Origin of the sequence: Saxibacter everestensis (genome assembly GCF_025787225.1) — a bacterium.
In the GTDB taxonomy this organism is placed as follows: Bacteria; Actinomycetota; Actinomycetes; order Actinomycetales; family Brevibacteriaceae; genus Saxibacter; species Saxibacter everestensis.
The window spans coordinates 1943276-2057124 of the sequence record NZ_CP090958.1 but is presented as its reverse complement, the minus strand read 5'-3'; the positions used below and the strand labels follow the sequence as shown (position 1 = coordinate 2057124).

General features: G+C 64.0%; 108 protein-coding genes, 4 tRNA genes, 1 pseudogene and 2 riboswitches (2 of these 115 running past the window's edge). Of the genes and pseudogenes, 68 read left to right on the top strand and 45 right to left on the bottom strand.

What is annotated here, in order from left to right:
- Positions 1 to 1244, top strand: the 3' portion of a protein-coding gene (locus LWF01_RS09880; protein WP_349637238.1) for an HNH endonuclease signature motif containing protein. It extends 247 nt beyond the left edge of the window; 1244 of the gene's 1491 nt are visible here — the last part of the coding sequence; its start codon lies beyond the left edge, outside the window; it ends in the stop codon at positions 1242 to 1244.
- Between the two features lie 128 nt (positions 1245 to 1372).
- Here LWF01_RS09880 and LWF01_RS09875 read toward each other — a convergent pair whose 3' ends face one another.
- From LWF01_RS09875 to LWF01_RS09850, 6 genes are all read right to left on the bottom strand, one after another.
- The gene (locus LWF01_RS09875; RefSeq protein ID WP_349637237.1) at positions 1373 to 2512 is read right to left on the bottom strand and encodes a cysteine desulfurase family protein; all 1140 of its coding nucleotides are present in this window, start codon (positions 2510 to 2512) and stop codon (positions 1373 to 1375) included.
- On the bottom strand, positions 2509 to 3399 hold the full coding sequence (gene nadC, locus LWF01_RS09870) for a carboxylating nicotinate-nucleotide diphosphorylase (protein WP_349637236.1): 891 nt from the start codon (positions 3397 to 3399) through the stop codon (positions 2509 to 2511). Before nadC ends, LWF01_RS09875 begins: the two co-directional genes overlap by 4 nt.
- Entirely contained in the window at positions 3393 to 5150 is a 1758-nt protein-coding gene (locus tag LWF01_RS09865) for an L-aspartate oxidase (RefSeq protein WP_349637235.1), read from the bottom strand. Before LWF01_RS09865 ends, nadC begins: the two co-directional genes overlap by 7 nt.
- Positions 5147 to 6418: a quinolinate synthase NadA gene (gene nadA, locus LWF01_RS09860; protein ID WP_349637234.1), complete on the bottom strand. Its 1272-nt coding sequence runs from the start codon at positions 6416 to 6418 to the stop codon at positions 5147 to 5149. The genes LWF01_RS09865 and nadA overlap by 4 nt, the downstream gene beginning before the upstream one ends.
- Positions 6419 to 6619: 201 nt before the next feature.
- On the bottom strand, positions 6620 to 7510 hold the full coding sequence (locus LWF01_RS09855; protein ID WP_349637233.1) for an NUDIX hydrolase: 891 nt from the start codon (positions 7508 to 7510) through the stop codon (positions 6620 to 6622).
- Positions 7511 to 7788: 278 nt separating this feature from the next.
- Positions 7789 to 8679 carry an acyl-CoA thioesterase gene (locus LWF01_RS09850; RefSeq protein ID WP_349637232.1) on the bottom strand — a complete coding sequence of 297 codons (891 nt, stop codon included), beginning with the start codon at positions 8677 to 8679 and terminating at the stop codon, positions 7789 to 7791.
- A gap of 143 nt (positions 8680 to 8822) precedes the next feature.
- Between LWF01_RS09850 and LWF01_RS09845 the strand changes: the two genes are divergently transcribed.
- Entirely contained in the window at positions 8823 to 9386 is a 564-nt protein-coding gene (locus tag LWF01_RS09845) for an acyl-CoA thioesterase (RefSeq protein WP_349637231.1), read from the top strand.
- A gap of 2 nt (positions 9387 to 9388) precedes the next feature.
- Positions 9389 to 10078, top strand: a complete 690-nt coding sequence (locus LWF01_RS09840) for a DUF8185 domain-containing protein (RefSeq protein WP_349637230.1) — start codon at positions 9389 to 9391, stop codon at positions 10076 to 10078.
- A gap of 51 nt (positions 10079 to 10129) precedes the next feature.
- Here the strand turns inward: LWF01_RS09840 and LWF01_RS09835 are convergent, their stop codons facing one another.
- Genes LWF01_RS09835 through LWF01_RS09825 form a run of 3 tightly spaced genes read right to left on the bottom strand, consistent with a single transcriptional unit; the run spans position 10130 to position 13823 of the window.
- The gene (locus tag LWF01_RS09835; protein WP_349637229.1) at positions 10130 to 10573 is read right to left on the bottom strand and encodes a globin; all 444 of its coding nucleotides are present in this window, start codon (positions 10571 to 10573) and stop codon (positions 10130 to 10132) included.
- Positions 10557 to 11570, bottom strand: coding sequence for a mechanosensitive ion channel family protein (locus LWF01_RS09830; protein WP_349637228.1), 1014 nt, complete (start codon positions 11568 to 11570; stop codon positions 10557 to 10559). Before LWF01_RS09830 ends, LWF01_RS09835 begins: the two co-directional genes overlap by 17 nt.
- The gene (locus LWF01_RS09825; protein ID WP_349637227.1) at positions 11571 to 13823 is read right to left on the bottom strand and encodes a prolyl oligopeptidase family serine peptidase; all 2253 of its coding nucleotides are present in this window, start codon (positions 13821 to 13823) and stop codon (positions 11571 to 11573) included.
- Positions 13824 to 13971: 148 nt separating this feature from the next.
- Between LWF01_RS09825 and LWF01_RS09820 the strand changes: the two genes are divergently transcribed.
- Positions 13972 to 16113, top strand: a complete 2142-nt coding sequence (locus tag LWF01_RS09820; RefSeq protein ID WP_349637226.1) for a 4-alpha-glucanotransferase — start codon at positions 13972 to 13974, stop codon at positions 16111 to 16113.
- Positions 16114 to 16350: 237 nt separating this feature from the next.
- Here the strand turns inward: LWF01_RS09820 and pepN are convergent, their stop codons facing one another.
- Positions 16351 to 18969: an aminopeptidase N gene (pepN, locus tag LWF01_RS09815; protein WP_349640882.1), complete on the bottom strand. Its 2619-nt coding sequence runs from the start codon at positions 18967 to 18969 to the stop codon at positions 16351 to 16353.
- 150 nt (positions 18970 to 19119) lie between these two features.
- On the opposite strand from pepN, the gene LWF01_RS09810 reads away from it, so the two are divergent.
- Entirely contained in the window at positions 19120 to 19749 is a 630-nt protein-coding gene (locus LWF01_RS09810) for a mycothiol-dependent nitroreductase Rv2466c family protein (RefSeq protein ID WP_349637225.1), read from the top strand.
- A gap of 116 nt (positions 19750 to 19865) precedes the next feature.
- Here the strand turns inward: LWF01_RS09810 and yczR are convergent, their stop codons facing one another.
- On the bottom strand, positions 19866 to 21320 hold the full coding sequence (yczR, locus tag LWF01_RS09805; RefSeq protein ID WP_349637224.1) for a MocR-like transcription factor YczR: 1455 nt from the start codon (positions 21318 to 21320) through the stop codon (positions 19866 to 19868).
- Between the two features lie 121 nt (positions 21321 to 21441).
- On the opposite strand from yczR, the gene yczE reads away from it, so the two are divergent.
- The 3 genes from yczE to LWF01_RS09790 all read left to right on the top strand — a co-directional run bounded on the left by yczE (position 21442) and on the right by LWF01_RS09790 (position 24171).
- Positions 21442 to 22074: a membrane protein YczE gene (yczE, locus tag LWF01_RS09800; protein ID WP_349637223.1), complete on the top strand. Its 633-nt coding sequence runs from the start codon at positions 21442 to 21444 to the stop codon at positions 22072 to 22074.
- Positions 22075 to 22305: 231 nt separating this feature from the next.
- Positions 22306 to 23667, top strand: a complete 1362-nt coding sequence (locus LWF01_RS09795) for an APC family permease (RefSeq protein WP_349637222.1) — start codon at positions 22306 to 22308, stop codon at positions 23665 to 23667.
- Positions 23668 to 23742: 75 nt separating this feature from the next.
- Positions 23743 to 24171, top strand: a complete 429-nt coding sequence (locus LWF01_RS09790; RefSeq protein ID WP_349637221.1) for a VOC family protein — start codon at positions 23743 to 23745, stop codon at positions 24169 to 24171.
- 188 nt (positions 24172 to 24359) lie between these two features.
- Here the strand turns inward: LWF01_RS09790 and LWF01_RS09785 are convergent, their stop codons facing one another.
- The 3 genes from LWF01_RS09785 to thiO form a co-directional block, all read right to left on the bottom strand.
- A complete protein-coding gene (locus tag LWF01_RS09785) occupies positions 24360 to 25199 on the bottom strand; it encodes a thiazole synthase (protein ID WP_349637220.1) in 840 nt (279 codons plus the stop codon).
- Position 25200: 1 nt separating this feature from the next.
- Positions 25201 to 25443: a sulfur carrier protein ThiS gene (gene thiS / locus LWF01_RS09780; protein WP_349637219.1), complete on the bottom strand. Its 243-nt coding sequence runs from the start codon at positions 25441 to 25443 to the stop codon at positions 25201 to 25203.
- Positions 25421 to 26689, bottom strand: a complete 1269-nt coding sequence (thiO, locus tag LWF01_RS09775) for a glycine oxidase ThiO (RefSeq protein WP_349637218.1) — start codon at positions 26687 to 26689, stop codon at positions 25421 to 25423. Before thiO ends, thiS begins: the two co-directional genes overlap by 23 nt.
- Positions 26680 to 26783: riboswitch (TPP riboswitch) on the bottom strand. Its footprint overlaps the gene before it by 10 nt.
- Before the next feature lie 99 nt (positions 26784 to 26882).
- On the opposite strand from thiO, the gene thiE reads away from it, so the two are divergent.
- From thiE to LWF01_RS09755, 4 genes are all read left to right on the top strand, one after another.
- On the top strand, positions 26883 to 27605 hold the full coding sequence (gene thiE, locus LWF01_RS09770; RefSeq protein WP_349637217.1) for a thiamine phosphate synthase: 723 nt from the start codon (positions 26883 to 26885) through the stop codon (positions 27603 to 27605).
- A 1-nt stretch (position 27606) separates the two neighbouring features.
- A riboswitch (TPP riboswitch) is annotated at positions 27607 to 27708 on the top strand.
- Complete coding sequence (locus LWF01_RS09765) at positions 27702 to 28484, top strand: TenA family protein (protein WP_349637216.1); 783 nt, start codon at positions 27702 to 27704, stop codon at positions 28482 to 28484. It overlaps the preceding riboswitch by 7 nt.
- A 2-nt stretch (positions 28485 to 28486) precedes the next feature.
- Positions 28487 to 29455: a bifunctional hydroxymethylpyrimidine kinase/phosphomethylpyrimidine kinase gene (thiD, locus tag LWF01_RS09760; RefSeq protein WP_349637215.1), complete on the top strand. Its 969-nt coding sequence runs from the start codon at positions 28487 to 28489 to the stop codon at positions 29453 to 29455.
- A gap of 4 nt (positions 29456 to 29459) precedes the next feature.
- Positions 29460 to 29930, top strand: a complete 471-nt coding sequence (locus tag LWF01_RS09755) for a ribose-5-phosphate isomerase (protein ID WP_349637214.1) — start codon at positions 29460 to 29462, stop codon at positions 29928 to 29930.
- Between the two features lie 34 nt (positions 29931 to 29964).
- Here the strand turns inward: LWF01_RS09755 and LWF01_RS09750 are convergent, their stop codons facing one another.
- The 5 genes from LWF01_RS09750 to LWF01_RS09730 form a co-directional block, all read right to left on the bottom strand.
- On the bottom strand, positions 29965 to 30429 hold the full coding sequence (locus LWF01_RS09750; RefSeq protein ID WP_349637213.1) for a Fur family transcriptional regulator: 465 nt from the start codon (positions 30427 to 30429) through the stop codon (positions 29965 to 29967).
- A gap of 134 nt (positions 30430 to 30563) precedes the next feature.
- The gene (locus LWF01_RS09745) at positions 30564 to 31028 is read right to left on the bottom strand and encodes a Dps family protein (RefSeq protein ID WP_349637212.1); all 465 of its coding nucleotides are present in this window, start codon (positions 31026 to 31028) and stop codon (positions 30564 to 30566) included.
- 282 nt (positions 31029 to 31310) lie between these two features.
- A complete protein-coding gene (locus tag LWF01_RS09740; RefSeq protein WP_349637211.1) occupies positions 31311 to 31649 on the bottom strand; it encodes a MoaD/ThiS family protein in 339 nt (112 codons plus the stop codon).
- A gap of 72 nt (positions 31650 to 31721) precedes the next feature.
- Entirely contained in the window at positions 31722 to 33008 is a 1287-nt protein-coding gene (gene thrC, locus LWF01_RS09735; RefSeq protein ID WP_349640811.1) for a threonine synthase, read from the bottom strand.
- A gap of 396 nt (positions 33009 to 33404) precedes the next feature.
- Positions 33405 to 33478, bottom strand: a tRNA-Gly gene (locus LWF01_RS09730).
- Positions 33479 to 33588: 110 nt separating this feature from the next.
- Between LWF01_RS09730 and LWF01_RS09725 the strand changes: the two genes are divergently transcribed.
- From LWF01_RS09725 to clpX, 5 genes are all read left to right on the top strand, one after another.
- Positions 33589 to 33662 (top strand) — tRNA-Pro (locus LWF01_RS09725).
- Positions 33663 to 33786: 124 nt separating this feature from the next.
- Positions 33787 to 35154, top strand: coding sequence for a trigger factor (tig, locus tag LWF01_RS09720; protein ID WP_349640810.1), 1368 nt, complete (start codon positions 33787 to 33789; stop codon positions 35152 to 35154).
- 300 nt (positions 35155 to 35454) lie between these two features.
- Positions 35455 to 36030 (top strand): ATP-dependent Clp protease proteolytic subunit, encoded by a 576-nt coding sequence (locus LWF01_RS09715; protein WP_349640881.1) that lies wholly within the window; start codon positions 35455 to 35457, stop codon positions 36028 to 36030.
- A 56-nt stretch (positions 36031 to 36086) separates the two neighbouring features.
- On the top strand, positions 36087 to 36758 hold the full coding sequence (locus LWF01_RS09710) for an ATP-dependent Clp protease proteolytic subunit (RefSeq protein ID WP_349640809.1): 672 nt from the start codon (positions 36087 to 36089) through the stop codon (positions 36756 to 36758).
- Positions 36759 to 36918: 160 nt separating this feature from the next.
- Positions 36919 to 38193, top strand: a complete 1275-nt coding sequence (gene clpX, locus LWF01_RS09705) for an ATP-dependent Clp protease ATP-binding subunit ClpX (RefSeq protein WP_349640808.1) — start codon at positions 36919 to 36921, stop codon at positions 38191 to 38193.
- Between the two features lie 151 nt (positions 38194 to 38344).
- On the opposite strand, the gene LWF01_RS09700 is transcribed toward clpX, so the two are convergent.
- Genes LWF01_RS09700 through LWF01_RS09690 form a run of 3 tightly spaced genes read right to left on the bottom strand, consistent with a single transcriptional unit; the run spans position 38345 to position 42233 of the window.
- On the bottom strand, positions 38345 to 39010 hold the full coding sequence (locus LWF01_RS09700) for an AIM24 family protein (protein ID WP_349640807.1): 666 nt from the start codon (positions 39008 to 39010) through the stop codon (positions 38345 to 38347).
- Between the two features lie 57 nt (positions 39011 to 39067).
- A complete protein-coding gene (gene valS, locus LWF01_RS09695) occupies positions 39068 to 41728 on the bottom strand; it encodes a valine--tRNA ligase (RefSeq protein ID WP_349640806.1) in 2661 nt (886 codons plus the stop codon).
- A gap of 52 nt (positions 41729 to 41780) precedes the next feature.
- On the bottom strand, positions 41781 to 42233 hold the full coding sequence (locus tag LWF01_RS09690; protein ID WP_349640805.1) for a DUF2867 domain-containing protein: 453 nt from the start codon (positions 42231 to 42233) through the stop codon (positions 41781 to 41783).
- 66 nt (positions 42234 to 42299) lie between these two features.
- On the opposite strand from LWF01_RS09690, the gene LWF01_RS09685 reads away from it, so the two are divergent.
- The 7 genes from LWF01_RS09685 (at position 42300) to ndk (ending at position 51113) form a co-directional block, all read left to right on the top strand.
- Positions 42300 to 42932 carry a TetR/AcrR family transcriptional regulator gene (locus LWF01_RS09685; RefSeq protein WP_349640804.1) on the top strand — a complete coding sequence of 211 codons (633 nt, stop codon included), beginning with the start codon at positions 42300 to 42302 and terminating at the stop codon, positions 42930 to 42932.
- An 11-nt stretch (positions 42933 to 42943) separates the two neighbouring features.
- Positions 42944 to 44029: an acyltransferase gene (locus tag LWF01_RS09680; protein ID WP_349640880.1), complete on the top strand. Its 1086-nt coding sequence runs from the start codon at positions 42944 to 42946 to the stop codon at positions 44027 to 44029.
- 126 nt (positions 44030 to 44155) lie between these two features.
- On the top strand, positions 44156 to 44929 hold the full coding sequence (locus tag LWF01_RS09675; RefSeq protein ID WP_349640803.1) for an SDR family oxidoreductase: 774 nt from the start codon (positions 44156 to 44158) through the stop codon (positions 44927 to 44929).
- Positions 44930 to 45358: 429 nt separating this feature from the next.
- Positions 45359 to 48616 carry an isoleucine--tRNA ligase gene (gene ileS, locus LWF01_RS09670; protein WP_349640802.1) on the top strand — a complete coding sequence of 1086 codons (3258 nt, stop codon included), beginning with the start codon at positions 45359 to 45361 and terminating at the stop codon, positions 48614 to 48616.
- Positions 48613 to 50040 carry a bifunctional folylpolyglutamate synthase/dihydrofolate synthase gene (locus tag LWF01_RS09665; RefSeq protein WP_349640801.1) on the top strand — a complete coding sequence of 476 codons (1428 nt, stop codon included), beginning with the start codon at positions 48613 to 48615 and terminating at the stop codon, positions 50038 to 50040. The genes ileS and LWF01_RS09665 overlap by 4 nt, the downstream gene beginning before the upstream one ends.
- Complete coding sequence (locus tag LWF01_RS09660) at positions 50040 to 50438, top strand: DUF4233 domain-containing protein (protein ID WP_349640800.1); 399 nt, start codon at positions 50040 to 50042, stop codon at positions 50436 to 50438. Before LWF01_RS09665 ends, LWF01_RS09660 begins: the two co-directional genes overlap by 1 nt.
- A 246-nt stretch (positions 50439 to 50684) precedes the next feature.
- Positions 50685 to 51113, top strand: a complete 429-nt coding sequence (gene ndk, locus LWF01_RS09655) for a nucleoside-diphosphate kinase (RefSeq protein WP_349640799.1) — start codon at positions 50685 to 50687, stop codon at positions 51111 to 51113.
- Between the two features lie 99 nt (positions 51114 to 51212).
- Here ndk and LWF01_RS09650 read toward each other — a convergent pair whose 3' ends face one another.
- Positions 51213 to 51908: a vitamin K epoxide reductase family protein gene (locus LWF01_RS09650; RefSeq protein WP_349640798.1), complete on the bottom strand. Its 696-nt coding sequence runs from the start codon at positions 51906 to 51908 to the stop codon at positions 51213 to 51215.
- A gap of 385 nt (positions 51909 to 52293) precedes the next feature.
- Here LWF01_RS09650 and LWF01_RS09645 point away from each other — a divergent pair, with 385 nt between their 5' ends.
- Positions 52294 to 55917, top strand: coding sequence for an Rne/Rng family ribonuclease (locus LWF01_RS09645; protein WP_349640797.1), 3624 nt, complete (start codon positions 52294 to 52296; stop codon positions 55915 to 55917).
- 113 nt (positions 55918 to 56030) lie between these two features.
- Here LWF01_RS09645 and LWF01_RS09640 read toward each other — a convergent pair whose 3' ends face one another.
- Positions 56031 to 57119, bottom strand: a complete 1089-nt coding sequence (locus LWF01_RS09640) for an SPFH domain-containing protein (RefSeq protein WP_349640796.1) — start codon at positions 57117 to 57119, stop codon at positions 56031 to 56033.
- 108 nt (positions 57120 to 57227) lie between these two features.
- Between LWF01_RS09640 and LWF01_RS09635 the strand changes: the two genes are divergently transcribed.
- The 12 genes from LWF01_RS09635 to LWF01_RS09580 all read left to right on the top strand — a co-directional run bounded on the left by LWF01_RS09635 (position 57228) and on the right by LWF01_RS09580 (position 66690).
- Positions 57228 to 57803: a GNAT family N-acetyltransferase gene (locus tag LWF01_RS09635; protein ID WP_349640795.1), complete on the top strand. Its 576-nt coding sequence runs from the start codon at positions 57228 to 57230 to the stop codon at positions 57801 to 57803.
- Positions 57804 to 57837: 34 nt separating this feature from the next.
- Entirely contained in the window at positions 57838 to 58146 is a 309-nt protein-coding gene (locus LWF01_RS09630; RefSeq protein ID WP_349640794.1) for a chorismate mutase, read from the top strand.
- A gap of 230 nt (positions 58147 to 58376) precedes the next feature.
- Positions 58377 to 58685, top strand: coding sequence for a 50S ribosomal protein L21 (gene rplU / locus LWF01_RS09625; protein ID WP_349640793.1), 309 nt, complete (start codon positions 58377 to 58379; stop codon positions 58683 to 58685).
- A 45-nt stretch (positions 58686 to 58730) separates the two neighbouring features.
- Entirely contained in the window at positions 58731 to 58982 is a 252-nt protein-coding gene (gene rpmA, locus LWF01_RS09620) for a 50S ribosomal protein L27 (protein ID WP_349640792.1), read from the top strand.
- A 120-nt stretch (positions 58983 to 59102) separates the two neighbouring features.
- On the top strand, positions 59103 to 60659 hold the full coding sequence (gene obgE / locus LWF01_RS09615) for a GTPase ObgE (RefSeq protein ID WP_349640791.1): 1557 nt from the start codon (positions 59103 to 59105) through the stop codon (positions 60657 to 60659).
- The gene (proB, locus tag LWF01_RS09610) at positions 60656 to 61816 is read left to right on the top strand and encodes a glutamate 5-kinase (RefSeq protein WP_349640790.1); all 1161 of its coding nucleotides are present in this window, start codon (positions 60656 to 60658) and stop codon (positions 61814 to 61816) included. Before obgE ends, proB begins: the two co-directional genes overlap by 4 nt.
- 42 nt (positions 61817 to 61858) lie before the next feature.
- Complete coding sequence (locus LWF01_RS09605) at positions 61859 to 63166, top strand: glutamate-5-semialdehyde dehydrogenase (protein ID WP_349640789.1); 1308 nt, start codon at positions 61859 to 61861, stop codon at positions 63164 to 63166.
- Positions 63167 to 63291: 125 nt separating this feature from the next.
- The gene (locus LWF01_RS09600; protein ID WP_349640788.1) at positions 63292 to 63444 is read left to right on the top strand and encodes a hypothetical protein; all 153 of its coding nucleotides are present in this window, start codon (positions 63292 to 63294) and stop codon (positions 63442 to 63444) included.
- A 30-nt stretch (positions 63445 to 63474) separates the two neighbouring features.
- Complete coding sequence (gene nadD, locus LWF01_RS09595; protein ID WP_349640879.1) at positions 63475 to 64047, top strand: nicotinate-nucleotide adenylyltransferase; 573 nt, start codon at positions 63475 to 63477, stop codon at positions 64045 to 64047.
- Positions 64040 to 65626, top strand: a complete 1587-nt coding sequence (locus LWF01_RS09590; RefSeq protein ID WP_349640787.1) for a hypothetical protein — start codon at positions 64040 to 64042, stop codon at positions 65624 to 65626. Before nadD ends, LWF01_RS09590 begins: the two co-directional genes overlap by 8 nt.
- 42 nt (positions 65627 to 65668) lie before the next feature.
- Positions 65669 to 66079, top strand: coding sequence for a ribosome silencing factor (gene rsfS, locus LWF01_RS09585; RefSeq protein WP_349640786.1), 411 nt, complete (start codon positions 65669 to 65671; stop codon positions 66077 to 66079).
- On the top strand, positions 66079 to 66690 hold the full coding sequence (locus LWF01_RS09580) for a histidine phosphatase family protein (protein WP_349640785.1): 612 nt from the start codon (positions 66079 to 66081) through the stop codon (positions 66688 to 66690). Before rsfS ends, LWF01_RS09580 begins: the two co-directional genes overlap by 1 nt.
- A gap of 128 nt (positions 66691 to 66818) precedes the next feature.
- Here LWF01_RS09580 and LWF01_RS09575 read toward each other — a convergent pair whose 3' ends face one another.
- Together LWF01_RS09575 and LWF01_RS09570 are read right to left on the bottom strand one after the other, a co-directional pair.
- Positions 66819 to 67901 (bottom strand): glycosyltransferase family 4 protein, encoded by a 1083-nt coding sequence (locus LWF01_RS09575; protein ID WP_349640784.1) that lies wholly within the window; start codon positions 67899 to 67901, stop codon positions 66819 to 66821.
- A complete protein-coding gene (locus tag LWF01_RS09570; RefSeq protein ID WP_349640783.1) occupies positions 67898 to 68884 on the bottom strand; it encodes an alpha/beta fold hydrolase in 987 nt (328 codons plus the stop codon). The genes LWF01_RS09575 and LWF01_RS09570 overlap by 4 nt, the downstream gene beginning before the upstream one ends.
- 97 nt (positions 68885 to 68981) lie before the next feature.
- Between LWF01_RS09570 and LWF01_RS09565 the strand changes: the two genes are divergently transcribed.
- The 4 genes from LWF01_RS09565 (at position 68982) to LWF01_RS09550 (ending at position 70693) form a co-directional block, all read left to right on the top strand.
- Positions 68982 to 69054: transfer RNA gene (locus LWF01_RS09565), tRNA-Ala, on the top strand.
- 351 nt (positions 69055 to 69405) lie between these two features.
- The gene (locus LWF01_RS09560) at positions 69406 to 69927 is read left to right on the top strand and encodes a helix-turn-helix domain-containing protein (RefSeq protein WP_349640782.1); all 522 of its coding nucleotides are present in this window, start codon (positions 69406 to 69408) and stop codon (positions 69925 to 69927) included.
- Positions 69928 to 69942: 15 nt separating this feature from the next.
- Entirely contained in the window at positions 69943 to 70482 is a 540-nt protein-coding gene (locus tag LWF01_RS09555; protein WP_349640781.1) for a DUF6036 family nucleotidyltransferase, read from the top strand.
- 134 nt (positions 70483 to 70616) lie between these two features.
- Positions 70617 to 70693 (top strand) — tRNA-Ala (locus tag LWF01_RS09550).
- A 321-nt stretch (positions 70694 to 71014) separates the two neighbouring features.
- Here LWF01_RS09550 and LWF01_RS09545 read toward each other — a convergent pair.
- Positions 71015 to 71884 carry an AraC family transcriptional regulator gene (locus tag LWF01_RS09545; protein ID WP_349640780.1) on the bottom strand — a complete coding sequence of 290 codons (870 nt, stop codon included), beginning with the start codon at positions 71882 to 71884 and terminating at the stop codon, positions 71015 to 71017.
- A gap of 69 nt (positions 71885 to 71953) precedes the next feature.
- Here LWF01_RS09545 and LWF01_RS09540 point away from each other — a divergent pair, with 69 nt between their 5' ends.
- Together LWF01_RS09540 and LWF01_RS09535 are read left to right on the top strand one after the other, a co-directional pair.
- Positions 71954 to 72361, top strand: coding sequence for a DUF6157 family protein (locus LWF01_RS09540; protein WP_349640779.1), 408 nt, complete (start codon positions 71954 to 71956; stop codon positions 72359 to 72361).
- Between the two features lie 30 nt (positions 72362 to 72391).
- Complete coding sequence (locus LWF01_RS09535; RefSeq protein WP_349640778.1) at positions 72392 to 72790, top strand: DUF1761 domain-containing protein; 399 nt, start codon at positions 72392 to 72394, stop codon at positions 72788 to 72790.
- Positions 72791 to 72947: 157 nt separating this feature from the next.
- Here the strand turns inward: LWF01_RS09535 and LWF01_RS09530 are convergent, their stop codons facing one another.
- From LWF01_RS09530 to LWF01_RS09520, 3 genes are all read right to left on the bottom strand, one after another.
- Positions 72948 to 73814, bottom strand: a complete 867-nt coding sequence (locus LWF01_RS09530) for a GNAT family N-acetyltransferase (RefSeq protein WP_349640777.1) — start codon at positions 73812 to 73814, stop codon at positions 72948 to 72950.
- A gap of 67 nt (positions 73815 to 73881) precedes the next feature.
- On the bottom strand, positions 73882 to 74184 hold the full coding sequence (locus LWF01_RS09525; protein WP_349640776.1) for a YciI-like protein: 303 nt from the start codon (positions 74182 to 74184) through the stop codon (positions 73882 to 73884).
- Positions 74185 to 74523: 339 nt separating this feature from the next.
- A complete protein-coding gene (locus LWF01_RS09520) occupies positions 74524 to 75582 on the bottom strand; it encodes a LacI family DNA-binding transcriptional regulator (protein ID WP_349640775.1) in 1059 nt (352 codons plus the stop codon).
- Between the two features lie 30 nt (positions 75583 to 75612).
- Here LWF01_RS09520 and LWF01_RS09515 point away from each other — a divergent pair, with 30 nt between their 5' ends.
- The 4 genes from LWF01_RS09515 (at position 75613) to LWF01_RS09500 (ending at position 80680) form a co-directional block, all read left to right on the top strand.
- Entirely contained in the window at positions 75613 to 76884 is a 1272-nt protein-coding gene (locus LWF01_RS09515) for an MFS transporter (protein ID WP_349640774.1), read from the top strand.
- 308 nt (positions 76885 to 77192) lie between these two features.
- A complete protein-coding gene (locus LWF01_RS09510; protein ID WP_349640773.1) occupies positions 77193 to 78641 on the top strand; it encodes an LssY C-terminal domain-containing protein in 1449 nt (482 codons plus the stop codon).
- Between the two features lie 46 nt (positions 78642 to 78687).
- Positions 78688 to 79236, top strand: a complete 549-nt coding sequence (locus LWF01_RS09505) for a dihydrofolate reductase family protein (RefSeq protein ID WP_349640772.1) — start codon at positions 78688 to 78690, stop codon at positions 79234 to 79236.
- A gap of 313 nt (positions 79237 to 79549) precedes the next feature.
- Positions 79550 to 80680 carry an aminotransferase class V-fold PLP-dependent enzyme gene (locus LWF01_RS09500; protein WP_349640771.1) on the top strand — a complete coding sequence of 377 codons (1131 nt, stop codon included), beginning with the start codon at positions 79550 to 79552 and terminating at the stop codon, positions 80678 to 80680.
- Between the two features lie 49 nt (positions 80681 to 80729).
- Here LWF01_RS09500 and LWF01_RS09495 read toward each other — a convergent pair whose 3' ends face one another.
- Positions 80730 to 80843, bottom strand: a complete 114-nt coding sequence (locus LWF01_RS09495) for a carboxymuconolactone decarboxylase family protein (RefSeq protein ID WP_349640878.1) — start codon at positions 80841 to 80843, stop codon at positions 80730 to 80732.
- Positions 80844 to 81076: 233 nt separating this feature from the next.
- Positions 81077 to 81796 carry a GntR family transcriptional regulator gene (locus tag LWF01_RS09490; protein ID WP_349640770.1) on the bottom strand — a complete coding sequence of 240 codons (720 nt, stop codon included), beginning with the start codon at positions 81794 to 81796 and terminating at the stop codon, positions 81077 to 81079.
- A gap of 121 nt (positions 81797 to 81917) precedes the next feature.
- On the opposite strand from LWF01_RS09490, the gene argH reads away from it, so the two are divergent.
- From argH to LWF01_RS09450, 8 genes are all read left to right on the top strand, one after another.
- Entirely contained in the window at positions 81918 to 83399 is a 1482-nt protein-coding gene (argH, locus tag LWF01_RS09485; protein WP_349640769.1) for an argininosuccinate lyase, read from the top strand.
- On the top strand, positions 83396 to 84307 hold the full coding sequence (locus LWF01_RS09480) for an amino acid ABC transporter permease (RefSeq protein WP_349640768.1): 912 nt from the start codon (positions 83396 to 83398) through the stop codon (positions 84305 to 84307). Before argH ends, LWF01_RS09480 begins: the two co-directional genes overlap by 4 nt.
- Positions 84304 to 85065: an amino acid ABC transporter ATP-binding protein gene (locus LWF01_RS09475; protein WP_349640767.1), complete on the top strand. Its 762-nt coding sequence runs from the start codon at positions 84304 to 84306 to the stop codon at positions 85063 to 85065. The genes LWF01_RS09480 and LWF01_RS09475 overlap by 4 nt, the downstream gene beginning before the upstream one ends.
- 29 nt (positions 85066 to 85094) lie before the next feature.
- On the top strand, positions 85095 to 85934 hold the full coding sequence (locus LWF01_RS09470) for an ABC transporter substrate-binding protein (protein WP_349640766.1): 840 nt from the start codon (positions 85095 to 85097) through the stop codon (positions 85932 to 85934).
- Positions 85935 to 86021: 87 nt separating this feature from the next.
- Positions 86022 to 87005, top strand: coding sequence for an NAD(P)H-quinone oxidoreductase (locus LWF01_RS09465; RefSeq protein ID WP_349640765.1), 984 nt, complete (start codon positions 86022 to 86024; stop codon positions 87003 to 87005).
- Positions 87006 to 87079: 74 nt separating this feature from the next.
- Positions 87080 to 87907 carry a polysaccharide deacetylase family protein gene (locus LWF01_RS09460; protein ID WP_349640764.1) on the top strand — a complete coding sequence of 276 codons (828 nt, stop codon included), beginning with the start codon at positions 87080 to 87082 and terminating at the stop codon, positions 87905 to 87907.
- Entirely contained in the window at positions 87894 to 88766 is an 873-nt protein-coding gene (locus LWF01_RS09455) for a polysaccharide deacetylase family protein (RefSeq protein ID WP_349640763.1), read from the top strand. Before LWF01_RS09460 ends, LWF01_RS09455 begins: the two co-directional genes overlap by 14 nt.
- A complete protein-coding gene (locus tag LWF01_RS09450) occupies positions 88763 to 90127 on the top strand; it encodes an MmgE/PrpD family protein (RefSeq protein ID WP_349640762.1) in 1365 nt (454 codons plus the stop codon). Before LWF01_RS09455 ends, LWF01_RS09450 begins: the two co-directional genes overlap by 4 nt.
- Positions 90128 to 90324: 197 nt before the next feature.
- Here the strand turns inward: LWF01_RS09450 and LWF01_RS09445 are convergent, their stop codons facing one another.
- Positions 90325 to 91185 carry a class I SAM-dependent methyltransferase gene (locus tag LWF01_RS09445; RefSeq protein ID WP_349640761.1) on the bottom strand — a complete coding sequence of 287 codons (861 nt, stop codon included), beginning with the start codon at positions 91183 to 91185 and terminating at the stop codon, positions 90325 to 90327.
- Positions 91186 to 91232: 47 nt separating this feature from the next.
- Here LWF01_RS09445 and LWF01_RS09440 point away from each other — a divergent pair, with 47 nt between their 5' ends.
- Positions 91233 to 91847: a helix-turn-helix domain-containing protein gene (locus LWF01_RS09440; protein WP_349640760.1), complete on the top strand. Its 615-nt coding sequence runs from the start codon at positions 91233 to 91235 to the stop codon at positions 91845 to 91847.
- Between the two features lie 49 nt (positions 91848 to 91896).
- On the opposite strand, the gene LWF01_RS09435 is transcribed toward LWF01_RS09440, so the two are convergent.
- Positions 91897 to 93096, bottom strand: a complete 1200-nt coding sequence (locus LWF01_RS09435; RefSeq protein WP_349640759.1) for a CaiB/BaiF CoA transferase family protein — start codon at positions 93094 to 93096, stop codon at positions 91897 to 91899.
- Positions 93097 to 93143: 47 nt separating this feature from the next.
- Here LWF01_RS09435 and LWF01_RS09430 point away from each other — a divergent pair, with 47 nt between their 5' ends.
- Positions 93144 to 93782 carry an NUDIX hydrolase gene (locus LWF01_RS09430; RefSeq protein ID WP_349640758.1) on the top strand — a complete coding sequence of 213 codons (639 nt, stop codon included), beginning with the start codon at positions 93144 to 93146 and terminating at the stop codon, positions 93780 to 93782.
- A gap of 3 nt (positions 93783 to 93785) precedes the next feature.
- Here the strand turns inward: LWF01_RS09430 and LWF01_RS09425 are convergent, their stop codons facing one another.
- Positions 93786 to 94667 carry a LysR family transcriptional regulator ArgP gene (locus LWF01_RS09425; protein ID WP_349640757.1) on the bottom strand — a complete coding sequence of 294 codons (882 nt, stop codon included), beginning with the start codon at positions 94665 to 94667 and terminating at the stop codon, positions 93786 to 93788.
- A 78-nt stretch (positions 94668 to 94745) separates the two neighbouring features.
- On the opposite strand from LWF01_RS09425, the gene LWF01_RS09420 reads away from it, so the two are divergent.
- Complete coding sequence (locus LWF01_RS09420) at positions 94746 to 95360, top strand: LysE/ArgO family amino acid transporter (protein ID WP_432762019.1); 615 nt, start codon at positions 94746 to 94748, stop codon at positions 95358 to 95360.
- A 3-nt stretch (positions 95361 to 95363) separates the two neighbouring features.
- Here LWF01_RS09420 and LWF01_RS09415 read toward each other — a convergent pair whose 3' ends face one another.
- Positions 95364 to 96188: a VOC family protein gene (locus LWF01_RS09415; RefSeq protein WP_349640877.1), complete on the bottom strand. Its 825-nt coding sequence runs from the start codon at positions 96186 to 96188 to the stop codon at positions 95364 to 95366.
- Positions 96189 to 96354: 166 nt separating this feature from the next.
- Between LWF01_RS09415 and LWF01_RS09410 the strand changes: the two are divergent.
- Positions 96355 to 96588: pseudogene (locus LWF01_RS09410) on the top strand (MarR family transcriptional regulator); the annotation flags it as partial.
- A 130-nt stretch (positions 96589 to 96718) separates the two neighbouring features.
- Here LWF01_RS09410 and LWF01_RS09405 read toward each other — a convergent pair.
- Positions 96719 to 97897 carry an NAD(P)-binding domain-containing protein gene (locus LWF01_RS09405; protein WP_349640876.1) on the bottom strand — a complete coding sequence of 393 codons (1179 nt, stop codon included), beginning with the start codon at positions 97895 to 97897 and terminating at the stop codon, positions 96719 to 96721.
- Between the two features lie 165 nt (positions 97898 to 98062).
- Here LWF01_RS09405 and LWF01_RS09400 point away from each other — a divergent pair, with 165 nt between their 5' ends.
- The 5 genes from LWF01_RS09400 (at position 98063) to LWF01_RS09380 (ending at position 101481) form a co-directional block, all read left to right on the top strand.
- On the top strand, positions 98063 to 98659 hold the full coding sequence (locus LWF01_RS09400; RefSeq protein WP_349640755.1) for an AAA family ATPase: 597 nt from the start codon (positions 98063 to 98065) through the stop codon (positions 98657 to 98659).
- An 11-nt stretch (positions 98660 to 98670) separates the two neighbouring features.
- Positions 98671 to 99015 (top strand): cupredoxin domain-containing protein, encoded by a 345-nt coding sequence (locus LWF01_RS09395; protein ID WP_349640754.1) that lies wholly within the window; start codon positions 98671 to 98673, stop codon positions 99013 to 99015.
- A gap of 80 nt (positions 99016 to 99095) precedes the next feature.
- A complete protein-coding gene (gene kduI / locus LWF01_RS09390) occupies positions 99096 to 99935 on the top strand; it encodes a 5-dehydro-4-deoxy-D-glucuronate isomerase (RefSeq protein WP_349640753.1) in 840 nt (279 codons plus the stop codon).
- A complete protein-coding gene (gene kduD / locus LWF01_RS09385) occupies positions 99932 to 100696 on the top strand; it encodes a 2-dehydro-3-deoxy-D-gluconate 5-dehydrogenase KduD (RefSeq protein ID WP_349640752.1) in 765 nt (254 codons plus the stop codon). The genes kduI and kduD overlap by 4 nt, the downstream gene beginning before the upstream one ends.
- 26 nt (positions 100697 to 100722) lie before the next feature.
- Positions 100723 to 101481, top strand: coding sequence for an IclR family transcriptional regulator (locus LWF01_RS09380; RefSeq protein WP_349640751.1), 759 nt, complete (start codon positions 100723 to 100725; stop codon positions 101479 to 101481).
- Positions 101482 to 101501: 20 nt separating this feature from the next.
- On the opposite strand, the gene LWF01_RS09375 is transcribed toward LWF01_RS09380, so the two are convergent.
- A complete protein-coding gene (locus LWF01_RS09375; RefSeq protein WP_349640750.1) occupies positions 101502 to 102050 on the bottom strand; it encodes a TetR/AcrR family transcriptional regulator in 549 nt (182 codons plus the stop codon).
- Between the two features lie 55 nt (positions 102051 to 102105).
- Between LWF01_RS09375 and LWF01_RS09370 the strand changes: the two genes are divergently transcribed.
- The gene (locus LWF01_RS09370) at positions 102106 to 103143 is read left to right on the top strand and encodes an FAD-dependent monooxygenase (RefSeq protein WP_349640749.1); all 1038 of its coding nucleotides are present in this window, start codon (positions 102106 to 102108) and stop codon (positions 103141 to 103143) included.
- On the opposite strand, the gene LWF01_RS09365 is transcribed toward LWF01_RS09370, so the two are convergent.
- Positions 103140 to 104573: a lipase maturation factor family protein gene (locus tag LWF01_RS09365; protein ID WP_349640748.1), complete on the bottom strand. Its 1434-nt coding sequence runs from the start codon at positions 104571 to 104573 to the stop codon at positions 103140 to 103142. The two genes, LWF01_RS09370 and LWF01_RS09365, sit on opposite strands and share 4 nt — an antisense overlap.
- Positions 104574 to 104686: 113 nt before the next feature.
- Here LWF01_RS09365 and LWF01_RS09360 point away from each other — a divergent pair, with 113 nt between their 5' ends.
- Positions 104687 to 105424, top strand: a complete 738-nt coding sequence (locus LWF01_RS09360; protein WP_349640747.1) for a GntR family transcriptional regulator — start codon at positions 104687 to 104689, stop codon at positions 105422 to 105424.
- Here LWF01_RS09360 and LWF01_RS09355 read toward each other — a convergent pair.
- Genes LWF01_RS09355 through LWF01_RS09330 form a run of 6 tightly spaced genes read right to left on the bottom strand, consistent with a single transcriptional unit; the run spans position 105421 to position 111845 of the window.
- A complete protein-coding gene (locus LWF01_RS09355) occupies positions 105421 to 106590 on the bottom strand; it encodes an FAD-dependent oxidoreductase (RefSeq protein WP_349640746.1) in 1170 nt (389 codons plus the stop codon). The genes LWF01_RS09360 and LWF01_RS09355 overlap by 4 nt on opposite strands.
- Positions 106587 to 107681, bottom strand: a complete 1095-nt coding sequence (locus LWF01_RS09350) for a zinc-binding dehydrogenase (RefSeq protein ID WP_349640745.1) — start codon at positions 107679 to 107681, stop codon at positions 106587 to 106589. The genes LWF01_RS09355 and LWF01_RS09350 overlap by 4 nt, the downstream gene beginning before the upstream one ends.
- Positions 107660 to 109300: a phosphonate ABC transporter, permease protein PhnE gene (gene phnE / locus LWF01_RS09345; RefSeq protein ID WP_349640744.1), complete on the bottom strand. Its 1641-nt coding sequence runs from the start codon at positions 109298 to 109300 to the stop codon at positions 107660 to 107662. Before phnE ends, LWF01_RS09350 begins: the two co-directional genes overlap by 22 nt.
- Entirely contained in the window at positions 109297 to 110136 is an 840-nt protein-coding gene (gene phnC, locus LWF01_RS09340) for a phosphonate ABC transporter ATP-binding protein (protein WP_349640743.1), read from the bottom strand. Before phnC ends, phnE begins: the two co-directional genes overlap by 4 nt.
- Positions 110124 to 111074 carry a phosphate/phosphite/phosphonate ABC transporter substrate-binding protein gene (locus LWF01_RS09335; protein WP_349640742.1) on the bottom strand — a complete coding sequence of 317 codons (951 nt, stop codon included), beginning with the start codon at positions 111072 to 111074 and terminating at the stop codon, positions 110124 to 110126. The genes phnC and LWF01_RS09335 overlap by 13 nt, the downstream gene beginning before the upstream one ends.
- A 15-nt stretch (positions 111075 to 111089) precedes the next feature.
- Positions 111090 to 111845, bottom strand: a complete 756-nt coding sequence (locus LWF01_RS09330; RefSeq protein ID WP_349640741.1) for a phosphonatase-like hydrolase — start codon at positions 111843 to 111845, stop codon at positions 111090 to 111092.
- 211 nt (positions 111846 to 112056) lie between these two features.
- On the opposite strand from LWF01_RS09330, the gene LWF01_RS09325 reads away from it, so the two are divergent.
- Together LWF01_RS09325 and LWF01_RS09320 are read left to right on the top strand one after the other, a co-directional pair.
- On the top strand, positions 112057 to 113247 hold the full coding sequence (locus tag LWF01_RS09325) for an alpha-D-ribose 1-methylphosphonate 5-triphosphate diphosphatase (protein WP_349640740.1): 1191 nt from the start codon (positions 112057 to 112059) through the stop codon (positions 113245 to 113247).
- A 104-nt stretch (positions 113248 to 113351) separates the two neighbouring features.
- Positions 113352 to 113849, top strand: the 5' end (the start) of a protein-coding gene (locus LWF01_RS09320) for an Nramp family divalent metal transporter (protein ID WP_349640739.1). Its footprint extends 912 nt past the window's final position; 498 of the gene's 1410 nt are visible here — the first part of the coding sequence; the start codon lies at positions 113352 to 113354; its stop codon lies off the right edge, out of view.

The window sequence follows — 113849 nt, the reverse complement described above, 5'->3', positions numbered from 1 at the left end:
AGGTTCGGCTGGCCGGGGAGGTCGAGGCCCGGCAGATCGCCGAGCGGCGTGGGGAACGTTCCACGGTGTGTCTGTTGCGGGACCGGCTGCGGATCAGCGCGGGGGACGCGAAACGCCGGCTGGATGTCGCTGCGGCCGTCACGGCCGGGTCGTCGTTGACTGGGCAGCCGATCCCGCCGGTGTGCCCTCAGGTGGCGGAGGCATTGTCGGGTGGGCTGATCGGTGTGGATGCCGCGCACGTGCTGGCGGAGAAGTTGTCCGTGATCCGTGAAAAGTCCGTCACCGCTCAGAGTGACGTGTTGGACGGGCGGACTGCGGACGAGGTCGCGGTGCAAGCCGAGGAGCATCTGCTGGAGCAGGCGCTCAGCTACGATTCTGGATTCGTGGCACGTTGCGGCGCCCGTTGGGTCGCGTTCCTGGACCCGGATGGCAGCCCGCCGAGCGACATCGAAACCAGGCTGGAACACGGCCTGTGGTTCGGCGCACCCCGGCGCAACGGTCTGGTGCCGTTCAAGGGCGCGATGAGCCAGCTCCAGCATGAAACCCTGTTGAGCGCTGCCGGGCCCGCGACCAGCCCGCGCCATGCCAACGGGAAAGATGCCGGCTGTGACGTTGCTACATCTGGGAAACCTGTCCGGGACGATGACCGCGACGCGGACGAGCGGACATATCAGCATAAGCTGCTCGATGGCCTGATCGCGTGCTGTGCAACGGCATTAAAGGCCGGTGCGGTGACCTCTGGGCGTGCCAACGCGAGCATCATGGTCACCATCGACTACGACACGCTTTACGCCAAGACCAGCGGCCACGGGCTACTTGCCCACTCCGGTCCCGTTTCCGTGTCGACAGTTCGGCAGCTGGCGTGTGACGCCGCGCTGATTCCGGTCGTGCTGGGAGGCACAGGCCAGATTTTGGATACCGGCCTCTCTCGGCGATTGTTCACTCCGGCCCAGCGCCGGGCGATCATCGCGCGTGACCATGGGTGCATCATGCCCGGTTGTACCGCGCCGGCTAGCTGGTGTGCCACGCATCACATCGACTTTCACTCCGAAGGCGGACCGACATCGACCGATAACGGCGCCCTGCTCTGTGAGCATCACCACGGCGTGATCCACCGCGGAGAATGGACGGTCACCATGCGCGATGGCATTCCCTGGGTGATTCCGCCCGCCTGGATCGACCCAAACCGCACCCCGCGCCGCAACCACTTCCACGACCCGCCGGGCCCGCACAAACGCGAATAGGGGTACGTCGGTTAAAGGCGCAACATCGTTCGTGTCGCCTTCACGGCGCTACGGAGCCAGGCGCACGTCCGCACGGAATCTCAATTCAGCTGCGCGCAGGTTGGTTGCGACCCGGTTTAAACAGCGGCCTATCTGGTGGCCAGGCCCCGCACGCTCGCGACCGCTCCCACCACCGACTCGGCCACGCTGATCAGCTCGTCTTCGCCGGTTTCCACGCCGAAGCTGAAGCGCACAGCGGTCTGTGCGATCTCGGCCGAAATACCCATTGCTGTCAACACGGGGGAGGGGGCATCGTTTCCGGCAGCGCACGCCGAGCCCGAGGAGCAGGTAATCCCGGACTCTTCCAACTGCAGGAGCACCGATTCGCCGCTGGTTCCCGGGAAGCAGAACGACGCAATGCCCGGGAGTCGCCGGGTGCGGTGCCCGGTCAGGACAGCGTTCGGAACATCGGAGAGTACTTTGGCTATGAAGGACTCCGCCCGCCGGGCAAGCTGCGTGGACTCTTCGACCGATGGTCGCAGGGACAGGGCCGCCGCCAGACCGACCGCACCGGCCACGTTCTCGGTGCCGGACCGACGTCCGAACTCCTGGCCCCCGCCGTGCACAATGGCTTCCAACGGGAACCGCCCCCGCACATACAGCGCACCGACTCCCTTCGGTGCGCCCAGCTTGTGCCCGGAGATGCTTAACGCGTCAACGCCGAGTTTCGCCACATTGCAGTCGAGTGCTCCCATTGCCTGCACTGCGTCGGTGTGTAGCGGCACCCGAAACCGTCCGGTCACTTCGGCGATGCCGCTGATGTCCTGGACGGTGCCGACCTCGTTGTTCGCGTACATGACGCTGACCAGAGTGGTGTGCTCACTGAGCGCAGCCTCTACATCGGAAGCGTCGACAACGCCACAACCGTCAACTGGTAGATACGTGATGCGAAAACCGTGATGCCGCTGTAGGTAGTCGCAGCTCTCAAGCACCGCCGGATGTTCAATTTCCGACGTGACGATGTGCCGTCCCCGCGGTTTCGCCAAGGCGATGCCTTTGATCGCCAAATTGTCTGACTCGGTGCCGCCGGAAGTGAAGACAATATCGCTGCTGCGGGCCCCCAGCGCTTTTGCTACCGTGGCCCGAGCTTCGTCGAGCGCCCTGCGCGCAGCCTCTCCCTTGTCATGATGGCTCGAGGCATTCCCGAATTCCTCGGTCAGATAGGGCCACATCGTCTCGAGCACCTTGCGGCGGATAGGTGTTGTTGCAGCTGAATCCAGGTAGATCATCCGGCCTCCACGCTGATATCGAGACCGAGGTCAAGCGAGCGGACGCTATGCGTCAGCGCGCCAACCGAGATGATGTCGACACCGGTGAGGGCGATCTCGCCAACCGTATCGAGGTTCACGTTTCCGCTCGCCTCGACGAGGGCGCGTCCGGCAACGATCCGCACACCCTCACGAAGCTCATCCAGGGCGAAATTGTCCAGCATGATGGTGTCGACCCCCGCGCTCACCACCGGCTCGATCTGATCGATCCGGTCTACCTCCACCTCGAAGTGCGTGGTGTGGCCGAGGGTTGCACGTGCCGCCGTGAGCACATCAGTGAGAGATCCCGCGTCGTTCCCGGCCAGGATGGCCAGGTGATTGTCCTTTGCCATCACGGCATCCGACAGTGAGTTGCGGTGGTTATGTCCGCCGCCGGAGCGAACTGCGTGCCGTTCAAAAGCCCGAAGGCCAGGAGTGGTCTTCCTGGTGTCCACGAGCCGAGGAGGCGTCGTTCCGGCCGGGAGGTTCGCCGCTACCGAGTTCCGGACGCGTGAAACATAATCCGCTGTCAGTGTCGCGATACCCGACATCCGCTGAACGAAGTTTAGTCCGACCCGTTCTGCCGTCAGCACACCGCGGGCGGGACCGCGAACAGTGGCGATTACCGATCCGGCAACGAAGCGGTCGCCATCGGCGAAGTGAAAGGCGACCTCGATCTCCGGATCCGTCTGCTCGAACGCGGCTGAGAACACTTCGCCGCCGCTGAGTACGCCGGGCTCGCGGGCGACCAGTTCTGCGCGGGCCCGAAGGTTGGCTGGGATCAGGGTGTCCCCGGTGATGTCGCCCCACGGGGCGTCTTCCAGGAGGGCGGCGGCAACGACCGCGCGAATGATGGCCGGAGTCAGCACGTTGGCCCCTTAACGAAATGCTGTCGGGAAGCGACCGCGCTTGACGGCGGCGGGAAGTCAGCCCGGTAGTGCGCGCCGATGGAATCTTCCCGCTCGCGAGCGGCTGTGACTACTAGCATGGCGAGGCTGCTGAGGTTCCTGGTTTCTGCGGTTGTAACCTGATCGTCGACCGATAGCGCACCGGTAGCTGGCGGGGCATTGTCGTCGCGGTGCCAGGCTTCGAGTTGCTTCACGGCGACGTCCAATTGCCCGCGACGTCGCGAGAGTCCGGCAGCCGTCCACATGAGTCTTTGGATCTCGCTTCGACGCACGGTTGCCGATGCGGCAGGTGACGACGCGCTATGACCTGGCGCGTCAGGAGACGTCGCGCTATGACCTGGCGCGTCATGTGACGTCGCGCCAAGAACCGACGCGCCAAGAACCGACGCGCCATGTGACGACACGTCATGTGACGAGGCGCGATCAACTGCCCCGGCACCTGACTCCAGCCGGTACGCATTCCATCGTGGCCACGTCTGCTCCAGTCCGCCATCACCGGCTCCGCCCGGAACCGCAACATTCTGCTTGCTCCGACCGGCGATGTTGGCGACCGTGCGATGTGCGAAAACCAGTCCCTCGAGCAGCGAGTTGGACGCCAGTCGATTTGCTCCGTGCACGCCGGTGCATGCTGCTTCGCCGACCACGTACAGCCCAGGCAGCGAGCTCCGGCCCCAGAGGTCTGTCCGCACTCCACCCATCCAGTAGTGAGCCGCAGGCCGGACCGGGATCGGTTCCTTCGACCAATCCAGGCCATGTAATCGGCAGACCTCGTCGATACGTGGGAATCGCGCTCGCAGGAACTCTGAGCTGGTCGAACCGCGCCCGGACGATACACTCCCGCGTGGCGAAGCCAACCGGGTAGCATCCAGGTACACCGGCCTGCCGCCCTGCTCATCCATCACGGCCGCGATACCCCGCGCGACGACATCGCGGGGAGCCAGCTCGGCATCCGGATGAACGTCGTGCATGAAGCGGTGGCCGGATTCATCGACAAGTACCGCCCCTTCGCCCCGAACCGCTTCGGAGACGAGGAAGTTATCGGGGACTGCCAGCGAGGTCGGGTGGAACTGGTAGAACTCGGCATCGCCGATCACGGCTCCGGCGCGCCATGCGGCCGCTACGCCATCGCCGGTGGCACCCGCCGGATTGGTGGTGTGCTCAAACAACTGACCGGCTCCGCCGGTCGCGAGAATGACGCTGTCGGCGCTAATCCGCTGCTTCTCGCCCTGCGAGTTGAGTAGTTCAACGCCCACGACGACTCCGTCACGCAAGCACAGATTGCTGAGGAAGGTGTTCTCCCGGACGTCAATGTCGGCTTCGGTGATGGCATCGATCAGCGCGGTCTGGATTGCCCGTCCGGTCGAATCGCCGCCCGCGTGCAGGATGCGAGGGCGGGAATGTGCGGCTTCCAGTCCTGGCGCACGGTCGAACGGCACTCCCAGGTCCAACAGCTCCCGGACCCGTGCCGGGCCGTCGTGGCAGAGAGCGCTGGCTGCCGAGCGATCGGTGAGAACGCCGCCGGCGGTCAATGTGTCGACAAGATGGGCTTCAGGGGAGTCCGACTTATCGAGCGCGGCGGCGATCCCGCCCTGCGCGAACCAACTGTTGGAGGACGACAAAGTCCCCTTGGTAACTAGCGCGACCGGTCCGAGCGCACGAGCCTTGAGGGCCGCACTCAACCCAGCGATTCCACTGCCGACGACGACAATCATGGCTTGGCTGCCAGCATCCGTTCGAGAGCCAGGCGAGCCGGCTCGGCGACGTCATTGCCAACGTTGATCTGGTTGACAACCTCCCCTGCCACCAGGCGTTCCAGCACCCAGGCAAGGTATCCCGGGTGAATTCGATACATCGTCGAACAAGGACAGATCACCGGGTCCAGGCAGAATATGGTGTGTTGCGGGTTCTGGCTCGCCAGCCGCTGCACCAGATTGATCTCGGTGCCGATGGCAAATGTGCTCCCCGGCTCGGCGGCAGCGATTGCCTTGGCGATGTAGTCCGTCGAGCCGGATTCGTCCGCGGCGTCGACAACCGGCATCGGGCATTCCGGATGCACGATAACGCGCACATCAGGGTATTCCGCACGCGCTTGTTCAATCTGAGCCGTGGTGAATCGCTTATGCACCGAGCAGAACCCGTGCCAGAGAATGACCCGCGAATCGACACATTCCTGCTCGGTCATGCCGCCCAGCTCCTTGCGGGGATTCCACAACGGCATGAGTTCCAGCGGCACGCCCATGGCCTTTGCGGTATTGCGACCGAGGTGCTGGTCGGGAAAGAAGAGCACGCGCCGGGCACGCTCGAAGGCCCATTCGAGCACGGTGGCGGCGTTGGAGGATGTGCAGACGATGCCGCCGTTCCGGCCGCAGAACCCCTTGAGCGCCGCGGACGAGTTCATGTAGGTCACCGGAATGACCGGCACCCGGCCGTCGGCGTCCGGCTCGGTCCCCAACTGCTCGACCAGCTGGTCCCAGCAGTCCTCCACCTGGTCGATGTTCGCCATGTCCGCCATCGAACAGCCGGCGGCGAGGTTCGGCAGGATAACCGACTGATCCGACCCGGAAAGCAGGTCGGCGGTCTCGGCCATGAAGTGCACTCCGCAAAAGACAATAGCCTCGGCGTCCGGGCGATCCTTCGCCGCGCGTGCCAGCTGGAATGAATCGCCAACGAAGTCGGCGAACCTGATGACCTCGTCACGTTGATAGAAGTGCCCGAGCACCACGACCCGGTCGCCAAGAGCTGCCTTGGCCCGCAGGATTCTCTCCTCGAGTTCTTCCGGTGAGGCCGTTTGGTACGCCTGCGGAAGTTGGCCCTGTCGAGGGCTGGAAGCCGGAATGGAATCAGCCACCGATGCACCCGGGCCGTAGGTTTGCGCCGCTCGCAGGTCGAAAACCCACGGCCCCTTACTGAGGTCGGAATCGCAGGTCGAGCCGGCGGCACCCTTGGCTATCCGGTTGATGGTGGTATCTACAGAGGTCACAAATTTCTCCGATGTGATGCGCGGCGCTTGCGATGCGACTTGGTGTGCTTGGGTTCGGCGTGCTGCTGGTGTGTCTGACGTGCTGGTGGAGTTGACGTGCTGCTGTGTGTTTGGCGTGCTGCTGGGTGTTTGGATCGACCTTCTTCGGATCGGTTGTCGCCGAATTCGGTTTGTCGTCAAATTCGGTTGTCTTCGAATCAGCTACGGAGCCAGGCGCTCGCTGTCCTTGTCGATGGAGTCATTGAAGCGATAGATGTGTGCGGGCCGGTGACGGGTGCCGCCAACCTTTTCGCCGGTGGCTGTCACGGTCCCTGAACTCAGTATCTGGCGACGGAAGTTGCCGGGGTCGATGCTCCTGCCCAGCACGGCTTCATGAACCTCGCGAAGCTGTGCCAGAGTGAACGTCTCGCCGAGAAAGTGGTGGGCGATCTGGCTGTACTCAACCTTGTTCCGCAATCGCCACAGCGCGTAATCGACGATCGTGTTGTGGTCGAATGCCAACCTGGGTAAACGATCTGCCGGCAACCAGGTGACATTCTCGGCTGCCACACTCTGGTCCGCCTCGCTTGGATCGACGAGTGCCCAGTACACGATCGAGACCACCCGGCGGTCGGGTGACCGGTCGACGGTTCCGAATGCGTAAAGCTGCTCCAGATACTTCGGTGACAGGTTCGTCGTCTCACGCAGATTGCGTCCGGCGGCATCGCCAAGGGATTCATTCCAGGCGATCGGCCCTCCCGGCAGCGCCTGCAGTCCCTTGTAGGGCTCGCGGATCCGCCGGACGACCGGTAGCCAGAGGCTGCCAACGGATGGAAGCTCGGTCGACGGTGTCTCGACCGCCGGATGTGCCGGGGCAGTTGGCGAGTGTGCCCGGGTGGCTGACTCGGCCGCGGAGTGTGCTTCGGTGGTTGAAGCAACTGAAGGCGGGGCAGTCGAGTGTCCCGGGGCGGTCGACTCGGCCGACGCCGACGCCGACGTGACGGCCTCGGCCGCCGATGAGTCATTCGGCCGAAGCGCGAAAATCACCGTGGAGATGGCAAGTGAGGGCGCCTCGAAGCGCCGCTCGCTGACATTTGCCGAGCCTGGATACACGCTGCCCACCACCCAAGTGCTTAAAGCCGAAATAACTCTAAGTCACTCTACACCGTTAAAGTCGAAATGACTTTAACGGTGCCCGGCCAGATGCTGGCTGGCTGGCTGGTGGTTGAGCGGCTGGTTGCCCGCCTGCCTGGCACGAGCGGCTGGTAGCCGACCCGCCCAGCCCGCCAGGAATGCCGAACCGGAACCCAGGCACGCCTGCCCGCCAGGCACGACTGCCCGCAAGGCACGCCGAACCGGAACCCAGACACGCGGCCGATCAGACGCGGTAATCAGTCCTGCAGCGGAACGCGGACCATTCCCTCCTGTGCCACGGTGGCGACCAGGGTGCCGTCGGTCGTGAAGATCCTGCCGGTGGACAGGCCGCGGCCTCCTCCGGCGCTGGGCGACGTCTGGACGTAGGCGAGCCATTGCCCGACGTCGACCGGCCGGTGCCACCACATGGCGTGATCGAGGCTGGCGATTTTCAGTCCAGGCGTCAGCCACTTCACGCCGTGCCGGCGCAGGATTGGCTCAAGCAAGCTGTAGTCGCTGGCATAGGCAAGAATCGCCGCGTGCAGGCCCGGATCGGCGTCAATCGGTTTGGTTGCCCGCATCCAGACAGTCTGCTCCGCGACCTGTTTGCCGCCGGCTCCCACGTACAGCGAGGGATCGACGTGCCGGATGTCCATCGGACGCTGGTTGATCCAGCTCTGCACGTAAGGGTGGTCGATATGCCCAAGCAGTTCCTGGGCGCTCGGCAGCGACTCCGGATCCGGTAGCCCCTCCGGCATGGTGTCCTGGTGGTCGATGCCGTCGCTCTCCGTCTGGAACGACGTGATCAGCGACAGAATCGCCTTGCCGTGCTGGAAGGCATGCACGCGCCGGGCGCTGAACGACCCGCCATCCCGAAGCCGCTCGACGCCGAAGGTGATCGGTTCGCGGATATCGCCGGCCCGCAAAAAGTAGCCGTGCAGGGAATGGATTCCGCGATCAGCTTCGACGGTACGGGTCGCGGCAACGATCGACTGCGCGAGGACCTGGCCGCCGAACACCCGGCCGTCCGGCTTGAATTGGCTGATGCCCTCGAACAAATCGTGGTGCGAGTCCTCACGATCGATCGGCAGTCGCTTCAGGTCCAGGATCATAAGCAGATCATCGACCGGATCAAGGTTTTCAGGCATTCGTTTTCCTCTCAGGACTTTGTTAACAGCCGGCCGAAGCCAAACGGGTCTGCATTGGACTGTAGCCGGTGCTGCCGGACCCCCGATGGTTTGCCCTCCGGCCCGCTGAGTATCCAGGGGAGCGGGATGGGAAGATGGCCACTATGTCAGTTAATGAAGTACAGGGAACCGCTGGTGCCAGCGCGCAGCGCGAGGACACTCCGGGGCCGGAGCCCCTGCATCAGGCAGCCGACAAGCTGAGCCTCCTGCTTGAGCTTCGGTGGGGCGACATGGACGCTTATAACCACGTCAACAACGTCCAATACCTGCGCTTGCTCGAAGAAGCCCGGGTGCGCCTGCTTGGCTCGCCGACCGCGACGTCCGATGGTTCGTCGGTGGTCGACGGCACCGCCATCCAGCTGTTTTCCCGGATGGGGTTCGACACCAGCTCGCTCGTCGCCCGGCATGTCATCGAGTACCGGGCGCCGCTTGAGTACCGTGTAGCACCGGTCGCTATCGACATGTGGGTCAGCCGCCTGGGAGGCGCGAGTTTCGACCTTGGCTACGAGGTGCGTGAACCGGACGGCAGCGTCAGCTACGCGCTCGCCGAGACCAGCGTCGTCTTCGTGGATCGCTCGAGCGGCAAACCACGCAGGATGACGAACGAGGAGCGGGAGATTCTGCACAGTCTTGACGCCGGACCGGTACCGTTTCGGCGTCAGAGCTAGTCGTGGCCGACGGCGTGGATCACCTGAGCCTCGAAGATCACGAAACCTGGCAGGACCTGAAAACCTACCTGACCCGGGCCAAGCGGCTGGACGCCGACGGTGCGGTGAGATTCGTCGCGATCGGCGAGATTCTGGCGGTCTACGTCGCGCCGTTGTATCCGGCAAGCCTCGGCGACAGTGCTCCGACCGTACTTGGGCTGCGCACGCTGCGACTCGCGGTGCCGCAGCATATCGATGTCGTGGTGTCACTCGCCGCGATGTCAGACCGTTTCGCCCGTGGAGCCGACGAGACATCGACCAATCGCGAGAAGCCCGCGGGCATCAGGCTTCCGCTTCCCCCGGATCGGGCTCGGGCTGCCTGGGCGGGAATATCGCCGCCCCGATCCGGCTGGTCGATGATCGGTGTCGGCGACACCGGCTTGCTGCACGCCGAGGCGGAAAGCGGCGTGCGTGAGGTGGCTGAAGCCCTTCCGGATCAGGCAGGGGCCCAGGTCGTGGGCTCCGTACGCAAGGCGGTCTGGGGTGCGGAGCTTCCCGGAGTCGCTCGGCTGCCACGAGGGGCGGCATTTGCAGCTTCCGGGCTTGGATTCCTCACCAGCTCGGAACCAATCGCGCTCTATGCGGCAGGTCCGTGGCGCCGGTTGACGTCGGCACGAGGGCACATTATTGCCCGGATGGCGGCGCCGGACTAGGCGCCTAGCTGGCAGCGACTGGCTGGGCGACCAACAAGTCGGCCGATCGGCCTAATTCGGTGAAGCGCCGGTTCCGGCAGCCTCGCTGCTGGGCCCGGCGGAGTTAACCATGGCGTGTGCTGCGCGGGTCAGGTAGTCCCAGAGAGTGAACTCGTAGATCGGCGGCAGGTCGATGGCATCGACAGCGGCGCGCATATGCTGCAACCAATGGTCGCGCGCCTCCGGCGTCACCTGGAACGGATGGTGCCGCATCCGCAGCCGGGGGTGGCCCCGTTCCTCGCTGTACGTGGTCGGCCCGCCCCAGTACTGCTCAAGGAACATCAGCATCCGGCGCTTCGCCGGTCCCAGGTCTTCCTCGGGATACATCGGTCGCAGCAGTTCGTCGTTGGCGATGCCCTCGTAGAAGACATCGACCAACCGGACGAAAGTGTCGTGACCACCGATGGCGTCGTAATAGTTGTCCAGTCTCGGCGGCGCGTTACTCGGCTCGGTCATTGCGTTCCTTGTGATCCTTGGATTCGTCGTGGTGCTGCGGATTGGTGGGATCGAAGACGCCGGGGTTCCCGGTGCGGATCACGGTTTGCTGCAGCAGCGGAATGTGGATGCCGTTCCGGTCCATTGCCAGCTTAAGCCTGGCGCGCATTTCGCGGGCCACAGCCCACTGCTCAAGCGGCTTCGTCTTGATCACCAGGCGCAGCGTGATCGACTCGCCGGTGAAGGCCTCAACACCCCAAACCTCTGGTTCCTCCAGGATGATATTGCTCCACTCGTCCTCTGCGAGCATGTCCTTAGCGCATTGCAGCACTAGATCGCTCACCTGACGGACGTCGGAATCGTAGGGGATAGGGATATCCATCACGGCCCGCGCCCAGCCCTGTGACTGGTTGCCGACTCGAAGGATCTCGCCATTGCGCACATGCCATAGCGTCCCGTCGACCGAACGGACCTGGGTCACGCGTAAGCCCACCGCCTCGACAGTGCCGCCTGCCTCACCCAGGTCGACGACATCGCCAATCCCGAACTGGTCCTCCGCCACCAAAAAAAGGCCAGACAGATAGTCCTTGACCAGCGTTTGCGCTCCGAAACCAAGGGCCACGCCGACGATGCCGGCACCGGTGAGCACGGGCGCGAGATTGAAGCCGAGTTCGGTCAGCACCATCAGGATGGCGATCACGCTGACCACGATCGTGGTGACCGAACGGAGTACCGAGCCGACCGTTTTTGCTCGCTGCGCTCGCCTCGCCATAGCGATCGGGGACTCCTGCAGGAGCCAGTCGCGGGTCTGGCCTGCGGCACGCAGGATTCCCGGCTTCTTCCGTTCGCCCTCGAGTGGCGCGACGTCGCCGCGGGCAATGTGCTCGGCAAAATTTCGGACGATCAGCCGGATGATGAAGTTCAACACGACCGCTAGCACGATGATCACCGCGATCTTGAGCGGTTTATCGAGCCAGAAGTCCAGATCCATCTGGTCAAACCTCAGCGTAGGACTCATCTACGTTAAACCTAACTGCCGGGCGAAGAAGCCCAGCTGGTCTGCCGTGAGTGCCACGGTCTTTTCGACGGAACGGGCACCATGGCCAACTTTCGCCTCCGACCGCAACAGGATAGGCGAGTCCGAGGCGGTTGCATGCTGTAGCAGTGCCGTTAGTTTTCTGGCGTGGAATGGATCGACGCGGGTATCACCCTCGAACACGGTGAACAGTACCGCCGGATACCTGCTTCCAGCGTGGACGTTGTGACAGGGAGAGTAGGCCAGGAGCCAGTCGAACTCCTCTGCCACCTCGGGGTCGCCGTACTCCGACATCCACGTCGCACCAAGACCATAATGCTGATACCGCAACATGTCCAAAAGTGGGGCGGAGCAAGTGACCGCCGAATAGAGTTCGGGGCGCTGGGTTAGAGCCGCACCGACCAGCAGCCCGCCGTTCGAACCACCGAAGATGCCCAACTGTTCCGGCGTGGTGAATCCGGAATCGATCAGGAATTCGGCGGCGGCGTGAAAATCATCGAAGACGTTCTGCTTATTGCCAAGCATGCCGGCTCGCCGCCAAGCCTCACCCTCCTCGCCTCCGCCGCGCAAACTGGCGATGGCGTAGACGCCGCCGCGTTCAACCCAGGCTAGAGCGGTGGGCGAAAATCCGGGCGTCATCGAAATCCCGAAACCTCCGTAACCATAGAGAATCGTCGGCGCGGTGTGCCGCGGACGACCAGCGGCATCGAACGCCTCTGCCGACGCGATCACGAACAGGCGCACCTCGGTGCCATCCTTGCTGCGATATGTTCGCTGCACTGTGCGGATAGCCGCTCGCGCAGCGTCGGAGTCGCCGGGCTCAGCCTCGGAGGAGTCGCCGGGCTCAGCCTTGGAGGAGTCGCCGGGAGCGCTTGCCCACAGACTTGTCGTGCCGTCGACGGCATCCCACCGGTAGATCCGGGTGCGGGAGGTGAAATCGGTGTAGCCGAACCACAACTCATGGCCACCCTCGCGCTTTGCGGTCAGGCCGCCGACCGAGCCGGTGCCGGGCAGCTCGATCTGGCCGAGTTCGGTGCCGTCGGCCAGCTCATGCACGGATACCTGGCTGATTGCATGCCGCGAGGTGGCAACGACAAGCAGCGGAACGTCCAGCTCGGGCCCGTCGAGGATGCTGAACTCCTCAAGCACAGCCTCGGGGTCCTCGGCAACCAGGTCTTTCCAGCTGGAGGGATCCGGTGAACGAGGGTCGGCGACCGCGATCCGGCCCCGGGGAGCGTTCAGGTCGGTAAACACGTACATCCGGCCGTCCCGGCCGATATGAATGGCGGTCTTAGCGTCAGCCCCGACGATCACCTCGCGGAACACCAACCGGTCCGCGGTCGCGGCGTCGGCGGAATCAGACTTCGAGCCGGGCGCGCAGCGCTCGCCGGGCAACGCGGCGATCCAGACATCGGTGCGCGGCGCCGTACCGGACGCGGCCACCACCGTAAGCCAGCGTCCGTCGCGGGAAACCGCCACACCGTAGTAATTATGCGGGTCGGCTTCAGGATCGTTGCCGAAGATGAGTTCGTCGTTTTCACTGTTGTCCCCGACCTGATGCAGCCACACCCGTCGGTGGTACTGCTTCTCGTCTTCGGGGAGCAGGTCGGGATCCAACCGGCGGACGTAGAAGAAGGCGTCCCCGCCGGGTAGCCAGGCGACCGGCGAGTAGCGAGCACGATCGATCGGTTCGTCGAGTTGGTCCCCACTGGCAACCTCAATCGTGTGCAGCACGCTCTCCTCGGTGCCTCCTACGCTGACTTGGTACGTCAGCCGGTCACCTTCCTGGCTTGGTTGCCAGGCATCGAGTGTGGCAAGCCCGTCCGGATCGAGCGAGTTCGGATCGACGAGCACGCGTTCGATTCGGGCCGACCCGCTCGCGAGATCCCCGGGCTCGCTGACCAGTAGTACGGCATGATTCTGATCACCCGCCCGGCGGGTGAAGAAGCAGCGGTCTCCACGCCAAACCGGCGAGCCCACCGCACCGGCGCCGAAGAGCTGCGCCACCCGTGCCCGGAACCCCGCCAAATAGGAATAGTCCTGGCGAGCCTGGCCGAACAGCTGGGCCTGCGAGCGGAGCCAGTCGAGAGCGTCTGAGGATTCGGCAGCTTCGAGCCATCGGTACGGGTCTTCCACGGCAGTGCCGTGCAACATATCAACGGTCTCGTCACGCCTGGCAGGCGGGTAGCTGGTTGCGGCGGCTAACGGATAAGCGGAACTGGAAGACGATGTCATCTCCTCACCATAGGGAACCTGCTATAGAGCAACCGTTACCGGGAACCCGTTCGGCGGGCCCGGATGGCGAATCGCTGTCGCCGGACGAGAACACGCCAGTCCTGGCGTGTTCGAAGGGTATGTAGGGCAGATATGGCACGATGCAGTAGTGCTGGAAAAGAAACTGTCCGATCTTGCCGCCTTATATTCCGTAGCCACCTCGTATCGCAGCATCGATGGCGACGAGGTCGAGGTTTCGCCCGAGACGCTTCGGTCGGTGCTGTCCGCATTACATGTCGACACGTCGAGTGAAGCCGCGATCCATGAATCGCTGGAGGCGGTCGATACCAGGCAATGGCAGTCGCCCCTGCCGCCGGCGATTGTGATTCGCGACGATACGGAGCTCACAGTTCCGGTGCGGAGCCAAAAGGACGTGCCGATCGAGGTGTCGATCGAGCGCGAAGACGGCACTATCAGCGCACTTGAACTCGCCGAGGACGACGTTGACCAGCGCACGGTCGACGGCACTGAGCTGGTTGAAAGTCGGTGGACCATTCCGTCCGGGCAACAGTTGGGCTACCACCGGCTGCATGTCACCAGTCTGGAAAGCGCTGACGACGACCGGCTTCAGGTCTATTCGGCCGAACTAATTGTCACTCCCGCGCGGCTCACGCTGCCGGAACGGGCCAAGGGCCGCCACTGGGGCTATCTCCTGCAACTCTATGGCCTTCGATCCAGCAAGTCGTGGGCAATTGGAGACTTTGCGGATTTGGCGGAGTTCGCCGACCTCGCGGCCCGGCGCCAGGGCGCCAGTTTTGTGATGGTGAACGCGTTCAACGCGGGCGGCCTGAGCGACCGGGACCCCTCACCCTTCGCGGCGAGCTCGCGGCGATATCTTGATCCGCTCTATATCCGAGTGGAGGACATTCACGAGGTTTCCTACCTTCCGCCTGCCGTTCGCGCCCTTATCGATTGGGAGAGCGACGATCAGGCGCGGCACAACGTGGCCGGCGAGGTTATCGATCGGGATGCCGTGTGGGAGGCCAAGCGCAGCGCGCTCGAGGTTGTGTTCTCCCACCCGCGTTCCGGCGCCCGGCAGGCGCAATTCGAAGACTTCCGGTCCCGGGGTGGCACAGCACTTGAGAGCTTTGCCTTCTGGTGCGCCGCGGCCGAGCAGCTCGGTCCGCGCTCCAGCGAGTGGCCAGGCTATGTCAGAGGCAAGAACGCAAATTATCAGGATCGGGAATCTCTCCGCAGGTTCAAGCAGCGTGCGGCCTCCCGGATGGAGTTCTTCGTCTGGCTGCAATGGATCGCCGAGCAGCAGTTGCTTGCCGCGAGCGACGCCGCCCGGGCTGCCGGCCTGTCGATCGGTATAGTCCGTGAACTGTCATTTGGGGATGATCCCGAGGGGGCCGAAGCGTGGACGAATCCAAATCTGCTGGCCCGCAAGATTCACGTCGGCTCGCCGCCGACGCAGCAGGCTCCGAGAGGCGAGGACAGCGCGCAGTCCCCGCTGCACCCCGACGCGCTGCGTGCCCTGGCCTATGAACCGTTCCGCGCCGTTGTCCGCGCGGCCCTGCGTGGCGCGCAGGGGCTATCACTGGCACAGATCGACTCGGTGTTTCGACAGTGGTGGATCCCCGCAGGCAACGACCCGGCGGACGGCACGTATGTCGATGCCGATGCCGAGGCGGTGCTCGGGATAATCGCGCTGGAAGCCCATCGCGCAGACGCGGTTGTATTTACCCGGAACGAGGCCGGACTCAGCGACGAACAGCGCGGTCTACTGCGCGATCGCGGCTTCATCGGCTCGACGATTCTCTGGGACGAAAGCGAATCGGGTCTCCCGGTCGTTGGCGACTGGCCGGAGGCCACGCTCGCGCTGGTCGGCGACCCGGATAGCACCCCGACCTCGGGCTTCCTGGCCGGGGAACACCTGGAACTCCGTGAGCAACTCGGCTTGCTGACGTCGAGCCTGGAGGAGGAGCGCGCCATCGACGAGCGGGTTCGCCGGAAGGTGATCGAGCGACTGATCGCCATGGGGCTGTTGTCGAAGGACGCCAGTGAACGCGAGATTCTGCAGGCGCTCTACGCCTATCTGACCAGGACACAAGCCCAGTTCGTCGGCGTGCCCGTGGCCGACGCGGTCGGCGGGCGCCGGCCGAACTATCAGCCAGCCAGCGCGGATGCCTACCCGAGCTGGAAACTTCCGCTGGTGGACGGCGGCGTCGCCCCGGTTCTGGTGGACAACTTCTTCGACACTGTCAGGGTCATCACCCTGGCCAGGCTGCTGTCCGAGGTTTCGTCCTAGACCGGTTCGCGTAGGCAGCCTGACCAATATTTCCAGCGCGAACTGTCCGGTTTTGGGCCACCCGGCTACCCGGCGCAGGCTACTCGATCATGCGCCTCGGATCAGGCGGCCCGGCGAGGCTACTCGATCATGCGCCTCGGATCAGGCGGCGCCGCCTGAGCGGAGCCGCCTGATCCAATCCTCAACGCTACCGAGCGGCGTCACGCGCTTGGGCGCGCAGTGCCGTCACGCGCTACGCTACCGAGCGGCGTCACGCGCTTGGGCGCGCAGCGCCCTGACCAGCCCGTCCTTGCTTTCGCTGACCAGACGCAACAGACCGGCCGGCGCATCAGAATTGTCCGCAAGCCAGGCGTCCGTGGCGTCAACTGTTTCTTGCCGGACACTGTGCGCTGGGTACAGCCCGAGGGCGAGCTGCTGAGCCATCTCATGCGTGCGTTCCTGCCACAGCCGGCGCACCACATCGAAGTAACAGGCCGCGAACGGTTCGAGCAGTTCGGAATCGTGCACCCGGTTGAAGCCGCTGATGATCGATCCGGCCACGGCATTTGGCAGGTCGTCACGATCGACAACATCGGCCCAGGCCTTCTCCTTGGCCTCGGCTGTTGGAACCGCGGCCCGGGCCAGGGCGGCTGCCTGGTGACCCGAGGCGGTGTTGTCCCGGCCGAGCTCGGCCTCGATCTCCTTGTTGCCGGCCTTGCCACCCGTGACCAGCGAGGTCAGCAAATCCCAGCGCAGGTCGGTGTCAACCTCCAGCCCGTCCATCGTCGCGCCACCGTGGAACAAGCTTCCGATGAACGTTAGTTGTGACTCGGTCCGAGCGTGGCGCGCTGCAGCCTTCACGAACTGAAGCTGCTGATCCGAACCGGGGCCGGCCCGGTGTGCCAGCTCGGCCAGTTCTTCGCCGACCTCCACGCCGAGCCTTTGTGCCTGTTCGGGATTCGCGTACAACTCGACGGCGGTCGCGAGCTGGCGCAGAAGCACCAGCACGACGGTTGAATCCGACTCGGCCGAAATGTTGTCCAGCACGAGTGAAACGTAACTGTGCGCGTCGGTTTCGGCGTCCCGGGTCATATCCCAGGCCGCGGACCAGATGAGCGTGCGCGGCAGCGAATCGGCGAACTGGCCGAGATGTGCGCTGGCCGTGGCGAAGCTCGCCGGATCAAGCCTGATCTTGGCGTACGCCAGGTCATCATCATTGAGCAGGATCAGCGCCGGCCGTCGCAAACCGGCGGCAGCGGTTACGCTCGTTCGTTCGCCGGCGACATCCAGCTCGAGTCGCTCGGTGCGCTGCAGGGTTTGGGTTTCCGGATCGAGGTCATAGAAGCCGACTGCGAGACGGTGCGGCCGCATTGAGGGGCGCTCACCGGAGTGCAGTTCGGGTGCCTCCTGCACAATCTCCAGGCTCTCGATCAGCCCGTCGGCGCCGTCCACTATTTCCGGCCGAAGGGACGTCAGGCCGGCCTCTTCGAGCCACACCTTCGACCACGCACTCAGGTCACGCCCGCTGGTCTGCTCGAGTTCGGAAAGCAGATCGGAGAGCTGGGTGTTCGACCAGGCATGCTTCTGGAAGTACTGGCGCACTCCGGCCAGAAACTCGTCCTGCCCAACCCAGGCGACGAGCTGTTTGAGCACCGAGGCGCCCTTGGCGTAGGTGATCCCGTCGAAGTTGACTTCGACATCCTCCAGATCGCGAATATCGGCAACGATCGGGTGGGTTGACGGCAACTGGTCCTGCCGATACGCCCACGCCTTCTCCAGGGATGCGAAGGTAGTCCAGGCCTGCTTCCACTCAGTGGCTTCGGCGGTGGCCAGTGTCGACATGTATTCGGCAAATGACTCGTTGAGCCACAGGTCGTTCCACCACTTCATCGTTACCAGGTCGCCGAACCACATATGCGCCAGCTCATGCAGGATCGTGACTGTGCGGCGCTCGACGGTGGCATCTGGAACCTTTGACCGGAACACATACTGCTCAAGGAAGGTCACGGCACCGGCGTTCTCCATGGCTCCGGCATTGAATTCAGGCACGAACAGCTGGTCGTACTTCTCGAATGGGTACGGCAGGCCGAAGTTCTTCTCATAGAACTCGAAACCCTGGCGGGTAATCCGGAATATGTTGTCGGCATCGAGATAGCTTGCCAGTGATTTCCGCGCAAAGACGCCGAGCGGGATCACCCGGCCGTCGGAACTGGTCAGCTGCGAGTGCACCGATTCGTACGGTCCGGCAATGATCGCGGTGATATATGACGACATCGGCGGCGTTGGCGCAAACCGCCAGGTGAGCCGATCCGCCTTGGCGTCATCTGCCGAGAGCTTGTTATCGAACGTCAGCGGCGTGATGTCGATTCCGGTTCCAGCTGCCTCGGGCGAAGGCGTCGGCGAGTTCGAGATCACCTGCCAGCTGGCCGGTGCGGTGACGGCGAACGAGAAGGTGGCCTTAAGGTCTGGCTGTTCGAACACCGCGAATACCCGGCGGCTGTCGGCGACCTCGAACTGGCTGTACAGGTAGACCTCGCCGTCGGCCGGATCGACGAACTTGTGCAGGCCCTCGCCTGTATTCATGAAGGAGAAGTCTGCGTCGACGACGAGTACGTTGTCGTCGCTCAGCACCGGAAGAGAAATCCGGGAAGCACTCACGACCTCGGCGGCGTCCAGTTCCTGGCCGTTGAGCTCAATCTGATGTACGCGCGCGGTCACGGCGTCGATAAACGTCGATGCACCCTGCGCCGCCGTGAAGCGGACCGTCGTGACGGAGCGGAAGGTGTCCGCCTCCGGGTCGATATCGAGCACGACATCGTAGAAGGAAACGTCGAGGAGGTCGGCGCGCTCGGCCGCCTCGTCGCGAGTGAGATTCATATCTGGCACGGGGGGCTACTCCACTGCTGGGGATACAAGCGTCGGACAACCGAGTTCGGTAATTAGGGGAATTCTTTCATTAGCTATGTTGGTTGACGACAACGGGGGCGCAGCTCTGCGTCTATCCATAGCTCACGCAACGGAGGAACGATGACGGCAGCAGCTGCAGCACCGGGTGTCAAGGAAACAGTGGATTTTTGGTTCGACCCGGTCTGCCCGTGGGCCTGGATGACGTCGCGCTGGATTCTTGAGACCGAAAAGGTACGAGATATCGAGGTTCGGTGGCACGTAATGAGCCTGGCAGTGCTTAACGAGGACGCCGACCTCCCCGAGGACTACCGATCCCTGATGGATCGGGCCTGGGGACCGGTTCGCGTTGTGATCGCCGCAGCCGAAAAGCATGGCCAGGACATTATCGGCAAGCTCTACACCGCAATTGGAACACGCGTGCATCCCGGCGGCGAGAAGGATCTGACTGTTGCGGTCTCCCAGGCACTTGAGGAGGTCGGGCTGCCAGCCGAGCTGATCGACTACGCGTCGAGCACCGAGTTCGATCAGAAGCTGCGTGCCTCACATGCCGACGGAATAGACAGGGTGGGCCAGGATTTCGGCACGCCGGTTGTCGCGGTCGGCGACACGGCGTTCTTCGGACCGGTCGTCACCCCGGCGCCCAAGGGAGAGGCAGCGGGCAAACTGTGGGACGGCGTAGTCGCGGTCGCACAGACCCCCGGCTTCTACGAGCTCAAGCGAACCCGGGACGCCGATCCGCAGTTCGACTGACGACGCGGCCACGGTTGGTGGTGGGTTGAGGAGGATGCAGCACCGGGAGTGTTGGACAGGTTTGATGCCGCTGCGCAAGCTAGCCGCCGTCGCTTTAGCTAGCCGCCGACGCGCAGCTAGATGACGTCGCGCAACTTACTGGCCGCGGCACCGGAACGCGCGTGGCTGGCGGTGGGTCCCCGGGACTTGACTGCCAGCCACGCGGCTTCCAGTATCTCGAGCGCTTCGAGGGTCTGCGACTGGTTGTAGGTAAAGGGCAGCCGCAGAAATCGTTCGAACGCGCTGTCCAGCCCGAATCTCGGTCCTGCGGTCAGGGCCAGGCCGCGGTCCCTTGCGGCCAGGGTCAGGGCAGAGCTGGTCGGGCTGCCAAGCTGGAGCCATAACGCCAGACCGCCGTTCACCGTCGGTGCCTGCCACTCCGGGAAGCGCCGGCTGATTTCCTCGACCAGCAGGTCGCGGCTTGCCCTCAGCCTGAGCGATTGTTCGCTGAGGATATCGTCGAAGCGTTCCAGCATCGCTGCCACCACCAGCTGGTCAAGAATCGGCGTGCCCAGGTCGAGCGTGTGGCGTAGTTGTACCAACCGCTCGATGAGTTCCGGTTCGGCGCGGATCCAACCGACCCGGAGCCCGCCCCAGACTGTCTTTCCCACCGATCCGACCAGCACGGCGCTGCCGTACGCTGCCATCGGCAGAAGAACTTCGGTGCGGTCGATGTTCAGTTCTGCCGTCGTCTCATCGGCGATGATCGTCGTTCCAGAACGCGCCGCACATTTCAGCACGTATTCGCGATCAACGGCAGCCATGCTCGCCGATGTGGGGTTGTGAAAGTCCGGCATCAGGTAGCCAAGTGCGGGCCGCAGTCGACGCAGCTGGGTGGTCAGCTGGTCGATGTCCCATCCCTCGGATGTCACAGTCGTCGTAACCACCCGGGGCGTCGCGGCACGCAGTGAATCGAAGGCATGCGGGTAGCTTGGCACCTCGATGAGTGCGGTATCGCCTGATCCCAGTAACGCCTTGGTCAGCAGGGTGATCGCGTGCTGGGCGCCGAGCGTGACCATGATCTGTTCCGGTGCGGTAGGCAGGCCGCGGGTGCGATATCGCTCCGCGATGGCCGTGCGCAACTCGTCGATGCCGACCAGATCGTAACCGGGGCCGGAGAGATATTTCGGGAAACAGTTCAGCGCGGCCTGCGTCGCCTCGTACAGTCCTCCGGCCGCCGAGGATGCGGCGGTGGTGAAGACCAGTAGCTCGGACTGTTCCTTGCTGCTGCCCGGCGATAGCGGCTCGGATCGGGGAAGGCAGGTCACTGATCCAGAACCCTGCCGGGACTGCAGGTAGTCACGCTCCCGCAAGTGGCGATACGCCGAGGTGACCGTAGTTCTACTCTTGCCCAATTGCGAGGCGAGGTCTCGTTCGGCGGGCAGCCGGGTTCCGGCTGGAAGGCGGCCATCCAGCAGCAACAGCCTGATTCTGTCGGCGAGTTGCATGTAGGCCGGGCCGCTGTGACTCAGCCAGTCGTCAAGGTGCCGGGCAAGTGCGCGTGCGCTGATCGACGTCAACGGGGCAGGCATCTCAAGACCTCGGTTCGGTTCGGTTCGGCCGCGGAGCCAGAACGGCCCACCTGGCGAGTCTAAGGCCAGTCGTCTGAAATTGGCTATTGATTCAGGGTCCAATCACGCACAGGCTGGACAAATGACACGACGAATTTCCCAGCTGCTGGTCGGCCTCTTCGGCTACGGAATGGCGCTTGCCTTCATGGTGCACGCTGGAATCGGACTCTCCCCGTGGGACGTGCTCGGTGACGGCGCGGCCAGCCAGACCGGAATTGCGTTTGGCTGGGTGTCGAACATCATTGGCGCGATCATCCTGTTGCTGTGGATCCCGATCAGGCAGAAGCCAGGCATCGGCACGGTCGCGAATGTGCTGTTGGTCGGCACAAGCGCTCAGTTCGGGCTCTGGTTGCTGCCCGAGCCGAGCCAGCTCGTGCCGCGCATCCTGTTCTTTGCCGGCGGGCTGTTGCTGCTGGCGGCGTCAACCGGGCTGTACATCGGGGCAAACTTCGGCCCGGGTCCACGGGACGGATTGATGACCGGACTGGTTGCGCGAACCGGTTGGCCGATCTGGGTGGTTCGAACCGGTATCGAGGCAGCCGTCTTCCTGACCGGCTGGCTGCTCGGCGGGGACGTCGGCGTCGGGACCGTCGTGTTTGTGCTGGCGATCGGACCGCTCTGTCAGCTGTTCATGCCGTTGTTTGCGATTCCGCCTCGGCCCCGAAAGCCGGAGATCGCGGAGCTCGCCACCTGCCCGGAGCCGGGCGAAAGCTAGTCGAGGTCTGAGCCAGGCATAGCGCCGGGATGCAGCGCCGGGCAGCTGAGTTGGCGACGGGCAGGGGAGCAGCGCCGGGCTGCGGTGCGGGGCCGCTGAGCCGGCGAGACCAGCGCCGAGGTGCGGCGCCTGGGTGCCAGGGACGAGCATCAGCGACCCGGCGACCGGCTGCTGGTACAGTCCTTGGCAGGGTCAAGCCAGGGCCCGGCTCCGCGCTCATTCGACGACAAAGTGAGAGACACCTTGGCATCGGGCACACCTGAAACCACACTTGGCAATCCTGCGCAATCAAAACTCCGCCAGGGCATCACCGGCAAGCTGCTGTATCTGTTCATCCTCGGGGACGTGCTCGGCGCCGGCATTTACGCCCTGGTTGGCGTGATAGCCGCCGAAGTCGGTGGAGCGATCTGGGTGCCGCTCGTGATTGCGCTATTGCTCGCGCTACTCACCGCGGCGTCATACGCGGAGCTGGTGAGTAAGTATCCAAAGGCCGGGGGAGCCGCGGTTTTCGCCCAGCGTGCATACCGGAAACCGGTCGTCTCATTCCTGGTCGGCTATTGCATGCTGGCGGCCGGAGTAACCAGTGCGGCGGGTCTCTCGCTGGCCTTCAGCGGGGACTATCTCAGCACCTTTCTCGACGTACCCAGGGTGCCCGCCGCGCTGGTCTTCCTGGCGCTGGTCGCCGCACTCAACGCCCGCGGGATCAAAGAGTCGCTGCGCAGCAACGTCGTGATGACGATCATCGAGCTCTCGGGGCTGGTCCTGGTTGTTGTCGCGGTTGCTGTTTTCGTGCTCGGCGGCGGTGGCAACCCGGAACAGGTTTCCAGGTTCCCCGACGGTGTCCAGCCTGCCACTGCTGTTCTGGCCGCCTCCCTGATCGCCTACTATTCGTTCGTCGGATTCGAAGTCTCCGCCAACGTCGCCGAAGAGATCCGCAATCCCGCGCGGGTGTATCCGCGGGCGCTCTTCGCCGCGCTGCTCACCGCAGGACTGGTCTACGTGCTGATCGGGGTCGTAGCCGCCGCTGCTCTTCCCGCCGATGATCTCGCATCCTCCAGCGGCCCCCTGCTTGCGGTCGTCCAGGCGACCGGGCTCGGCATACCCGCATGGCTTTTCAGCCTGATCGCGCTCGTCGCGGTGGCAAACGGCGCCCTGCTGACCATGATCATGGCGAGCAGGCTGACATTCGGGATGGCGGAGGAGGGCCTACTTCCCTCCGTGCTGGGCCGGGTATTACCGAAACGCCGGACTCCATGGGTAGCTATCGTTGCGACAACCCTGATTGCCATGGTCCTGGTGCTCACGGGCGATCTCGCCGCGCTCGCCGAAACGGTAGTGCTGCTACTGCTTTTCGTTTTCCTGAGCACCAACCTGGCAGTTCTCGTCCTTCGTAAGGACCGGGTGGAACACAAGCACTTTCGGGCGCCGGTCGTCATTCCGTGTTTGGCCATTGCCTCGTGCGTACTCCTGCTGACCCAGCAGGCAGCCGAGATCTGGCTTCGCGGCGCGATTCTGCTGGCCATCGGTATTGCGCTCTACTTCCTCAATCGGATCGTTCAGCGCAGGACAGTGGCGCAGGAAGAAAAGGCTTAGGAAGAAATGGCTTAGTAAAGAAGAGAACAGTTTAGAAACAACGGATTAGACACACGAGGATCGAGGGAGAGCACCATGAACGATAGTTTTCCGCTGCTGCGGTCGGTTGTCCTGGATTGCACCGACGCCCGCCGGCTGGCCGAGTTCTACCGTGAGCTGCTCGGCCTGAAATACCGGACAGGTGACGAGCCGCCGCCGGCAGGCGTGGAGGATGTCCGCGGACAGGACTGGCTTGTCCTTCGTGGCGTCGATGGCGTTGGGCTCGCATTCCAGCAGGTCGACGAGCTCCCCGAACCCACCTGGCCGACCGGCGAACGGCCGCAAATGCTGCACCTGGACCTGTCGGTACCCGATGCCGAGAAGCTGTCCGCCCAGCACCGCCGGGCACTGGAACTTGGCGCGCGTCTGCTGCGGGACCGCTTCGACGATCCGGACGAGCCGCTGTATGTCTACGCCGACCCCGCTGGCCACCCGTTCTGCATCTTCGTCGCTCCGGTCGGCTGAGGGGACTAGACAGGCCCGGCTCACGGAAGTGGCCCTCGCCGGGACCGAGGGGAAGCTAGCCCGGCCGGCTGGGGGAAGGGGTCCTGGCCGGATGAGTGAAGTCGGTCCTGGCCGGATGAAGGAAGCCAGCCCAGTCAGCCTGAAGGTGAGGCCAGTCCGGCCGTTCTGTAGGTGAGATCCAGCCCGGGTTAAAGATCGGGCCGGTCCGTCATCTGCGATGACGCCTGCGCGTGTTCCCGGCGCGGGATCCGGCCGGCATGGCGGGCCAGGTAGCCAGCTTGAACGGCGTGATTGAATGCGGAAGCCATAGCGGCGGGATTCTGCGCCCGAGTGACGGCTGTTGCCAGCAGGACTCCGTCGCAGCCCAGTTCCATCGCGAGAGCGGCGTCCGACGCGGTGCCGATTCCGGCGTCCAGGATTATCGGTACCTCGGCCCGTGAGACGATCAGCTCGATATTGTGCGGATTGAGGATGCCCAGCCCGGTGCCGATAGGTGCTCCGAGCGGCATCACGGCCGCGCAGCCCAGTCCTTCCAGGCGCTTTGCCAGCACCGGATCGTCATTGGTGTACGCCAGCACGGTGAAACCATCGGCCACCAGCTGTTCGGCCGCGGCAACGAGTTCGATCGGGTCCGGCAGCAGGGTTTCCTCATCGGCAATCACCTCAAGCTTCACCCAGTCCGTCTCCAGCGCCTCCCGGGCGAGCCGCGCGGTCAACACCGCTTCATGTGCGGTGTAGCAACCGGCAGTGTTCGGCAGGACGCGGATGCCGAGCGAATCGATCAACTCGAAGAGCGAACCGGCCGCAGCCGGCGAATACCTGCGCATGGCGACGGTGGTCAACTCGGTCCCCGAAGCGGTCAGCGCGTCGGCGAGCGATGTGAAACTCGGCGCGCCGCCGGTGCCCATCACGAGGCGTGAGCGCAGTTCGAAGCCGTCGATCACCAGGGGCTGCCCGGCGGTGCCCTCGACAGCTGAATTCCCGCTGGTGACGGTCGTTGGTGTGGTCTGGCTTTGTTCGGTGGACATTTCAGCCTCCCTGGACTGCAGTGACGATTTCGAGCCGTTCGCCGCCGCTGAGCCTGCGGTCGCTCCACGATCCACGGGGCACGACTTCCCCGTCAACTGCAACAGCCACACCAAGCCTTCCGCCATCAACCGGCCGGCCATCGGGATTGAGCCGGCGCTCGAGGGTTGAGGCGACGACATCGAGCAGGCTCGTTTCGGCGGTCAGCGTGATCGGCGTGCCATTAACCGTGGCTTGGGTGGACATGCTGCGCTCCTGGCATAGTTGCGGGTTCTAGGTCGGTCTCTAGGGACGGGTGGCCGAAGCGGCCGGGGTCGAAAGGCGTCAGGTCGATAGCCGCGTCCCGGGACCGCGGTTCGGCGGCCGAAGGGTCTAGGCCGGGCTCGGCCGTCAGCTGTGCGTCGCACAATCCGGCCGCCACGAGGTCCGACGCCACCGGGGTCAGCAGGATTCCGTGCCTGAAGAAGCCGGCGGCCACTACGAGTCCCTCCGGCAGGTTTGCCGACGTTCCGAGCAGTGGCCGATTGTCCGGCGTCGACGGCCGGGCGCGTGCCAGGGACTCGGTCAGCTCAAGCTCGCCGACCGCAGGCGCGACAACCTGCGCGTCACGAAGCAGCTGATAGACCCCGCCTGCAGCGACGCCCTCGTTCTCATCCTCACGGGAGGTCGCTCCGATCACGATCTCGCCGTTGTCCCGAGGCACCAGGTAGACCGGACGGGAATGAACGCTTGCCCGAACCGTTCCGGCGAGGAACGCCGGCATGGATGCGGGAGCACGCAGCCTCAGGATCTCTCCGTGCACGGCTCTAATCGGGAAGGAGACCGCGTCACCGATACCGGAGATTCTCCCGGTGCCCAGGCCTGCGGCAAGCACTACCCTGTCCGCATGGACGGTCTGACCGGCTGCCGTGGCGACCGCACGGACGGATGACCTGTCGGATGAGCAGATGACCCGAAGCACCCGGTCGGTGACGATACGCGCGCCGGCCTGGCACAGGGCCGCCCGCAGCGCGGTCGTCACCCGACGCGGATCGACGTGGTGGTCGGCGTCGATCTGCCAGGCAGAGGTGATGGCCGGCCCGATCAGCGGTTCGCGTTGCCTTAGTTCGCTGATCGGCAGGCGGCTGGGACTCAATCCAAGTTTGGCCTGGAACTCCGCGAGATCGGCCAAGGTCGCTCGATCCGCAGCATCTGCCCCCACCACAAGCGTTGGCGATGTGCTGTAGCCGAGCCGGTGGCCGGTTGCTTCCTCGAGATCGGTCACAAACCCGGGCCAGCGCCGCATCGATGCCAGGTTCAGCGCTAACAGGTCTGTTTCCTGATAGGTCAGCTCGCTTGTTGCGGCAAGCATCCCGGCCGCTGCGCGCGATGCGCCCTCCGCAGGGGACGGATCGATCACGGTGACGGACAGCCCGCATTGCGAAGCCCGCCACGCGATCGACAGCCCGACGATGCCGGCACCTACTACGACGACGTCGCTTGAATTCTGCAATCTGGCCTCCCTTCGCCGGAATTACCCGGAGCAGGTTCAACGGTCGGCGTTCGCAACGCCCTCTCAGCCCGTTCGGGCTCCCGTGGGAATTCTTAAGTTTATCCTGTCGCCGGACTCAGGGAGCACGGCGGAGGCACCTAGAGGCGATGGTATAGCTTCGAGGCGAGGTCCAACCCGCTAACAGGAGAGCCAGATGACGCATCAGAATCCCGAGTCACGGTCTGTCGATTCCGTGGGGTCACGTGCCCGCCGGCTGACGACGGCGCAGCTCTACCTGTGTGTGGACTCCCGACGGGATCAGGGCGACCTTGAGCAGTTCCTCGACGCGGCACTGGCCGGGGGAGTGGACATCGTGCAGCTTCGGGACAAGTCGATCGAGGCCCGGGAGGAGCTTGAACTGCTCGAGCTCTTCGCGGCGGCAGCGGCTCGTCATGGCGCACTGCACGCCGTGAATGACCGCGCCGATATCGCCCGGCTCTCGGGCGCACCCGTGCTCCACCTGGGCCAGGACGATCTGCCGGTCCCTGCGGCACGCAGCCTGCTCGGCGACGACGCCATCCTCGGGCTGTCGACTCACCGGCCGGAAGAAACTGCCGCCGCGGTCGACCAGCCGGGCTTGGACTACTTCTGCACCGGCCCGGTCTGGTCGACACCCACAAAGCCCGGCCGCGCCGCCGTCGGCCTCGAACTCGTCCGCTTCGCCCATGAAGAATCCGCCAGGCGGCAGTCAAGCCGGCCGTGGTTCGCCATCGGCGGCATCGATCACTCGACGATTGGCCAGGTACGCGATGCCGGCGCACAGCGTGTCGTTGTGGTCCGTGCGATAACGGATGCCAGCAATCCGACCGACGCGGCGCAGAAACTGCGCGCCGAACTTGGCCCCCTCGACGCGGAAGCACAGCCGACGCTAGGGTAGGCAGCATCACCACGGGAGCCGAAAGGCTGAGAGGGCGCATCAGGCGCCGACCGTTGAACCTGCTCCGGCTAGTACCGGCGAAGGAAGAGGAGACAGATGAGCACCGTGCTGCACCCCGGAACGTCCCGCCCGGCTCCGGCGACCAACCCCGCAGACGACTCGGAGTTGCCGCTCCGTGCGGTGTTATGGGCGGACACCGCGGAAATATTCGACCAGATCCTGGCGCATCCGTTCATCGCGGGTTTAGGCGACGGGTCATTGGATCCGGTCCGGTTCGGCAGCTATTTGGCGCAGGACTCGCTGTATCTGGGCAAGTATGCGCAGGCGCTTGCCGCGCTCGCAGGGCGGGCACCAGACTCGGAAGGCATCAGGATATTCGCCTCGGGCGCCGTCGGCGCATTGGCAGAGGAATCCGGCCTGCACCAGGAACTTCTCGATCAGCTTCTGCCACGCCTTGGCGATGCCCGGCCGGGCGACTTGCCGGCCAGTCCGACAACCGTGGCGTATACGGATTTCTTGCTGAAGTCCGCCGGCTCGGGGTCGTTCGCCGAGGCGCTCGGTGCGGTATTGCCGTGCTACTGGATCTACGCAGAAGTGGGTGCGGCGATGCAGCGGGCTTCATCACCGGACCCATTGTTCGCCCGTTGGATTGATACGTACGCGGCTCCGGAATTCGCCGGCCTCGTGGAACAGGTGCTGGGTTATGCGGATACCTGGGCTCGCGACGCTGGAGAGCGTGAGCGTCTCGCCTTGCGCAAGGCATACTTCCGGGGTGCCCAGTTCGAATGGATGTTCTGGGATGCTGCCTGGCGACTTGAGCGCTGGCCGGTCGGGGCGGAAGGAATTATCGCTCGTTCAACGGCTTCGGTGGCGGAGTAGCCATGGGCGAGATCAGGAACATTCTGACGATCGCCGGTACCGACCCAAGTGGCGGGGCAGGCATCCAGGCGGACCTGAAGACGTTCTCGGCGCTGGGCGGATATGGCACCAGCGTCATCACTGCTCTGGTTGCCCAGAATACCCAGGGCGTGGCGGAAGTCTTGCGAATACCACCCGCATTCGTCGCTGCGCAGTTGCGAAACCTGCTGGCGGACGTGCGGATCGATGCGGTGAAGATTGGCATGCTCGGATCCAGGGACGTGATCGAGGCGGTGGCCGGCGTACTCGGTGAGCATCCATTGCCGTATGTAGTTCTGGACCCGGTCATGGTTGCCAAGAGCGGCCACCGGCTGCTGGCGGCCGACGCGGTTTCGGCGCTGCGAACCGATCTGTTGCCGCTTGCCGACCTGGTCACTCCTAACCTTCCGGAAGCTGCGGACCTCACCGAACAGCCTGAGCCGGTCGACCGGGAACAGATGGCTAACCTGGCGGGCAGGCTGCTGGAACTCGGACCAGGTGCCGTCCTGCTGAAGGGCGGTCACCTGCCCGGCGAAATCTGCCCGGACCTTTTGCTGACACGCAGGGTGTCGTCACAGAGGGTGTCGTCAGACAGGGTTTTGTCAGACAGGGCCGAGCCTGGTGTCCGGCCCGGCGCGGTGGCCGGAGGCCTCGGCGAGCGGGAGTGCCACTGGCTGGAGGCGCCTCGGGTCGACACGCGGTCAACCCACGGCACCGGGTGCACTCTCTCGGCCGCCGTCGCGACCTTGCTCCCACAACTCGATGGCGACCTGCCCGCGGCAGTGCGGGCCGCGAAGGCTTATCTCACCGGCGCGCTCCGGGCCAGCGGACAGCTATCGGTCGGCGGGCCAGGCGGTCATGGCCCGGTGCACCACTTCTACCGGCAGTGGAATAGTGACCGGCAACCGGATAGCGCGCAGTGGAATGACGCCACCATCCACATGTCAGAATAAGTGCATGCGCGTACACCTCGGAACAGACCATGCCGGCTTCGAATTCAAGGAAGCCCTGGCGAAGCATCTCAGTGAAATTGGCCACGATGTCGTCGATCATGGGGCGACTGACTACGACGCCCAGGATGACTATCCTGCCTTCTGCATTGCGGCTGGACTTGGCGTGGTGAGCGATAGGGAAGCCGGGGTCAACGCGCTAGGCGTTGTGATCGGCGGATCGGGCAACGGCGAACAGATCGCGGCCAACAAGGTCTCGGGAGTGCGCGCGGCTTTGGCTTGGAATATCGATACCGCCAAGCTCGGCCGGCAACACAATGATGCGAATGTTGTCGCCGTCGGATCCAGGCAGCACAGCGAAGCCGAGGCGCTGAGCATTGTTGACGCGTTTCTTGCCGAGGAATTCAGTGCTGAGCCCCGCCATCAGCGACGCATCGACGTCATCTCGAAGTACGAATCGGATCGCGTCGCCCCGTAGCTGCCACCTGGTCGGAAGCGGACGTCCCTGAGCCTCAGCCGCGAACGTCCTGCCGTGCGTCGTGCGCAGCCATCCCGGCGTAGCAGTCGGGGCACAGGCCCCGATAGACGATCTGTGCCGATTCGACGAGAGCGCCCGCGACCCTGACCCGCAGGTACTCACGGGGGGATTCGCCCGGCACATCGGTCACCGCCCCGCAATTGCGGCACAGGAGATGATGGTGGTAGTCGGAGGCGACCTCGTAGAGCGCCGTGCCGGAACCGGTTTCGGCCTGCATCACGAGCCCGATGGAGACCAGAGTCGACAGCGCGTTATAAACGCTTGCCCGGGGTAGTTTCGGCCCGTTGGCCGCGGTATGGACGGTGACCTCGTCGGCCGAGCGATGCCCGCCGAGCTCGGCCAGGGCCTGATAGACGGCGCGCCTGGGCGCCGTGGAGCGCAAGCCGGACTGTCGAAGACGTTCGGCCAGCTCCGCTGGTTCAAGAATGTGATGAGTCATATGTCGGCAAATGCCGGCGTTCCGCGGGATGGCTGGGCCATAACCGCAGAACGCCGGCCTCCATAGGTGTGCACGCGAATGGTGTGTGCGAACGTGTGCCCAACGGGCACCGTGGACATTAACCGCGCTGGGACTTAGCCACGCTGGGCGTCGAAGAACCAGCGGTGCTTGTCCAGGCCGCGCAGTACCTCGATGACGACATCCTCGCTCATGGCATCTGCTTCGCCGAGTGCCGGCTGAGCCTCGCGACCGAGCGCGATGACCTTGTCGAGAGCTTCGACGATCAGATCAAGGGTCTGTTCCGTGGAGACGAAGCCCTCCGGGTAGGCAGCCGTCGCCGCTGAGGCGGCAATCGCCGGACGACCGTCAGTGGGTGCGCCAAGGGCAACCACGCGTTCGGCCACTGTGTCGGCCCACTCGCGCACGTCATCGACCAGCGTGTCCAGGTATTCGTGCACGGCGAGGAACGTACCACCGCGAACGTGCCAGTGGGCTTGCTTGCCGACAAGTGAGAGGGCGCTCAGCTCGGCAACCAGCGGGTTGAGCAGCTGGGCAACCGTTGCGGTGGTGGTTGCGGCGGTGTTGGTCGTGACAGACATAAGTCGCTCCTTGAGTACAGTCAGCTGAATCGGTATGCGCAGCGAAGCCGGTAAGGTAAGCCTCAGCTGTATTTATACACATTCCAAATATGGAAGATGTTTAGATACTACGACTCTGAGCCCAGAGGTCAAGGAAGTAAGCCCTTGCTTACCCGGCGGCGCTTACTTGGCTTCCGGGAAACCCCAGCCGCCACTGTCTACCGCCCGGCAGTAAATTGGCGGCGCGAAGTCACCGAGCCAGCGAAGCCGCCACCGGCACAGCGATCTACAAGGAGCAGCAGTTCAGCCGCCGGCAACCGCCGCGAGCACCGATACCGACGAGCCTGCGGGCAGCGCCGTCTGCGGTCCACCGGCGAATCGGACGTCCTCGTCGTTGACGTAGACATTGACGAAGCGGCGGATGTCGCCATTGTCGTCGAGGATCCGGGCGCGCAGGCCGGGATAGTTCTGCTCCAGATCGTCGATAGCGTCGCCGAGCGTGGCCCCTGCGACAGGGACCTCGGCATTGCCGTTCGTGTAGTTGCGCAAAATTGTCGGCAAGCGGATCGTGCTCTGTGCCCCGGGCTCGTTCGTCGGGTTCACCGTCGTGTCGGACTGCGCCGTCGGGTTCGTGTTCGTCATCGTCAATACTCCTAGATCAGATGGATTGGGTCGTCGTTCATGTTCGAGCGTGCAAGCGTGTAAGCGCCGCGACTAGAGCGCCGCGATCGTCTGCCGGAATATCCGCAGATCCGGGTCGATCGTCGCGGCCGGACCGACATGGTCGGCTATGGCATCAAGCGTCTTCAGGCCGTCACCGGTATTGATCACGACGGTTTCGGCATCCGGATCCAGTCGTCCGTCATCCAGCAGCTTCACCAGGTTCGCCACCGTGACCCCGCCGGCGGTTTCGGCGAAGACGCCTTCCGTTTCGGCGAGCAGACGGATGCCGGCAACGATTTCGGCGTCGCTGACAGCCGCGACCGCCCCGCCGGTGCGGCGGACGATATCCAGAACGAACGGAGCGTCGGCGGGATTGCCGATCGCAAGTGATTTCGCGATCGTGTCGGGTCGTACCGGCTTCGCCACATCCCAGCCGGCGTCGAACGCCTCCGCGACGGGGGAGCAGCCCGTTGCCTGCGCCCCGAAGATCCGGTACGGCTTAGCCTCGACAAGACCCAGCGCGATGAGTTCCTGGAACGCCTTGTCGACTTTCGTCAGCAAAGAGCCCGAGGCCACCGGGATGACGACCTGGTCGGGCAGTCGCCAGCCGAGTTGCTCCGCAATCTCATAGCCGAGCGTCTTCGATCCCTCGGCGTAGTAGGCCCGGAGATTGACGTTGACGAAGCCATAGTCGTCGCGGTCGTCTGCAATTTCAGAGCACAGCCGGTTGACGTCGTCGTAGTTCCCTTTGATCGCGATCAGCTTTGTGCCGTAGGCGGCCGATGTCAGAATCTTGCCCTGCTCCAGGTTCTCCGGAATGAAGACGACCGAATCGATGCCGGCCCGGGCGGACGCCGCGGCCACGGCGTTTGCCAGGTTGCCTGTCGAAGCGCAGGAGAGTGTCGTGTAGCCGAGCGTTTTCGCGGCGGCGAGAGCGGTGGCGACCACCCGGTCTTTGAAGGAATGAGTCGGATTGTCCCGATCATCCTTGATCCACAGGTTCTTCAGGTTCAGCCGCCGGGCTAGATTCTCCGACTTCAGCAGCCGGGTCCAGCCGGGGCTGAGGTCGGCGGGCCGTTCCTCAGCCGTGCGAGGGACCGGGAGTAGCGGGGCATAGCGCCACAACGAGGCCGGCCCTGCTTCGATGTCTTTTCGAGTCACCGGGCCGAAGTCGTAGGCGACCTCAAGCGGACCGAACGTTTCCGGGTCGATGCTGAAGGGGCCAAGCTCGGTCAACCTGCCGGTTTCGCGGGACTTCAGTGCGATCGCCGGACCAAAGCGGCCCGCAAACGGGCCGGACGGGACGTAGTCACGTGTAGTGGAAGTCGATGCAGTCAATGATCTGTGCCTTCGAGAGTCGGATGTTGCTTAAGGAGGGACCAATCGCAGGTGCTTCGGGCAACCGGATGAAAGCCGCGGGTGGGATCCATCATGATCATCAACGTGCGCCTGCGCAGCAATGTCGTCATGAGCGGTAACAGAGTCCGGCTACGGCCCGAGCACATTCCAAGCCCGGGGAAGTTCAGCCGAGCGCGAACAAGAAAACTGCGGATTGCGATACTTATCACTGCGCCGACCTACCGGAAGGCAAGAAAAAGGTAAGGGAGGCAGCGGCGTTTCACTGCGGCGCCGGGCCGTCCGATCGGGCTGCCGGTGCATTCACGGCCAGGCCCGGGTACGCAAAAACCCCGGTCATCAGCGGTTTAACAGCCGCAAATGCCGGGGCTTCTACCTTGGAGGGGATGACGGGAATCGAACCCGCACCATCAGTTTGGAAGACTGAGGCTCTACCATTGAGCTACATCCCCTGGGCGGACATAACTGTAGCGCAGTTGCGCGTGAAGTAATAATCGCTTTCGCAGGGTTGTTCCGATGTGCGTTTTGCCCTGCGCAACCTTTAGGATAAATTTCAGTGTCACGGGGTGTAGCGCAGCTTGGTAGCGCATCTGGTTTGGGACCAGAGGGTCGCAGGTTCAAATCCTGTCACCCCGACACGTAAACGTTGCGAGGCATGGTGCAGACCATGCCTCGTTCACGTTAAGCGTCTTTTGGCCGTCGCAGGGCTGCATGAATCCGCTGCGATGAAATCAAACAAACGAAACTGAGAGGCATCACTGTGAAGAGCGCCGTCGAAACTTTGAACCCCACTCGGGTGAAGCTGTCCGTCGAGGTTCCCTTCGACGAGCTCAAGCCGAGCATCGATAAGGCATACAAGTCGATCTCCGAGCAGATTCAGGTTCCCGGTTTCCGCAAGGGCAAGGTTCCCACACGCATCATCGATCAGCGTGTCGGACGTCCAGCCGTACTACAGGAAGCCGTCAATGACGGTCTCGATACGTTCTACCGCGATGCGATCACCGAAAACGATCTCAAGCCGCTGGGCACGCCCGAGGTTGAGGTCAGTGAAGTTCCGGGTCTTGACGGCAAGGACGAAGGTGAACTGAAATTCACCGTCGAGGTCGATGTGCGACCAGAGGTCACCCTGCCGGAGTACAGCTCGATCAGGGTCGAGGTCGATGCCACTGAGGTCACCGACGAGGATGTCAGCAAGGAACTTGACGAGCTGCGCGGCCGGTTCGGCACCCTGACTCCGGTCGAGCGGCCCGCTGCAACCGATGACTTCGTCTCCATCGATATCGCAGCCGAGGTCGACGGCGAAGAGGTCGATACCGCTTCGGGCATCTCCTATCAGGTCGGCGCCGGCACGATGCTGGATGGCCTGGATGAGGCGCTCGACGGCCTCAGTGCCGGCGAAGAGACGGTTTTTGCCTCGAAGCTTGCCGGTGGGGAGCACGAAGGCGAAGAGGCTCAGGTGCGGGTCACGCTTCAGTCGGTCAAGGTGCGCGAGCTTCCGGAGGCTGATGACGATTTCGCCCAGCTCGCCAGCGAATTCGACACACTCGAAGAATTGAAGGAAGACCTGCGCGGGCAGGCCGCCAAGGCCAAGACCTTCGAACAGGGCGTTGCCGCCCGTGACAAAGTTCTCGAGCAGCTGCTCGAGGTCACCGACATTCCGGTTCCCGAGTCGGTTGTCCAGGCCGAGGTCGATCGTCACCTGGAAGGCGAAAGCCGCACCGACGACGAGGAGCATCGCTCCGAGGTCACGGCCGAAACCGAGAAGAGCCTTCGCACCCAGTTCGTGCTCGACACCATCGTTGAGAAGGAAGACGTCAACGTCTCCCAGGAAGAACTGATCGAGTACCTGATCTCGGCAGCCCAGCAGTACGGCATGAACCCGAACGAGTTCGCCCAGGCGATCGATCAGGGTGGGCAGGTTCCAGCGATGGTCGCCGAGGTCGGCCGCCGCAAGGCACTCGCAGCGGTGCTGGAAAAGGCAACCGTGGTCGACACCACCGGTGTACCCGTAGACCTAAGCTCCTTCGTCCGTCCCGCAGGCGCGGAAGCCACGGATGATGCCCCGGAGGCAGTCGACGACGAGGACGGCGAGTCCGACGCGGTAGATCCGGCAGACGTTCGGCTGTAGCAGTTCGAAGGGCCGGTTGTGGAACAGCTTTGTTCTGCAACCGGCCTTTGTCATCTCGGCGGACTGCGGCACTTTTCGTGATTGTCTGCCGGCAGCTGAAGAAGGCGCCGAAATCGTGCGCTGTTGGCGAACAGCGCCGGTTTCGGGACTTTTATCGTCAACAGTCGGGTTATTGTCCAAGGCACAGGCCAAACGAAGTCGAAGGCGCCGGCCTTCAATACGTACGGGAGTTATAACGTGAGCCAGCAACTTTCAGCCACTGTCAGCCCTAACGACCGCGCTGCCACGACGCAGCAGGGAATGGGACTCGACGATCACATCTTCAACCGGCTCCTGAAGGAGCGGATTATCTGGCTGGGCTCGGAGGTCCGCGACGATAACGCCAACACCATCTGCGCACAGATGCTGCTGCTCGCAGCCGAAGATCCTGACAAAGATATTTGGCTCTACATCAATTCACCGGGCGGATCGGTCACAGCGGGCATGGCGATCTACGACACCATGCAGTTCGTGCAGCCGGATGTCGCAACGGTAGGAATGGGCATGGCGGCCTCGATGGGACAGTTCCTGCTCTCTTCGGGAACCCGCGGGAAACGGTACGTCACGCCGCACACCCGGGTCCTGATGCATCAGCCGCTTGGTGGGATCGGGGGAACCGCTACCGACATCAAGATCCAGGCCGAGCTGATTCTGCACATGAAGCAGCAGATGGCGGAGCTGACCGCGATACAGACCGGGAAGAGCGTCGAGCAGATCCTGAAGGACAACGATCGCGACCACTGGTTCACCGCAGAAGAGGCCCTCGACTACGGCTTCGTCGATCAGGTCGTGTCAAGCGCCGGGGATGTCCGCGACGGCGCAGGGACCGACAGCTGAGGTCGCAATCCGCCGGCTTCGATATCTGAATACAAGTTTTTGAGCGAGGAGACCTTATGAACCACAATCTGAACCCATCGTCGGCGCTGAATCCGGCCTACCAGCCGCAGGCGCGTTACGTTATGCCGCAATTCGAAGAGCGGACCCCATACGGTTTCAAGCGCCAGGATCCGTACACCAAGCTCTTTGAAGACCGGGTGATCTTCCTCGGTGTCCAGGTGGACGACACCTCCGCCGATGACGTCATGGCCCAGCTTCTGGTGCTGGAGAGCCAGGATCCCGATCGGGACATCACGCTTTACATCAATTCTCCCGGCGGCTCCTTCACAGCGATGACCGCCATCTACGACACGATGCAGTACATCAAGCCGGAGATCCAGACGGTCTGCCTCGGCCAGGCGGCCTCAGCCGCCGCGGTCCTGATGGCTGCTGGAACTCAGGGAAAGCGCCTCGCGCTGCCCAACGCCCGGCTGCTGATTCACCAGCCGGCGATGTCCGGATCGGGTCAGGGCCAGGCCTCGGATATCGAGATTCAGGCGCGTGAGGTGCTGCGGATGCGTACCTGGATGGAGCAGACGCTGTCTGACCACTCACACAAGACCCCGAAAGAGGTCAGTGACGACATCGAGCGTGACCTCTTCCTGACGGCGGAGGAAGCGAAGGACTACGGCCTGGTCGATCAGGTGCTGTCATCGCGGAAGCAGCTCGCGTCGCTCACCAGAAAGTAATGTCGATCGCGTGTCGGTAGGAATAGGTAAGATCGAACCTACCGACACGCAGTTGGCAGACCAGTTGGCAGCGCACTGTCCCTGGATGTGGGATTGTGGAAGTTGTAGTTTTTAGGTGTGGCCTCGGTTCGAAGAGTCGCCAGTTGAAAGGACGTGTTTCGTGGCTCGCGTGGGAGAAGGCGCAGACTTGCTGAAATGCTCGTTCTGCGGAAAAAGCCAGAAACAGGTTAAGAAGCTTATCGCTGGTCCGGGTGTCTACATCTGTGACGAGTGCATCGACCTTTGCAACGAGATCATCGAAGAGGAGCTTGCAGAGTCCGACGAGATGGAACTCGTCGATCTTCCGAAACCGCGGGAAATTTTTGAGTTCCTGCAGGAATACGTCGTCGGTCAGGTTCCGGCCAAGAAGGCGCTGTCGGTGGCGGTTTACAACCACTACAAGCGGATCCGGGCCGGGCAGGAGTCGACGGCGCACGGCGAACAGGTCGAACTGGCGAAGTCGAACATTCTGCTGGTCGGCCCGACCGGATGCGGCAAGACCTACCTTGCGCAAACCCTGGCTCGCCGGTTGAACGTGCCATTCGCGGTAGCCGACGCCACTGCGCTCACCGAGGCAGGCTACGTCGGTGAGGACGTCGAGAACATCCTGCTGAAGCTGATCCAGGCTGCCGATTACGACGTCGCCAAGGCCGAGACAGGCATCATCTATATCGACGAGATCGACAAGATCGCCCGAAAGTCGGAGAACCCTTCGATCACCCGCGACGTCTCCGGAGAGGGAGTCCAGCAGGCCCTGCTGAAGATTCTCGAGGGTACAACCGCATCAGTGCCTCCGCAGGGAGGTCGTAAGCACCCGCACCAGGAATTCATCCAGATCGACACCACGAACGTGCTGTTCATCGTGGCCGGTGCCTTCGCCGGGCTGGACGATATTATCTCCGGGCGGAAGGGTAAGCAGGGCATCGGTTTTGGTTCGATCCTGCACTCAAAGAACGACGAATCAGACCTGTTCAGTGATGTGATGCCCGAAGACCTGCTGAAGTTCGGGCTGATTCCAGAGTTCATTGGCCGGCTTCCGGTTCTCACCACCGTGACCAACCTGGATCGCCCGGCGCTGATGGAGATCCTGCGGACTCCCAAGAACGCCTTGGTCAAGCAGTACGAGAGAATGTTCGAACTCGACGGCGTCGAGTTGTCCTTTGACGGTGAGGCGCTTGAGGCGATCGCCGACCAGGCATTGATTCGGGGCACCGGGGCGCGTGGATTGCGCTCCATTATGGAAGAGGTGCTGCAGCCGGTCATGTTCGATGTGCCGAGCCGTGACGATGTCGCCCGCGTGGTTATCACCAAGGAGGTCGTGCTGGAGAACGTCAGCCCGACCCTGGTTCCGCGCGGTAAGACCGAAGAGGTCGAACGGAACGAGAAGTCGGCCTAGGTTCTGCCGAGACCGGATAAAGCAGCTCGACCCCGCACATCCGATGTGCGGGGTCGAGCTGCTTTATCCGGGGGCATCTGGCTGCGGGGGCCAGCGTGCGGCCGGCAGCAGGGTCGCTAGGCGGTCGGCGTGCGGCCGGCAGCCGGGTCCGCTAGGCAGTCGGCGTCGGGTAGCCCTCGCTTGGCTGGACCACGACGAAGCCCGGTCCATGGAACGCCAGCTGGAAGGATTCTCCCGATCCGCCGCGGAGCATGGACTTCATGTTCATCGAGTTGTGCACCCCTGGCACCAGGTTCGCCGACCAGCAGACCACCGCGTTCGGGTCGACAAAGGTCGGCTGCTGGCTGCAATCGAGCAGCAGCGGGTCGCCATCGCAGGATACCGCCACCATGCCATTGCCCTGCAGCGTGAGGTTGAACAGGCCGCCGGTGACGATTCCCGCTCCCTGTACCCGCTTGATGTCCCACTCGATTGAGGCGTCCATGGCCAGCAGGTTGCTGCTGTTCACCGTGATGGCGTCGCCTTCGAGCTGCACCATGAAGATGTTGCTGGAGGTCCGGGCGAAGAACACCTCGCCCTGGCCGGACACCCGCATCATTGGGGCATCCTCGCTGGTGAGGACCTTCTTCATAAATTTGCCAACCGACCCGGAGCCTTCGTGATTGAACGCGATATTGCCTTGATAGGCAACCATCGCGCCCTTCGTGGAGATCACGTCATCACCGAGCGCCGTGCGGAGCATCTTTGACGACTGCAGCGTCCATCGCTGCGTTGTCTGAGCTTCCTGGTTGGCAGAGTTGAAGAGTTCGCTGCGCATGTTTTTCCTTATCCGTTCGAGGGAAGGTTCCAACGCGAGCTTAGTTGACGTCGGAGCTCATACCTCGGCCGGAGCCAGCTCGATTTCCGAGACAGTCAGCTCGCCGTCGGTGGCATCGACGAAGACCAGCTCGCTGACCCTGCCCGCGGCCTTGAGGTCCTCGGCGGCAGATTCCAGCCGGACGCGTTGCTCCGATCCGGCGGTGATCACCGCGCGCTGGACCTCGGTCTTCTGGGAGACCTTGGCCTCGGACTTCGACTTGCGAACCTTGCCCAGCGCCTCGCCGAGAACTGTGAGGATCTTGGCATCCCCGCTGAATCCAACTGGTTTGGGCCAGCTTGCGTGATGCACCGACCCGGCACGCCACCAGGACCAGACTTCCTCGGTGGCGAACGGCAGAACCGGCGCGAAAAGCCGCAGCACGGTGTCAAGGGTCGTTGCCAGGGTCACCACGGCCGACTTCTGCTGATCGGGGCCTGCCGCTCCGTACGCGCGATCCTTCACCAGCTCGACGTAGTCGTCGGTGAATGACCAGAAGAAGCTCTCCGTCAGGTCGAGTGCCTTTGCGTAGTCATAGCCGTCCATCGCCTTGCCTGCCTCGGCGACGACGGTATCCAGCCTGGCGAGCAGTGCCTGGTCCAGCGGATTGATCACGCCTGCGTCTCCGGCTGCGTCGGAACTGATCAGGCCTTCGTGTGCGCCAAGGTTCAGGGCGAACTTTGAGGCGTTCAGCAGCTTCATCGCCAGGCGCCGTCCGACCTTCATCTGGTCCTGGTCGTAAGCCGTGTCCGATCCGAGCCGGGCGGAGGCCGCCCAGTAGCGTACGGCATCCGGGCCATGCCCTGGCTTGTGCTCGGCCAGGATGTCGGTTGGCACGACCACATTTCCCTTGGACTTCGACATCTTCTTCCGGTCCGGGTCAAGGATCCACCCCGACAGCGCGGCGTTCGTCCACGGGATGGACGTGTTCAACGCATTGGCCCGGACCATGGTCGAGAACAGCCAGGTCCGGATGATGTCGTGGCCCTGAGGCCGCAGGTCGAATGGGAAGACCCGCTGGAACAGGTCCTCGTCCCGGCTCCAGCCGCCGACCAGCTGGGGAGTGAGCGACGATGTTGCCCAGGTGTCCAGTACGTCGGGGTCGCCCATGAAGCCGCCGGGCTCGCCGCGCTGCGCTTCCTGGAAACCCGGAGCTGTGTCGGCGGCCGGGTCGACCGGAAGCGAGGCGTCGGACGGGATGATGGGGGAGTCGTATTCCGGTTCACCGTCGGCGTTCAGCGGATACCAGACCGGAATCGGAACGCCGAAGTAACGCTGGCGCGAAACAAGCCAGTCGCCGTTCAGGCCATCGACCCAGTTCTCGTACCTGGCACGCATGAAGTGCGGATGCCAGTTGATCTCCCGGCCCCGGGCGATCAAATCGGCGCGAAGCTCCTCGGAACGCCCGCCATTACGGAGGTACCACTGCCGGGAGGTCACCACCTCGAGCGGCTTGTCGCCCTTCTCGTAGAACGGCACCGGGTGGAGGACCGGTTTGGGTTCGCCGTCCAGATCGCCGCTTTCGCGGAGCATCTCGACGATTGTCTCCTTGGCGCTGAACGACGTCTTCGTGGCCAGTTGCTGATAGGCATCTACGGCACCGTTGAACCCGGATGAGGCGATCCATTCGGGGGTCTCGGCGAGGATGCGTCCATCCCGCCCGACGATTGGCCGGGTCGGCAGCTGAAGCTCACGCCACCAGGTGACGTCGGTGAGATCGCCGAAGGTACAGACCATGGCGATGCCGGTGCCTTTGTCCGGCTTGGCCAGCTCGTGGGCCACCACAGGGACGTCGACACCGAACAGCGGCGAGCGAACTGTCGATCCGAACAGCGGCTGATACCGCTCGTCATCCGGATGCGCCACCAGCGCGACGACGGCCGGGATCAGCTCGGGCCGGGTGGTCTCGATGTAAATCGGTTCACCGGCGCCGTTCGATGCGAACTTCACCCGGTGATAGGCGCCGGGGCGCTCACGGTCCTCGAGTTCGGCCTGTGCCACTGCGGTGCGGAACGTCACGTCCCACAGGGTCGGGGCATCTGCCGAATAGGCCTGCCCGGCGGCGAGGTCCGCGAGGAAGCTGCGCTGGCTGACCGCGCGTGAGGTGTCGTCGATCGTGCGGTAGGTGTAGTCCCAGTCGACCGACAGTCCGACCATCCGGAATAGATCTTCGAAGACCTTTTCGTCGAGGACTGCCAGTTCCTCGCACAACTCGATGAAGTTGCGCCGTGACACCGCAATGAAGTCCCGCGAGTTCTTGGCCGGCTTCTCCGGTGGCGTGAAGTCGGGATCATAGCCGATGGCCGGATCGCAGCGAACGCCGTAGTAGTTCTGCACCCGGCGTTCGGTCGGCAGGCCGTTGTCATCCCAGCCCAGTGGATAGAAGACCTGCTTGCCGAGCATCCGCTGGTAGCGTGCCACGACGTCGGTCTGGGTGTAGCTGAACACGTGGCCGACATGCAACGAACCGGAGGCGGTTGGCGGTGGCGTGTCGATCGAATAGACCTCGGCCCGCTCGGCTGACCGGTCGAAGGCGTAGGTCTTGTCGCGCGACCAGACTGCGTCCCACTTTGCGCCAAGTCCCTCGACGCTCGGCTTCTCCGGAACTTTGACCGACGGATGCGTTCGGGAAGGATCGGCATGGCCGGACGAATCGGCGCGAGAAGCAGAGATAGTCATAGTCGTCAATCATCCCACCGCCCGGCAATCAGGCAAAAACCGGCCTGCACGGTTAGCCGGCGAGTATCCGGCTTGCCCGACGCAGCATGCTTCCGACCACCACCGGGTGGGCGAGACGTACCGGCGCGAAGTATGCGCGACCCCGCCAGCCATGGAATCGAACCGTGGTGGTCACCCGGACCAGTCTGAGTTCGGCGTCCACTCCGACTGCGCAACGGAAGTCGAGGTGCTCGTCATCGGCAACGATCAGCGCTTCCTCTCCGGCAACCCGGGCTACGTCGAACACGTCGTGCGGAGACTTGGGGATCCCGAGGAGCCTGACCATTCCCTGGCGCAGGCCGAGGGCAACCAGAACCCAGGGCGGCATGGTGCGCACACCGAAAATGGTCCTGGCCCATACTGCCGGGTCCTCGCTGGCGCCTGCCGGAAGCGGAATCAGGGTGACATCGGCGAAGTCGGGGGCGGGAATGTCGTCGAAGGCCTGCGAATAGAACGTGGGTTGCATTGCGAAACGCCTTCCGTACGGTTGCGTATGGTTGCTGAAACCACACTATACGGTACCGTCTGGTCTATGCCGAAACCGCGTGATTCGTCGACTGGCAAGCCCAGGGCCGGTGGCGTCGTGAGTCGTGAAGACTGGGTCGAGCACGCCTACTCCGTTTTCATTACCGAAGGCATTTCTGCGCTGACAGTCGAGGGCCTGGCGCAGAGGCTGAGCATCAGCAAAGGCTCTTTCTACTGGCATTTCAAGAATCGCCGGGACCTGGTCACTGCGGTGCTTGACCAATGGGAAAGGCTCGCCACGGATGCCGTGATCGAGGCGAGCAATGCCTCGGGGCCAAGCGGGGAGCATCGATTGGAAGCTCTTTTTCGGCGGCTCGCGGCAGAGGATGACGCGCGGCCCTCCGAGCAGTCGCTGTACTCGGCCGGAAATGAACCGGCTGTCCAGGCAGTTCTCGAGCGGGTGACGGAGCGTCGGATCGGCTACGTGGCCGAACTGCTCGGCGTTTGCGGGTTCGACAAGGACGAGGCCAGACGACGTGCCGTGCTATCGCTGTCGATTCTTTTGGGTCTCCGCCAGCTGTCAGTTGCGGCGCCGGCATGCCTTCCGAGCGGGGATCGACAGGGCCTGTGGCTCAGCGCGCTGCAGATGGCACTTGGCGCTGACCGGTTTCCGCCGAAGTCCACGGGTCTGGGAGGCTGAACTACGTGAGGATGCTTGACCGATTCAGCAATGTCGACCCCGCCCGCACATCCACGGGGTGGATGAACAGTGCCCGCGCTTTCGCGATCATGGCGGTGGTTTGCATTCACATGCTGGCCGCGACGATTGAGGACGGCGGCATGAACTTCAGTTCCGGCTGGTGGGCGGCGAATATCCTCGACTCCGCCATCCGCTGGTCGGTGCCGGTGTTTCTGATGATCTCCGGCGCGCTGGCGCTCGACCCGAAACGCGGGATCCAGCCGCGCTATTTCCTGCTGAAGCGCTGGTACCGGATCGGCATTCCACTGGTTTTCTGGACAGTCTTCTATGTCGTTTTCCGGCTGTTCGTGCTTGGTGGGTACCAGGAAGGCTGGGACCCGATCCGGGCAATCGTCAGCGGTTCGCCCTTCGTGCAGCTCTACTTTCTCTATGTTCTCGCCGGATTGGTGCTGCTCACACCGTTCCTGCGACTGCTGACAACTCACGGCTCCCGTCGGCTGCAGTATGGATCAGCCGCGATCTTCCTCTGCATCGGAATCTCGGATCAGCTGTTCATGTACGCCTTCAGCGTCGGTTCGTACAACGCGGTGACCAGGTTCCTGCCAATGGTCGGTTACTACGTGCTCGGCTGGTGCCTGCGGGACGTCGTGGTCAGGCGCGAGGGCGCGGCTCTTGCCTGGGTGGGCTTCATCGGTTCGACGGCAGCAACCGCTCTGCTTGCCAGGTTCGGCCCCGGAGATCAGCCGTGGCGCTACGTCTACGATTACCTGTCGCCAACCGTGGTACTCGCCGCTATTTGCGTGTACCTGTTGATGCATCGGTACATGAGTCGCGACCTGCCGATTCTGGAGACCCTGGCGCCGCTGTCCTTTGGCGTTTTCCTGATTCACGCCGTCTTCGTGTTCGGCGTCCGGCTCTACCTTGACAAGCCGGAAACGGTTGCCGAGGTGCTGCTACAAGGCATCGGACTGACCATTGTGTACACAATCCTGAGTGCGCTGGTCACCTGGCTTGCGATCCGGGTGCCCTATGTTCGCGCCGTCTTTGGCGCCTCGGATCCAAAAGTCCCTCCGGCGGCGCCGGTACGGGTCACCTGAGCAGGGCTAAGCTCGCAATCACATGCTGCTTCCCGGCCCGCCAGCGGATTTGAGCAGCAAAGCACGGATCGACCGATAAGGACCCGCAAGGCCCCGCAAGTACCCGTAAGGAAAGGACTGTCAGCTATGACCTCGCCAACGAGTTCCACCCGGCTTCGTGCAGTTGTGACCGGTGCCAGCTCCGGGATCGGCGCCGCCACTGTCCGCCGGCTCAGTGCCGAAGGCTGGGACGTGGTCGCGGTGGCACGCCGCGAGGCGAAGCTTGAAGCGCTCGCCGCAGAGACCGGAGCCCAGGTACAGGTCGCTGACGTCACCAGCGAACAGGAGGTGGCGCGTCTGGTCGCGTCTGTGACCGCTGCGGGCCCGGTGCATGCCCTGGTGAACAACGCCGGGGGAGCGTTGGGAACCGACACGATCGAACAGGGCTCAGCCGAGGACTGGCAGAAGATGTTCGACGTCAATGTGCTCGGCGTCCTCCGGGTAACGCAAGGATTCCTTCCAGCGCTGCGTGCATCCGGCCGCGGGGACGTGCTTGTGATGTCGTCGACCGCAGGACACATCGCCTACGAAGGCGGCGGCGGATATGTAGCTGCCAAACACGGCGCGCATTCAATTGCCGCCACGTTGCGACTGGAACTGGCCGGGGAACCGGTGCGGGTTATCGAGATTGCGCCGGGCATGGTCGCCACCGAGGAGTTCACCCTGAAGCGGGTGGGTGGCGACGCCGAGAAAGCAGCGAAGGTGTACGAGGGGGTCGAGATGCCACTGACCGCGGAGGACGTGGCCGACGGAATAGTCTGGACGCTGACTCGGCCCCACCACGTGAACGTCGATCTGCTGGTGCTGCGGCCGATCGCTCAGGCCGCGCAGCACAAGGTCGCCCGGAACTCCGGCCTTTAGGCGCAGCCTGGCCCCTCCGGCCGCGCAGCCCCGGAGCGCAGCCCCAGAGCGCAGAAAGACGTTCCGGGCGCTGCGAATCATTTGACGGTTCGCGCTACGATAGGACAACAAGCTGTGATCCGGCCATCACCGGGGAGCTTCCGGAAGAAAACAGGCCCGGCTACTGTCGCGAGAGCGGCGGATGTCGTGCCTGTCAGTAGAACCGGACGGGTTTGCCCGTTATAGCTGTTAATGAGCGATTCACCTTGCCGGATGCCCGGCAGTGGCGAATCAGCCGGCACGGCGGCGCAACTGGCTGCCGGGCCCTGGTCGCCCGAGGTGAATAAGCGGGGTGGTACCGCGGTGTGTGCGTCCACCGGGTCCTTTCGGGTCCGGGGGTGCTTGAATCATCGTCCTCGTAAGTCGTACAACTGGCTTAAGTGAGGATTTATGAGCTACCCGAAAGCTGTTAGCGGGACCGACGTCACCACCGGCGCGTCGCTGTCCACTCCGCGATTTCCCGATGTCGAATCCCGGGTGCTGAAGTACTGGGACGCCGACGGCACCTTCCCTGCCAGTGTCGATCAGCGTGATGCCGGAGTCGATGGCAGCAATGAGTTCGTCTTTTACGACGGGCCTCCCTTCGCCAACGGCCTGCCGCACTACGGCCACCTGCTGACCGGCTATGCCAAGGATGTCGTCCCCCGCTATCAGACGATGCGCGGCAGGCGGGTCGAGCGACGCTTCGGCTGGGATACCCATGGTCTGCCAGCAGAGCTCGAGGCGGAGCGGCAACTCGGAATAACTGACAAATCCCAGATTGATGAGATGGGCATCGCGGCATTCAATGACGCATGCCGGGAATCGGTGCTTCGCTACACGGACGAGTGGCAGGACTATGTCACGCGCCAGGGCCGCTGGGTCGACTTTGACAATGATTACAAGACGCTCAACGTCGAGTACATGGAATCCGTCATCTGGGGCTTCAAGCAGCTTTGGGACAAGGGCCTGGTGTACGACGGCAAGCGGGTGCTGCCGTATTGCTGGCGGGACCAGACGCCGCTGTCCAATCACGAGCTGCGGATGGATGACGACGTGTACAAGTCGCGGCAGGATCCAGCCGTCACCGTGGGGTACCGGCTGACGACCGGCGAGTTGGTTCTGATCTGGACCACGACGCCGTGGACCATGCCGTCCAACCAGGCGATGGCCGTGCATCCCGACGTCGACTACGTAGTCGTCGAGCCGGATGCCACGTCGGCTCTTGCCGGCGAGAAGGTCATCCTCGCCGAGGCACGGCTGGGCGCCTACGCCAGGGACCTAGGCGAGACGCCGCTGGTTACCGAACGTTTCAAGGGCACCGCATTGCTGGGGCGCCGCTATCGTCCGCCATTCCCGTACTTCGAAGGCGATGAATCTCTGGGCGCAAGGATGCACACCATCCTGTCCGCCGACTACGTCACCACCGATGACGGTACCGGCATCGTGCACATCGCTCCCGCCTTTGGTGAGGAGGACAAGCTCGTCACCGACGCGGCCGGTATCACCGCTGTCGTCCCGGTAGATTCTCGCGGCGAGTTCACCTCGGAGGTGCCTGACTACGCGGGGTTGCTGGTATTCGATGCCAACGCCAAAATCGTCAAGGACCTGAAGAACCAGACCGGTCCGGTGCTTAACCAGGGCGTCGTGCTGGTCCGGCACGAGACCTACGAACACTCCTATCCACATTGCTGGCGCTGCCGGAATCCGTTGATCTACCGCGCGGTATCCAGCTGGTTCGTCGGCGTTTCCAAGTTCAAAGACCGGATGGTCGAGCTGAACGAAGAGATCAGCTGGGTTCCCGGGCACATCAAGCACGGGCAGTTCGGCAAGTGGCTCGCCAACGCCCGCGACTGGTCGATCTCCCGAAACCGTTACTGGGGCACGCCCATCCCGGTCTGGGTTTCTGACGACCCCGCCTACCCGCGCACCGACGTGTACGGCTCGCTGGACGAACTCGAGCGCGATTTCGGCGTCCGGCCCACCGACCTGCACCGGCCTTTCATCGACGAGCTGACCAGGCCGAATCCGGACGATCCGTCCGGCCAGTCGACCATGCGCCGGGTCCCCGAGGTGCTCGACGTCTGGTTCGACTCCGGTTCGATGCCGTTCGCCCAGGTGCACTACCCGTTCGAGAATCAGAACTGGTTCGAGCACCACTATCCCGGCGACTTCATCGTCGAGTACATCGGCCAGACCCGCGGTTGGTTCTACACCCTGCACGTCCTGGCCACAGCGATATTCGATCGGCCATCGTTCTCCAGCTGCGTCAGCCACGGCATTGTGCTCGGCGACGACGGGCAGAAGATGTCGAAGAGCCTGCGCAACTACCCGGATGTCCAGGAGGTCTTCAATCGGGACGGCTCCGACGCGATGCGCTGGTTCCTGATGTCGTCGCCGATCCTGCGCGGCGGCAACCTGATGGTCACCGAACAAGGCATCCGCGACGGGGTTCGTCAGGTGCTTCTTCCGCTCTGGAACTCGTGGCAGTTCTTTGCCACCTATGCCAACGCGGCGGATGCGCCGGCTGGCAACGGCTCGGCCCCGGGATATGAGGCCTCGATCAGCACCGAGTCGGATCAGGTCCTGGACAGGTACCTGCTGGCTAAGACCCGCGATCTGGTTGCCGGCCTGACCGAGCGGATGGACGGCTACGACATCGCGGGTGCCTGCGACCTGACTCGCGACCACCTCGACATGCTGACGAACTGGTACATCCGCCGGTCGCGTCGTCGATTCTGGGCCGGCACGGCCGAAACCCACGGATCATTCGATGTGCTCTACACCTGTCTGGAGGCTTTCTGCCGCAGCACCGCACCGCTGTTGCCGATGACCACAGAAGAGGTCTACCGTGGGCTGACCGGGGCACGAAGCGTGCATCTGACCGACTTCCCAGATGCCGACGACTACCCGGAGAACGCAGCGCTGGTCGCCCAGATGGACCGCACCAGAGAGATCTGCTCGGCGGCATCCAGCCTGCGCAAGGCCGGAAACCTACGGGTTCGCCTGCCGCTCAACGAACTCACGGTCGTTGTGAATGAGGCCCTGGGCGAGGAATTCACTTCGATCATCGCGGACGAAGTCAACGTGCGTTCGGTCCGGGTACTGACCCTGGCCGAGACCGAGGCCGCCGGATTCTCCCTGCGCTCCAAACTCACCGTGAACGCCCGGGCAGCCGGACCGCGATTGGGCAAAACAGTGCAGCAAGCGATCAAGGGTTCCAAGACCGGTGATTGGAGCGAGGCCGACGGTGTCGTGACATCGGGCGGCATCGAGCTCATCGAGGGCGAGTATGTCCTGGAAACGGTTGCATCTGCTGCCAACGAGGGTTCCGCGCTCGCGGTATTGCCGAGCGGCGGCTTCATCGCACTGGACACAACGGTCACCGGCGAGCTCGCCGCGGAGGGTATCGCCCGTGACCTGGTTCGGGTGATCCAGCAGGCGCGCAAGGACGCCGACCTCGATGTTTCCGACCGGATCCGCGTCGCGCTGGTCGCCGACGCGCCAGTGCTCGATGCGGTGATGACGCACCGGGATCTCGTGGTGGGGGAGACCCTTGCCGACCAATTCGGCGCCGGCAGCGGCGCGAGCCTCCCTGACGGCCCGGGGGTATCCAGGTCCGAGGTCGGCGATGGCCTACCAGTAACAGTTAGCGTGGCGAAAATATGAGTGATTACCAGCCCCCGGGCTCGAAGTACCTGGTTCGCGAAGAGGCGGCCCGGAACAAGGCGGCCGTAGCTGGAGTGTACGAGGCCCTGCTGAGGCGCGCGCCGGAAAACCGTGTCGAGCCGCGCCTCGACGCGGTCCGCCGGGTGCTCGAACTGCTCGGCGATCCGCATCGCGCGTACCCGGTGATCCACGTCACCGGAACGAACGGCAAGACCTCGACATCGCGGATGATCGATGCTCTGCTTTCCGCGCACGAACTACGGGTCGGTCGCTTCACCAGCCCGCACCTGTCCTCGGTGACGGAGCGGATAAGCATAGACGGCCAGCCGATCTCGGCCGGTGACTTCATTCGTACCTACGAAGAAGTCGAGCCGCTGCTTCTGCTCGTCGACAATGAACTGGGTGATCGCGGGGAACCGCTGATCACGTACTTCGAGGCGCTGACTGTGCTCGCCTTCGCGGCCTTCGCAGACGCGCCCGTCGAGGTTGCCGTGCTCGAAGTCGGCATGGGTGGGTTGTGGGATTCCACCAACGTCGCAGACGGACAGGTGGCCGTGATCAGCCCGGTCTCCCTCGATCACCAGCAGTATCTCGGCGACACGATCGGCGAGATCGCTACCGAAAAGGCTGGCATCATCAAGGACTTTTCCAGCTCCGAGGTGCTCGGCGAGGCTCCCTGGGTCGTTCTCGCCGCCCAAGAGCCTGAGGCCGATGACATATTCGCCGCCCGGATCGAGGAGGTCGGCGCCCGCGGGCTGAAGTCCGGGGTGAACTTCGGTTTGACCAGCAGAGAGGTCGCGGTAGGCGGTCAGCAGATCAGCCTGCAGGGAGTCTCTCGAAGCTATCAGGACATTTTCCTTCCCTTGCACGGCGCGCATCAGGCAGACAACGCCGCCCTTGCGCTTGCCGCGGTCGAAGTATTCCTGACCGGTGCCGAGCGGGAACTGGACCCAGAGGTCGTGCAGCAGGGCTTCGCGGCCGTGACATCGCCTGGCCGGTTGGAGATAGTCAGGACCTCGCCAACTGTTCTGCTGGACGCCGCGCATAACGCGGCAGGCGCCGTTGCCCTGGCTGAGGCGCTGCAGGAGGCGTTCTCGTTCGCACGGGTTATCGGCGTCATCGGCGTGCTCGCCGACAAGGATGCCGAGGCGCTGCTGGAAGCGCTTGAACCCGTGCTCGAACTGATTATCGTCAGCAAGTCGTCTTCACCGAGATCGTACGATCCCGAGGAACTCGGCGCACTCGCCGCGGATATCTTCGGCGAGGACAGGGTCATTGTCGTGCCCAAGCTCGATGATGCCCTGGTTCGTGCGGTCGAAGAGGTAGATATCGGCATGGATCATGGCTCTGGTGTTGTGGTCACCGGGTCGGTCACCACTGTCGCCGACGCCAGATCACTGCTTGGCCGGGATGGCGAAGGCTAGTGGCGGATAAACCTGCTGCGGCGCGTTCGACCAAGCGGATGTTTGCGTCGGCCACCCTGGTTTTCGAGCTCGGCGTTGTATTCTTCGCTGTTCTTGTCGCCTTCGGCCTGCGCGCCGCGCCGGTTTCCCAGCTGGCGATCGGTGGTGGGGCCATCGTCCTGCTGTGCCTGTTTGCCGCCTCGTTGCTGCGGCATCGCCTGGGTTATTGGCTTGGCTGGCTCGCGCAGCTGGCCATCCTGGCCACCGGGATTCTGATCCCGATGATGTTCCTTGTCGGCGCGTTGTTCACGGCAACCTGGGCCTTCGGTCTCTACTGGGGCGCCAGGATCGACCGTGAGAAGCGGGCACGCGCTGACGGGGCTGACGGGGCTGTCGGGGCTGACGGGGCTGGCCTTTGAGCGTCCTAGCGATCTGACTGGGCGCCCGGGATGAGGGCAGGGCTGGCCGCTAGAGCGTCCTAGTGGTCTGACTGGGCGCCCGGGATGAGGGCAGGGTTGGGGCGGTGCCGGTTTCGCGGCGACGCGGCATCTGGCGCTAGTGTTAATCCCGCGCCGCTCTGCTCCTGGGGTTCCATCCGGTCGGCCGGCAGCGGCATCCAAGTCGTTAACGCAGAACTTAAGCAGAACTCAAGTAAGGAATCTCTCGTGTCAGACGCAGTTGAACGGACCCTGATCCTGGTCAAGCCCGATGCCGTCCGGCGCCGGCTGATTGGTGAAATCCTTCGTCGTATCGAGGCCAAGGGGTACCAGCCCATCGCCGCCGAACTGAGGATTCCCGCCGAGGAAGAACTGGCTGCGCATTACGCCGAGCACGAGGGAAAGCCGTTCTATCAGCCGCTCGTCGATTTCATGCTCTCCGGTCCGGTGCTTGCTGTGGTCGCCGAGGGCCAGGGCGTCATTCCCGGTTTCCGTTCGCTCGCCGGCGCCACCAACCCGACTGACGCCGCCCCAGGTACGATTCGCGGCGACCTGGGCCGGGACTGGGGGCTGAAGGTTCAGCAGAACCTGGTGCACGGCTCAGACTCAGTGGAATCCGCCCAGCGTGAGATCGCCATCTGGTTCCCGAACCTTTAGCAATTGGGGTCGTTCGTGGGTTTGTCGCCCAGTCGTGAGTTATAACGCACGACTGGGCGACAAACCCACGAATGACCTGTCTAATTCCTCCGCCGCTGACTAGATCAGGCTGGAGAACCACGGCCAGAATGCGGCAACGATGCTGGCCGCGATAATCGCGTACCAGAGCACAACGATGGACCATGGCGATCCGGCCAGGGTCCGCAGCGCCGAGTTCTTCTGAACGGCAGCGCCGAAGTTGCCGGCCACCACGTTGTGCAGAGTCAGCATCACGAACATCGGTATCTGCATAGCCCAGACGACGATGCACCACGGGCAGCCGACGCCGATCACGAAAATGCTCTGTACGAACAGCCAGGTGATGAAGACGGCGCCGAGGAAGACTCCCGCATTCAGTCCGAGCCAGATCCATCGCGGTAACCGCACGCCTCCGATGAGCGCCACGCCGATGACGATCGGCACAACGAACGCCGCGACGCCGATCAGCGGGTTGGGGAAGCCGAACACTGCCGACTGCGGGTAGGTCATAACGCTGCCGCAGGAGAAGAACGGGTTGAAATCGCAGCCGAGCTTCGCATCCGGATCCTCGAGCAGCTTTAGCTTGTCCAGGGTCAGTGCGAAGGCCGATAACCAGCCAATTGTCCCGGTGACGAGCAGCAGGATGCCGAGATTGCGCGGTTTGAGCGTTCTGGCACCGCCCAGGAGAGTGTCCTGATGTTTGGTCTCAGGCGGCAGGTCAACGGAATCTGTCGCGGCATCCGCGGTGGATGCTGAGTCGGTGTGCGGTTGACCCACTGAGTAATCTCCTATGAAAGTTGGCTTATCCCTCGCTATCAAGGATGCCCTATCGACGCAGGCAATGACGCTGGCGATCGATGCCAAACGACTGGCAAGGCGTAGTGAGTGCCGTGATAATCCCTCCGCTGTGCCATACTGAACTTGGCTGTATGGCACACCACACCCGTCATACAGTCCGATGTCGCAGCTACGGGTCTTTGAGAAGAAACCTGGGCGCGCATCGGCATATTGACCGCCACCGCGCTGGAGAGAAGCTAGCGCGAGCGGCAGATGCAATCAACTGACTTCGGTTGCCTCCTGCGGGCGGCAACATCTACTGGGCTCAGGGTCGCTGAACGGAGTGTGGTCAGCGATTGCCTGAGCGACGGGAGCGTACCCGAATATGCATGATGAGCCACGTGGTGACAATGAATTGTCGCCCACTCAGCAGCAGGATGATTCCGAGAACAACCTCAGCGCCGATGAGACTGCGGCGCCGGCCGTGAAGAAGCCGGTCCGGAAGCGGGCGCCGCGCCGATCCGCCGAGGAAGTTCAGCTACCGCTGGATTCCGGCGAACCGGGCAGTGCAGACCAGTCAGCAGAGCCCGGTACACAGGCCGCCACCGAAACACGCTCAGCCCGGTCGCCTCGAAAGCGCACACCGGCGAATGACGAGGCAAATCGGTCCGGCGCCGAACAGATTCTTGCCGATCTGGACCTACTTGCCCAGCAGCGAGGACTCCGGCAGGAATCCGCCCCCGTAGCCGACAGCAGCTCGGTCGAGGCCGGCAGCTCGGTCGACGCCGGCAGTAGCCAGGCCGACACCGGAAGTAACTCCACAGACGCCGATATCGGCCAGGTAACTGGCGATGAGCCTCCGGTTACCAGGACTCGCGGTGGACGCAGAAAGATTGAGCGCAAGCCCGCCACATCCGCAGTGTCCAACCGCGGCGAGGCGCTGGAGCAGACCATCCGCTCGACCTCTGAGCCGGCACCGGTTGAATCGGTACCTGAATCGGCACCGGTTGAGCCTGCATCGGTTGAGCCAGTATCGGCCTCGATTGAGCCTGCATCGGTTGATCAGCACCAGACGAACAGCGATCCTGCTGCCTCGGCTGCGACCGAAGATGCGGTCGAAGCAGGTTCTGCCGGCGGAAAGCCGGCCGGTGAGCCGGCCGTTCCGCCGCAGCCGACGTTCCAGCCCACCGCCTTTAACCCTTTCTCGGTTCCGCAGACATTCAGCGCACCGACCTCAGACGCCCAGGCCGATGAGCCGATCAGGCTTGCGACCGGCGTGCCGGTGGCCGGTTTGCTATTTCAGGCACCGGAGCCGGAGCGTGCCGAGCGTCCGACCAGCCGTCGCCGTCCGTCCAGCGTCGAAGATACGGATGAGCGGGACGAATCGCCCGACGAGGAAACCGACGCAGCCGCCAGCCGCCCTAATCGGCGTGACTCGGCAGACGAGCGTGATACCGCCAATGATCGTGACACGTCCGACGAATCCGATACCGATTCAGACGCAGACACCGATTCAGATGCAGACTCGGACGACGACGGTGAAGACCGCCGTCCGCGTCGCCGCAGGGGCGGGCGGGGCCGTAGGGGCCGCTCGCGCGACAGCGACGACAACGCCGAGGACTCTTCCTCCGCTGATTCCGGCGCGGGCGAATCCGCGGCCGATTCCGACGATGACGACGAGCCTGCCGATGACTCGCGTGACCGCAAGTCGAAGAAGTCCGCTGCCGACGGTAATGACGACGAAGGTGACGATTCGTCCGGTTCCCGCCGTCGCCGTCGCCGCCGTCGTCGTGCCGGCGATCCGGACGTCGAAGATGAATCGCCGAACACAGTCGTCAAGGTGCGCGAATCCCGCCGCGAAGACGAGGTTTCCGGCGTCAAGGGTTCCACCCGCCTGGAAGCCAAGCGTCAGCGTCGTCGTGAGGGCCGCGAGGCCGGTCGTCGCCGTCCCGTCATCACCGAAGCAGAGTTCCTGGCCCGCAGGGAATCCGTGGATCGCCAGCTGGTTGTTCGCCAGCATGGTGACCGCATCCAGATGGTGGTTGTCGAAGACAGGATCGCCGTCGAGCATTACCTGTCCGAAAAGAAGCAGCAGGCCTCGCTGATCGGCAATGTCTACCTCGGCAAGGTGCAGAACGTGCTGCCAAGCATGGAAGCAGCCTTCGTCGACATCGGCCGCGGCCGCAACGCGGTGCTGTACGCCGGCGAAGTCAACTGGGACGCCCTGGGCATGCAGGGCCAGCCCCGGCGAATCGAACTGGCGCTCAACCCCGGTGATCCGGTGCTCGTGCAGGTCACCAAGGACCCGGTTGGTCACAAGGGTGCACGGCTGACCAGCCAGATCTCGCTTCCTGGCCGCTTCCTGGTCTTCGTTCCGGGCAACTCGATGACCGGTATTTCGCGAAAGCTTCCGGATACCGAGCGATCAAGGCTCAAGAAGATCCTGCGTGAGGTTCTGCCCGAAGACGCCGGCGTCATCGTGCGTACTGCCGCAGAAGGCGCCTCCGAGGCCGATCTGACCAGGGACGTCGAGCGCCTTTCGAAGCGCTGGGAGAAGATCGAGAAGAAGTCGAAGTCAACCAAGACTCTGGCTCCGGAACTGCTGTACAGCGAGCCCGATCTGACCGTACGGATCATCCGGGACGTTTTCAACGAAGATTTCAAGAGCCTGACCATCGAGGGTGAGGATGTCTGGCAGACGATCCACGAATACGTGGAGGCCGTCGCACCGGACCTGCTCGATCGGCTGGAGTACTGGGACAAAAACCAAGACATCTTCGAACACTTCCGGATCGACGAGCAGATCGCCAAGGCACTCGAGCGCAAGGTGAACCTGCCGTCCGGCGGTTCACTGGTCATCGACCGTACCGAAGCGATGACGGTGGTCGATGTCAACACCGGCAAGTTCACCGGGTCGGGCGGCAACCTCGAAGAGACTGTCACCAAGAACAACCTCGAGGCTGCCGAGGAGGTCATTCGCCAGCTCAGGTTGCGCGATATCGGCGGCATCATCGTCGTTGACTTCATCGACATGGTGCTCGAGGCAAATCGTGACCTGGTGATGCGACGGCTGGTCGAGTGCCTCGGTCGAGACCGGACCAAGCATCAGGTTGCTGAGGTGACATCTCTTGGTCTGGTGCAGATGACGCGTAAGCGGATCGGCACCGGCCTCGCGGAGTCCCTGGCCAGCGCCGGGCAGGACATCAGTGGCAAGGGCCTGGTACTTCCCGGCACCGAACCCGACAATCGTGCTTCCCGCGGAGGAAAGTCCGGCGGCTCGCACTCGGGCGGTTCCAAGGACAACCAGGGCTCCAAGCGACGCAATCAGAAGAGCGAGGACCAGGACAACGCGGCCGAGATCGCAAAGCGCGAGGAGCAGGAGCGTGCCGAGGAGGCAGCCGCGGCAGCAAGCCGGGAAGCTCTCGCAGCGATCGCCAAGGCAACGCTGAAGGCCCATGAGGATGAGGCGCACGATTCCGCCATCGAACCGCAGGAGCCGGCGTCCGAGGGATCGGCAGGCAAGCCCGCCGATCAGGCTGCCTCGTCCGAGCAGACCGCCTCGTCCGAGCAGGACGAAGCGCCCAAGGGACGTCGGTCCCGTTCCCGGCGTGGCCGTGGACGGAACGCGCAAACTGATGACGTTTCGGTGACCGAGGAGGCTGTCGGGGCGGACGAGCCCGAGCCGGCAGCGACCGAGGCTGCGGCACAGGGGGCTCCGGCAGAAGCTCCGGCAGGGGCAGAGGCTCCGGCAGCCGAGGCTACAGAGGCTCCGGCAGTCGAGGCTATAGAGGCTCCGGCACCGGCCGCGCCTCCCGAGCCTGCAGCTCCTTCGGGTCCCGCACCACTGATGTTCGGCGTAGGTGCGAAGCCGATCGTGCAGCAGAAGGCGGCAGCGCCTCGGCGCAGGCCGGCTAAGCCGGTTGCCGAGCCAGCGGAGCCGAAGACCGAGGAGCCTGCAAGCCCGGCGGCCCCGCCGCTGCTGCTTGGCATGGACGCGGCCAAGAAGTAGTTCGCAAGCTTCTGACAACGAGAGAGGCACACCGGCAAACCGGTGTGCCTCTCTCGTGCCGTTTACAGGGGCTGGCGCGAAACGCTGCCTGCTCGCGAAACGCTGCCTGCTGGCTACCTGCTCGCGGCGCTGCCTGCGTTGACGACTGGCTGGGTTCCGCGATCGCCGCAGAGCACCACCATCAGGTTCGAGACCATTGCAGCCTTGCTGTCTCGATCGAGCTCAACCACCTCGCGTTCGCCGAGCCGGTCCAGGGCGAGTTCCACCATGCCCACGGCGCCTTCAACTATGTACCTGCGGGCGGCGACGACCGCCGTCGCCTGCTGGCGCTGCAGCATCGCCTGGGCTATTTCGGGAGCGTAGGCGAGGTGCGTGATCCGTGACTCGAGGATTTCCACGCCGGCGGAAGCAACCCGGACACCGATCTCGGTGGACAGCTTTCCGGTGATCTCTTCGGCGTTGTCACGCAAAGACATGGATTCCGCGTCGGTGTCGTACGGGTAGGTGTTGGCGATGTGCCGCACCGCTGTTTCAGCCTGAATCGCAACGAACGCTTCGAAGTCATCGACCTCGAAAAGGGCCATCGCGGTATCGGTGACCCGCCACACGACGACAGCTGCGATCTCGATCGGGTTACCGTCCAGGTCGTTGACCTTCAGGGTGGACGTCTCGTGGTTTCGAATCCTGGTCGAGATCCGCCGCTTCGACTTGAACGGATTCGCCCAGCGCAGGCCCGGATTGCGAATCGTGCCGGTGTACCGGCCAAAGAGTTGCAGCACCCTGGCATCGCCGGGTGAAACGGACACCAGGCCCTTGAAGGTGAACAAGGACACGATGATTGCGATTATCGACAGGAATATCACCAGGCCGCCGGCGCCCGTGCCAATGGCGGCCAGGCCCACGCCCACGAAGAACATGAGGACGCCACCCAGCAGCAGGCCGAGGGCGAGTATCAGCATCAAGATGCCGCTGCCGCCGGACACCAGATGCTCGCGCAGTTCCGTCTTCGGCTTGAATGCCGGCTCGATACCGGTCGGCGACGGGGGAGTGGCGCCGGGTCGGTCTGGTCCAGCTATACCCGGCTGACCGGATGGCCCCATCTGCGGCGGGCCGGGGTTCGGGTACTGCTGGGCATGGTTCGGATACTGCGGTTCGTAAGGCTGGGCGTTCGGGGGCAGGCCAGGATAATTGGGGTTTGACATGGACTAAGTCTATTGAGCCACGATGTAGCGACTGTTCGACTCGTGTGTCAGCTTCGGCACATCCACGTTCCGGTTCCTCTGTTGCCGCTGGACGTAAGCTGGATGGCGATGATGACTATCGCCCAAGGACGCAGCGTCAGTCTGCGAGAATTCGACGTTTCCGACGTTGACACGTACTGCGACTGGCTGTTGCCGCATCAGGAGTGGCATAGCTGGGACGGCCCATATTTCCGGAAGGACAGCGCCGAGGAGGTCGAACGTTACCGGCGGAAGCTCCGGCAGCGCCTTGGATCTGGCGAACAATTCGAACACGACGGCTGTCTCTCCCGGGCTGTGATAACTCCGGCCGGGCAGCCGGACCGGCTGGTGGGCACGGTGAGCTGGCACTGGGAATCGGAGGAGACTAACTGGCGCCGGATGGGAATCAGCATCTTCGATCCAGCCCTGCGTGGGCAAGGAATGGGCAGCGATGCGCTGGAACTGTGGACGAGCTACCTCTTCCGGCGTAGCGATATCGTTCGGCTCGATTTCTCCACCTGGTCCGGTAATCACGGAATGCTCGGCGTTGGCCGCCGGCTTGGTTTCGTCGAAGAGGCCCGGTTCCGCAAGGCTCGGGTGGTGAACGGCCTGCATTTCGACTCTGTCGTCTTTGGCGTACTGCGTGAGGAATGGCAGAGCCGTTAAACCCGCGGATGGCCTTTTGGGTACGCTTATCAGCGTGTCTGAGAATCCTGCGATTGATGAACTGCTTCGCCTGCGTGCAAGTATCGATAATATTGACGCCGCGATAGTGCACATGCTGGCCGAGCGTTTCAAGTTCACCCAGGCCGTCGGCCGGCTGAAGGCACAAAATGACCTGCCACCGGCGGATCCGCAGCGCGAATCTGAGCAGGTTGCCCGGCTTCGCCAGCTCGCGGAAGAGTCACACCTCGACCCCGCGTTGGCCGAGAAATTTCTCAACTTCATCGTGGCCGAGGTCATCCATCATCACGAACAGATCGGCAGGGAATGCACTCCGAGCGAGTAGCCGATCTCGTGGCCAGTAACGCCGGAGGTTCGGTTTGACCTGAGCGGAGTGGTATCCGTAGACTTGGACGTCGGTGCGCACCTATGTTGTGCGCGTAGCTTGGCAGCTCGAAGAGTAGGCGCGATAAGCGCTGCGTTCGTAGCCGCCACTGTTAGACGTTTGTTCCAAGCATCACTGACGCCCTTGCATCGATAGGGCGGACGTGTCCGAGATTAGAGAGTGAGTCCACCGTGGTGTACGCGATTGTTCGCGCAGGCGGCCGTCAGGAAAAGGTATCGGTCGGCGACGTGCTGACCGTTGACCGTGTTCAGGCGAAGGCCGGTGACACCGTTGAGCTTGCTCCTCTGCTGCTGGTTGACGGCGAAGAAGTTACCTCCGGCATCGACAAGCTGGCGAAGGTAAAGGTTACCGCCGAGGTCGTTGAGGATCTTCGTGGTCCGAAGATTGTGATCCAGAAGTTCAAGAACAAGACGGGCTACAAGAAGCGCCAGGGCCACCGTCAGGAACTGACGCGGCTCAAGGTCACCAGCATTAAGTAAGTTCTTAGTTTCCATTTCTTATTCTCTTAGGCAGGTGCGTCAGCAATGGCACATAAGAAGGGTGCGAGCTCCACTCGCAACGGTCGTGATTCAAACGCTCAGCGACTGGGCGTGAAGCGCTTCGGCGGTCAGGTCGTCAATGCGGGCGAGATCCTGGTCCGCCAGCGCGGAACCCACTTCCACCCGGGCGCCAACGTCGGCCGCGGTGGCGACGACACGCTCTTCGCTCTGGCCGCCGGTGCGGTCGAGTTCGGCAGCAAGGGCGGCCGCAAGGTCGTCAACATCGTGGATGCCTGATCAATAGCGCTTCACGTATTTAGCTTTACAGACCGCGAGGGGCGAGCCACGGATTATCCGCAGCTCGTCCCTCGTGGTCTGTTTGCAGTGCACGGTTAACAGACAAGGAAGCAAGCAGTCATGGCCACTACTTTTGTGGACACAGTCACACTGTTCGTATCAGGCGGTGATGGCGGTAACGGCTGTGCCTCGGTTCACCGTGAGAAGTTCAAGCCACTCGGTGGCCCCGATGGCGCAAACGGTGGCCGCGGCGGCGACGTGATCCTTGTTGTCGACCCGCAAACCACGACATTGCTGTCCTACCATCGTTCGCCTCACCGGCACGCCGGCGATGGCGGCCCGGGCAAGGGCGATATGCGGCACGGCGCTGATGGCGAGGACCTGATCCTCCAGATTCCCGAGGGAACCGTAGTGAAAGGTCCTGACGGTGAGGTGCTCGCCGATCTGCTTGGCGCCGGAACCCGCTTCGTTGCGGCTGCCGGCGGCCGTGGCGGACTCGGCAATGCCGCACTTGCTTCGCCCCGTCGTAAGGCTCCTGGTTTCGCGCTGCTCGGCGAGCCTGGTTTCGAAGGACAGATCACCCTTGAGGTCAAGACTGTCGCCGACATCGCGCTGGTTGGCTATCCCTCGGCCGGTAAGTCTTCGCTGATCGCCGCGCTTTCAGCCGCCCGGCCGAAGATCGCCGACTACCCGTTCACAACGCTGGTGCCAAACCTCGGCGTTGTACAGGCCGGCGAGGTCCGGTTCACGATCGCCGATGTGCCGGGTCTCATTCCCGGAGCGTCGGAGGGCAAGGGTCTTGGCCTGGAGTTTCTGCGCCACGTCGAGCGTTGTTCTGCGCTCGCTCACGTGATCGACTGCGCAACGTATGAACCGGGACGCGACCCTGCGGGTGACCTCGAAACCATCGAGAAGGAACTTGCGGCCTACTCGGTCGAAGGAGCACTCGGTGGCGGTGGTGAAGTCCTCCCACTCAACGAGCGGCCCAAACTCGTCGTGCTGAACAAGATAGACGTTCCGGATGGCCGGGACCTGGCCGAGATCGTACGCCCGGACCTGGAAGCCGCCGGCTACCAGGTGTTCGAGGTTTCCGCGGCATCGCATGAGGGCTTGCGGCAGTTGTCGTTCGCAATGGCGAAGCTGGTCGACGAGAACCGGAAGCGCCTGGTCGAGTCGGCGATCGAGGCTCCCCGGGTCGTGCTTCGGCCGCAGGCCGTCAATGATCGCGGCTTCACGGTCGTTCGGGAGAATACTGCCGAGGGCGAGATTTTCCGGGTGCTTGGCGAAAAGCCAGAACGATGGGTACGCCAAACCGACTTCGCCAACGATGAGGCCGTCGGCTACCTTGGCGACCGGCTTGAGCGGCTGGGAGTCGAAGAGAAGTTGTTCAAGGCCGGTGCGGTACCGGGTTCCACCGTGGTCATCGGACCGGGCGACGGCGTACTGTTCGACTGGGATCCGACCATGATCGGTGGCGCGGAGCTACTGGCAGCGCCGCGCGGTGGAGACCTGCGACTGGATGAAGCCAATCGGCCGACCCGCGAACAGAAGCGCGAGCAGTTCCACGCCAGGATGGACGCCAAGGCTGAAGCCCGCCGGGAAATGGAAGAGCAGCGCCGAGCCGGGATCTGGAGTGATTCTTCGTCCGAAGCGGGCGAGTCGGAGAGCGATAAATGACGGAAACTATTCACTCAGAAGACACCGCGACCGCGCTGCTCGACGTGCAGCGCAGCATAGCCGGCGCGAAGCGGGTCGTGGTCAAGGTCGGTTCCTCCTCGCTGACTACCACCGCCGGCGGCATCGATGTCGCGCGTCTGATGGCTCTTACGAACGTTCTGGCGGCTCAGAATAAGGCCGGGCGCGAGGTTGTGCTGGTGTCGTCCGGGGCGATTGCCGCTGGACTCGCTCCGCTCGGCTGGGCGAAACGTCCCTCCGATCTGTCCAGCCAACAGGCAGCGGCAAGCGTTGGCCAGGGGTTGCTGATGGCTCGTTACAGCGAGGCGCTTGGTGGTCGAAGCGTACTGAGCAGCCAGGTGCTGCTCAGCGCGGACGACCTGATTCGCCGGACGCACTATCGCAACGCCCAACGTGCCCTGGAACGCTTGCTTGGCATGGGAGTGCTTCCTATCGTCAATGAGAACGACACCGTGGCGACGCACGAGATCCGGTTCGGAGACAATGACAGGCTTGCCGCTCTGGTAGCCCACCTTGTCCATGCCGAGGCGCTCGTACTGCTTTCGGATGTTGATGCGCTTTACACGGCGCCGCCGACCCACAGCAGCGCCGAGCGCGTTTCCCTGGTGCGATCGCCGTCGGAACTCGATGTCGTCAAGGTCGGCGGCACTGGTACTGCGGGCATCGGCACCGGCGGCATGGCGACGAAGATCGAGGCGGCGCAGATCGCGGCAGCTTCAGGAATTCCGGCCGTGGTCACATCGGCCGGAAACGTCGAGAATGCGATGACCGGCGCCGATGTTGGTACCTGGTTCACAGTGACCCACCGTCGGCGGTCCACTCGACTGCTGTGGCTCGCCCACCTTGCGGAGACGCGGGGGCGCGTCACCATCGATGATGGCGCGGTTCGTGCGTTGCGCGACCGGCACACCTCGCTGCTCCCGGCCGGCGTTACCGGCGTCACTGGTGATTTCGAGCCAGGCGATCCGGTGGAAATCGTCAGTCACAGCGGGGAAATAATTGCCCGCGGCCTGGTGAACTACTCGGCGCTCGAGTTGCCGGAGATGTTTGGCCGCTCGACCAGGGAACTGGGCGAGTCACTTGGCCGCGACTATGAACGCGAAGTCATCCACCGAGATGACCTGGTGATATTGGGCTGATACCCGACCGGCGTGTCAGCCTGCACAGATTAAGGTGGACTCATGAGTTCTGCAGAAGTTGCCGCACCAACGGATGAAGTGAGCGCACGTGCCCGTCGCGGTGTCGAGCGGATTACCCGCCGGGCGCAGGAAGCCGGGAAAACCCTGGCAACCGCCCAGCGAACCGTGAAAGACGCCGCACTGCTTGCGATCGCCGAGGCCCTCAACTCGGAGACTGAGCGCATCGTCGCGGCGAATAAACGCGATCTGGCCGCCGCGGAGGAGTCAGGGGTCGACGCGACTATGCTGGATCGGCTCGCCCTCGACGCGGATCGGGTGGCAGCAATCGCCGGTGCGGTGCGTGAGATCGCCGCGTTGCCGGATCCTGTGGGCAATGTGATTACCGGTTCGACGCTTGCAAACGGCATCAGACTTCGCCAGGTGAGGGTTCCGATGGGCGTGATCGGGGTCATCTACGAAGCCCGCCCGAACGTGACAGTCGACATTGCCGCGTTGGCGCTGAAAAGCGGTAATGCGGTTGTGCTTCGTGGTGGCAGCGCGGCCGCGCGCACCAATGCGGTGCTCTCCGACGTGCTGCGCTGGGCGATTGCCTCGGTGGGATTGCCTGCCGACCTGGTTTCCTCCATCGACGAGTTCGGCCGCGACGGCGCCCGGGCACTGATGCAGTCCAGGGACTTCGTCGACCTGCTTATTCCGCGGGGCGGCGCCGAACTGATTGCCACCGTGGTCCAGGAGTCGATAGTTCCGGTGATCGAGACGGGTGTCGGGAACGTCCACATGTTCATCGATTCATCCGCCGAGCTGAAGACGACGCTGGACCTGGTGCTGAATTCCAAAACCCACCGCCCCAGCGTCTGCAACGCTTTGGAGACTTTGCTCGTGCATGAGAAAGCCGCCAAACGAATGATGACCAAGATCATCGCGGCGCTCGACAGCGCGGGAGTCACCATTCATGGTGATGTCGCCACCTCGGAGTTCGCGCCGGACGGTGTGCGGATCCGTCGGGCGAATCGACGCGACTGGGTGAAGGAGTACCTCGGCCTCGACATAGCCGTGGCTGTCGTGTCCGACATCGAGGAGGCGATCGAGCACATCGAGCGCTACTCCTCGGGACACACCGACGTCATCGTCACCAACGATGTTCGCTCGGCTGACCGATTCGTAGCGGCGGTCGATTCTGCCGCCGTCGGCGTCAACGTCTCGTCCCGTTTCACGGATGGCGGTCAGTTCGGCCTCGGCGCCGAGGTCGGCATCTCGACGCAGAAGCTGCATGCTCGCGGCCCGATGGGACTCACCGAGCTGACCACATCGAAATGGATCGTGCATGGCGAAGGCCAGGTTCGCGAGTAAGACACCGCCGGCACTGCCTGACGGAGCGCAACGATCGGGGCCGGGAGCCAGCCGATAAGGCATCGTTGGTTCCGGCATGACAGACTATTAGTTGTAACAACGACTGATTACCAGGAGATTCCACCATGACCAGCGTCATTCTGGCTGCAGCCGAGCAGGCTGAACACCACGTTGAAATCCCGATGCATCCGATTGCATACGGGTTGATTGCGTTCGGCACCCTCATGGTTATGTTGCTGGTCACCATGAGCTACCGCGGTGTCTCAAACCGCCACTAAGTGAGTAGCAAATGTCTGCGCATCGGCGTGATGGGTGGAACGTTCGACCCTATCCATCACGGACACCTCGTAGCCGCCAGTGAGGTTGCCGCACAGTTCGGACTCGACGAGGTCGTGTTCGTGCCGACGGGCCGGCCGTGGCAGAAATCGGACAGCGTGGTTACCGATGCAGAGCATCGGTATCTGATGACGGTCATCGCCACCGCTTCGAACCCCCGTTTCACGGTCAGCAGGGTCGATGTGGATCGGCCCGGGACAACCTACACCATCGACACGCTGCGCGATCTCAGAAAGCAGTACGGCAACGCCGAGCTGTTCTTCATCACCGGCGCCGATGCTCTGGCACAGATTCTTTCCTGGAAAGACGTCCATGAGTTGTTTGAGCTCGCGCACTTCGTCGGTGTCACCCGACCCGGCCACGAGTTGAGCCGCGGCGGACTGCCGGACAACGGGTTGAGTCTGCTCGAGGTGCCAGCTCTGGCTATCTCGTCCACCGACTGCCGCGCGCGCGTTTCTGCGCATCAGCCGGTGTGGTACCTGGTACCCGACGGCGTTGTTCAGTACATTGTGAAGCATTCTTTGTATAGGAGCGACGATGACTGACTCTTCCGGTAGCGAGGCTCAGAGGTTCATGAGCCGACGCGAACGCCGTGAGGCCGAGCGCATTGCCGCCGAGAACGCGCAGGCGCAGGCAGCGGCCGCCGATAATGCTGTGGACGGCTCCGGCGATCTCCCGACCGGGGGTCATGCGCGCGTCACACCTTCGGCCCGGCGGGGCCCGCTTGCTGCTGACCAGCCCGAACAGGCGGCGCCGCCCAAGCGTGCCGACCAAGTTCGGCGTGGCGGCTCGGATCAGGAGGGATCGGGTGCGGCCGGCGGCGGGATTTCCGACGATGCCGACCTCGACGAGGACGATGACTCGTCGCATGAAATCCCGATTCCGGCGCAGTACGCTCCGCGGCCGTCCCGGAAACCAGATGGACCGGCCCGGACGGCGGCCGCGCCTTCGGAAACCGCGGAGACTTCCGCCGATTCTGACGCTGGCTCGGCCCAGGAGGCCTCCAGGAAGGTTCCTCCGGCGCCTGGTTCGCCTGCCAGAAGCACGGATTCGCCTGCCCGGACTACGGGTTCCCCTACCCGGCGCGCGGATGCAGCCGGGCCGGCTAGCGCTGAGCCGGCTGTGTCCGCAGACAAGTCATCCGGCGCTGCTCCGGACGACGCCGCGCCGTCGGCGTCCTCGAATCCGCCGGCTGGACTCGCGGCATCGGCGTCCTCGAATGCTGGGGGCGAAACCAAAGGCGATCAGCCGCGTTTCATGACCCGGGCGGAGCTGAAACGCTATCGCGCCAAGCATGGCCTGCTCGAAGAAGCCGACGACAAGCCCGAGGAGCCGGCGCCGCAGCCGGACATGTCGGCGCCCGCAGCGGCTCCCCGCCGGGGTACGCAGGACGCGCCGGCGAAAAAGTCCGTCGCCGCGGCGGATCCTGAGCGGGATCGCAAGGTCGGAACCGCTTCGGCCGAAGCGGCCCAAACCTCGCCAATCGCTTCCACGTCTCAAGAGGCACCGCCCGCGACCGTCTCCGCTCAGGCCGAAGACAACGACGCGAACTCATCGACGAATCCGGTTGCGACGCCGAACATCTTCCATCCAAGCCGACGGCCGACCGTTCCACAGCGGCGCGGCCAGTCGGTCGAAGCTGAGATTCCCGCTACGGCTGCGAGTCGAGCCGCTGAGAGTCAGGACGCCGAGGTTGCGGACGAGGGAGATCCGGCAGATGCGGACACCGCGAGGGCGGGCGATGCTGCACGGGAGAGTCCGCAATCTGCTGAACTGCCCAGCCGACGTCGGAACCGGACCGGGCGCTCACCTGTCGTCCGGCCGCCATCGACAGCCCAGGTGGCCGTGGTCACCGGCTCGCTTCCGCTCGCCGGAACCAGTGCTCTCGACCGGCCGGGCCTGGAGAAGACCACCTGGCCGTTCGCCGAGGACTCCGATCTGGACGACAATTCGGAGGTGAGTGAGCCGCCGGTCCCGCCTGTTCGGGCTCGCACCGCGGTCAACACCGATGAGAAGATGCTCATTGGCTCGAAATCATCCCGGCTGCCGCTGATCGCGCTCGGCACGGCCGTCGCCATTGGCGTCGTGCTCGTCGTAGTAGGCCTGGTGTTAATGCTCAGGTAGTCTGCTCGCCCAACCATCACCCCCACACAGCAAGGAAACTTAGTGACTGCAACGGATCGCGCCCAACAGCTGGCAATTACTGCCGCCCACGCGGCCGCGGACAAGCTCGGCGAGGACATCGTCGCGCTGGATGTCAGCGATCATCTGGTGATAACCGATGTTTTCGTGCTCGCCTCAGCGCCGAACGAGCGACAGGTAATGGCCATCGTGGATGAGGTGGAAGAAAAGCTCCGCGAGCAGGGCGTGAAGCCATTGCGTCGTGAGGGCCATCGCGAGGCGCGCTGGGTTCTGGTGGACTTCGGCGAGATCATCGTGCACGTCTTCCATCAGGAAGATCGGGAATTCTACGCGCTCGAACGGCTGTGGCGTGATTGCCCGGCCATCGAGGTCCCTGAGGTATCTCCGGCCCGGCCCACCGATGATTCCTCCATCGATACCGGGACTACTGAGTGATGCCGGCACAAACCGTTGTGCTGTGGCGACATGGCCAGACCAATTTCAATACTGTGGGCAAATTCCAGGGGCATATCGACACGGAGCTGGATGAGTTTGGCTGGGGGCAGGTGCGGGCGGCTGCGCCGCTGCTGGCGGAGTACAAGCCGCAGCGCATCGTCTCGTCCGACCTGAAACGCGCCCAGCAGACCGCCTCGGCGCTGGCCGACCTGGTTGACGACGTCTCGGTGGAGACGGATGAACGGCTGCGGGAGACCGCCTATGGTCGCTGGGAAGGACTCACCCGCGCAGAAGTAAAGGAGCAGTGGGCCGATGAGCTGGCCCGCTGGTCCAGCGGTGATGACGAGCCGACCCACGGTGGTGAGTCACGGGTGGATTCAGCGTCCCGTGCCGCCGACGCGATCAAGGAACATATTGCCGGCACGGAAGGCGGCGCCTTGGTGGTCGTTGGCCACGGCGGCTCCTTGCGCGGGGCGGTGGGTCAGCTCCTCGAACTGCCGTTGACGGCGTGGGATCGCTTTGCCGTTTCGCATAACGCGCACTGGAACGTTTTTGAGCGGCGGCGGCAGGGCCTGACCCTGGTTCAGTTCAACGTCGGAACCGGCGCCTAGGCTTTGCTGTTCGCCAGGCAACTGCGTTTTCGCCGGTGCCGAGTGTCACCTTAGGGATGTTTTTCGGCGGGCGCTGCGCACCCAACCTGTTACTCGAGGGCCCCGCACGAGGACTTCACTCCACGTCGTTAACGCCGACGGGGCTCGGCGGCAAGCTGCGTGATCAGCTCGTGCAGTCGAGCGGCGGACTCCTGCCAGGAGAATTTTTCTGCCTGGGCCGGCCCCTGCTCAGAAGCGGCCATCCAACGCGTCGTATTCTCGAGTTCGTGGATTCGATCCGCGAGCTGCTTCGGGCTACGCGGCTCGAAATAGAGCGCGGTGTCGCCGCCGATCTCCCGGAAAATCTCCAGGTCACTGACCACGATCGGTGTGCTTCGACCCATTGCTTCGACCAGCGGCAGGCCGAAGCCCTCATCCAGTGATGCGGTGACCAGCGCCGTCGCCTCATCGAGCAGCCGACGATATTCCTGGTCGGTGACTCCATCGTGAAATATCACTCGTGCGGAGTCCGGAGCCGAAGCAGTGAGGGAGTCCCTGCGCTCAGGCCGGATCCGGCTGAGCAGGTGCAGGGTATAGCCGGGAAGGTGCTCAAGGCTCGCGATCAGGGTTTCGACGTTCTTGTAAGGCAGGAACGCACCCATGTAGACCAGCGACCGTGCCTGACTTGTGTTGTCCCGCTGCGCCGGTGGCGTGGGGTCGGCGGCATTGCCGATAACGTGCACCGGGCGCCTGGTCAATCGATGCTTGCGGATCAGTCGTGCAGTGGTTTCGCTGACCGAGGCCACTGCATCAGCGCGATTGAGCAGCAGCCGCTGCGGCCAGTAGGCCTTGTGATACAGCCGCCAGATGCCGCGCACCAGCCGCGGTAGGTCGTGCGGTGGCTCGGGGTGCGAGTAGTAGATCAGGTCATGCAGGGTCAGGATCAACCGGTACCTGCGACCGAAGGCTCCCATAACCTGCATTGGTGAGAATACGACGTCCGCGCCGAGCTTGTTCAGCGTGCGGCCGATCAGGAGTTCCCGCGGAGAAATCGGCGAGTTCAACTTCACGTAGTCGACTGTGTCGGGCAGCAGGGCCCGCTGACGATCGTCGCTGATGATCCCGGTGACTTCGGTGAGCTTTGCCAACTCGGCGAGCAGGTTGGCGCCGTAGCGGCTGATGCCATCGTGATGGGACGTCCGGGTGAAACGGGCGTCGAAGAATACCTTCATGCGGTGATGAACTCCTGAATTGCTGCCGCGGCATGTTGCGGAGCCTCGTAGTGGACCAGGTGACCGGCTCGGGGAATCACGATGAGTCTGGAATCGACGATGCTCGCGTGCAACGCCTCCTGCGCGGGCAGCGATGAAATGTCGTCCCGCTCGGAGGCGATCAACAGCGTCGGCGTCTTGATGTCCGCGGCGCTCTGAGTCGCGGTGTTCTGGATCGACGTGGTGAATGCCTCCAGCAGGGTCTGCCGGTCGGAAAACGATGAGAAATGCGCGTCATGCTGGCCGTGAATGTATTGCCGAAGCTCGGGGTCTTTGGTTTTCGCCATCACGATGCTCATCAGGCGGACGATGAGCCGGTTCCGAAGTAGTTCAAGACCTGGCGCGGCGGGCAGGGCGGTGGCGAGCCGATAGTAGAAAACCGTGAGCAAGGTAAGGACTTTTTGCGGTCCTTCGAGCGCAGGAGAGGCGATCGGATTGATCAGCACGAGCTTGCTGAGCGCTTCGGGGTACTCCGCGGCGAAGCCGGCAGCGACGATTGAGCCAAAGGAATGGCCGACGACGACCGGGGGAGTGGCAAGGTCCAGCTCGCGGATGAAGGCGCGCAAGAAGTCGACGTACCCCTTGAGCGTGTGTGGTGTCGGCAGCGGGCCGGTGCGGCCGAAGCCGGGTAGGTCCGGGCTGATTACCCGGGTCGGCGTCAGGGCCTGCGCGATAAGTTCGAGGCCATGGTGGTCGCCGCGGAAGCCGTGCACCATGATGACGGTCGGCGGGTCGTCGTCTGGGGCTGGTTTGTCGTTGTGCGGTGGGGCTGGCGCTTCAGTTAGGGCTGGCGCTTCAAATGGGGTGGCTAAGTCGTGTGCCGCGATGGCCTGCCCTTCGCCGTAGATCCAGTAATCCGTGCTGAGGAACTGGGCGGCTTTCGTCCCGGCTTGGTCATCGCCCCGAATCGCGACCGGCACCCGGATTTGGTTGTGTTTACTCATCACCCTGAGCCTAATCGATGCGCCTATCGGCCCGATTTTGACCTTGGCCGGTTAACAACTACTATTGATCGAGTTGCCACGGATGGCGACAAAGTTTGGGGCTGTGGCGCAGCTGGTAGCGCACCTGCATGGCATGCAGGGGGTCAGGGGTTCGAGTCCCCTCAGCTCCACATTGGAAGATGGCTCCGACCGCTCTTTGGTCGGGGTCATTTCCAATATCCGACCGAGTACGAGAACCCTTTAGGTGGGCCCCCGCTGCGAGCGCCAGCGAGCAGTAGGGGATCCCCCTTCTCCAGGACTGACGCCGACACCTGCCTTGGCCTCTGCTTCCGCCATGCTGACCAATCGCTGTCCGCCGATCGCGGATTGCGATCCCGAGTTCGGCGCTTTCCCCGCGCGTACGAGGTGCCAAGACGAATCTCCCTTACTGACTGGATATGACACGGTCGGTATATCTCACATTTCGCCGGTGAGAAGTTGCACGGAGCGTCACCTATAGCATCATTTGCAATAATGGGCTGATGGCGGTCGGCCGCGGTGATCTGCTTCGCGAGGTGATGCTCTCCACGGGCACCACCCAGTCGATGTTGTCGCGGATCAGCGGGGTCCATCAGCCCAGCATCAGCCAGTTTCTCTCCGGCAGGGTCGAGTTCAGCGACGAGCAGTTCGACCGGTTGCTGTCGTGCATGGGGTTCCGACTCGAGGTGGTGCGTCGGCCGGTGGTACCGGAACTGACCCGCTCCGAACGGCGGTCGTGGCTCCTGCACCGTAAGCTCTCGGGCCGCCTTACTCGCGAGAGCCTTGAGGAGTGGCTGCCAACGATTGAGCGCAACCTACGGCGTCTGCGCGATGGCGTAACAGGCCAGCCTCACAAGCGGAATCTCCGGCGGTGGATTGTCTTGGTCGATGAGCGTGACGTGGTCGGTCTGAAGCGGGTGATGACGGGTTTCGATCGTGATTTGATCGAAATGCGCGAGGTTTCGCCGATGGGTGGCCTCCTTACCGAGGACGAGCGGCTCGAAGTCCTAGAGGGGGCTGCCTGATGCGCCGCGACCAGCTTGAGCACGCGATCCGTACGGCCTGCCAGCTCATCGGCGACTCGGAGGTCATCGTCGTCGGTTCGCTCGATCCTCGGCACGTTCGGCGAGGAGCAGCTCCCTGCGGACGCCACGATGTCGATTGAGGTCGACATCCTGCCGATTGCCGATGACAACGACGAGACGGCCCGCCTCGCCGATCTGATCGAGGGGGTTGCGGGTGAATTCTCCCTGTTCGAGCAGCTTCACGGCTTCAGCATTGACGGCGTTGATCTAGAGACATCGGCGCTCCCTGCTGGCTGGCGCGACCGGCTCGTCAAGGTCCAGAACGCAAACACGGCCGCGCCCTCGGGGGAGCCTCGATTCACGGGCTGGTGCCTCGACAAACACGACCTCTGTGTCGCCAAGCTCTGTGCCTTTCGTGAGAAGGATCTGAACTTCGTCGCGGCGCTGTTAACCGCCGGCCCCGTCCGACAGGATGTAATTGCCGAGCGACTCCCGACTGTGGCAGAGCGCTACCGCGAGGCGGTGGTCCGTGCTCTGGGGTGGTTGGCCTCCTGAGTGTAAGGCGTCTGCCTCTGCTTGACGCGTCGATCACCCCCATCGAACTGTGTTCTTCGTCGTTAAGGCCGGAGACGCTAAAGTCGATCGTCGTCATCCCACGTGCGTTTGATCGTGCCGTGGCCGCCGCATACGGATACTGTGACGCAGATGGTCGCGCACCTGCATGGCATGCAGGGGGCTAGGGGATCGAGTCCCCTCAGCTCCACCAAGGTACTTTGCGGGAACAGAGGAGATGGCCTATGAGCCGTTGTCGTTCTTCTTTCGCCTCGCCCCGGGCAGCGGCCACGATGGTGGCGAAGGGATCGGCCAGGGTCCGGTGGACGCTCCCCTCTTCGGTGATGTCGAGCTGTGTGTAGAACGCTTAGTTCGCAAGTCGGCGGTTCAGCGGTGCCCGCTCGGGATCAACCTCCCAGGTTCGAACCCTGCGGCTGTTCAGCTGGGCAGAGCCGCGTGTTTCTAGGCGGCCTCGCTCCCAGGGGCGGCACGGCCCAGGCGGCCCCGCTCCCAGGGGCGACATGGCCCAGGGCGGCTACCGGTGTTCTGCGCTTGCGGTGAGCTGCCGGAGGATGCGGCGATATGCGCCGGGGGTCGTGCCTGTCGTGGCGCGAAAGTCGCTGGTGAGATGTGCTTGGTCGGAGTACCCCAGCTGCACGGCCAACTCGGTAAGCCGGTCATCGTCCTGGATTGCTATAGCTTGTGCCGCTTCTTGCAGCCGGATGCGTCGAGCGACTTGTTTCGGCCCGATACCGAGCGTCTGCGATAAAGCCCGTTGGATTGTGCGCTCGCTGATTCCGAAGCGTTCAGCGAGGGGCGTACTGGTGCGGTTGTATGCGCGGGCACGGAGTTCGTCTAGAACGCGATTCGCTAGCAGGTGGGATGCCTGCGGTGGGTTCTGTCTCATCCGGTCGGCGATGGCATCGTTGACCGCCCGGGAGCGGGACTCAGCAGTTCGCTCGCCCGCAGCTCGCGTCATCAGCTCGTGCAGACCAGCGTCCAGCTCTGCGGTGATCGGGATCGTCTGGTTGACCAAGTCCTCTGGGCGCAGCGAGCTGAGAACCGCGAGCCCAGCAGGACGAAGCCGGATCGCGAAGACATCTCCGGTGCCAGTGATGCGCCGGAACCACGCCCGCTCGTGGAGTCCGGTTACCAAGAGGCCCGCGGGAACATCCCCGGCTTCAATAGTCAGATTGATCGCCGGGAGGTCGATGATGGCTTGATCGATCATTTCGCCGTCATCCAAGCTCCATCGCACCGCCCAGTACTGGTCTACGACGTCTGCGACTCTTGGGTCTGGATCGATCCAACGTGCATCGTAGCGGCTGAGATTGGCCGGGTGCAGCACCCCGGTGGGCTCATCGGCGCGGATTCTGCGCTCGTCGCCACCCTCTGCCACGGCCACGTCTGCTCCTCTCATCGGTGTCGGGTTTCTCCAATACTTCACCGCACTCGATTATTAACGATGGTAGGTATGACGACTAATTACACCGATACGTTCATACATGTCGCGAGCGACAGCCCCGCAGAGGAAGCGCAGGCTCCGCCTGCTGGGAGGGCAGAGCCTTCGGTCGCTCAGCTCCAATACGAACTACTCATCGATGCGCCGTACGCGCTGACATCGGACGACGTGATCTTCGCGGTTCATGCGATCCGTAGGGACATAGCTGATGAAGACCGAGCCGAGGCACGCCTCGAGTTCTTCGCGAAGCCCCAGGCATGCTTGCGGTCCTCACCCCTAGCAAAGCGCTACGGATGGGGCATCCATCACGACTCACAATGCCGGATAGCACTGGTACCCGTGGGTAGTGAGGACTACAAGCGGCTCAGTGAAGCCCCAGCGCTTCGGAAAGTTGAAGCACTGCGCTCTAAGCGACGATGAGGTGTGATGGTGCTCGGCACACTTCTTGAATTGAGCTGGCTTTCGGTTGTCGTCGCGGCGCTGGCTTACTATCTGCTCGGAGCGCTCTGGTTCTCCCCGCTGTTCGGCAAGGCTTGGGATCGGTCAATCGGGCATACGCGAGAGAAGCGCACCCGCTTCCAAGCGTCCTACTACGTTGTTCCGTTCGTGAGCGCGGTGCTTGTCACCATAGCCGTGGCGCTCATACTTCGACTCGTACAGCCCCAAAGCCTCGTTGACGCGCTTGGGCTGGGCACGGTCGTTGCTACTGGTATTGCTCTGCCCATCTCGATCAATAACTCTCTAACTCCACATACCCCCCATCCGTTCCTGCATGGCATAGTCACCGGGGGATATCACCTAGCCGGCATCATCGGTGTCTCGTGCATCCTGCAGTCGTTGAACCCATGAATGGCCTCGCCTCATTACACCTTTGCCCACCTTGTCAGTTCCGATTCCCAACTTAGGCTGGCTGTTGCGGGAACAGGCGTTCTCCGAGGCTGCCAGGGGCATGCGTGACTTTGTCGCCGGAAAGACGGAAGCCGAAATTGTCCCGACGTACTTTTGGCTACGCGCTCCGGCATCGGTCCCGGCGCTCAGGGAGCTGCTGAAAGCCGGCCGACCGGTAGGTGGCGACCGCCGCGACGTTGGCGCTTGGGGTGCAGACGATCGCACTCGACGAGCCCAGCTCCTGGAGGGCGGCCGCCGCGGCGACGGTGATCGCTGTGCCGTAGCCATGACCCCGATGTTCCCGGTGCACGCCCACGGGCTCGAGCAAACCCGGTCGTCCTTGGCCAGCCGACCACACCGTCACCGCCGCGACCGCGTCGCCGTGGTCGCTGTAGGCGACAAGACACCGGGCGTCGGCGTACGGCAATCCCGCCGCCATAGCGTGCCACTGCTCGTCGGGAAACGTCGATCCATCGAACGATGCCCGCTGCACCGCAGTCCGCACGTGGACCTGCTCCGGCCCGATCATCTCGATTCGCACGCCCGGATCTTCCACCGGCTGCGTGAGGTCGCGGCGCAGCAGGGCCCACGGCTCGTCGGCGGTCCAGCCGGCCTCGGTCAGTAGATCCTGGACCAGTGCACCTGTCGGCGCCTCGACGGACACCTTTCCTTCTGGCAGTACGTCACGTTTCGGTCGAGTCGTGTCGTCAACGAGCTGTCGCGCCAACTCCTCGTCCCGGTGAGCGTCGGGTGCGGTAGTCAGCCGCAACAGCGTGGCGCCGTCCAGCAACCCCACGGCGAGAATCCGTCCGTCCCGGCTCCAGGTCCGGACCGCCGCGGCCGTCGCCTCTGCGCCGAACTGCCAGAACCACCCCAGGTCTCCCGGGTGCAGCTGGATCGGTGCCTCGTCGTCCTGCCACCCCCGCAGCACCTTCACAATCTCGCTCAGTCCGGCGACCTCGGGCTTGCGCAGCACAATCGTCATACTCCGATTACACACAACAGCGCCGTCGGTCCGCACCTGATTTTGGTGCGTCGACCCTGTTCGCTATCTAGTCGGGGTGCACTGGTGACGTGGCCGTGGCTCCGACGACGGTCGCCCAGGGCGCAACTCGCCAGCTCCGCACAACTCCGCCGGTGACATATGGGTCGGCCTTCGCGAAGTCCTCGACCGAGGAGGTATCTGGCACGTCGAAGATAAGTAATCCCTCACTCGCTGGCTCGCCGACGGCGCCACCGAGCAGTAACTCATCACGTTCGACCGACGCCCACGCGTAACGAAGGTGCTCCGCTCGGAACTCTTCGCGCTTCGCTAGGTAGTCGTTCGCGTACTCGTAGGTCAGTGTGAAGTGCATCTCTCCTCCAGGAGCCCAATCATAGCAGGGGAGCGAGTACCGATCTTTGAGCATGCGTACGACTTTTTTGGGCATCGTCAGCAGGCACTGCGACCTGGATTACATCGAGCGAAGCCACATACGAGCAGCTCCGTCCCATCGTCGACGACGCCGTTCTCCTCGTCCACCGGAAAGCCGCTGGAGTGGGGGACTGAACACCTTCACCACGAGAGCCTCGGGGGGTGCTCGTGCCCATCGCCAAAGGCGGTCCTAGTCGGCCGACTTACTAAGCGTCATCGTGTCCATGCACATCAGACGGCTATTCGGAGCCTACGAGGTCAACCCCTCCGTCTCCTGCCCTCAAGGATTGGGGCCCGCCGGGTGGGTGGAGGCTCGCTCGATGATCTGCCACTGGTCGGTGAAGTCGATGCTGGTCTGGGTAAGGGCCTGTTGGGCACACGCGGCACCCTGCTCGCGCATGGACTGTGCCACGGTCGTGATGCCTAGGGTGCGCGCGGCATCCGCGTCGTCCCAGCCAGTGACCGCGACTGCGCTTGGCACATGCAGACCGGCAGCGGCCAGGGCACGAAGCGCACCGGATGCGAGCTCGTCGCTCATCGTGGCAAGGGCATCGGGGCGACGGTCCCGCGACAGCAGGTCCGTGGCCATCGTTTGCGCCTCACGGGCGTCATTTGTCGAGCACACTGCAACGAGCACGTCTGCCCAATTGGCGCCCACGTCGCCGGCGGCGTCCCGAAAGCCAAGCAGGCGCTCACGGGTGACGGGGAACGTCGCTCGGTGCGGATCGGGACCGGCGAGGATCGCCGCCCCGCGGGCGCCGGTGAGGGGGAAGCTCAGCACTGCCGGCGTCGTAGCTGCGGCGAACACCAGTCGGCCGATATCGCGGGCCGCGGCCCGGTTGTCGATCCCGACCACGCGGGCACCCGCGGCGGGCGGGCCACCGTGCACGACCACAGGACGGCCGGTTGCGATTGCCGCGTCCAGCACCGGTGCGCCATCCTCCATCGTCCATAGCACGTAACCATCCACAGCCGCCGCACTGATCCGCGCACCATCTGTGCTGGCGTCGGTGACCGGCAGGATCGTCATCGCCTGCCCCTGCTCCGCGCACACCTCCGCCACACCTGCCAGGAATGCCGTTGCTTGCGGGTCGTCGAACGCGTACGTCAGGTGTTCACCGAGCACCACCCCGAGCGCTCCAGCCTTGCCACGCCGCAGCGACCGGGCCGAGGGGTCAGGTCCGGCGTAACCCAGAGCCCGCGCGGCGGTCAGCACTTTCTCCCGCGACGCGGCCGAGACGCGCTCTGGTCGGCTGAACGTGTACGACGCGGTCATCGTGGAGACCCCGGCATGCTCGGCCACCTGTGCCAGCGTCACTCGACGCGATGAGTTGATCACGAGCACCAGTCTATGTGTATCGTTACACATATGTCACGTTCTCTTCCGTCTGCCCGTCCTATGGTCGTTGCCGCGATGATCGCCTTCGCCGCGTTCGGAGCGTTCTGGGGTGCTTGGGGCGCCTCGATCCCGCGAGTCCGGGTGCAGGCGGGGCTCGATGATGCCGGGCTCGGGGTCGCCCTGCTTTTCGTCGGAGCAGGCGCGTTGCCCGCGATGCTGCTCACGGGTCGGGCGATCGACCGGTGGGGTCTACGCGTGGCGGCTGTTGCCATCGCTTTGTTGGGCGGGTCCGGTGTCGTTGTCGCTCTCGTGGCCGGGGACCTGGTCAGCCTCTCCGTCGCGCTCACCCTGGTCGGAGTGACGTCCGGCGCGTCGGATGTCGCGATGAACTCCGTCGCCGGGCGTGCCGAGCGCGACGCCCGGCGTCCGGTCATCACCCGCGCACACGGCGTGTTCTCCTCATTCGTCGTTATCGCCAGCCTCGGCACCGGGCTGCTCACCGGCGCGGGCGCTCCCATCGTGACCCCGTTCGTCCTCGTCGCGATTACCGCGCTGCTCGCCGCAACCCTGATGGCCCGCGTGCTCCCCGCCGGCCCCGATGCCAATGCCCCTGCGCACCCTGTCACCGCCGGTGATCTCGACGCGCGGGTGCCGGTGTTGCCGACCCTGTCGCTGATCGGCTTGGGCCTACTCGGAGCGCTGGCGTTCGCCAGCGAGAACGCCCACCAGAGCTGGAGCGCCATCTTCGCCACCGACGCACTCGGTGCCAGCGCTGCCGTCGGCGCGATCGCCCCGGCAGTCTTTGCCAGCGCCGCCGCGATCACCCGGTTCAGCACCGGAGGCATCAGCGCCGTCCACGCCCGCCCGGTCATCGCCGTCGGTGCGGCAGTGGCCACCGCCGGCGCGGTCGTCATCGCGTACGGACCCAATTTGGTGGTCAATGCCCTTGGCCTCGCCCTGGCTGCCGCAGGTACCGCCGTCCTGTTCCCGATGATCCTGTCCGTCGTCTCGACCCGCGTCGATGAGACGAACCGTGGTCGCGCCACCTCCACCGTCTCCACCGTCGCCTACCTCGGATTCCTCCTTGGGCCGTCCTACGTCGGCTTCTGGTCCGACGCCGTTGGACTGCGCGGCGCCATGCTCGCCGTCGCCGCTCTCGGCGGACTTCTCCTGCTTTTCACACCTCTGATCAAGTCCGTTCCGCGAGGCGCGGCGGGCCCCACCCCACGCGATCAACCCGCTCCGGAAACCACGGATGACTGGGCAGATTCTGCTCCCACAGACCAAACCCGCCACCTCTGATGTTCGTCGAGCGTGTGTCGTGCTCGTATGGGCCAGTGTTGGAGGTCGTCACCTGTGCTGTTTGGGTATCCGGCGAAGCGCGAGGGCGCCGAGCGCCATCCAGCACTCCAAAGTCGGGCAGCTCGATGTCGACTACCAGGTCTGGTTGCAGCCCGATAGCGCCGATCACCGCCTGGAGGTTTACACGCCCCGCAACCCGGAATCCCGAGGTGCACTCCGGTTCCTCGCCGCTGATGTCACCGCCGTGACACCGACGAAAGCAGGAAGGAGACGATCGATGCGTCTGCTCCAACAGTAGACTCGGAAGAATGTCTGCACGGTCAGGGTCGGAACCATCCCACGGTTCACACCGTCTGAAACAACCTTTCGTCTTCAGACGTCATCACTTCACGGTCACCGGGGCTCTGGACTACGTGTTTTTCCTGTTCGGTGGCGCGGCGTCGACCTGGCTTGCGCTCCTCATTCTGTTGCGCGGATTCTCCCTCGGTTGGTGGCAGGTTGCCACTCTGCTGCTGTTCTGGTGCGTGTTGTCGTATCTGGCACTGCCGCGGCTGCACCGCATTCTCTCCCAGATCTATGTCCCTAATTACTTCATCGGCCGGACACGGACCTCGGACGGGCTGCTCGGGGATCCGGTCAATCTGGCATGGCGGGGGAGCGAGTCGCAGATTCACCACGCGATGAAAGCGGCCCGTTGGTCCCTCGCGGAAGAAATCACCGCCGCGTCGACCTGGTGGACCATCGTTTCGACGGTGTCCAGGAGGAGCTACCCGGAGGCACCGGTCTCGCCCCTGTTGTTGTTCGGCCGACGCCAGGACTTCGCGTATCAACAGGAAGTCGATGGTGATCCGAGCCAACGCCATCACGTCCGGTTCTGGAAATGCCCCAAGGGGTGGCTCTTGCCTGGTGGCCACCAAGCCGACTGGTTGGCGGCGGGAACGTACGACAAGAGCGTGGGCCTTTCGCTGTTTACTTTGCAGTTCACGCACAAGATCGACGAGAACACTGATCTCGAACGGGACTACATCGTCGACTCGGTCACGGCCGCCGAACCGGCCGTGAATATCGACCACATCGAAGACTTCTCCACGGGCTATCACTCAAGGAACGGTGGCGGAGATGCCATCATCACGGATGGTGATTTACCGATCGTCGAAGTCGGAAAGGTCGTGCCCGACGATTCGGATTATCCCGAGCGTCTCGATTACGTCATGGATGCGACGGTAGGAATCGAACATGGGCATTCGGTGAAGGCGCTGACCAAGACCTTGTGGAGCAAGCGACCCTTGCAAACGCTTCTCGGTGCCGCTCTGGTTCTGGTACTACTCATCTTTCAAGCCCTGGGAGTGACGAGTGTGTTGCTCGACTGGAACGGGATCCGCACCGAGTTCTCGCTATTGACGCAGTTTGCCGACCTCAGCTCCCATGATCGGGAACTGCGCATCGGTGCAGGCATTCTTATCGGCATCAGCCTGCTCATCGGTTGCTTGCAGGTGGCCGCGAGTGCTTCGGTGATTCGAGGGAGCAACCGTGCCCGATTGTGGATCCTCGCCTTATCGACGATATCGATCATCGTCTCGATGGCAAATTACTTCACGGGGGACCGTGAGCTGGCAACCAACGGATACGCGTTGACCACGATCGCACTCCAGGTGACAGTGCTGTTGTCATTGTCGAGCGATTCTTCCAGGCTCTTCACCCGATTCAGTACAGCCGCCCAACGCGCGGAACGTCAGGATCGCGCACTCGAGGACTGAACGATTGGCCCTCGTTTTCTCGTTTCAGGCTGCTTATCCTTAAGTCGTGCAACCACTTCGGTACTCCATCAACGTCACATTGGACGGGTGCTGCGATCATCGTGGAATCCCCGCGGATGAAGACTTGCATCGCCACGCGGTCGAGAACCTCAACCAGGCCGATGCCCTTCTCTTTGGCCGGGTGACATACGAAATGATGGAATCAGCGTGGCGGCCGCAGGCGCCGACGGGAGCGAGACCTGACTGGACGGAGCCCTTCGCTCAGACGATCAACGCGGCAAAGAAGTACGTCGTGTCGAGCACCCTGGAGCAGGTCGATTGGAACGCAGAACTCGTGCGCGGGGACCTGGGCAAGGCAGTTCAGCAACTCAAGCGGGAATCGGGCAGGGGACTGTTCGTGGGAGGTGTGCAGCTCCCACTGGCGCTGACGGAGCTGGGACTGATCGATGAGTACGAGTTCGTGGTGCACCCCAGGCTTGCGGGCCACGGGCCGACGTTGTTCGCGGGGCTATCGAAGCATGTCGACTTGAAGCTCGTGAGCCGGCTGGAGTTCGGCTCGGGAGCAGTGGCAATGCGGTACGAGCCGAGACGGTAACCACGGGGCTTCATCACACCGGCGTGCCCGATGATCGAGCTGAAGGAGGGCTTTACTGCGATCACCTGCGCCGCGAAATTACGTCGGCGGGCCGGACAAAACTGGGTGCCGGAGTAATCGGTGAGGAACCACACCGCGATGTCGATCGAAACGGTGACTGACGGCAGCAGGGATCCCGCCCAGCAGCCGTTCGGCAACCCGTCTTGACCCCCAGCCCGCTTCGGCCTCCACATTTCTGACGTAAAGTGACAGCGCAGGCGTGCAGAAGGGACTGCCGCGGCCAGAGGTTCCGATGGTGTGAAGGGATTCCACGATGAAGCTTCCGCATGATGACGTCGATCCCGAGGGTCTCCTCGAGTACTCGGTGGTCTTCACTGACCGTTCGCTTAACCACATGTCCCAGCGGTTCGTGGGCGTGATGCAAGACATCGCAGACGTCCTGCGCACCACTTACCAGGCTGGTCACGTCGCAGTTGTCCCCGGCGGCGGAAGCTATGCGATGGAGGCCGTCGCGCGCTCACTGGCAACCGATCGCCGCTGCCTCGTGATCCGCAATGGCCTCTTCTCCTACCGCTGGTCGCAGATCCTCGAGGCCGGAGCGATCTCCCCGGAGGTCACCGTCTGTTCGGCACGCCAGGTGGAGGACGGCCACCAGGCCGCCTGGGAACCTGCACCCATCGACGAGGTGGTGGAGCTGATCGAGCAACAGCGTCCAGAGGTGGTCTTCGCGCCCCATGTAGAGACCGCAGCCGGGATGCTCCTTCCTGACGACTACATCCGCGCGCTCGCCCAGGCCGCACACGCAGTCGGCGGGCTGCTTGTGATCGACTGCATTGCTTCCGGCGCGATCTGGGTCTCGATGCAGGATCTGGGCGTGGATGTCCTCATCAGCGCCCCACAGAAGGGTTGGTCAGGCTCGCCCGCCGCCGGGTACGCGATGCTCAACGACGCCGCCCGCGAGGCAGTGGAAGCCCGTCCATCCTCGAGCTTCTCCTTGGACCTAGCGAAGTGGCTCTTCATTACGGATGAGTACCAGCAGGGCAGAGCGCCCTACCACACGACGATGCCCACCGATGCGCTCGCGCACAACGCGACCCTCATGCTCGAAACCCGGGACAGTGGCCTCGATACCTTGCGCGCAGCCCAGTTCGACCTTGGCGCACGCGTAAGGGCGCTGCTGGCCGAACGCGGCCTGCCCTCGGTCGCGGCCGCCGAGGTCGCCGCACCCTCCGTCATCGTTGTCTACTCCGATGACCCGCAGTTGCGCACCGGTGCCCGCTTCAAGGAGGCCGGAATCCAGGTCGCCGGGGGTGTGCCGCTGCACTGCGGCGAACCGGAAACGTTCTCGTCCTTCCGGCTGGGACTGTTCGGCCTCGACAAGCTCAACGATGTCGATGGCACCGTCGCCCGTCTCACCTCCGCGCTGGACACCCTGCGGATCTGAGGCGGTACTGCCCACCGCTGGACCTGCGCTCACTCGCCGTGGAGTGGGGTCAGCCGTTCCCTGTGAAGATGTTCTTGACAACGGTCATCGCACTCATGCCGTTGGGCCATCCGGTGTAGAACGCGAGATGCAGAATCGCTTCTTTCAGCTCGTCCTCGGTGATGCCGTTCTGGCGCGTAGTCGAGATGGAAAGTGAGCTGATAGGTGTCGTTCCGTTGTGGGCGTTGATGGCACAGCCCTGCCGGTGGCAGCACCCTCACCATCGATGCACCTCAAGGGATGCTGGGTGCCTGCCATCTCTATGCGCTGCTCGCCATACTGTCCATCGGCTACTCCCTTGCCTTCTGGGCCGTGTCGGTCGCGAGGGCCCAGGTTGTGGAGATGAGTGTCTCCGCCTTAGGGCGAGAACGTCTCTGTGGCAGTCGTCACCATGCTCAGATGCTCCCGCACGAGATGCTCGGCGAGTGCCGCGTCTCCGGCGAGGAAGGCCCCCGCGAGACGGACGTGTGCCATCCGCATCTTGGTGGTGTCCGCGAGTTGAACGTTGATGACCTCGATGAAGAGCGACGCGTCGAGCATGAGTTCGCCCTCGAATCGGGTCAGCGCCCGGTTTCCGGTGACGGCAACGAGAGCGGTATGGAACTCGTTGTGCGCGCTGATCGCGGCGATGCTGTCCTCGGTGTCCAGCGTCGAGGAGTAACCGGAGATCGCGTCCTGCAGTCGCTGGAGCTCCTGTGGTCCTGCTTCTGCGCAAGACCTGGCCGCCGCGACCTCGAGGAGGAGTCTGGCATCGAGGTTCTCGCGAAGGTCCCGCTCGTTGAGGGTGCGGACGCTCGCGCTGCGATACGGCTGGCGCTCCACGTAGCGGTCCGAGATGAGCAGGTGGAGCACCTGGCGAACGGTCGTCCGCGATACGCCGTACTGCTCCGAGATCCAGCGTTCCGTGATGGGGGAGCCGAGCGGGATCCGGCCGACGAGGATCGCGTCCTTGATCTTGCTGGCGATCTCGATGCTCGCGGGGGTTGACTCGGTGCCGACCGAGGAGGCTGGCGGGTCAGTCACGGAGAGCTGGTCCGGCGGCGACGATGCCGTTGACGTTTGGTTGTTACCGTTCATCTTATCATCCTATCGGTATCGCCTTTTGAGATTGTATGCCAATCTCTTGACGAGGTTCTTCTCTCCCCGTAATAATCAACGGGAATCGTATGACAATCCTTGCGATGTGGGAAGGACTGAGATGACAGACAGTGCACGCGAGACAGTGCGCGAAAGCGGGAAGCTCTGGGGAGGGCGGTTTGCTGCCGGGCCGGCTCCCGCTCTCGAAGCACTTTCGCGCTCTCCGCAGGCGTACTTCGACATGGTGCGGGACGATGTCGCCGGATCGATCGCCCATCTCGGCGAGCTACGCCGGTCGGGTGTGATCGACGCGGAGCAGCAGTCGCGAATCGCCCAGGCGCTCCGGGAGATCGCGGAGGACCACGAGGCCGGTCGCGTGCAGCCGAACGCGGGTGACGAGGACATCCATGGGTATCTCGAGCGCGAGCTGATGGCTCGACTCGGCCCCCAGGCCGGCGCAATCCGCGCCGGACGCTCGCGAAACGATCAGGCGGCAAACAACCTGCGTCTGTATCTTCGGCGGACAATTCCGCCTCTGGCCGAAGAGGTCGCGGGGCTCGTCGAAGCGCTCGTCGCACGCTCGGAGGACACGGCCGGAGCGATCGCGCCCGGGTTTACCCACTTGCAGACGGCGCAGCCGATTCTATTCGGGCATCAGCTGCTCGCACACGCGTGGGCGATTCGACGCGACATCACGCGGCTGCAGCACGCCTGGGAGTCGGCCGGCCGGTCTCCGCTCGGCGCTGCCGCGCTCGCCGGATCTACGCTGCACGCCGATCAGGAAGCGATGGCCGCGGAACTCGGCTACACGGGCGTGATCCCGAACTCGATCGATGCGGTGTCGAGCAGGGATCACGTCGTCGACTTCCTCTACGCCGCCGCCATGCTCGGCACCGACATCTCTCGTCTGTGTGAGGAGCTCTGCCTGTGGGCCTCGCGTCAGTTCGGGTGGGTTCGGCTGCACGATTCGTACTCGACGGGTTCGTCGATCATGCCGCAGAAGAAGAATCCCGATATTGCCGAACTCGCGCGCGGCAGGACGGGACGCCTGCACGCCAACCTGATCGGGATGCTTTCGGCGCTGAAGTCGCTCGCGTTCGCCTACAACAGGGACCTCGCCGACGATAAGCACTACACGTTCGACTCGGTCGAGACGCTGCAGCTCGTCCTCCCGGCGTTGACCGGGATGATCCGCACTCTCGAGTTCAACGAGGACGAGATGAGACGCCAGGCGATCGACGGCTTCTCGCTGGCGACGGAACTCGCCGACTGGCTCGCCGAGCAGGGAATCCCGTTCAGCGAGGCGCATGACGTGACCGGCCGGGTGGTGATGGCCTGCGAGGCGCGAGGGATTGGCATCGAAGAGCTCACGGCCGCGGAACTCGGCGAACTCGACTCCCGTATCACCGAAGAGGTGCTCGAACGGCTGACCCTCGAATCGGCGGTGTCGCGCCGCGACGGAGCGAACGGCACCGCGCCTGCGGTTCTCATCCGTCAGCAGCGGGCGATCCGGAACGAACTGCAGACGGCCCTCTCGGAGTTCGGCGAGACGGACGCAGGCATCGCCAACGGTGCCGCTCAGCTAAGGGAGGCACGCTCATGACCACGGCCACCGGCCTGCAGCCCGCGAGCGACCCGGGACCGGGAACCGCGGACGAGGACGCCGCATTCGCGACACGCATCGCTCGTCGCCACCCCACGCGCTGGCTGACCGCTCTGGTCGTCCTCCTGATCACCGGCCTCATCGTGTACGCCTTCGCCACGGGCGACATTGAGTGGAGTATCGTCGGCGAGTACTTCTTCGACGACACGATCCTTGAGGGCGTCCGCAACGTCATCTTCATGACGATTCTCGCCATGCTCTTCGGCGTCTCGCTGGGCATCGTGGTCGCCCTCATGCGTCTCTCGGCGAACCCGGTGCTTCGCGCTACGAGCAACGGCTTCGTGTGGGTATTCCGGGGAGTACCGCAGATCGTGCAGCTGCTGATCTGGTACAACCTGGCACTAATCGTCCCGTACATCTACATCCCCGGCATCATGGATGAGCGAACCGTCGACGTCATGTCACCGTTCATCTCGGCGCTGCTCGGTCTCGGGCTGCATCAGGCGGCGTACGCCTCCGAGATCATTCGCGCCGGGATTCTGAGCGTCAGCCGCGGCCAGACCGAGGCCGCGCAGGCGCTGGCGATGCCGCGATCGCTCATGCTTCGCCGCATCATCCTGCCCCAGGCGATGCGCGTCATCATCCCGCCGATGGGAAACGAGTTCATCACGATGGTGAAGATGACCTCGCTCGCTTCGGTGATCCAGTACACCGAGCTGCTCTACAGCGCACAGACGATCTACCTGGTCAACAACATGGTCATGGAACTGCTGTTCGTGGTCTCGCTCTGGTACATGGTGCTCGTGACCGTGCTGAGTTTCGGTCAGCACTTCCTCGAACAGCGGTTCGGCCGCGGTTTCCAGACGAGTACCCCGAAGGCAAAGGCAGCGAAGGGCAGGCGAAATTGAACGCGTTCATCCAACTACGGAACGTCCACAAGAGCTTCGGCCACGTCGAGGTACTCAAGGGCGCCGAACTCGAGGTCAATTCCGGAGAAGTGCTCTGCCTGCTGGGACGATCCGGCTCCGGGAAGAGCACGTTGCTCCGCTGCATCAACCAGCTTGAGAGCATCGACGAGGGCGCCATCCATGTTGGCGGCGAACTCCTGGGGGCGCAGTGGCACCGCGGCAAGCTGCGGGCGTTGAAGGACTCGCAGATCACAGCCCAGCGCCGGGAGATCGGCATGGTCTTCCAACAGTTCAACCTCTTCCCCCACCTATCGATCCTCGAGAACGTGATCGAGGCGCCGATCCGCGTGCTCGGTCTGTCTTCGGCGAAGGCGAAGCAGCGCGCCACCGACTTGCTTGAGCAGGTCGGTCTCGGGGACAAGCAGGCCAGCTACCCCAACCAGCTATCCGGCGGGCAGCAGCAGCGTGCCGCCATCGCACGCGCCCTCGCGATGAGACCGAAGGTCATGCTCTTCGACGAGCCGACCTCGGCGCTCGACCCGGAGCTCGTCGGCGAGGTGCTCGAGGTCATGCAGGGTCTCGCCGCCAGCGGTATGACGATGATCGTGGTCACCCACGAGTTCGGCTTCGCCCGAGAGGCGGCCGACATCGTCGCCTACATGCACGACGGAACCATCATCGAGAAGGGGTCGCCCGAGATCGTCCTGGCTACACCGGCGGATGAGCGCACGCGCGCCTTCATCTCTGCCGTCAAGTAATCCATCCGTACAAGGAAGCGAGAAACACGATGCACAAGAAGATGACCTCCCTGGTAATCCTCGCCGTCGGCGCCCTGGCACTGTCCGGCTGCGCGGGATCGAAGCACGCCGAGGCGAGCGGAGAGACGGCCGCGAGCAGTGACACTCTCGTGTTCGGCGTGTCAAACGGCTACCCGCCCATGGAGTACACGGATCCCGACACCAAGGAGTTCACGGGCTTCGACGTCGAGCTTGGCGAAGCGATCGCCAAGAAGCTCGGAAAGACCGCGAAGTGGGAGGAGATGGAGTTCGATCAGCTGATCAACTCGTTGAAGACCGGGCGGATTGATCTCACTATGTCTGGAATGTCCGACACGGTCGAGCGCCAGAAGACCATTGACTTCGTCGACTACGTGATCGACGGACCGCAGTTCTTCACCTCGAACAACCAGGCCGAGTCGATCGCCAAACCTGCGGACCTTTGCGGTACCTCCGTCGGCACGGTTAGCGGAACCACCTACGTCGACAAGATCGGGGAGTGGTCGCAGGAGAACTGTGCCGCCGACGATCAGATCGAGGTCATGCGCTTTCCCGAGGGCAGCGACGTGCTGCTGCAGCTGAAGCAGGACCGCATCGCGGGAGGCATGCTCGGCACGGTGAGCCTGGCGTACCAGCTGAAGGAGAACCCCGACACCTACACGCTCATCGGTGAGCCCGTCTCGGAGGACCGGTATGGCATCGGAGTCAAGAAGGGCAACGACGAGCTCGTCGAAGAGGTGCGTCAGGCGGTCATCGATCTCAAGAAGGACGGGACCTACGACGAGCTGCTGAAGAAGTACGGGCTCGGCGAGTACGGCGTGGACGAGGTGACGGTGAATCTCGGCCAGTAACGCGAAGCGGCGGGCAGCGTCACTGCAGTGTCCGCCGTCCCTTCGCCACTGCCACCGCCGAAGCTGCAAGAACGAACGGAGAAGACCATGCAAGCTGTTGAGTTCCAAGAGCCCGGAGCGCCCGAGGTGCTCACCCTGATCGAGGCCACCGACCCTCGGCCAGCCGCGAACGAGGTGATCATCGAGGTGGCCGGAGCCGGCATGAACTTCGCCGACCTGCTGCAGCGGCGCGGGGTCTACGGGCTCAAACCCGGCGCGATCCAGCGCCTTGGACTCGAATGCAGCGGGCGCATCGTCGAGGTGGGGGAGAACATCACCGCCTTCTCTGCGGGGGACACGGTGTGCGCGCTGCTCGCGGGAGGCGCCTATGCGGAGCGCGTCACGGTCGACGCCTCGCTCGTGCTGCCGGCACCCGAGGGAGCCAGCCTGCTGGAGGCCGGGGCGCTTCCCGAGATGGCCGCGACGGTCTGGTCGAACATGGTCGACATCGGACGGCTCCGTCGCGGGGACAGCTTCCTGGTCCACGGCGGCGGCGGAGGCATCGGCACCGGTGCCATCCAGATCGCGAAGGCGCTGGGTGCGCGCGTGTTCACGACTTGCGGCAGCGAGGAGAAGGCCGAGTTCTGCCGCTCGCTGGGAGCCGACGTCGTGATCAACTACCGAGAATCCGACTTCGTCGACGTGGTGATGCGCGAAACCGATGGTGCGGGAGTCGACCTCGTTCTCGACAACATGGGAGCGCTGTACCTGCCGCGGAACATCGAAGCCACCGCCGTGGACGGCCGGATCGTCATGATCGGGGTGCAGGGCGGCAAACTTGCCGAGGTCGATCTGGGCGCGATGATGGAGAAGCGGATGTCGTTGCATGTCACCTCGCTTCGAGACCGCCCGCTCGAGGAGCGAGCCCGGATCCTCCAGGGTGTCGAGCGCGACATCTGGCCGATGGTGGCTGACGGGCGTGTGCGGCCGATCGTAGATCGGGTGTTCCCGCTCGAAGACGTGGTGGGCGCTCACGAGCACGCCGAATCGGGCGTGCAGAAGGGAAAAATCCTGCTCAGCATGCTCCCCTGAGCGCGGCTCGGGCGGCTGATCGAGCCGTCGCGATGCTTCGATTCCACACCACGCTACCCATGAGGAGGAGCGATATGAGCTCCGCTGATGCATCGACCCCGGGATTCTTCGCGCTCGCGTTCGATCTCGACGGCCCGTCCGGTTCGGCGCTCGTCGACGGCTCGATCGGCACCAGACCCGGCTACTTCGTCTTCGGCAGTTACGGCCCGCATCGAGCGGTTCCTCGGATTCTGGAGCTGCTCGCTGCGGCCGACGTCCGCGCAACATTCTTCACCCCGGGGTGGGTGGTCCGTCATTGGCCGGAGCTGTGCCGAAGGATCCGGGACGAGGGACATGAGATGGCGGGCCACGGGGATCGCCATGAGACGCTCTTCGGCCTTCCGCGAGCCGAGCAGGTCGGAATCCTCGAGCGGTCTCAGCAGGCGTTCATCGACGTCCTCGGCGATCATGCGCGTGGATTCCGTGCCCCCTCGGGTGACGTCGATCCGGCTACGATCGGTCTGCTGAAGGAACACGGGTACACGTACTCAAGCTCGCTGCGCAGCGGCGACCTCCCGTTCCGGCACGCCGGAAGTGGCCTCGCCGAGGTGCCAGCGAAGTCGCTCTTCGACGACTACGCGGCATTCGCCTATCACCGAGCGCCGAACTTCCCCTCGGGCCTCGATCGCGTCGCGTCTTATCACTCGGTGTTCCGTTCGTGGCGAGAGGAGGCCTTTGCGGGGGCCGACGAGGGGCTGCCCGTCGTATCGATCTGGCATCCGAAGGTCATCGGAACGCCCGGACGCCTCCTGATGCTCGAGGCATTCATCGACGACCTGCAGGGTCACCCGAACCTTCGGATCGCGACCTGCGGCGAGGTCGTCGAACATTACCTGGAAGGAGGCGCCCGTGCGGTGGCCTGAGGATGCCGCCTGCGGCGTGGTGGTGACGATCGACCTCGACGGTGACCTGCCCTTTCTCGCGGCCAGCCCGGAGAATCACCTCCGGGTGAAGTCGCGCTCGGTCGGCCACTACGGGATCGACGCGGGCTCGGCGAGACTCCTGAGGGTGCTGCGCGAGGCCTCGATCCTCGCGACGTGGTTCGTCCCCGGAGAGATAGCGCGTCGGCATCCGGGCCTTGTTCGGGAGATCGACGCGCAGGGCCACCTCATCGGCGTGCACGGGGATCTGCACCTTGATTTCGATGAGCTGGATCTCCTGGGGCAGCTGCGCGAGATGACGCGCGGTCGGGCTGCGCTCGCCGAGGTCCTCGGTGAGGCGCCGCTAGGGTTCCGTACGACGGCGGGGGAGTGGGCGCTGGACTTCCCGCGGGAGGCGGCTTCCGCCGGCTTCACCTGGTCCTCCTCCCTGCCCTCCGACGACGTGCCGTTCCGGGTCGCGCCCGGCCTGATGGAGGTTCCATTCCGCTACGAGACGGAGGACTATCAATACCTCGCGTATAACCTCGACCCGCCCTTTCCTCCGGGGCAATCGCGCATCACCCCCATCGAGGTGGTCGAGGAGAACTGGTGGCAGGAGTATCTAGGGGCCGCCCGGTGGGGCACACTGTTCGTGCTGAGGCTAAATGCCGAGCTCATGGGAACACCTGGGCGAGCTCGGATGCTCCGACGGTTCCTCGGGCGTATCCATGCGGACGGCCGCGGGATCATGCTCACCTGCGCCGACGCCGCCCGTCTTGCCGAGGTCGAACCGGCTTCCCGGCACGAGCACCCGTATCAACGTTTCGAGCGACTGTTCGTTGAAGGCGATGAGCGCGCGTGAGTCGCGTCCGGACGCTGGGGGAGTGGATCGATGGAGTCGAACCGGCCGACGTCGGCGCCGATCGCTTGGCTCGGATGCGGTCTCACCTGCTCGATACCGTCGCGGCTGCCGTCGCTGGGCACGGCAGTACGCCGGTGATGATTGCCGAACGGGTCTATCGAGCCCCGGGGCAGGCCCCGATCCTGTCCCCGGGCCCGGCCCGGGAGGCCTCCCACGCTGCCCGCGTGAACGCGGTGGCGGCGCATGCGCTGGAGATCGACGATACCGAGGGATGCGACCACACCGGCGCAGTCGTCGTGCCGACGCTGCTCGCCCTGCTGCCTACGGTGGGGCGCGCGGTGACAGGAGAAAAGCTGCTGACTGCAATGACCGTGGGTTACGAGGTGGGTCGTCGCATGCAGAACGCGCTCGGCGGCTACGACGCCCTCAACGGGAGCGGGTGGCACTCGACCGGAACCTGCGGCGTCTTCGCCGCGGCGGCTGCAGGTGCGAAGCTGCTCGAACTCTCGGCGGAGCAGTCGGCGTCCGCGCTCGGGATTGCGGCTAGTTCGAGCGCGGGCACCTGGGCCTTCGCCAAAGACGGTGCGATGACGAAGCGGTTCCACCCCGCGAACGCCGCGGGCGCCGGCGTCGACGCGGTGTGCCTGGCGGCGGAGGGGATGAACGGCCCGAGCCGGATCTTCGACGACACCTGGGGAGGCTACTTCGCGGTGTACGGCGGAGCGTCGGCTCGACCGGAAGGCCTCACCGAGCACCTGGGCACGGTCTGGCACGCCGATCATTCGGCCATCAAGCGGTACGGAAGCTGCCGCAGCGCGCACGCGACGCTCGACGGGGCGGCTGAGTTCATCGCTCGCTCGGGGGCCTCGGCTAAATCGCTGCGCCGCGCGGAGATCACCCTCAGCCCCTTCCTGCGACAGATGATCTGCCCCGTGAGTATCGATACGATCGACGCTGCCCGTATGAGCCTGCCGGTGGCACTCGCGCTCCTGCTCCTCGGCGAGTCGCTGGAACCGCGGTCCTTCGAGCGGTTCGCCGATGCAGAGGTGCAGGCCCTCGCCAGCCGGGTAACCGTCGTCGAGGATCCGGATGCGGCGATCCCCCGCCTGAGCATCGAGGCCGGAGGGGAGAGCGCCGTCATCGAACGAGCACACGCTTGGGGAAGTGAGGGGTACCCCCTCCCCGCCGAGGAGGTGCGGGCGAAGGCGCTCCGCCTGATGACGCCGCACCTGACGCCAGCGAGTCGAACCGGACTCGTCCGTTTCGTGGAAGGACTCGGCGCCGCCCCGGTGGAAGGTCTACCGGCACTCGACTGGCGATGGACGACGCGCGGGGAGCGGGAGAGGCCCGACCGGACCTGAGCCCTAGACGTGACACGCCTGTGGCGGCGTGCGGCGTCGGACCTGGACCTGATTGTGGAGTTCACCGATCGGCACGACATCATCAACCTGCTGGCCTGGAGCACGAACTGGAGGAGCTGCTTACGGTCAGGGTGGACATCGTCGACGCTCGCACGATCGGTGCGGTGGTCGAGCATGCCGTAGCGAACAACATCAGCTCATCGGCGCAGAGCCGCCCACGCTGTCCGGCTGCCACGGATGGTGAGGTCATTGCGGTGCAGGATGCCGTGCGGAGAGTCGTCGGCCAGAAGCTGGTCGAGGGTATCGAGGTCCGCTCTGGAGATTTTGCCCTCGAGCGCCAAGCGGATCCGGCGCAGGAAAGCGCTCGCATAGCGCCCGATGCTTGAAGTCGCCGACGTCGCCTCGATAGGGAAGCTGCGCTGTGCGGCGACGTCGAAGCCGGCCCGCTCCAGGTGGGATCGCCAGTCCGGATGCGCGTTCCAGCCTGCCTGCGCCAATGCCTCATGGCAGCGCGACTCCAGGCCGGGTCGTCCCAGCCCTACGTCATCGGGCAGGAAACGCGGCAGGGTATCCATCTCGACGACGGCAAGTAGGCCGCCTGGCCTTAATGCAGCGTAGACATCGCGGAGCACCTGGTCCGGGTCGGCGACCTCATGCAGCGATGATGCCGCCCATGCCACGTCCACTGATCCCACCTCGGGCCAGGCCTGGTCCAGGTCAGCTTGCACAAGGCGCAGCCGTCCTGCCAATCCCTGCTCGCGAGCCGCCGCTCCAAGCCGCTCAAGCATCAATGCCGATTTGTCGATCGCGACTATCTCGGCCGCCTCGAAACGCTGCGCAAGTGCCAGGCTGCCGGAGCCCGTTCCGGCACCCAGATCGACGATGGCACGTGTCTCATCCGGAGCATGTTGCCCGGCCCACTCGGTCAGCTGTCCGAGATATGTGCCAAGCACTTTTGCGTCGAGGTCCAGGAAGTCGGCCAGTTCGGCCGCGTGATCCTGCCCGGTCGTGTGATCCTGCCCGGCGTCGCGGTGCTGATGATGAAAGTGTTCTGCCATGCGGCAATTCTAGCCGCGAGCTGCGTGACTGGCATATACTCTTGCGTATGACGCAAGAATTGGCCCTTGATACCGTGATTCGCCAGCGCATCCGGGGACTGCGGCTGGCCCGGGGATGGTCGCTGGACGCGCTCGCTTCCCGCTGCTTTCTCAGTCCATCCTCGCTGAGTCGGATCGAGACCGGGAACCGACGGATCGCCCTCGATCAGCTGGTCCCGATCGCCCGGGCTCTCGGAACCACGCTTGATCAGCTGGTCGAGTCCGCCGAGGACGAGGACGTGGTAATTCGTCCTCAGCCCGAGCACACCCGGGGGCTGACGACATGGCTGTTGTCCGGCGAACGCGCGCTGCACGGCATGACCGTGGCGAAGATGCGGATAAGCCCGGAACGACCGACTGGATCAGAGCAGCTGAGTGTGCACCCCGGCCGCGAGTGGTTCACAGTGCTTTCGGGCATCGTCCGCCTGCGACTGGGGGAGCGAACTGTCCTGATTCAGGCAGGCGAAGCGGCTCAGTTCTCAACTATGGTCCCGCACGTGATTGGTGCCCAGGACGGCCCGGTGGAGATCCTGACGATTTTCGACCACGATGGCGAGCGAGTCCACCTGCATGACTCCGATCACGCTTCGCACAGCTCGAATACCGGGCAGGATCACGCGTAATGAGGATCGCGTACCGGCCTGGAGTTTGCGGTTTGCGCGGGGAGAGGCCTCAGTGTTCCGGGTCCGACTCCAACCAGGCGCGCACCAGCGCACTGCTTTCTCCAACATGCGGGGGCGCTAGGTCGTAGCTGACCGGGGTGGCTGAGAAGTCGACCGGATTCCGGATTCCCGGGACCCGCCGGTCGCCGCTTCCGGAGTTGACCACAGGATCAAGTCCCAGCTCCTCCGCGAGCTCGACGCCGCCCTTGATGTCCTGGATCGGGGCGCAGGGCAGGCCTGACGAGCGCAGCACCTCGAACCACTCCCGGGCCGTGCGCTTGGCGAGCCGCTCCAGCAGGATCGGCCGCAGTTCCTCCCGGTTCGCGTTGCGATTGTTCATCGTGGCGAACCGCTCGTCTGCCGGAACCTCGGGGATTCCCAGGGCGTCGCACAACGTGCGGAACTGACGGTCATTGCCGGCGGCAATGATCAACTCGCCATCGCCGGTTTCGAGTGGCTCGTACGGGAACAGGCTCGGGTGCCCATTTCCCATCCGCTTCGGCACGACACCGCCCGCTACATAGGCAGACGTCTGGTTGACCAGGCCCGACAGCGCCGAGGACATCAGGTTGAGGTCCAGATGCTGTCCTTTGCCGGTCGCGGTGCGGTGGTGCAGCGCGGCGAGGATTCCCATCCCGGTATGCATCCCGGTCATCACGTCGAAGACCGCGATGCCGGCCTTGTACGGCGAGCCGTCCTGGTCACCGGTGATACTCATCAATCCCGACATGCCCTGTACCAGGAGGTCATACCCCGGCAGGTCCTTGCCGCCCTTCGAACCGAAACCGCTGATCGACGCGTAGATCACCTCGGGATTCAACCCTTTGACCGATTCGTAGTCGAGCCGGAAGCTGGCCAGGCCCCCAGGTTTGAAGTTCTGCACCAGGACATCGGCCCGGGCGGCAATCTCGTGGGCGACTCTGAGATCGTCCTCGTCCTTCAGATCGAGGGCTATCGAATGCTTGTTGCGGTTGACCGCCAGGTAGTACGTCGCCTCGCCGTCACGCAGCGGGGGCCGCCAAGTCCGGGTGTCGTCGCCGGCGGGGCTTTCGACCTTGATCACCGTCGCGCCCATGTCGGCGAGCAGCATGGTGCAGTAGGGTCCGGCAAGAATACGGGTGAAGTCGGCTATGACGACCCCACTCAGCGGGCCGGTGCCGGCACGGCCGAAGACGTCATTGAGTGTGGCCGCGGTCTGGGTGTCTGTCACGTCGGTCTCGATTTCAGGTTGCAAGTCAGCGTCAGTACAGTCGTACCATGTCGAGCTCGGAGCATGTATCGCCACGCCTGGCCGTCAGCGTCATCATGCTCCGGCATGGCGGTCACGCCCTGGAGACCTTCATCCAGAACAGGGTCAGCACAATGGACTTCGCCGCCGGCGTCGTCGTGTTCCCCGGCGGTCGAGTGGACGACGTCGACAATAGGGCGGCAGTGAACCTCGAAGCCGATGAGGCACTGCTGAACCGACACGCGCACAGCTGGCGGAACACGTCGGTCGGCTCGGATCACGCCCGGTCGCCGGCAGACGCTTCTGCCGTGCTGCTCGCGGCTGCATGCCGGGAGGTCCGCGAGGAGACGGGTGCGCGGGTGGATGCCGGCAGGCTGGTTCCCTGGGCCAACTGGGTGACGCCGCCGGGACACTCGAAGCGCTTCGACACCTACTTCTACGTCACCCGGGCGGATCGCGGAAGTCAGCCGCAGCACCAGACCACGGAGGCGGATTCGTCCCACTGGGCGCCGTTGCGGCAGATCCTGCAGGACGAGGCCGACGGAAGGCTCAAGCTGATGCGGCCGACGAAATGGCTGCTGACCGATCTTGCCGGCTTCGATGACATCGATTCCATACTTGGCCTGAGCCGCGAAATCCATCCGGTAACCTCGGATCGACCCGAGTAATTGTCAGCGAAGGAACCTGCGGGCACCGGCCAGAACCGCCTCCGATACGGCGTCGAGCACGGGCGAATCCAGCTTCCAGCGCTGCCAGAACAACGGGACGTCGATCGGCCGGCCTACTCCGAGCGGACGCAGTCGTGTCGAGCCCTCGACTTGCTGCTCGGGCAGCATGCCCCAGCCGAGGCCGAGCTCCACGGCGTTCCTGAAGTCCGAGGATGCCGGAACGAAGTGCTTCGGCGGCTCGAGCTGCTTCCTCGTCGTGCCGCGTAGGAAGCGGGTCTGCAGGCTGTCCTTCCGGTCGAAGTCGATGTGGGGCGCGCGCGACAGCGAATCCGGCGTGACGCCGTCGGAAAACCAGCGCTCGATGAAGCCTTCACTTGCCATCGCCCGATAGCGCATTGAACCGAGCTTGCGGACGCTGCATCCTTGTACGGGCTCAGAGGTCGAGGAAATGGCGGCCATCACCGCGCCTTCACGCAACACGTCCGCCGAGTGCATTTCATTTTCTCGGTGGATGTCGAAGGTGATCCGCCAGCGCTCCAGTAGCGACGCGAGGGTGGGGAGAACCCAGGTGGCCAGCGAATCTGCGTTGACTACAAGCGGAATGTCGCTGCCCGCACTATCGGCGTCATCAGGGTTCAGTGAATACGACGCCTCGTCTTCCAGCATGGCGACCTGCCGGGCAAGCCGCATGATCACCTGGCCGGATTCGGTGGCGCCGGCAGGCTTGGTCCGCCGGACCAGTACCCGTCCGACCTGCTGCTCCAGCGCCTTGATGCGTTGGCTGACGGCGGATGGCGTCACCTGCAGTTTCCGGGCGGCGGCCTCGAACGTTCCCTCGTCGATGACCGCGGCAAAGGTTCGAAGCTGTTCGAACTGAATATCCATGATTAGCAATTCTAATGCTACTTCAGAATATTTAGCTGGACTGAAGGAAGGAGCTTGCCTAGCGTCGAAGTCATGCAGATGACTTTAGGCACCGTGTTGACCACTGGGCTGGCAGGTTTCGGTGCAGGACTGTCCCTGATCATCGCGATCGGTTCGCAGAACGCATTCGTGCTGCGCCAAGGGATCCGCCGCGAGCACGTGCTGCCAATAGTGCTGATCTGCTCGGTGTCTGACCTCGTGTTGATTGCCCTGGGAGTCGGTGGCATCGGCGTCCTCGTCGAGACGGCGTCTGGCGTAGCGACGGTTATCCGCTGGCTCGGCGCTGGTTTCCTGATCTGTTACGGGCTGATCGCAGCCCGTCGGGCGCTGCGGCCCGGCACCCTGGAACCCGATCGCGGCCCTGGCCGCACCTCATTGACCGGCGCGGTGCTGACCTGCATGACCCTGACCTGGCTCAATCCGCACGTGTATCTGGATACCGTGTTGATGCTCGGATCGATCGCCAGCAGTCATAACTCCGGGCGCTGGATCTTTGGCGGCGGGGCAATGCTGGCCAGTGTTGTCTGGTTCTCAGCGCTTGGGTTCGGCGCGCGGTTGCTTCGAGGCTTTTTCGCCCGGCCGGCGTCGTGGCGGATTCTGGACGGGATAATCGCCATCCTGATGCTCGTCCTCGGCGTATTGATGATCCTCTGAATGTCAGGCAGGGTGGGCGGAATTGATCGTGATCAGGTTTCGCCACGGGTCGTCGAAGCTGATGCCGGCGCCATCGTCCCGTATCTGAATGTTGCTGTGCCTCAGCCGTTCCATCACGGCCTCGATGTCGCTTCGGGAAGGAACCGTGATCGATACCTCGCCGAGACCGAGAGTCGCTGCCCGCGGACCTGCGCCAGCGCTGTTCCAGGTGTTCATTGCCATGTGGTGGTGGTAGCCGCCCGCGGACACGAAGAGCGCTCCGTTCCATGCCGCCGTCGTCTCAAAGCCAAGGGTATCGACGTAGAACTTTCTCGCCAGCTGAGTGTCGCCCACCTGCAGATGCACGTGGCCAACCGATGCCGGCGCAGCGAGCTGGGTGGAATCGTCGAGGTGGGTCGCCAGGTAGTCATTCGGGTCGAGGAAGAGCGAGTCCATCTCTACCCGGCCATCGCGGAAGGTCCAAGAACTCCGCGGGCGATCCCAGTAGAGCTCAATGCCATTGCTCTCCGGGTCGGTGAAGTAAAAGGCTTTGCTGACCAGATGGTCGGCGCTGCCAACGTAGCGGGAGGCTCGGTGCTGTGCCGCGCTGGCCACTGTGGCCGCAAGGCTTGCTTCGGTCCCGAACAGCAGGGCAGTGTGGAACAGGCCGGCCTCTGCCCGCGAGGGCAGCGGCAGCTGGGGTTCGTGCCGCAGAGTGATGATTGGAACGCCGCTGCGGCCCAGGGTTGCTACTTGCGTCGAGCGGCTTTGCAGGGTGAGGCGCAAGGCGTCGCGGTAGTAGGAGATCATTGCCTCGAAGTCGGCGACATAGAGAGTCACCGCAGCCATCGTGGTTTCGGCCGGGAGCAGGTCGCCGTTGGCCCGCCGGGTCTCATTGTGTTCGATGCTGATGGTCGACACGGTTGCTCCTTGGCGCCGGATTCAGTAGTAGTTGCAGATTCAACTAAGTTACTTGAAAATTACTTGTAGTGTCAACTATTGGTAGACTTGGTCCATGACCGAGACCCATTGGCTTAGCGCGGATGAACTTCGAGCCTGGATGCGTTTCGAGGCTGTCGTTGAACTGTTGCCCGGAGTGCTCGACTCCCAGCTCCAGCGCGATGCCGGTCTGAGTCATTACGAGTACCTGTTACTGGCCAAATTGTCCGAAGCGGAGGGCCGCGCCTTGCGAATGACCGCACTGGCCTCGCATACCAACGCCACCCTGCCCCGGCTCTCACATGTCGTGTCACGTCTGGAGCAGCGGGGGTATCTGACTCGAGGGCAGTGCGCCGAGGACAAACGGGCAACCATTGCCGCGCTCACCGAGGCCGGCTGGCATAAGGTGCGTGAAACCGCTCCGGGCCACGTCGGAACTGTCAGGAAATACGTCGTTGATCTGCTGACTCCGGAACAGATTGCGCAGCTGGATGAGATCTCCTCCGCCATGTTGGCGGCTCTTGATCCGGAGAATCGGCTGCAGGCGCTCGCGGACCGGCCGAGCTAAGCTGCTCGATTGCTTTGGTGGCTTTCAGTGCCGCGGCTCGGCCGGCGCGGGTCGCGCCGATTGTCGATGCGGAGGCGCCGTAACCGACCATCAGGACGCGATGGTCGCGGCCGACCTCAACGCCGTCCGTAATGATTCCACCGCCGGGTTCCCGTAGTCGCAGCGGGGCCAGGTGATCGAGCGCGGCCCGGAACCCGGTAGCCCACAGTATTGAGTCTGCCCGAACCAAAGTCCCGTCGGCGAACCGGACGCCGGCCGCCTCGATATCTGAGATCTTCCCGCGTGAGACCAGAATGCCCGCGGCGATACCCTGTCGGTAGTCAGGTGTGAGTGGAAGACCGGTTGCCGCAACCACGCTGAGTGGCGGAAGCCCGGCGGCGGTGCGTTCCGCAACCCGCCGCTCGATATCCCGGCCCCAGTTCGAGTCGCCGGCGAGGTTCCTGAACTCGGGTGGCCGGCGGGTAGACCAGATCGTGTTGGCGCCGGCAGCATTCAGCTGCAGCAGGAACTGTACGGCGGACGTGCCGCCACCGACAACAACGACGTTTTGACCGCGGAACTCTTCTGCCGACCTGAAGTCGTGCGTATGCAGCTGCCGACCACGAAACAGATTTCGGCCGGGATAGTGCGGCCAGTAGGGGCGGGTCCATGTTCCGGTCGCGTTGATGATCAGCCGGGTCTGCCAAATACCGGAATCGGTCCGAAGTGTCAGCGGGCCATCCGGCCCGGAGTCTGAGCTGACTTGCTCGACGATTACTGGCCGGTGTACCGGAAGGTCGAATCGTCGTTCGTAGTTTCCGTAGTACTCGGTGACAATCTCCGATGCGGGCGTGGCCGAATCCGGCTCGCCGAGTGGCATGCCCGGAAGGTCGTGGATGCCATGCGCGGCGTCGAATGTCAGCGCGGGCCAGCGATGCCGCCAAGCTCCGCCCGGGCCGTCGTTGGAGTCGAGGATGATGAAGTCTCTGCCGGGCTTGAGGCCACGGCGGCGCAGGTGGTAACCAGCGGAGAGTCCGGCCTGGCCGGCTCCGATCACGACGACTTGCAGCACCGATTTCCCTCCGAACGTTGTCGCTTCAAGTAAGTAACGGTGGATGCCGGCCGGGTATTCCGCTGCGCTCCGCGCCACGGCCAGGTGCTGCATGCCGGGTCTGATCGGACTGTTACAGAAGCGGCGACTCGATGCTCATAGATTGTGAACTGGGAGGATTGAGACGTGGACACCATCTTCGTGAACGGAACCGTCGGGGCAGGGAAATCAACGCTAGCGGACGCGCTAAGTGCAGCCGAGCGATCGCTGCATGCGGTCATCGACCTGGACCAGATCCGGAGATTGCACCCCGCGACGCGCTCGGATCCGTTCTCTCACGAACTCGAACTGCAGAATCTCCGGAGCCTGGTTGGCAATTTCAGACGGGCCGGTGCTCGGCGAATCGTTCTGGCCGGTGTGATCGAGAATCCCGCGGAGGTCGCTCGCTATACCGCAGCTCTGGAGACGACGGGAATGTTCATTTGCCGCTTGGTGGCTCCGTCGGCAGTTTTGGCTTCGCGTCTCCGGCATCGACATCGCGATGATCCGGATGGGCTGCAATGGCACCTTGCGCGGGCCGGACAGCTCGCTCAGATCCTCGAGGCGGCTTCGCTCGACGACCTCGTGCTCGACTCGTCACGGCTATCTGTCATCGAACTCGCCCGCGTGGTGAGGCTGGCAGCGGGATGGGCCAGCCAGACAGAGATGGCAGCCGGTCCGCCGCCCTGTTTGTCAATCCCTCACCGGACGTCAGGAGGCCGATCTGATAGACCGGGACTATGAGACTTCGAGCGATGGCTGCGCTGACTGCCCTTGCCTTGCTGGCGGGACTGGCCGGTTGCGGCCAGGGCGTGAGCGACGAGGCGCAGGGTGACGACCCGGCGAAATCTGCGGTCACCATCGAGGTAGCGCAGATGTCGTATAGCCCGTCCACTGTCACCGTGCAGGTCGGGGAGTCGGTCACCTGGAAGTTCGACGACGGCAACGTTCGGCACGACGTGGTCAGTGCCGACGGGTCGTTCAAGAGCAAGATCGCCGACGGCGGCTCCTATACCTACACCTTCGACAAGCCGGGCACGTACGCCTACTCGTGCAGTCTGCATCCCGCAATGACCGGAACCGTCGTCGTCGAGGGCTAGGACCAGCAGCATCGCCGGGCTGCGATTGACAAGGAGTTTCGTGGAGTGGAAACTAGTTCCATTCAGCTAAAGGAGTAGCAATGGAACTTCGGTACGCCACCAACCCCGATCAGGTCCCGGCATTCGATACCAGCGAACTTCGCCGGCGATATCTGGTGGAGAACCTGTTCACGGACGACGAGGTGACTGCTGTCTACACGCACCACGATCGAGTCGTGCTCGCAGGTATCCGACCGGTGGCCACAACCGTCGTGCTTGAGACGTCCCCGGAGATTCGTAGCGACTACTTCTTCGAGCACCGGGAAGCCGGCATCGTCAACGTGGGTGGCCCGGGAACCATTGCGGTCGACGGCGCCAGCTACCGGCTCGACCACGGTTCGTGTCTGTACATCGGCCGCGGCAGCCGCGAGGTGACGTTCGCCAGCAGCGACGTCGGTGGGGCGCTCGGCCCGGCGAGGTTCTACCTGTTCTCCGCTCCGGCGCACACCGAGTACCCGACGACGCTGGTTTCTGCCGGAGAAGGAACCGTGCGTGAACTCGGCGACCCGAAGACATCGAACCGGCGCACGCTGAATCAGTACATTCACGAGAACGGTGTGCGCAGCTGCCAGGTGGTGATGGGGGTTACCTCGCTGCACGAGGGCAGCATGTGGAACACGATGCCGGCGCACACCCATGACCGCCGCACCGAGTGTTACCTGTACTTCGACCTTCCTGAGGATGCACGGGTCATTCACCTGCTAGGCACCCCGACCGAGACCAGGCACCTCGTGGTCGCCAATGAACAGGCGACGATTGCGCCCAGCTGGTCGGTGCATTCCGGCTTCGGCTCGGCGAGCTACTCCTTCGTCTGGGCAATGGCGGGGGAGAATCAGTCCTTTGACGACATGGATGGATTCGCGATCGGAGACATGCTGTGAGCTTCTCGCCCGCGGCGTTCTCGCTGACTGGGAAGACCGCCGTGGTCACCGGCGCGCGCCGTGGCATCGGCCAGGAGGTCGCAGCCGCTCTGGCTTCCGCCGGTGCGGATCTGATTTTGCTGGCCCGTGACACGGACCTCGAGGCAACGCTGTCTCGGATCGAGGCGCTGGGAAGGTCGGCGCGAATCGTCACAGCCGATCTGGAAAGCCCGGAAGCAGCGCAACGGGTCGCGACCGAGCTTGCCGAAACGGTCGAGGTCGACATCCTGGTGAACAATGCGGGGATGATCCTGCGCGATGACGCCGTCGATTACGACTACGCCTCGTGGCAGCGTGTGCTTGACGTCAACCTGAACTCGGCGTGGCTGCTCAGCCAGCAGATCGGCGCAGCGATGGTGGCGCGCGGCTCGGGCAAGATCGTCAACATCGCCTCGCTGCTCTCCTTTCAGGGAGGCATCAGGGTTCCTGCGTATGCGGCATCCAAGCACGGGATAGTCGGCGTCACCAAGGCGCTGGCGAACGAGTGGGCGGCGGCTAATGTCCAGGTCAACGCGATTGCGCCGGGCTACATCGCTACCGACAACACCGAGGAGCTGCAGTCAGACGCCGCGCGCTCTGCGGAGATCATCGGCCGGATTCCGGCCGGGCGGTGGGGCGCGGCTGCCGACATCGCCGGAGCTGCTGTCTTCCTCTCCAGTCCTGCCGCGGACTATATCAACGGTCACGTTCTCGCGGTCGATGGCGGCTGGCTGGCGCGTTAGGCGACCGCTCGTGTCAAGATTTCGGTATGACGAATAGCGCCACGACCGCCAGCGACAAGACCCTGCTCGTGCTCGAGGCGGTTCTGACGAATCGGCGGTTCACCGACGTCGTCGAGGCGACCGGCCTGGCGAAGGCTACGGTGCATCGGATCGCGACGACACTGGTCCAGCATGGATTTCTGGTGGTGACCGAGGCCGGCGAGTACATTCCCGGTCCGAAGGCACTAGCGCTTGCAGGAATGGCGCTGGAACGGATAGACATCTCGGCGCTGGCCGATCCGTTCTTGGCTGAGCTGGTCACTGCGACTCGCTGCACCGTCCATATCGGGGCACTGAATGGCGACGAGGTGATCTACGTGGCGAAGAAGGATTCTGACAAGCCATATCGAATGCCATCCCGGATAGGTAAGGGGCTGTGGATGCACAGCTCGGGGATCGGCAAGGCGATTCTCGCTGATTTTTCCGCGGCACAGCTCAACAACTTCGTGGAACGCGCCGGCCTGCCGAAACGCACCCCGAAGACGATCGACACGAAAGCCGCCTTGATCAAAGAAATCGATATGGTCCGCCGCCGAGGTTTCGCAATCGACGACGAGGAGAACGAGCCGGGCATCCGGTGCGTTGCCGCTGGCGTAAGGGACCACACCGGACTGATGACCTACGGGCTGAGCATCTCGACTCTGACCCTGGAGCACAGCCCGGAGCAGGTCGAGGCGATGGCGCCGCAGGCAATTGAGGCAGCGGGCGCCATCTCGCGTGCGCTGGGATACACCGGCAAACTTTGACGGAATCGGCTGCCAACGGATCAGAGCGCGAGGACTATCCGTTCGATGGCCGGGCGGGGGTCGTAATCCCGAGTCGGCATTGCGAGCTGGTGAAGGATAGCGCCATCGACCTGGTCGGTGAGAATGCGGCTGGCCGTCGTCGGATCCCTGACGCCAAGCTGGGTCAGCATCCGGGTACCAAGGTCCACGAACGCCGAACGCCCTGCGGCCAGTGGCTCGCGAAGCTCAGCGGAGGACGATGCCGCGAGAAAAAGCGCGTACCGTGCGGCCGTTCGACTGCGATGCGGCCCTAGCGATAGTTGGACGTACTCGGCGAGCGCCCTGGCCGCATCCTGACGTGAGGTTGGCAGCGGGGCGGACCTGAGAGCTTCCCAGTCCGCGCGGTCGAGCGTTTCGAGTCGTTCGACGATGCCACGCAGCAGGCCTTCCTTCGATCGAAAATAGTTCGAGGTCGTCCCTTCCGGGAGTTCTGCGGCCTTGTCGGCGGCTCGGTGAGTCAGTGCACGGATGCCAGCTACGCCGAGGACTTCGATTGCCGCATCGAGCACTAGTTCCCGTTTAGCTGCCATAGTCCTCGATCCTAGCTTCGTACTTCTATTACTACATATGTAGTACGATCGAGGCATGAAGCGTGAGGCAGCGGTAATCGGAGCAGGTGTTGGCGGGTTGACCGCGGCAAACTTTCTGGTTCGTGCAGGCTGGGAGGTCTCGATCTTCGAACGCGCGGCATCGCTGCCGACGACAGGAACGGCGCTTGGCATGTGGCCCTCGGCGATGGCCGCGCTCGACCTGATCGGCGTCGGCGAAGCCGTCCGGGCGCATGGTTGCCGGGTGACCGGCGGGTCGATCCTGCGTCCGGATGGATCATTGATCGCCCGGATCGGCGATCGGCAGGGGAGCGTGCTGATCTCACGTCCGGCCTTGCTGGCCGGGTTAGCGGCTGCTTTACCCTCCGGTGCGATCCGGTTCGGCAGCGAGGTGAACGGAATCCAGTCAGTGCGGCAGTTCGATCTCGTCGTCGCGGCGGATGGGCTGAACAGCAAGATCCGCGACGAACTGTTCGGTCCGCGGTATGCGCCTCAGTTCCTTGGCGCCGTCGCTTATCGCGGTTCCGTGCCGGGCAGCGTGTCGACGGTCAGTGAAACCTGGGGATCGGCGAGGCTCTTCGGCATTACGCCTCGCGGCGACGGACTGACGAACTGGTTCGGCTGTGTCCGCACGCCACGTCTGGCCGACGCCGGCGCTCCGGATCCGCTCCGCAGCCTGGAATGGCATTTCGGGCGCTGGCACAGCGACGTAGTCGACGTGCTTGCCCGGATCGAATCCAAATCGGTTCTGCAGCACGCCCTGTATCAGACTCCTGCCCTGCCGACCTACGTCCGCGGTAACGTGGCGCTGATTGGTGATGCCGTGCACGCGATGGCGCCAAATCTGGGACGTGGCGCGTGTGAGTCGATCCTCGACGGCGCCGCGCTGGCCCGCTCGCTCGGTGAAACAGCCGGATCGGTCCGTGACATCGAATCCGGCCTCCGTCGATACGACAAGGCTCGTCGGCGGACGACGCGCCGATTCGTGCAGGCCTCGCGTCTTATGGGCAGGATGGCGATGACGTCGCGCTGGCAGCCAGGTCGCGATCGGATCCTGAGCCAGATTCCTGGCTAATCGGCTTGGTCCGGTAGCCCAATCGGTGGGATGAGCGTTGTCAGCTCGTGCCGCACCCACCAGACACCCTGCTCGCGTTTCTCGGCGCGATCGCTGAATCGATAGAGAAACAGCCGGGCGCGCACCCAGCGTGGGCGCTCGCCCCGGAACGGGTCGAGCCGGAGCAGTCTCAGCGTCCGGCGATCTGCCTCGAGCAGGCGCTGCAGGAAGACGATGAACCAGCGGTCGGTGCGGCCGCCAAGGGCGAGGAACCACATCAGCCAATCCAGCCGAAGGTGGTACGGGGCGAACTGCCGGGGCATCCGGTGCAGGTCACCCGGCTTTCCCTTGAACTCGTACTCCTGCCAGTCGGTGGCATCAGGACTCTCCGATCTGGTGCCCTCAACAATCACTTCGTAACGCTGCTGGGTAACGGTGCCGAACGCGCCGTAGGCGTTGACGAGGTGGAACGAGTTGAAGCTCGCGTTCATCAACTGGTGCCTGGATACCAGGTTGCGGGCCGGCCAATAGCTCAACACGAGCATGAGAAGCGTCCCGCCGAGCACCAGTGCCACGAAGTAGCCGGGCATGATGGTGTCGACCTCGCCGGGTACCAGCCACGGAAGCAGCACGCCAGCCACCGGATCACTGACCGCGGAAAATGCCAGAATGATGGTGAGCACATTGAGCCAGGCAAAATTTCCCGAAATGACCAACCACAGCTGAGTCACGATGATGATTCCGGCGGCAGCGCTGGCCAGCGGTTGAGGTGCGAACAGGAAAAACGGCACGACAAGCTGGGTGAAATGATTTCCGAGTACCTCAACCCGGTGCAGGGGCTTTGGCAGCCGGTGTGCGGTTCGGCTGACCGGATTGGGCATCGGCTGGGTCTCATGGTGGTAGTACAACGCGGTCAGGTCCCGCCAGGAACGGTCACCGCGGATTTTGATCATGCCGGCGCCGAATTCGAGCCGGAAGGCCAGCCAGCGTGCCAGGAAGATGATCAGTATCGGCGGCGCAGCCTGATGCGAACCGAGAAACGCCATCAGGAACCCTGCCTCCAGAAGCAGCGACTCCCAGCCGAACCCGTAGAAGGTCTGCCCGATATTGACGATCGACAGGTAGCCGAGCCAGATCAGGCCGAAGGCGAGAAACGGCAACCACGGCCCCGCGGCCTGTGGCAGTCCCAGTACGAGCGCGAGACTCACGACGATCCCGAACACGCAGACGGCGATCAGCAGCCGGTCAGAGTACCGCCAGTGAAAGATGGTCGGGATCCGCCGGCCCCGGATCCGGGACAGGTAAGCCGGCGCGGGAAGCAGGCCGTGTTCGCCGAGCAGGGCGGGAAACTGTGCGATGGCGGAGGCGAAGCCGATCACGTACAGGGCAGCCACGCCGCGCTGTAGAACTTCGCGGGCAAAGTCGTAATCGGTCGCGTTGAGCCAGTCCATGACCTTACGTTTCCTCGCCTCGGCGATCCGGGTCCTCGAACTCGACGTTACTCCGGCTCCGCCGCGCCGACCAGAGCAAGCAGACCTGCCCCCGTGTCGTAGACTTGGGCCTCGTGGCGAGCGGTAAGTATCGGGAAATTGCCGACCGGCTTGCGGCCGAGCTGGCAGATGTACCGCCAGGGGTTCGGATCGCCAGCGAGAACGAAACAGCTGAACGTTTCGGCGTCGGCCGCGCGGCCGCGCGCGCTGCGCTACAGGAAATGGAACGGCGGATGGTGATTCGCCGGATTCAGGGCGTGGGCACTTTTACCTCTCGGCGGATCGACTATCCAATTTCCCAGGCCATCGCGCCGTCATGGAGTGAAACCATTCGCCGCGGCGGTGCCGTGCCGAAAAGTGTGGTCAGGCTGTGCGAGCAGCAAACATCGCCGGCCGACGTGGCCGACGTCCTTCGGCTCGAGCCCGGCGCGCCGTGCCACCTGCTGAAGCGACAGTCCTACACCGACGGCGTGCTCGCGGCCTGGGGGGAGGAGTGGGTCCCGGTTGACGTCGTCCCGGAACTGCTGATCGCTACTACGGTGACCGAATCCCTGCATCGGATTCTCAGTGAGGTCGCAGGCGCGACGCCCCGGCGGGCCTGGTCGCGGGCCAGCACCGAGATCACGGATGCCGACACAGCCCGCGGCCTCGGCTGCCGTCCCGGCGACGCAGCGTGGCTGGTCGAGAGCCTGAACTGTGACACCGGGACCGGCAGACCACTGTGCTTCACTCGGCGCTGGATGCGCCCCGATGCGATCCGGATCATCTTCGAAAGCGGCGATCGCGGCCAGGGGTCCGCCGAAGGACGCTAGAGCAGTCCTGCCGCCTTAAATGTCTGTTCCGCGATTGCCGGTGAATGTGTCATCCCGCGTCCGCCGGGACCGGTGACCAGGCGGACATCCGGTACGACCTCCCGGTGGTAGTAGATGCCCTGGCCGACGGCACCGCTGACGGAGTCACCGACCCCGGGAGCCAGCTGGCTGTAGACCCCGGTCCACCTGCGTTCGATCCGCGGGATGCGGTGTCCCAGAACTCGTTCCGCCTTTCGGGCCAGGAGCTCATACGGCCGTTCCTCGACATCGAACCCGAACGGTTCGTCGTACATGTGGGTGTCGCCGATGGTGAGCCCACCGTTGTTGCGTTGCACCATCAGCAACTGCATTCCCCACTGCCTTGCGCTCGGTTCCTGGGCCGGCATGACGCTCAGAGCCGGCACATCGAATCCGGGGTAGTAGCGAAGCGAATCGGCGTCGGCCACCGACGTGGTGAGCGTCTCGCCGAGCGATTCGGTCTGCATCATATGCAACCTGACCCGACGCACCGGCACGGTTTCGACGTCGCGCAGCCAGGGCGCCGCGACACCGTTGTGCCAGGCGCCGGTGCACACGATCGCCTGGTCGGCCGACCAGGTCTTCCCGGTGCTGTCCCGGAGCAGAACCCCGGAGGGCACATCGTCGACGGCGGCGATCTCGACACCGGCATGGAACTCGTACCGTCCCGATTTCTCCAACTCGGCGCGGATTGCCCTGGGTACCAGCCTCGGCTCGACCGCGGCGTCCTGCCGGCAGAGCATCCCGGCGAGGACGTCGCCCCGGACGGCCGGGTTGTGCTCCCGTACGCCTTCGGCATCCAGCAGCTCGAACCCGCGCAGCCCGGCGTCGCTCCGTGCGCAGACCTGTTCCAGCACGGCGAGCTCGGCCGGGTCCGTCACCACGGTGAGCGACCCGTTCGGCCGGAATCCGGTGCCGGGGACCGACTCTGCGACTCGTTCCCACAACTCCCGGGCACGAAGCGAAAGCTCAAGATCCGCACCGGTTGCGCGCCCCGACACCCAGACCAGGCCGAAGTTGCGCACGCTCGCACCTCGGGCATCTGCCTCACGTTCCAGTTGCACCACTGTGTGACCGGACTGGACGGCGTGGAAGGCGTGCATGCTGCCGAGGATTCCGCCGCCGACAATCAGTACTTTTGCGCTCATGGACGCACCGCCATTCGTGGTTGGGAGACTTCGCCGGGTTCCGCGAAGAGTATCCGGTTGATTTCGTCGAGTGGGCGAACAGACGACACCAGGTCGGCCCAGGGGAGCCGCTCGGTCCGGGCCAACAGGTCGACCGCCGCCACCAGATGCTTAGGTTCGTAGTTGTGCACTCCGGTGACGGTCAGCCAACGACGGACGATCCGTTCCGGGTCGATCCGGATGTTCGGCCCGGGTGCGACTGAACCGATCAGGACCAGCCGGCCGCCGGTGTCCAATCGGTCAACCAGTCCTTCGAGTGCGGCGGAGCTACCGGAGAAATCGAGGGCGATGTCCACCGAGTCCGGCAGGGTCCCGTGGTCGGCAGGTACCGTCGACGTCGCGCCGAACCGTTCGGCCAGCCGCAGTCGTCGAGGGTCCGGGTCGCTCACGATGATTTCCGCCGCCTGCTGGTCGGCGGCAAGCGCCGCTGCGGTGATGCCGAGCATTCCGGCGCCGATCACCAGCACCCGTCGACCGGACATCGGGCCGGCGGCTTCTCCTGCGGCCATCACCGTGGCGGTCGCACAGCCGGCCGGTGCCGCGACCTTATCGGGCATCGACCGGGGAAGCGTGGCGATCCGGCTTCCGGCCGGAAGGTGGATATGCGAGGCGTAGCATCCGGAAAGGGCCCACGGCCCGGCAAGTTTCTCGTGTCCGACCTTGCTCGCCGCCCGGCACTTCGCCATCCGGCCGGAACCGCAGCGATCACACGTGCCGCAGCTGCGCACGACGCTCCAGACCACCCGGTCGCCAATCGCCAGCGGCGTGCCGTCGATTCCGGCGGCGCCGCCGGCGCCGATCGCGACAATCTCGCCGACCGCCTCGTGCCCGAGGATTCCGGGCGCCGGCGCCTCACGCCTTCCGGCCACGGTGTGCCGGTCGCTGCCGCAGACCGTGGCGAGGCTGATTGCGACCAGCACGTCGCCGTCCTTGACAACTGGCAGCGGGACGATTCGCGATTCGAACGGCCCTGCGCCGAGCCAGACCTGTGCCGTCGCGAACCCCTGCGAACCGGACAGCTCCTCGGGGATTACATCTGTGAACGAGCCCATCCGGACAGCCTTTCGATTAGATAGACCACCGCGAAGATGATCAGGATTATTGCGCCGGCGAACTCGAAGTTGAGCGTGCGGACGGCCTCCAACAACAAGAAACCGACGCCGCCCGCACCGACGATGCCGAGCACAGTGGAGGTGCGGATGTTGACGTCGAGCATGTACAGCGTCGAGCCGACCAGCGCCGGCATGAGCTGCGGCAGCACCGCGGCGAATAGCACCTGCCACCAGCCGCCGCCCACCGAGCGCACGGCTTCAGCGGCACCGGGGTCGATCTCCTCTGTCGCGTCAGAGATCAGCTTGCCGAGGAAACCCATCGAGCCGATTGCCAGCGCACAGGCACCAGCGATCGGTCCCAGCCCGACTGCCGCCACGAATATTACGGCCATGATCAGCTCCGGCACGGCTCGGACCCCGAGCGTCACCGCCCGTGCGCCTGAGTAGACGCTGGGGTGCGGTGACACGTTCCGGGCGGCGAGGAGCCCCAGCGGCACCGACAGCACGGTGCCGGCCGCCGTCGCGACCAGGCCGATGGCCAATGTTTCCAGGACGGCGAAAACGAGCTGGTCGCCGGCCAGGGTGAAATGGGGCGGCAGCAGTTTCCCGGCGACCTCGATCATTGCCGGAAAGCTCGTGGCGATCTGCCAGGGATCGATCTTCAGGCTTGCGAAGGCATAACCGATCGCCGCGACCAGCAGGGCACCGAACCCGAGGCGGGCAAATCGCTCACGGGTCCACGGCGGGGTCACGGTGTGCAAATTCCGGGGCGCGCCCGGATTGGATTCCGAGGACAGCAGCAGCCGGCGGGCGCCGATGGACACCAGCTCCATAGCCACGATCATCCCGAGGATGACCAGGACAATGCCGATGGCCTTGTCGTAGACGAGGCCGCGCAGGGAATCCTGCAGCGCGAAACCGATCCCGCCGGCTCCGACGAAACCCAGCACGACGGAGGTGCGCAGATTGATGTCGATCCGGTAGATGAAGGTCGAGATCCACGACGGAACCACCTCCGGAAGCACGGCGGTGACCAGTTCGCGCACCGGCCCGACTCCGACGCTGCGGGCAGCTTCGCGCGGGCCGGTCCCGGTGCGCTCGATGGCCTCGGCGAACAGCTTGGCCAGCATTCCGATGGAGTGCAGCGCCAGGGCAAGAATTCCGGGGAGGATCCCGATGCCCATGGCCCGGACCAGCAAGACGGCGAACACCAGATCGGGGACCGCTCTGCAGACGGCGATAACCCCGCGGGCCACGCCGTAGACGGCGCGGTTCGGAGTGGTGTTCTGCGCGGCCAGGAAGGCCAGCGGTATCGAGACGATAGTGGCGAAGACAGTGCCCAGCAGCGCAATCATCAGCGTCTCGATCGCGAGGTCGGCGATGCGCCCGGGGTTCTCGGTCTCGGGCGGCAGCATCCGTTCGACCAGGTTGAGCACGGAGCCGAACCCGTCGCTGAGGGTGGCGAGGTCGAACTCGATGTAGACGGCGCTCGCGATGGTCGCGGCGATGGCCAGCGCAGCGACGATTGCGGCGGTGATCTTTTGCCGGGTGACCGGCGGCCGGATGGGCATCCGGCCGTCGGTCACGGCCTCTGTCTCGCGGGTCGTAGTCAGCGTCACGCCGGTGCCTCCGCGGTGTCGACCGCGACCCGGCGGTAGATCTCCATCACGTTGTCCCGGGTCAGACCTTGAGTCGGCTGGTCCAGCACCTTGCTGCCATGGCGCAGGCCGACTATGCGCTGCCCCCATTCGAGCGCGAGGTCGACCTGGTGCAGCGTGCAGAGCACGGTGAGCTGCTCCTCGAGGCACACCTGGAACAGCAGATCCATCACGATCCCGGCGTTCTCGGGATCCAGAGAGGCCACCGGCTCGTCCGCCAGCACCACCGCTGGTTTCTGCATCAGGGTCCGGGCGATGGCGACCCGTTGTTGCTGGCCGCCGGAGAGCGTGTCGGCGCGCTGGAATGCCTTATCGGCCAGACCCACCCGATCGAGGTAACCGAGCGCCTCGCGCCGCATGGCAGCGGAGTAGCTCAGCACGCCGTACCGCGGCCCACGGAGCCGGCCAAGCGCCCCGATCAGCACGTTCTCCAGACAGCTGAGCCGGCCCACCAGGTTGAACTGCTGAAAGATGAACCCAACCCGGGTGCGCAGGGACCGTAACTGCCGGCCGGAAGCGCCATGCACGGGTTGGCCGAGCACGGTGGCCTGACCGGTGTCCATCCCGTGCAGCCCGTTCAGGCATCGCAACAGGGTCGACTTCCCGGATCCGGACAGGCCGAGCAGGATGACGAGTTCGCTGCGCCGGATCTCGAGATCGACCCCCTGCAAGGCGGTGACATCACCGAAGCGTTTCGTGATGCCGCGCGCGTCGATCACCGGGTCGGCGGCTGATCCTGGCGGCTGACCCGGAGCCCGGAGAGGTTCAATCGGCTGGTTCACGGTCAGTTCTCGCATTTGTCGGATTTCGTCGTGGCGCAGACTTCGCGGACCCCGTCATAGGCAGCGTCTTCTGTTCCCTCGAAGCCCCAGGCATCCTCGTCGGTCAGCGTGCAGTCACCGTCGCAGAAGCCCTTCTTCTTCAGGTAGTCCGAGTTGGCTTTCTCTTTGATGATTTTCCTGAGCTTCTCCAGAGCCGCGTCGCCGAGCTCGTTGCTGCCGGCCATCACGTTTCCGGCGATGGTTTCCGATGTCCACACCTTCTTCAGGTCGCCGTCCTTCAAGTCGCCCTTCGCGGGCAGCGTCTTGTCGATCATCGATTCCATCGCGAAGCCGGCATCGCACTCACCGTTCTTGACGGCCAGCGCCGCGGCGTCATGGCTGCCTGCGTAGATCGGCTTGACCCCGGCTGAGAGGTCTTCCTCCCGTGCCGATTTGATGATTCCTTCCTCGATCAGTCCGGCACTGGGGTAGAGGAAGCCGGAGGTCGAGCCGGGATCGACGAAGCACACTTTCTTCCCGGCGAAGTCCTTGAGCTCATCGATGCCGGCATTGTCGCCCTGGGTGATGGCGTACGACTTGTATCCGGAAGGTTCGTCCTTGGTGGGCTTGACTGCGCCGAGCGGCGTGATGTCGGCTTCGTTCTGGGTGGCGATCACGTAGGCGAACGGACCGAACACTGCCAGGTCGACGTTGCCCGCGATCATTCCTTCGACCACGCCGGCATAGTCGCTGGCCTGGCTGAACTCCACCTTCGCGCCGGTTTCTTCTTCCAGCAGCTTGACGATCGGGTCGTAGCCCTCGGCTAGATCGGTCGAGTTCTCGGCGGGGACCGCGCCGAGCACGATCTCTGCGGGGAAGTCGCTGTCCTTCTCGCTGGCGGCGCTACTGGCGCCGCAGGCGCTTAGGCCTAGCAGTGCGGTAGCGGCGAATGCGCCATAAACTATCTTTTTCACTTTGGTAGTCCCTTCTCAGGCTACTGCCGGCCGCGAGTTGTACGCGGCGATGAGCTTCGGCAGGTCGGCTACGGAGTCAATGACATGGGTGTGCGGTACTGTTGCGAACTGCTCATCGCCGTGTGCCCCGGTGCGTACCCCGGCGATGATGCTGGCCCCGGCCCTTGAACCGGCCAGCAGGTCGCTGGTCGTGTCTCCCACCGCGGCGATCTGCGCGACATCGTCGATGCCGAGACGGATCAGCGCCGTGAGCAGCATGTCGGGGTACGGCCGGCCGCGCCCCGCGTCTTCCGGGGAGAGCACCAGATCACACAAGCCGTCCCAGCCGAGGGCGGCTATCAGCTGGTCTCGGGTTGCGGCGGAGAATCCGGTGGTCAGGGCGACCGGGATCCCTTCGGCCCGGCATGCCTCGACTGTTTCCTCAGCGCCGGGGATCGGCACCGCGCCGCCGGGGGAATGGATCGACTCGGCGTACGCCGTTTCGAACGATTTGTTTGCCTGCAGGGCAAGCTCTTCATCACCGCCGAAAATGTCGCGGAAGACCGCTATCTTCGACTGGCCCATCGTGAGCCGGGCGTACTCGGCTGCGTTCTCATAGTCCTGGCTGCCTTCCTGTAGGCCTGCGTCGGCCAAGGCGGCGTCGAACGCCTCGATCACGGCCCCGCCATCGCGGACTGTGGTTCCCGCCATGTCCAGGCAGACCAGCCCGATCCTCCCCGGGCCCTTTCCGGTGGCGGAATGTGGACGTTCGGGGGATGGCCTTGGGTCCATCGGATGCTCCTCAACGTGTTGATCCGGCTGTCGAATGGCCGGCTGGTGCTTTCGAACAGGTCCTACATTGGCCGACGGTTTCGAATGACCGGCGTTATCAGGGCGAGCGGACGGCGAAGCGTTCATGACAAGCCGGGGTCACTTGTTCGAACAACCCCGGGGACGCGCAGCGGTCACCTGTTGTTAACCTCGTTTCGCTACGTTCGAGGCGATGACCGGTGACAAGCTGCTCGATAATTACGTGCTGGGCCATGTTCGCGCGGTGGTCAGGGATCGGATCGTAGATGATGCCACCGTTGTTGTTCGCGACGGGAGCATCGCCGAGGTCCGCGGCGGCGGAGGCGGCAGCCGCGTCGATGTCGACGGCCGCGGTGCGCTGTGTCTGCCTGGCCTGGTCGATATTCATAGCGACAACCTCAGTCGCGAGCACTGCCCGCGACCCGGTGCGACGCTTCCGGCCGACTTCGCCCTGGCCTCGGTCGAATCACAGCTGCGGGCCGCTGGTATCGCCACCGGATTCCACGGTGTGGCTTTCCAGCAGTTGTCCGCAGTCGGATTGCTGATTGACCAGGACGGCCCCGGCAGAATCTCTGCCGCCATTTCACAACGGCAATCCGCGTCTGTCGACCATCGCATCCTGCACCGGGTCGATATCCGCAGCCCGGCAGGCATCGCGGCGTTACGAGCGGCGCTGGACGATATGCCCTCTTGCCCGGCCGCCAATCGGCCCGTCGTCTCACATGAGGATCACACCCCGGGACAGGGCCAATACGCCGATCCCGCTGTGATGCAGCGCTGGCTGGTGGAGACGGGGGCAATGGGCATGGCCGAATCCGTCGCGCACGTATCCACGCTGGCGGCGGCGCGCGACGAGTTCCTCGGGTTCCGGGATGAGGCCCTGGACTGGCTCGGCGGGTTGGCGAGGGCGGGAAAGATCATTCTGGCCGGTCACGACCCCGCTTCGGAAAGCGACATCGACCTGCTCGCTCGCCGCGGCGGCACGATCGCGGAGTTTCCGACCACCACGGTCGCGGGGCGAGCGGCTCGCTGCCGTGGTCTCGCGTCGGTGGTGGGCGCACCGAACATCGTGCGCGGCGGATCCCATGCGGGAAATGTATCGGCGCTCGCGCTGATCGCGGCCGGCGCGGCAAACGTCATTGCCTCGGACTATCTGCCGACGGCCATGCTTGCCGGTGCTTTCGAGGTCGCACGGCAGGGTGCGGCCAGCTTGCCGAATGCCGTGGCAATGGTAACTGCGAACCCGGCAACCGCAACCGGATTGCGTGACAGGGGAGCCTTGATTGAGGGGCTGCGGGCGGATCTGATCCTGATCGACGATTCCGGCCGCTGGCCAAAAGTGATGGCTCCACCCGGCACCGGCTACCTGAGAATAAAAATATAGGATCTCTGGTTTTGCGGGCATTGTCTGGTTAGAGTAGGTGCACCAAGTTCCACACATCATGCCTCGTTCGCTGATGGTTCGGGGTACGGGAAAAAGGATCGGCAATGGCGACGAACCCAAATACCGCGATAGACAAGGTTGACCCGTACACGCTCACGGCGGACGGAATCAAGGAACCACCTGTCGGCTGGAAGGCGAGTTTCAGGTACCTCGGCCCAGGCCTGATTCTCAGCGCATCCATCGTTGGATCAGGTGAGTTGATCGCTACCACGGTGCTTGGTGCCCAGGCCGGGTTCGTGCTGTTGTGGTTGGTCATTTTCAGCACACTGGTCAAGGTGGCGATTCAGGTGGAGTTGGCCCGCTGGACGATCGCCACCGGCGAACCGGCACTCAGCGGCTACAACAAGGTGCCGCCCAAACTTGGCCGGGTCGGCTGGGTCAACATGCTCTGGATGGTGCTGGCCCTGAGTAAGCTGCTGCAGCTCGGCGGCATCATCGGCGGGGTGGCTGTCGCCTGCAGTATCCTGCTGCCGCTGGGTGGCGATCCATTCAGTGCGACGTCGATCACGATCTGGACGATCTTCATCGCGGTCGTCAGCATT

Bases quoted from the DNA above. Each gene is read 5' to 3' on its own strand.
- LWF01_RS09635 (WP_349640795.1), top strand. From the start codon at position 57,228: ATGATGACTATCGCCCAAGGACGCAGCGTCAGTCTGCGAGAATTCGAC.
- LWF01_RS09420 (WP_432762019.1), top strand. From the start codon at position 94,746: ATGACTTTAGGCACCGTGTTGACCACTGGGCTGGCAGGTTTCGGTGCA.
- LWF01_RS09830 (WP_349637228.1), bottom strand. From the start codon at position 11,570: ATGAGTCCTACGCTGAGGTTTGACCAGATGGATCTGGACTTCTGGCTC.
- valS (WP_349640806.1), bottom strand. From the start codon at position 41,728: ATGACTATCTCTGCTTCTCGCGCCGATTCGTCCGGCCATGCCGATCCT.
- LWF01_RS09380 (WP_349640751.1), top strand. From the start codon at position 100,723: ATGACGAATAGCGCCACGACCGCCAGCGACAAGACCCTGCTCGTGCTC.
- LWF01_RS09510 (WP_349640773.1), top strand. From the start codon at position 77,193: ATGTCTGCACGGTCAGGGTCGGAACCATCCCACGGTTCACACCGTCTG.
- LWF01_RS09675 (WP_349640803.1), top strand. From the start codon at position 44,156: ATGACCTCGCCAACGAGTTCCACCCGGCTTCGTGCAGTTGTGACCGGT.
- LWF01_RS09865 (WP_349637235.1), bottom strand. From the start codon at position 5,150: ATGATTGTCGTCGTCGGCAGTGGAATCGCTGGGTTGAGTGCGGCCCTC.
- LWF01_RS09790 (WP_349637221.1), top strand. From the start codon at position 23,743: ATGAACGATAGTTTTCCGCTGCTGCGGTCGGTTGTCCTGGATTGCACC.
- LWF01_RS09680 (WP_349640880.1), top strand. From the start codon at position 42,944: ATGCTTGACCGATTCAGCAATGTCGACCCCGCCCGCACATCCACGGGG.
- LWF01_RS09715 (WP_349640881.1), top strand. From the start codon at position 35,455: ATGGGACTCGACGATCACATCTTCAACCGGCTCCTGAAGGAGCGGATT.
- LWF01_RS09605 (WP_349640789.1), top strand. From the start codon at position 61,859: ATGAGTTCTGCAGAAGTTGCCGCACCAACGGATGAAGTGAGCGCACGT.
- LWF01_RS09640 (WP_349640796.1), bottom strand. From the start codon at position 57,119: ATGTCAAACCCCAATTATCCTGGCCTGCCCCCGAACGCCCAGCCTTAC.
- LWF01_RS09580 (WP_349640785.1), top strand. From the start codon at position 66,079: ATGCCGGCACAAACCGTTGTGCTGTGGCGACATGGCCAGACCAATTTC.
- LWF01_RS09490 (WP_349640770.1), bottom strand. From the start codon at position 81,796: ATGAACGGTAACAACCAAACGTCAACGGCATCGTCGCCGCCGGACCAG.
- LWF01_RS09355 (WP_349640746.1), bottom strand. From the start codon at position 106,590: ATGAGCGCAAAAGTACTGATTGTCGGCGGCGGAATCCTCGGCAGCATG.
- LWF01_RS09845 (WP_349637231.1), top strand. From the start codon at position 8,823: ATGTCAGTTAATGAAGTACAGGGAACCGCTGGTGCCAGCGCGCAGCGC.
- LWF01_RS09415 (WP_349640877.1), bottom strand. From the start codon at position 96,188: ATGGCTGCGGTGACTCTCTATGTCGCCGACTTCGAGGCAATGATCTCC.
- LWF01_RS09710 (WP_349640809.1), top strand. From the start codon at position 36,087: ATGAACCACAATCTGAACCCATCGTCGGCGCTGAATCCGGCCTACCAG.
- LWF01_RS09325 (WP_349640740.1), top strand. From the start codon at position 112,057: ATGACCGGTGACAAGCTGCTCGATAATTACGTGCTGGGCCATGTTCGC.
- LWF01_RS09750 (WP_349637213.1), bottom strand. From the start codon at position 30,429: ATGACTCATCACATTCTTGAACCAGCGGAGCTGGCCGAACGTCTTCGA.
- LWF01_RS09370 (WP_349640749.1), top strand. From the start codon at position 102,106: ATGAAGCGTGAGGCAGCGGTAATCGGAGCAGGTGTTGGCGGGTTGACC.
- LWF01_RS09600 (WP_349640788.1), top strand. From the start codon at position 63,292: ATGACCAGCGTCATTCTGGCTGCAGCCGAGCAGGCTGAACACCACGTT.
- LWF01_RS09850 (WP_349637232.1), bottom strand. From the start codon at position 8,679: ATGCCTGAAAACCTTGATCCGGTCGATGATCTGCTTATGATCCTGGAC.
- rpmA (WP_349640792.1), top strand. From the start codon at position 58,731: ATGGCACATAAGAAGGGTGCGAGCTCCACTCGCAACGGTCGTGATTCA.
- ileS (WP_349640802.1), top strand. From the start codon at position 45,359: ATGAGCTACCCGAAAGCTGTTAGCGGGACCGACGTCACCACCGGCGCG.
- LWF01_RS09525 (WP_349640776.1), bottom strand. From the start codon at position 74,184: ATGCACTTCACACTGACCTACGAGTACGCGAACGACTACCTAGCGAAG.
- LWF01_RS09665 (WP_349640801.1), top strand. From the start codon at position 48,613: ATGAGTGATTACCAGCCCCCGGGCTCGAAGTACCTGGTTCGCGAAGAG.
- LWF01_RS09590 (WP_349640787.1), top strand. From the start codon at position 64,040: ATGACTGACTCTTCCGGTAGCGAGGCTCAGAGGTTCATGAGCCGACGC.
- argH (WP_349640769.1), top strand. From the start codon at position 81,918: ATGACAGACAGTGCACGCGAGACAGTGCGCGAAAGCGGGAAGCTCTGG.
- LWF01_RS09500 (WP_349640771.1), top strand. From the start codon at position 79,550: ATGAAGCTTCCGCATGATGACGTCGATCCCGAGGGTCTCCTCGAGTAC.
- nadD (WP_349640879.1), top strand. From the start codon at position 63,475: ATGGGTGGAACGTTCGACCCTATCCATCACGGACACCTCGTAGCCGCC.
- LWF01_RS09740 (WP_349637211.1), bottom strand. From the start codon at position 31,649: ATGACGAACACGAACCCGACGGCGCAGTCCGACACGACGGTGAACCCG.
- LWF01_RS09560 (WP_349640782.1), top strand. From the start codon at position 69,406: ATGGCGGTCGGCCGCGGTGATCTGCTTCGCGAGGTGATGCTCTCCACG.
- LWF01_RS09765 (WP_349637216.1), top strand. From the start codon at position 27,702: ATGAGCACCGTGCTGCACCCCGGAACGTCCCGCCCGGCTCCGGCGACC.
- thiE (WP_349637217.1), top strand. From the start codon at position 26,883: ATGACGCATCAGAATCCCGAGTCACGGTCTGTCGATTCCGTGGGGTCA.
- LWF01_RS09375 (WP_349640750.1), bottom strand. From the start codon at position 102,050: ATGGCAGCTAAACGGGAACTAGTGCTCGATGCGGCAATCGAAGTCCTC.
- LWF01_RS09445 (WP_349640761.1), bottom strand. From the start codon at position 91,185: ATGGCAGAACACTTTCATCATCAGCACCGCGACGCCGGGCAGGATCAC.
- LWF01_RS09460 (WP_349640764.1), top strand. From the start codon at position 87,080: ATGAGCTCCGCTGATGCATCGACCCCGGGATTCTTCGCGCTCGCGTTC.
- yczE (WP_349637223.1), top strand. From the start codon at position 21,442: ATGACACGACGAATTTCCCAGCTGCTGGTCGGCCTCTTCGGCTACGGA.
- LWF01_RS09835 (WP_349637229.1), bottom strand. From the start codon at position 10,573: ATGACCGAGCCGAGTAACGCGCCGCCGAGACTGGACAACTATTACGAC.
- LWF01_RS09575 (WP_349640784.1), bottom strand. From the start codon at position 67,901: ATGAAGGTATTCTTCGACGCCCGTTTCACCCGGACGTCCCATCACGAT.
- proB (WP_349640790.1), top strand. From the start codon at position 60,656: ATGACGGAAACTATTCACTCAGAAGACACCGCGACCGCGCTGCTCGAC.
- LWF01_RS09540 (WP_349640779.1), top strand. From the start codon at position 71,954: ATGACGACTAATTACACCGATACGTTCATACATGTCGCGAGCGACAGC.
- LWF01_RS09745 (WP_349637212.1), bottom strand. From the start codon at position 31,028: ATGTCTGTCACGACCAACACCGCCGCAACCACCACCGCAACGGTTGCC.
- LWF01_RS09570 (WP_349640783.1), bottom strand. From the start codon at position 68,884: ATGAGTAAACACAACCAAATCCGGGTGCCGGTCGCGATTCGGGGCGAT.
- LWF01_RS09365 (WP_349640748.1), bottom strand. From the start codon at position 104,573: ATGGACTGGCTCAACGCGACCGATTACGACTTTGCCCGCGAAGTTCTA.
- thiS (WP_349637219.1), bottom strand. From the start codon at position 25,443: ATGTCCACCCAAGCCACGGTTAATGGCACGCCGATCACGCTGACCGCC.
- LWF01_RS09440 (WP_349640760.1), top strand. From the start codon at position 91,233: ATGACGCAAGAATTGGCCCTTGATACCGTGATTCGCCAGCGCATCCGG.
- LWF01_RS09700 (WP_349640807.1), bottom strand. From the start codon at position 39,010: ATGCGCAGCGAACTCTTCAACTCTGCCAACCAGGAAGCTCAGACAACG.
- obgE (WP_349640791.1), top strand. From the start codon at position 59,103: ATGGCCACTACTTTTGTGGACACAGTCACACTGTTCGTATCAGGCGGT.
- LWF01_RS09755 (WP_349637214.1), top strand. From the start codon at position 29,460: ATGCGCGTACACCTCGGAACAGACCATGCCGGCTTCGAATTCAAGGAA.
- LWF01_RS09395 (WP_349640754.1), top strand. From the start codon at position 98,671: ATGGCTGCGCTGACTGCCCTTGCCTTGCTGGCGGGACTGGCCGGTTGC.
- phnC (WP_349640743.1), bottom strand. From the start codon at position 110,136: ATGCGAGAACTGACCGTGAACCAGCCGATTGAACCTCTCCGGGCTCCG.
- LWF01_RS09530 (WP_349640777.1), bottom strand. From the start codon at position 73,814: ATGACGATTGTGCTGCGCAAGCCCGAGGTCGCCGGACTGAGCGAGATT.
- LWF01_RS09810 (WP_349637225.1), top strand. From the start codon at position 19,120: ATGACGGCAGCAGCTGCAGCACCGGGTGTCAAGGAAACAGTGGATTTT.
- LWF01_RS09350 (WP_349640745.1), bottom strand. From the start codon at position 107,681: ATGGGCTCGTTCACAGATGTAATCCCCGAGGAGCTGTCCGGTTCGCAG.
- LWF01_RS09785 (WP_349637220.1), bottom strand. From the start codon at position 25,199: ATGTCCACCGAACAAAGCCAGACCACACCAACGACCGTCACCAGCGGG.
- LWF01_RS09430 (WP_349640758.1), top strand. From the start codon at position 93,144: ATGTCGAGCTCGGAGCATGTATCGCCACGCCTGGCCGTCAGCGTCATC.
- LWF01_RS09825 (WP_349637227.1), bottom strand. From the start codon at position 13,823: ATGACATCGTCTTCCAGTTCCGCTTATCCGTTAGCCGCCGCAACCAGC.
- LWF01_RS09515 (WP_349640774.1), top strand. From the start codon at position 75,613: ATGTCACGTTCTCTTCCGTCTGCCCGTCCTATGGTCGTTGCCGCGATG.
- LWF01_RS09875 (WP_349637237.1), bottom strand. From the start codon at position 2,512: ATGATCTACCTGGATTCAGCTGCAACAACACCTATCCGCCGCAAGGTG.
- thiD (WP_349637215.1), top strand. From the start codon at position 28,487: ATGGGCGAGATCAGGAACATTCTGACGATCGCCGGTACCGACCCAAGT.
- pepN (WP_349640882.1), bottom strand. From the start codon at position 18,969: ATGAATCTCACTCGCGACGAGGCGGCCGAGCGCGCCGACCTCCTCGAC.
- LWF01_RS09425 (WP_349640757.1), bottom strand. From the start codon at position 94,667: ATGGATATTCAGTTCGAACAGCTTCGAACCTTTGCCGCGGTCATCGAC.
- yczR (WP_349637224.1), bottom strand. From the start codon at position 21,320: ATGCCTGCCCCGTTGACGTCGATCAGCGCACGCGCACTTGCCCGGCAC.
- LWF01_RS09465 (WP_349640765.1), top strand. From the start codon at position 86,022: ATGCAAGCTGTTGAGTTCCAAGAGCCCGGAGCGCCCGAGGTGCTCACC.
- LWF01_RS09685 (WP_349640804.1), top strand. From the start codon at position 42,300: ATGCCGAAACCGCGTGATTCGTCGACTGGCAAGCCCAGGGCCGGTGGC.
- LWF01_RS09470 (WP_349640766.1), top strand. From the start codon at position 85,095: ATGCACAAGAAGATGACCTCCCTGGTAATCCTCGCCGTCGGCGCCCTG.
- LWF01_RS09645 (WP_349640797.1), top strand. From the start codon at position 52,294: ATGCATGATGAGCCACGTGGTGACAATGAATTGTCGCCCACTCAGCAG.
- LWF01_RS09690 (WP_349640805.1), bottom strand. From the start codon at position 42,233: ATGCAACCCACGTTCTATTCGCAGGCCTTCGACGACATTCCCGCCCCC.
- kduI (WP_349640753.1), top strand. From the start codon at position 99,096: ATGGAACTTCGGTACGCCACCAACCCCGATCAGGTCCCGGCATTCGAT.
- LWF01_RS09480 (WP_349640768.1), top strand. From the start codon at position 83,396: ATGACCACGGCCACCGGCCTGCAGCCCGCGAGCGACCCGGGACCGGGA.
- LWF01_RS09330 (WP_349640741.1), bottom strand. From the start codon at position 111,845: ATGGACCCAAGGCCATCCCCCGAACGTCCACATTCCGCCACCGGAAAG.